This is a genomic window from Phyllobacterium sp. MT110 (assembly GCF_058792715.1).
Window position 1 is genome coordinate 393,925 of record NZ_JBXAFE010000002.1, and the last position, 110,475, is coordinate 504,399.

The window sequence follows — 110,475 nt, forward strand, 5'->3', positions numbered from 1 at the left end:
ATGAAACGAAGGATCAGAAGCGCACGCGCATCATGTTCCAGGAGCCGCGGCTGCTACCGTGGGCGCGAGTTGGTGCCAATGTGGATGTCGGGTTGACCGGCATTGCCCGCGGTTCGGAAGTCCGGCAGAAAAGCCTCGATATTCTCGCGGAAGTGGGACTTGCCGATCGCAGCGAAGAATGGCCCTCTGTGCTGTCGGGCGGTCAACGCCAGCGCGTGGCCCTGGCACGTGCGTTGGTTGGCCACCCCCGCATTCTGGCTCTGGACGAGCCGCTTGGTGCGCTGGATGCCCTGACCCGCATTGAAATGCAGCAATTGCTTGAGCGCATCTGGCTCAACAAGAAATTCACGGCGGTGCTGGTGACGCACGATGTGGCGGAAGCCGTAGCGCTGGCGGATCGTGTCGTCGTCATCGATAGCGGCCGGATCGCCCTTGATCTGGCCATTCCGGTGGAGCGGCCGCGGCGGCATGCCTCGCCGGAACTCGCTTTTTTCGAGCGTCAGATTCTGGACCAGCTTTACACGCAAAGAACATCTTGAAGTTGAATGCATCGGGATAGACAATCGGATTGCATACGGAGACCGGAACGATGAGCGCCCTACCCAAAACGGACACCTTGCCAACACTCGATTTCGGGCGTTATCGCGATCCCGAGGAACGGGAAGCCTTCTTCGAGGACTTGCGCCATGCAGCACGAACCTATGGCTTTTTCTATCTGAGCGGCCATGGCGTCGCCGAACAGCTGCAAAGGGATATCGTTGCTGTTTCCAAGCGGTTCTTTGCCTTGCCGGAGGAGGACAAGATTGCCGTGGAAATGGTCAATTCCCCGCATTTTCGCGGTTATACCCGTGCCGGCTGGGAACGGACCAAAGGACAGGCGGACTGGCGCGAACAGTTTGACGTGGGCGCGGAGCGGCCCGTTGTCCAGCAGGATCCGACAACACCTTCGTGGTCGCGGCTGCAGGGCCCCAATCAATGGCCCGATAGCCTGCCCGACCTGAAATCCATCGTGCTGGAATGGCAACGCGAACTGACGCGGGTTGCCATCGAGCTGCTGCAGGCCTTTGCGACGGCGCTCGGGCAGGAGAAGGATGTTTTCGGGCCCATCTACGAAAAGGCGCCCAACCAGCACCTGAAGATCATCCGCTATCCCGGCCGTGATGCAACCGGCAGCGATCAAGGCGTTGGCGCACACAAGGACAGCGGGTTTCTAACCCTGCTGCTGCAGGATGTGCAGGGCGGCCTGCAGGTGGAAAAGGATGGCGGCTGGATCGATGCCACGCCGGTACCGGGGACGTTCGTCATCAATATCGGTGAAATCCTCGAACTGGCATCGAATGGCTATCTCAAGGCGACCGTGCACCGCGTCGTCTCGCCGCCGTCGGGCAGGGACCGGCTATCGGTGGCGTTCTTCTTCGGCGCCGATCTCAACGCCAATGTGCCATTGCTGACACTGCCGGACGATCTGGCGCATGAGGCGGGCGGTGCCGATACGGACCCGGACAATCCCCTGTTCCGGGAAGTGGGGCGCAATTATCTCAAGGGACGCCTGCGCTCGCATCCCGATGTCGCGCAGCGCCATCACGCCGATCTGCTGTAGTCCCGCAGTACAGGCGGGAAGGACAGGATTTCCCAGCCTTCGCCAAATCAAAACGCCCGCAGGTTCATCACCGGCGGGCGTTCCGTTTTGAAAGCTATCTGCCTTGATCAGGCGATCTTCTGACCAGTCTTGGCCCAGTCGGCGAGGAAGGTCTCGAGACCCTTGTCGGTCAGCGGATGCTTGACCAGCGCCTTCAGCGTTGCCGGTGGGATGGTGGCAACGTCGGCACCGATCAGTGCGGCTTCCTTGACATGGTTGATCGTGCGGATCGAAGCCGCCAGGATTTCCGTCTTGTAGTCGTAGTTGTCATAGATCGTGCGGATTTCGGCGATCAGGTCCATGCCGTTGATGCCGATGTCATCGATGCGGCCGATGAACGGCGAGATGAATGTTGCACCGGCCTTGGCGGCAAGCAGCGCCTGGGTGGCGGAGAAGCACAGCGTGACGTTGACCATATGGCCATCGGAGGTGAGCGCCTTGCAAGCCTTCAAACCATCGAGTGTCAGCGGAACCTTGATGCAGATATTGTTGGCGATCTTGGAAAGAACCGCCGCTTCCTTCATCATCTGCTCATATTCGACAGCGGCAACCTCTGCGGAAACCGGGCCATCGACGATGCTGCAGATTTCCTTGGTGACGTCGAGGATACTGCGACCGGATTTGAGGATCAGCGACGGATTGGTGGTCACGCCGTCGAGCAATCCGAGATCATTCAGTTCGCGGATATCCTTCACATCGGCAGTATCGACAAAAAATTTCATTGGAGCAGTCCTCCTTAAATGGGGCTAAAGGGATGGTGTCCCGGAAAAGTGGCTTTTCTTTAACTGAAAGCCGCGCCAAGGTCACGAGGTTATGAAGCAAGATTCGCCTTCCGCGCAAAAAATTGTTCCGGTGCTCGTGCCTTTGCCGGCAGCGAAACCTTACAGCTATTCCGTGCCTGATGGAATGGATGTGAAAGCCGGCTCAATTGTTCGCGTTCCCCTTGGTCCCCGCGAGGTTGCAGGCATTGTAACCGAGGGCGCGACCGATTCGGTTGATGCGAAAAAGCTGCGGCCGATCTCGGAGCTTTTCGATTGTCCTCCGGTCGATGATGGCATGATGCGCTTCATGCGCTGGGCCGCCGATTATACGATCTCGCCGCCGGGCATGGTGGCCCGGATGACCCTGCGCGTGCCTGCGGCGTTTGATCCCGAGCCGCCGGTGCCGGGGTTGCGTTTTTCCGGCCAACAGCCTGAACGGATGACCGGTGCGCGCTCGCGCGTGCTTGAATTGGCCGGGGATGGTCTTGCCTGGACGCGCACTGGCCTTGCCCACGCGGCCGGGGTTTCCGCAACGGTAATTGACGGGCTTTCGGCGCAGGGCGTGTTTGAGGACGTCATGATCCCGGCGCGTCCCGTCGTTGCGCCGCCCGATCCGGATTATGCGCCCGCCGAACTCTCCGGTGATCAGGCCGATGCCGCAAGGCAGCTGGTGGATGCGGTTTCGGCGCGCGGGTTCTCCGTGTCCCTGCTGGATGGCGTGACGGGTTCCGGCAAGACGGAGGTCTATTTCGAAGCGGTGGCAAAAGCGATCGAGCAGGGAAAGCAGGTGCTGATTCTTTTGCCCGAAATCGCCCTGACACAGCAGTTTCTCGAGCGTTTCCACGATCGATTCGGCTCAAAGCCGGCGGAATGGCATTCCGATCTCGCCCCGAAGACGCGTGAGCGGGTCTGGCGCCAGGTGATGGAAGGACAGGTGCGGGTTGTCGCGGGCGCGCGCTCGGCGCTGTTCCTGCCCTTCCAGGATCTGGGTCTTATCATTGTCGATGAAGAACATGACCCTGCCTACAAGCAGGAGGACCGTGTGTTCTACAACGCCCGTGACATGGCGGTGGTTCGCGGCCATATCGGCAGCTTTCCCGTCATCCTGGCTTCCGCCACGCCGTCCGTCGAGAGCCAGGTCAATGCGCTGCAGGGGCGCTATACCCGCATCCGCCTGACCGGGCGTTACGCGGAAGCGGCAATGCCGGACCTGAAAGCCATCGACATGCGACGCTCGCCGCCGCGTCCTGGTGGCTTCCTGTCCCCTGCGCTGGTCGAGGCGATGAACCAGACGTTGCAGCGCAAGGAACAGTCACTGCTGTTTCTCAATCGCCGTGGCTATGCGCCCCTGACCCTGTGCCGGGTATGCGGGCATCGTTTTCAATGTCCCTGCTGTTCCAGCTGGCTGGTCGAGCACCGGTTTCGCGGCCAGCTTGTCTGCCATCAATGCGGCCATCACGAAGCGCGGCCGGAGGCCTGTCCCTCCTGCGGCACGCTGGATCACCTCGTTGCCTGCGGGCCGGGTGTTGAACGTATTGCGGAGGAGGCGGAAAAGACCTTTCCCGATGCGCGGATCATTGTCCTGTCATCCGATCTGATGGGCGTGAAGCGGCTGCGTCTCGAACTGGATGCCATTGCACGCGGCGAGGCGGATATTGTCATCGGTACGCAGCTCGTCGCCAAAGGGCACAACTTTCCCAATATGACGCTGGTGGGCGTTGTCGATGCGGATCTCGGCCTTGCCAACGGCGACCCCCGGGCGGCGGAGCGGACATTCCAGTTGTTGAGCCAGGTGACGGGTCGTGCCGGGCGTACCGGCAAGAAAAGTCTGGGACTACTGCAAACCTACCAGCCGAATCATCCGGTCATGCGTGCCATTGTCTCCGGCGATGCGGAGGCCTTCTATGCGCGCGAAATCGAGGAACGGGAACGGTCCGGCCTGCCGCCCTATGGCAGGCTTGGCGCGCTTATCATTTCAGCGGGAACGCGGGCGGAAGCGGAAAACCATGCACGCGCGCTACGCCGTGCGGCACCGCACTCTCCCGAGATCAATGTTCTGGGGCCCGCCGAAGCGCCGCTTGCCCTTATCCGCGGGCGGCATCGTTTCCGGCTGCTGATTCACGGAACGCGCAAGGCTGATATCCAGAACTTCATTCGCGCCATTCTGAGTGCCGGACCAAAAGAGCGTGGATCAGTGCGCGTGCAGATTGATATCGACCCGCAAAGCTTTCTATAAGCAAACAGCGGAAATGGTTAACGCAGCGGGGACGCGGAAATGATGGAATTGTATTGGCCAGCCAGTCAGGGCGAATGGATCGCCTGGAGTTCTGCCGCCGTTACGGTTGTCTTCGGCCTGATCCTGTTCTTTGCGCCGCGCATTGCATTCAGGATTCTGCGCCTGCAACCTGTTCCGGCGCATCCCGAAGCGCTGTCCGAGGCGCGTGCGACAATGGCCGGCTTCTATCTGGGGCTTGGACTTTGCGCCCTTGTCTTTGCACAGCCTTTCCTCTGGATCGCGCTCGGCGTCTCCTGGGGCTTCACGGTTTTCGGCCGCCTGATCTCGATGATGTCGGACCGCGGCAATACGCTTTACAACTGGATTTCCGTTCTGATCGAACTGGCGCTGGCAGCCGGCCCATTGCTGTTCGCCTTCGGCTTTATCGCCTAGATATAGTTGAGTAGGTCATTCATAAAATTGCTGCTGCGGCAATTCTGACGCCAGTTTTCGCGGATTCGCGTGTTGCGACTCCTGCTTCTCTATGCTAGACGGCATTCAAATCTCGTCGGGGGCAGTTTCAGGGTTGTTTCCAAGGCGATAAAAAATCAATAATGCCAAAGATTTGACCGAAAATTCCTTTTGGTTTCCCGATTTTTGGCTTCAACGCAGAGAGCTTGTCGTTCGTGGCAGAAACTTCGTCGCTCATATCCGGTGTTGCCCAGCGTTATGCGGGTTCGCTGTTCGACCTCGCGCTGGAAGCAAAATCAGTCGCTGATGTGGAAAAGAATCTGGGCCAGTTTGAGGCGCTCGTCAATGGCAGCGCCGATTTGAGGCGCCTCATTCAGAGCCCTGTTTTCTCCGCGGAAGATCAGGTCAAGGCCATTTCGGCGATCCTCGCCAAAGCCAAGATCGGCGGCCTCGTTGCCAACTTCCTGCGCGTCGTGGCGACGAACCGCCGGCTGTTCGCGGTGCCTTCCATGATCCAGGCTTTCCGCAACATCGCTGCGGAGAATCGCGGCGAGGTTTCGGCCGATGTTACTTCTGCGCATGCCCTGACGGCAGCGCAGCAAACTGAATTGAAGGCCACGCTGAAAAGCGTCGCCGGCAAGGACGTGACAATCAATGTCACTGTTGATCCGTCGATCCTTGGTGGTCTCATCGTCAAGTTGGGGTCCCGCCAGATCGACACTTCACTTCGCACAAAACTTTCTTCGCTTAAGCTTGCACTGAAAGAGGTCGGCTGATGGACATCCGCGCCGCGGAAATTTCCGCAATCCTGAAAGAGCAAATCAAGAATTTCGGCAAGGAGGCAGAAGTCTCCGAAGTCGGTCAGGTTCTGTCCGTCGGTGACGGTATTGCTCGTGTATACGGTCTGGACAATGTTCAGGCTGGTGAAATGGTCGAGTTCCCGGACGGTACCCGTGGCATGGCCCTGAACCTTGAAAGCGACAACGTTGGTGTTGTTATTTTCGGTTCGGACCGTGACATCAAGGAAGGTGACATCGTCAAGCGCACAGGCGCTATCGTTGACGTTCCCGTCGGCAAGGAATTGCTTGGCCGCGTCGTTGACGCTCTTGGCAATCCGATTGACGGCAAGGGCCCGATCAAGGCGAAGCAGCGCTCGCGCGTTGACGTCAAGGCGCCCGGCATCATCCCGCGCAAGTCGGTTCATGAGCCGATGTCGACAGGCCTCAAGGCCATCGATGCCCTGATCCCTGTCGGCCGCGGCCAGCGCGAGCTGGTCATTGGCGATCGTCAGACCGGCAAGACAGCGATCATTCTCGATACGTTCCTCAACCAGAAGCCGGCGCACGATGCCGGTAACGAGAGCGAACGTCTGTATTGCGTTTATGTGGCTATCGGCCAGAAGCGTTCCACCGTTGCCCAGTTCGTCAAGATCCTTGAAGAACGCGGCGCGCTCGAATACTCGATCGTTGTGGCTGCAACCGCTTCCGATCCGGCACCCATGCAGTATCTCGCACCGTTTGCCGGCTGCGCGATGGGCGAATACTTCCGCGACAACGGCATGCATGCACTGATCGGCTATGACGATCTGTCGAAGCAGGCTGTGGCTTACCGCCAGATGTCGCTGCTGCTGCGCCGCCCGCCAGGCCGTGAAGCCTATCCTGGCGACGTTTTCTACCTGCATTCCCGCCTTCTCGAGCGTTCGGCAAAGCTGAACGACGAAAACGGTGCCGGTTCGCTGACTGCTTTGCCGGTTATCGAAACGCAGGCGAACGACGTTTCCGCCTATATTCCGACCAACGTGATCTCGATCACCGACGGTCAGATCTTCCTCGAAACCAACCTGTTCTATCAGGGTATCCGTCCTGCCGTTAACGTCGGTCTGTCGGTGTCCCGCGTCGGTTCCGCCGCGCAGATCAAGGCGATGAAGCAGGTTGCCGGTTCGATCAAGGGTGAGCTGTCGCAGTATCGTGAAATGGCTGCCTTCGCGCAGTTCGGTTCCGATCTCGATGCGTCGACCCAGCGTCTCCTCAACCGCGGTGCACGCCTTACTGAACTTCTGAAGCAGCCGCAGTTCTCGCCGCTGAAGACCGAAGAGCAGGTTGCCGTGATTTTCGCCGGTGTGAACGGCTATCTCGACAAGCTGGCCGTCAATCAGGTCAGCAAGTTCGAGCAGGGCCTGCTCACATGGCTGCGCACCGAGAACAAGGATGTTCTCGATGCAATCGCCAAGGAAAAGCAGCTGAGCGACGACATCAAGGGCAAGCTGAAGGCTGCAGTTGACGCCTTCGCCAAGTCTTTCGCGTAACCACTGACGGGATGAACGGATGCCTTCGTTAAAGGATCTGAGAAACCGGATCGCCTCGGTCAAGGCGACGCAGAAAATCACCAAGGCGATGCAGATGGTCGCCGCGGCGAAGCTGCGTCGTGCGCAGGAAGCTGCGGAAGCCGCGCGTCCCTACTCACAGCGCATGGCTGCAGTGCTGGCCAATATCGCCGCCAATGTGGACGGCGATGATGCGCCCGTGCTGATGAGCGGAACCGGCAAGGACGATGTGCATCTGCTCATCGTCTGCACGTCGGAACGCGGTCTCTGCGGTGGTTTCAATTCGCAGATCGCCCGTCTGGCCCGCGAACATGCACGCCGCCTCCTGGCGGACGGCAAAACGGTCAAGATCATCACTGTCGGCAAGAAGGGTGCGGATATCCTGCGCCGCGATCTTGGCAAGCATATCATCGATCACGTTGATCTGCGCGATGTGAAGCAGCTCGGCTTTGTCAATGCTGATGCGATCGGTCACAAGATCATTGCGCTTTACAATGAAGGCGTGTTTGACATTGCCACGCTGTTCTATTCGGAATTCAAGTCGGTGATTTCGCAGATACCGACTGCCCAGCAGCTGATCCCCGCAAGCGCTGTCGGCGATGCCGAACCGGAAACGGCAGGCGATGCGGTTTATGAATATGAGCCGGATCCGGCATCCATTCTTGGTGATCTGATCCCACGCAATATTTCCGTCCAGGTTTTCCGCGCTCTCCTTGAAAACGCGGCATCGGAACAGGGTGCGCGCATGTCCGCCATGGACAACGCAACCCGCAATGCCGGTGACATGATCAACAAGCTGACAATGTCGTACAACCGCCAGCGTCAGGCTCAGATCACCAAAGAACTGATCGAAATCATTTCGGGCGCGGAAGCGCTCTAATCGCGAAGGTAAGGATCGATGGCAAAAGCAGCGACCCCGAAAACACCCGCAGCCGCCAAAGCAGCTGCACCCAAGGCAGCGGCTGCAAAGACCGCTGCTCCGAAGGCTGAGGCAGCGGCTGCTCCTGCAGCAAAGACGGCCAAGGCATCGGCAACGCCAAAGACGACCGTGAAGGCAACCGGCACTGCCGGCCGCATCAGCCAGGTCATCGGCGCCGTTGTGGACGTTCATTTCGAAGGCGAACTGCCAAAGATCCTGAACGCGCTGGAAACCGACAACCTCGGCAATCGCCTTGTTCTGGAAGTTGCCCAGCATCTCGGTGAGAACACTGTTCGTACGATCGCCATGGACTCGACCGAAGGTCTGGTTCGCGGTCAGCCCGTGTACGACACCGGTTCGGCCATCATGGTCCCGGTCGGCGAAGCAACGCTCGGCCGTATCATGAACGTTATCGGCGAGCCGGTTGACGAAGCAGGCCCGATCAAGACGAAGCTGACCCGCGCTATCCACCAGCCAGCTCCGGAATATGTCGAGCAGTCGACGGAAGCCCAGATCCTGGTAACCGGCATCAAGGTTATCGATCTGCTGGCGCCTTATGCGCGCGGCGGCAAGATCGGCCTCTTCGGCGGTGCCGGTGTTGGCAAGACGGTTCTGATCATGGAACTGATCAACAACGTGGCCAAGGCGCACGGCGGCTATTCGGTATTTGCCGGTGTGGGTGAACGTACCCGCGAAGGCAACGACCTTTACCACGAAATGATCGAGTCCGGCGTGAACAAGGCCGGCGGCGGTGAAGGCTCCAAGGCCGCACTGGTTTACGGTCAGATGAACGAGCCGCCAGGGGCACGTGCCCGCGTTGCGCTCTCCGGTCTGACGGTTGCGGAACATTTCCGCGATGAAGGCCAGGACGTTCTGTTCTTCGTGGACAATATTTTCCGCTTCACGCAGGCTGGTTCGGAATTGTCGGCTCTGCTCGGCCGTATCCCGTCCGCCGTGGGTTATCAGCCAACGCTGGCAACCGACATGGGCCAGATGCAGGAACGCATCACCACGACGCACAAGGGTTCGATCACATCCGTGCAGGCCATTTACGTGCCCGCCGACGATTTGACCGATCCGGCTCCAGCGACATCCTTCGCGCATCTGGATGCGACGACGAACCTCAACCGTGCGATCTCTGAAAAGGGTATTTATCCGGCTGTGGATCCGCTCGACTCGACATCGCGCATGCTCGATCCGCTGATCGTCGGTGAAGAACACTATCAGATTGCGCGTCAGGTTCAGTCGATCCTGCAGCGTTACAAGTCCCTGCAGGACATCATCGCCATTCTCGGCATGGACGAACTGTCGGAAGAAGACAAGATCACGGTCGCCCGCGCCCGCAAGATCGAACGCTTCCTGTCGCAGCCGTTTTTCGTTGCTGAAATCTTCACCGGCTCGCCGGGCAAGCTGGTTGATCTGGCTGACACCATCAAGGGCTTCAAGGGCCTTTGCAACGGTGACTACGATCACCTGCCGGAAGCAGCATTCTACATGGTCGGCTCGATTGACGAGGCGATCGAAAAGGCACAGCGTCTTGCAGCGGAAGCTGCCTGATCTGGAACATAATGGCGGGCTCCGGCCCGCCCTTTCTTGTCAAGGCCATCCCTTCTATCAGGTCAATGACCGCAGGAATTGAGTGAATATCATGGCAGAAGCCTTCCATTTCGAACTCGTATCGCCAGAACGTCTGCTGCTCTCGGAACAGGTCACCGAAGTTGTGGTTCCGGGCACGGAAGGTTACATGACCGTGATGGCCCATCACGCGCCACTGATGGCCACCGTCAAGCCGGGCGTTGTCACCGTGAAGACGCCGGATGGCAAGCCGGACAGCTATGTCGTGTTCGGCGGCTTCGTCGATGTGACGCCGGATGGCTGCACGCTCCTCGCGGAATCGGCGGTACACGTCACCGATATAAAGGCTGATGAACTTCAGAACCGTATCAAGGACGCCCGCGAAGACTTCGAAGACGCGACGACGCGCGAGCAGAAGGCCAAGGCGGAAGATCTTCTCGGCCAGCTGACCACACTGCAGGAAGCCATCAAGGCTGCCTGAGCGGCCTATCCGGATTGATAGTTCAGAAAGCGGGCTTTTGGCCCGCTTTTTTGTTGTTGCATAGCACTTCCCTTCTTGCGTGGTTCGACAAGCTCACCATGAGGGAGATTGAGGACTGCAGAGAGTTATACTCTGCAACGTCCAAGATTAGCTCTGCAGCCCACCTAGTTCCCTCATGGTGAGCTTGTCGAACCACGCAAAAAGGAAATGCAAATAAGGATGGCCGATCAACCCGCCAGATGCTTGAACGCAGCGACAACCTGCTCATAGACGGTGCGCTTGAACGGCACGATGAGGTCGGGCAGCTCGGTCATGGGTTTCCATGCCCAAGCGTCGAATTCAGCGGTGTGACCGCCGGGAGGCGGGTTGATCGCGATCTCGCTTTCATCGCCGGTAAATTCGTAGGCGAACCATTTCTGTGTCTGGCCGCGATACTTTCCCTTCAGGGCGATTCCGACAAGCGCGGGCGGCAGGTCATAGTTGATCCAGTTCGGCGCCTCGGCCAGCAGGGAAACGGTTTTCATGCCCGTTTCCTCGTAGAGTTCGCGGCGGGCCGCAATTTCCGCATCCTCGCCTTTGTCGATGCCACCCTGGGGCATCTGCCATAGCTGGGTCGACCCGTCCATTTCATCATTGGGTATGACAATGCGATGGCCCGCCCAGACGAGCTTATCGGCATTGAGCACCATAATGCCGACGCAGGGCCGGTAGGGGAGCGTCTCGGGGTCGACATGTTTTTTGCTCATGCGAATACTCCGCTGGATGATGGGATAGTGATGGGTGCCTAGCCCTTTTCAGGATCGCGGACAAGGGCGGAAACCGGTACGATCTCGATGCCGCGGGTCTTGGCTTCGTTGGTCCAGGCGGCCACGGCATCCACGGTCACGCTGAAGGCCGAACCGGTCCCGATTGCCGTGCCTTTGGCTCGGGCGATACGCTCCAGCTCATCCAGTTTCTTGAGGATGCTGCCCCGGTCCTGCGTACCATCAATCAGCACATCGGCGGCAGCAAAGGGCGTTCCCTGCTGACTGGCGATGGTGTCGGCCTGGCTGCGCGCGGAGCTGCCGTCATCGAGGTAGAGCAGCCCGCGTTTCGCGATATCCTGCATGACAGGCGTCATGGCCTTGGCATCGGCGGTAAAGCGGGCCCCCATGTAGTTTATGATGCCGGTGTAATTGGTGATGCGGCCCATGGCCTTGTGCAGATTGTCCAGTGTCTCGGCTGCGGGCGCATCGACCGTCAAGGTGTTGCGGCCGGGATTGACCCGCGGGTAGTCAAAAGGCTCAAGCGGCACCTGCATCAGCAATTCATGGCCATTCTGGCGGGCCGTCTGCATCCACCGGATGAGGCTGTTGCCTTCAGGCGCAAAAGCCAGCGTCACCTCCGCCGGGAGCGTTGCGATTGCCTGCTGTGTGCCGGTCTGGGACATGCCGAGCCCGCCAATGACGAGGGCGATCCGCGCGCCGCGGGCACCCGACCATGACCGCGCATAGACATCGAGCGGTCGTCGTCCGTCCGGCCCGATGACCGGCAGGGAGCCCAGCGCAGTCGTCTCCAGCAGATCACGGTCGGGGATATGGGCGGTCAGCGGATTCTGGCTCGCTCTGGCGGGATCGCCGACAACGATGATTTTCGGGCCGCCGGGACTGGTGGTGACATTCCCTTGCGTGACGACGCCTGCCGGGGCCTTGTCGGATGCTGGTATCGTCTTGGCCGGCGCTGGGGGAGTTACCGCTGCCTGTTCGGGCTTTTCCACTTCCGGAGGCGGATTGCGAAATCCGTGATTGCTGGTGAACGAGATCAGCAGTGCGGCGCCTCCCACCCCCAGCACGGCAATGGCTGGCAAGAACCAGCGAGTGCCAGCCTTCGGTTTGTCCTTGGGCCGTTTGCTGTTTTGTCCCAGCGGCCTGTTGATATCGGAATTCACGCGCTTTGGCCGATGAGGAGGATGAAACGGAAGGAATGATCGGTGGGAAATGAGGTGGGGACCAGGTGTGTAAGAGCCAGCCTGATCCCCTTTGTCATATCAGTTCGGTACGCCCTTGGACGGGTCTGCCGGGAATGCGGCATTGGCCTGTTCGCCGCGCAGCAGCTTCAGGGCTTCGATCAGCTGCAGGTCGTCCTTCGGATCCGGCGGGACATAGGCAATCGAGCCCGATCCTTCCGCATCCTCCTGAACGCCCTTGATGTGGCCCTTCAGGCTGGATTCGCTCATCGGTTCGGCCCGACCCTTCAGATCGTCCGGCAGCGGCTGTTCGACCGCGATATCCGGCACGATGCCCTTGCCCTGGATCGATTTGCCGGCCGGCGTGTAATACAGCGCCGTCGTCAGCCGCAGTGCGCCATTCTCGCCCAGCGGGATGATCGTCTGCACCGAGCCCTTGCCGAAGGACCGCGTGCCCAGCACCGTCGCCCGGCGATGATCCTGCAGCGCACCGGCAACAATCTCCGACGCACTGGCGGAACCGCCATTGATCATGACGATCATCGGCTTGCCGTTGATCAGATCGCCCGGACGGGCATCGAAGCGGGTGATGTCCTGCGGGTCGCGGCCACGGGTCGAGACGATCTCGCCCTTGTCGAGGAAGGCATCGGAGACGGCAACCGCCTGGTCGAGCAGGCCACCCGGATTGAGGCGAAGATCGAGCACGAAGCCCTTGAGCTTGTCGGCGGGAACCTTGCTCTGGATATCCTTGATCGCCTTCTGCAGGTCTTCAAAGGTCTGTTCGGTGAAGGAAATGACCCTGACATAACCGACATCGTTCTCGACGCGGTATTTGACGGCCTTCACCTTGACCACGTCGCGCACGATGGTCAGCTTGATCGGCTTGTCGGCGCCCTGACGGATCAGCGTCAGCTCGATGGGCGTGTTGACGTCGCCGCGCATCTTGTCGACCGCATCGTTCAGCGACAGGCCGCGGACATCGGTTCCGTCGATCTGCGAGATATAATCGCCGGCAAGAACACCCGCCTTGGAGGCAGGGGTGTCCTCGATGGGGGCAATGACTTTCACAAGCTCATTTTCCATGGTGACTTCAATGCCAAGGCCGCCAAACTCACCCTTGGTCTGCACACGCATATCCTGGGCCTGGTCGGCGTTCATGTAGGACGAATGCGGGTCGAGCGACGTCAGCATGCCATTGATGGCGCTTTCGATCAGCTTCTTGTCATCCGGCGGCGTCACATACTGGTTGCGCACGCGCTCAAAAATATCGCCGAAAATCGACAACTGCTTGTATGTGTCAGTGCCCGCAGCTTCTGCAACGGTTGTGGGCAGTGCACCCTGCACAACCACCATTGCCGTTGCACCCAACAGGGCTCCGGCCATGAGAAGCGTTAACCTACGTATCATTTGTGGTCCTTCCAGCGAGCCTATCCGCCCACCAGGGAGCGGGATTAACAGGTTTTGTATCTTTTCGGAACTCAATGTAAAGCATTGGCGCTCCATTTCCCAACGGAACGGTGCCGGTACTCGCAACAAGTTGCTCGTTCATCACACCAACCGGCTCTCCCGCCAAAACAAACTGATTCTGCGAAACATTGATTCTCTTCATTCCTGCCAACACGACATGATAGCCATTGCCGGCATCCAGGATCAAGAGTTGGCCATAGGAACGAAAGGCGCCGGCATACAGCACCACGGCGTCCGTGGGCGCGGTAATTGTTGCGCCTGCCGGGGTTTCCAGCGTGTCGCCCTGCACGACACCGCCCAATCCGTCCTCGTCGCCAAAATGCCGAACCAGTTTTCCGGCACCCGGCATGGGAAGATGTCCCTTCAGCGAGGCAAAATTCACCTTGGCTGACAGGCGTTCCTGGTTGGAGGCGAAATTGTCGGCTCGCTCCTTGCTGGCTGCAAGCTTCTGTTCTTCCTGCTGGTTCGCCGCGCTGGCTGCCTTGCGCGCCTCTTCCATGTCCTGTTCCATCGAGGCGATCAATTCGCGCAGGGATGTCGCCCGCCGGGCCAGTTCTTCCGCCCGCTGCTGTTCGGCCTTGCGCGTTTCCTCGGATGTTGTCTGCAGTTTCTGCTTTTCGGCCAAAAGCAGATCGAGGCGCTTCTTTTCCTCCGCCTGTCCGGACAGGGAAGCGGTCAGACGGGTCTGCTCATCGGAAATCGATGTCCTGATCCGCGAGAGCTCCTTGAGATCGGCAATCAGCACTTCCGTCTGTTCGCGCATTTCCGGAACGACAGCGCCCAGCAAGACGGCGCTGCGGACCGACGCAAGGGCATCGTCAGGGCGAACGAGGATGGCGGGGGGCGGATTGAGCCCCATGCGCTGCAAGGCGGCGAGGACCTCGGCGAGCGCCGCGCGCCGGCCCTTGAGAGAGAGCTTTATTCCGTCTTCCCGTTCATGCAGATCAGTCAGCTTGTCGCCGATAGCGGCTATATCTTCAGTCAGTTTTTTCTCGGTCTTGGCCGACTGGATCAACGCGGCCGTCAGGGTGGTCTGATCCTTCTTCAGATCGGCAATTTCCTTGTCGAGGGAAGCCAGGCGATCAGCAGACAAACTGATCTGGCCGGTGAGTTCATCCAGTTGTTTGACGGTTTCAGCGCGCTTTGCGTCGACCTGTTCCTGCGCGTGCACCGGCAAAACGCAGGCAAACAGCAGGACAAGGAGGCCAGCACCCATGCGGGAACTCTTCCTTGAACCAATGATTGCATCTGTAACCCGAAAATGCATATGCGGACCGAAATGAATTAAGATTAGAGCCCGACAATAGGAAGACTTCGATTAATGAACTATTAACCATAGAGCATCCACGCGGGATATTAGCGTGATGCTAGCATTTTAGTGCTGATCGGGATGGCGGAATTACGACGTCAGCTTCACTCTTGCGTGAAACCGCGGCGGGATCAGCCGGTATAAGGGGAAGCGGTTTCCGTTCGACGCGAACATTTGTTTTGCTTTCTTCTTTTGAGTGCTATGGGAACGGGCAGAGAACGTATCGAACATCCTGACGCATTGCGCCGATGCAATGATCTTTCGAAGCTGACCGGCATGGCCGGATTTTGATCGTAGTGCGGAAGGTTCACCTTGGTTTCTGGATTTTTCAAATGACCGATTTGTCAGTCGTAATTCCTGCCTATAATGAATCCGGAAACATCGGCGCCCTTGTCACGGAGATCAATCAGGCTCTTTCGGGTGTGGTCAGCTATGAGATCTTGATCATCGATGACGGCTCGAATGATGGCTCGGCGGAGGAAGCTTTGAATGCTGGTCGCCACGTTCGCGTGCTGCGCCATAAAAACCGTACGGGTAAATCCAGGGCTCTTGTCAGCGGTTTTCAGGCCGCAAGGGGACAATGGATCGCGACGCTGGACGGTGACGGGCAGAACAATCCGCTGGATCTGGCGCGCCTCTGGCCGCGTATTGCGCAATCCCAGCCTGCGCTGTTTGCCGGGGTCAGAAAACGCCGCAATGACGGGGTCGTGAAGTTGCTGACATCGAAATCCGCCAATTTCATCCGCAAGCGCCTTCTCAGGGACAATTGCCGCGATGCAGGGTGCGGATTCAAAGTTCTGCCGGCGTCCGTGGCAAGAGGACTGCCCTACTTCGACAACATGCACCGTTTTCTTCCGGCCCTCTCGATCCGGGCCGGTCTGGCCGTCGTCGAAGTCGATGTGGAGGACCGTCCCCGGCTGGCCGGCGTCTCCAAATACGGGTTCTTCGATCGCGCGGCGGTTGCGTTTCTCGACACTGTGGGTGTCTTCTGGCTTATCCGCCGATACTCTGATCCGGCAGGGGTAAGTGAGATGAATAACGCTGAAAGCTGAACGTCCTGATCTGGCCGTTGAAGTTTCTCAATGGGCTGTCAACGCGGGTCATGGGGCCGGCCGCGGCCGCATCGGCAGGCAGGAGTTCGAGCGTTTCTTTATCCGGTGCATCGCCGCCCTCCCAGACAAGGACGATATCGTCGGCGTTGCCGCTTGCCGGCGGCCAATGGAGCTGCACGGCAATGTTGGCGGCGTCATCCTGCCGCTTGGCTGCTATCCGCGCCGGGGTAGAATTTTGCACGTGAATGGCATTGGCAACCGCATCGAATGGTATCGACAGGCGATCGTCACCGAACAGCAGCACAATGGCGAAGGCAACGGGCGCCAATGCGTAGAAGCCGCCGGATATGATCAGCAGGTTTCGCGCGCCATGCTTCTGCGGAAAGTACAGCGCCAGCAAAATGGCAGTCGGTGCCAGAATGGGTGCCATATAGCGCTCTGCGACGGAATGGTAGTCGGCAAAAAAGACAATCAAGCCAAAGGCCGTCAAACCAAGCACGACGGTACGGAACAGGACTTTCCTGACGTCGGCGTCTCCGTCCGGAGCGGGTTTTGGATCGTCCTGCCAGCGGCCAATCAAAAAGATCACAAGAGCCGGGCCTGACCAGAGGAAGGTCGAGATGAAGAGACTGAGAAGCCCGTCCACCCCAAACCCAGGAAGATCAAAAGGCTGGAGCATCGGGATCAGGTGGTTGAGCTTGACCATTCGACCTGCCGTCGCAGCCAGGGGTGCATTCAAGGAGGCCAAGGCCACAGGGCCCATGGCAAGCAGGAAAATGCCAAGGGATATCAATGCGGGTCTGCAGAAAATCTGACGGCGAATGGTCCTGTTGAGCGCGCAGGCGATCAGAAAGCTGAACAGGAACATGAAGAAGTTGTATTTTGCCAGCCCGCCAATGGCGGCCCATAGACCTAGCCAGACATAGGCGCGGTATCCTCGTCCTGATCGGATCAGAGCCAAAGCATGGATCGTGCCGATGGATGCGACGATCACCAGAAGCGTATGCGCCGTTGTCTGGATCGACATCCAGACAATCTGCGGCAGAAGGGCGGATGCCGCCAGGGCCAATACCCCGGCGCGGTCGCCGCCCAACCGGCGTGCGGTATCGAATGAAAGCCAGTGATAGAGGCCGAGCAGGCAAAGACGGACCAGAACCGTCGCAACGACCCAGTTCCAGCCGGTAAGATCGAGGGCCAGCCGCACCAGCCAATTGTAAAGCGGCGGGTGCGAATTGCCGTAAATCCAGGAAAAATCAACCGATCCGACAAACTGGGCTTCATCGATGTCGAGGAATGGCGATAGTGCCAGCCTGAGTGCGATCAGGCCCGCTGTGTAGCATAGTATTGCAAGGGGGATTCGCCGGGCGAGGTAGGTCCAGTTGATCATCGGGCCGTCCAGTTTCAACGCTGCATGGAATCGAGAGGTGAATGCAGCCTGACCGTCAATTTCATATGTGCCGTATCCCACTACAACCAAGTGCCGGTCGCTGCAATGCTACAAATTTCCAATGAGAAACCGTGCCAATGAATAAGGCCGCCGGCTTGATGCGGGCGGCCTTTCACTTATTCAAATTGTTGTGACTACGCCCTGCGCAGCAGGCCCGCGATCAGGGAAATGACCAGGAGCGCCAGGAAGACAAAGAAAATAATCTTGGCTATCCCGACAGAAGCCCCAGCTATTCCGCCAAAGCCAAGTGCACCGGCCACGAGGGCAATAATAAGAAACACAACCGCATAATATAACATCATCAACTCCCTATCCTGTTGCATGCACAACGATCTCGGGGGTGCCTTTGTTCCATGCGGCAGCAGATACGAATGCTTCGCCGGCTTCTATGCCTTTGCCTTGCTGCTCTCTTTGAAGAACAGCGCCTGTGTAATCAGGGCTTTGACCATGTCAGGGTTGAAGGGCTTGGTGACAAGGAAGGTCGGTTCCGGCCGTTCGCCGGTCAGTAGCCGCTCAGGAAACGCTGTGATGAAGATCACGGGAACCGCGTCCTGGCTCAGGATGTTGTTGACCGCATCGATGCCGGAACTGCCATCGGCGAGCTGAATGTCGGCAAGAATCATGCTCGGATGTGTTTCCGCATAGAGTTTCACGGCCTCGTCGCGGGTCCGGGCGATACCGACAACCCGATGACCCAGACTTTCGACCATATGTTCGATGTCCATGGCGATCAGCGGTTCGTCCTCGATGATCATGATATCGGTGGCGATCTGCTTGGAGATGCCGACGGAAGCCTCGTCGAGGAGAGCATAAAGCTCCTGCTCGTCTATATCAAGAATATCGAGGGTTTCAGCCTGGCTGAAGCCTTCAAGGCTGATGAGAAGGAAAGCCTGACGCGCGCGGGGGGCGATGGCCGTCAGGTTTGCCGCCGCGTGCTTTTCCCAGCCGAATTCCGACTGCAGTTCGAGCGGACGGACATTGACGGAATTGAAGTGCTTGATCAGCAGCTTGTAGAGGCTGACCCGGTCAGAGGTGGCTTCAGGAAAAAGGGAGACATCGCTGATAAGGATTTCGAGCGTCGCCGCTACATAAGCATCGCCTGATGATTGCGACCCGGTAATGGCGCGGGCGAAGCGGCGAAGATAGGGCAGATGTGGAGCGATCCGAGTGGACAATGACATTATGGTGATTTCCCGTTCCCGTTTGGGCATTGAAGACTAGTACGAACCAAAACACATTGGCGAAAAAAAAGTTCCCTGGCATGGAACTTTTCCTTCTCCAGGGGATTATCGACATTAATGTGCCTGCCAAAAGCTTTTGCGACGAACGACCAGCAAAGATAGTAGAATGAACGCCAACAAAAGTATCTCAGACGGCTCCGAAAAGGGTCGTGTCCGTCGCCGCGACGTCAGAAACGCGGAATCAGAAATCGGTTTGAAGCTGCGTGCGCTTTATGCCTCCGTACAGGAGGAGGAAATACCGGCACGTTTCCTCGACCTTCTGGAAAAGCTCGACGAAGCTGAACGCAACCATGCTCAGTCGTCAAAATAACAGGCGGTCGGATGGTACATGAATCCCCTGATTTCAAGAGAAATCTGATTGCGTCACTGCCGAAGCTGCGCGCATTCGCAGTATCGCTGATCGGCAATCCCGACCGCGCGGATGATCTTGTCCAAGACACGATCATGAAAGCGTGGGCCAAGCAGGATTCATTCGAAGCCGGCACCAATATAAAGGCCTGGCTGTTTACGATCCTGCGCAATGAATTTTATAGCCAGATGCGCAAGCGTGGGCGCGAAGTGCAGGACTCGGACGGCGTTTTCACCGAACAGCTTTCGGTGCATCCCTCGCAATACGGCGCACTCGATCTGCAGGATTTCCGCAAGGCTCTGGAAAAGCTGCCCGACGATCAACGCGAGGCCATCATCCTTGTCGGCGCGTCCGGCTTTTCCTACGAAGAGGCGGCGGATATCTGTGGATGCGCCGTTGGGACAATCAAGAGCCGCGTCAGCCGTGCAAGAACACGCTTGCAGGAACTTCTCGATGTCCAGGGAGAGGTTGATTACGGTCCTGACTCCATTGCCACGCAGGTAACATCAAACAAGTTCGCCTGACGCGCCGCCTTCTTTCGCCGGCAGTGTTCCCGCAACCATTCTGGCAAAAGCGGTGGCGACGGCTTGCAGGATCTGGGTCTTGCCATAGGGCTTCAAAACCACGGGAACATCGGCAAAACCGGCAATGCCGCTCCTTTGCTGATCATAGGCGGTGGCAAAGACAACGGGAACGCCCCGTTGCAGCATGAGGCTTGCGGCGTCCAGAGAGGAGGTGCCCCGCGCCTTGACTTCGAGAATGGCGATGTCGCATGGCGGCTGGCTCTCAATCCAGAATAGAAGCTCGGCAACGGTCGAGACGACATGAACGGATTTCGCGCCACATTCCTCCGCAATGCGCTCCAACTCGAGTGCGATCAGATATTCGTCCTCCAGAACCAGAAGTCGCTTGCCGGTCAATTCCATATCAACTGCTCCTAAAAGCAGTGCTTATGCGCTGAACGGAATAGGGTGTCATTTAACTATGACATGTCGAACGCGAAGAATTATCGGTCATTTCAACGGCAGCATGTTAGCGTGCTCAACAACTCTCGATTGAGAAATCAAATGAAAACAGCAACAGCTTCAGCGGTACGGCAATTCCCCTGCGAAAAATGCCCCTTGCAGGATTTCCCGCATTTCCAACCGCACGACAAGGACGAACTGGAGTTCCTGTCGGGCTTCAAGACGGGCGAGCTTGTTGCCGATGCCGGGACGACATTTCTGGTCGAAGGTGCCAACAGCGCGCACCTTTTCACGGTTCTGTCCGGCTGGGCGTTTCGCTACAAAACCCTGGAAGATGGCCGCCGGCAAATCCTCAACTACGTGCTGCCCGGTGATCTCATCGGATTGCAGGGATCGCTGATGAAGGAGATGCAGCACTCCATCGAAGCCATGTCACCGGTGATTCTGTGCGTTTTCCAGCGTGACAAACTCCCCAACCTTTTCCGCACCTTTCCAAGCCTTGCCTACGATATTACCTGGCTGGCGTCCCGTGAAGAACAGATGCTGGATGAAATCCTGCTCAGTGTCGGGCGCCGCACCGCATTGGAGCGCGCGGCCTATCTGTTTGCCTTCATTTTTCAGCGTGCCAAGTCAGTCGGCATGGTCAAGAACAACAAGCTGTTTGTGCCACTGAGACAACAGCACGTTGCCGATACGCTCGGATTGTCCATCGTGCATACGAACAAGACGCTCAAGAAACTTGCGGCGCGCGGTGCGTTGCGCTGGGTTGACCGGGGCTGTGAAGTCCTCGATGAAACGACCCTTCTGGATATATCGGGATGGCAAGGTTTGCCGAAGGTGCCAAGACCCTTTATCTAGTTCGTGTATATGTCGGGCCGAGCATACAAGGCCTGTTTTGGCAGGAGCAGTGCAGTTGGTGCAGTGGCGCAGAGTTTTGGCAGGTTTTTCGGAAAGGCCCCGGCGCGGGTTGGCCATCATCATCTCGCTTGCCCTGATCATCACCGCTGCGACCTCGACCATCATCCTGACCCGCGGCTTCAACAACCAGATGGACGACGTCATTGCCACCTACCGGGTCCGGGAGCAGGCGGATGGCGCACTCGCCCTCTTGAACGAAGCGCATACCAGTCAACGCGGTTATCTCCTGACCCAAAACCCCGCCTTCCTCGATCTCTACCGCGCGGCCGCGTCCCACCTTGCCGAATCGCTGAATACGCTGAACGAGATGACAAGAGGCAATCCCCGGCAACAGGCCATTGTCAGCCAAATTCAGGATTTGGCGAAGAAGAAGCAGCAAAAAGTCGAAGCGGCCATATCGACGTCTCTTGCGGGGAACAACAGCGAAGCTCTGGCTTCACTCGGTTCCGATTTCGGCATCGGCCAGATGGATGACGTCAGGAAAACCATCAACAGTTTCCTGGGTGAAGAAGATCGTCGGCTAATCGCCCGCAACATAGCCATGGACAAGTTGCGCTTCTGGCTGACCATTGCCTCGATCCTCGCCCTCGCAGGTGCATTGATACTCGCCTATATCCTTGCCAGCCGCACCAAGCGCTATGTGCGCAAGCTGACCGAAGGTCAATCGACGCTGCTTTCTGAAAAATCGCAACTGGAAGAAATGGTTCAATTGCGCACCGCCGAGCTCGAAAAGGCCATGCTGATTGCCAAGCGGGAGAGAGCACGCGTGGAAACGCTCCTGCAGGATTCCGATCATCGCATCGGTAATTCGCTGGCGACCGTGTCATCGCTTCTTGGCATCCAGATGCACGGCGTTTCGTCGGACGAAATCCGAGTGGCCCTCGGCGCGGCGCGTGATCGAATCCAGACGATTTCTTCGGCACACCGCCGGCTCCGGCTGGGAAAGGATCATGAGACCGTTCGGGCCGATGAATATTTGCCGGAGATTATGGCCGACATCAAGGACGCGCATTTTCACGACCGGGATATCCGGATCGAAGCCCATTTCGAACCGATTGATCTGAGCTCCCGGGATGCCACAACCCTCGGTATCATTATCGGTGAGCTGACGATGAACGCGATCAAACACGCATTTCCGCATAATCGCGCGGGGTTGATCGAAATCGGCCTGCAGCGCGATGCCCATGGCATTATAGCCCTCACCATTGCTGACGATGGTATCGGCATCCAGAAAAAACTCCACAAGCGGGCGTCAGGTTTGGGCTCCGTGATCGTCGCACAGCTCTGCCAGCAATTTGGCGGCGCGGTGACCTATGGCGCCAAAGATGGTGGCGGCACGATCGTGACAGTCACGTTCCCCACCCTTCGCAGTGCCTCTGCGCCCGAGAACGCGAAGGCGGAAGACGAATGAGTGGCAGTCAGAGCGTTGCCGCCCCGGTTTCCGGCATGTCGGCTTTCAGCTGTTCCAGCGCAAGTTCGATGTCGCGCAAGGTCCGGGTAGAGCCGTCCTCATTGTCCATTCCGCCTTCCGTCGCTGCCCGCTGCAATCCCCTGGCTTCGCTGAGCAGTTCCCGCAGCTTTTCGATTTTCACGGTCCGGTCCAGACTAGTGTCCGATAGAATGTCCTTCGCGTCGCGCATAGATTTCTCCTTTGCATTCTTCACGCAACAGAAACGACGGGCGCTATTAAATGTTCCGGGCGGGGAACAAAGGGGTATGCGTTGCGTTGATAATCGAAGCTGTTTCAACGTTCAGAGTAAGGACGGCTCGATGAGGGGCGTCATGTGACTATGAAGTCAGACCAAATTTCAGAAAACATGTCAGGATTTCTGTCAGAACCCGCTCGTCTGGACGCTGTTTCCGTGCTGGGCAGCCTTGAACTTCAGCCTGAAAGCGAGCTTCACGGACTGGCCTCTCTGGCTTTGTCATTCTCGAATGCTGATGTTGCGCTGATCGTGGCAGTCGGTGAGACGCAAACCCGGATACTGGCGCAGGCTGGAAACGCGCCGGCGGGACGCACCGATTTCTGGGTATTCGGCGCAAATGCGCTGGTCTTGCCAGAGGGAGAATCGCTGGTCGTTCCCGATGTGACAGCAGACAAGCGATTTTCCGGGGGCGTGGCGGGCTCAGCCGGCAACGATGTGCGGTTTGTTGCAGCGACGTCGGTCGAGGTCGGCGGCGCGCGCGTCGCTGCGCTTATCATCGCCTCGGCGCAACCCGGACAAACGGCAAGCACGCTGCTGCAATCCCAGTTGAAGCAGGTGGCCAGGCTTGCCGGTTCCTTTCTCAAGATGAAGTGCGATGCACAAAGCAATGTTCGGTCCATCGAAACCCTGAACAGGGATGAACTGCGCCATGATATGGCGCTGGAAGTCGGGAATGTCGGCAGCTGGGTTTGGGACCTGAAGACCGGAAAATTCACCGGCAACAAGATGGCTTATTCCATGCTCGGCCTCAGCGATGACAAGCCGATAAGCGGAGAAGATGTTTTCCGCGCCATGCATCCGGATGATTTTCCGTTGATGAAATCGGCGTTCACCCGCGCTATGGCACATAATCAGGATTATGTCGGCGAATTTCGCGCCGCATCCTCCGGCCAGTGGCTGCTCGGACGCGGCCGTGTCTTTGAACGGGATGCCGCCGGCAGGCCGCTTGTAGCTGTTGGTGTCAATATCGATATCACCAGCACGCGAAATGCCGCCGAGAAAACCCGGCTGCTGTTGCGGGAATTGAACCACCGGGTCAAGAATACACTGGCCATGCTGCAATCGCTGGCGCGGCAGACATTGAACCGGACCTCGGATCCGGCGGAATTCATGGAGGCTTTCTCCGGCCGGCTGCGGGCGATCTCCGAGGCACACACGCTTTTGTCCGATCGTGAATGGAGCGGCATCAGTCTCGTTGACCTCATCACCAAGCAGGTCGAACCCTATGCGATCTATGATCCAGCCCAGGTCGTGCTGGAAGGCGAGGACATGATTCTCCCGCCCGATCACGCCTTGGGACTTGGCATCGCGTTGCACGAACTTGCCACCAATGCGGCCAAGCACGGCGCGCTGTCCTCCGCGCGGGGGAGGGTGCGTGTGTCATGGCAGACGGAAGCCGGGCTCGATGAATCCCGGGTTGTCATTCACTGGGTGGAATCCGACGGCCCCCGTGTCATACCTCCCGCCGCCCGAGGACTTGGCGAGCGGCTGATTGAACGCAGCCTGGACAAGGTTCTGTCGAGCAGTGTCCGGTTGAGTTACCCCGAAACCGGCATGGAAGTTCTGATCTCGATGCCGATAAAGGAAGGGTCAGCTGCTGTCGTTGGATGATGGTTTCTTCTTGGTGAGAAGCGAAAGTCCGGCAAAGGCGATGACCGGTACGGCCAGCATCAGCAACCCCCGCGATTTCAAGACGGTTGGTGCGGCGGCAAGTGCAGCGACGGTCAGCAGGGTTGATGTATCGACCTTTGACCGCTCGCGCTGCCGCTTGCGGGCAACCGTTTCAGCAACTTTCATGATGATGTAGGCCAGAAGCGCAAGGACGATCGCGCCGCCGGCCAGGATCAGGGCGGCGTACACATCGCCGAAATGCCGAGAAAGCGCGATATAGCCCGCGACGAGCAGGAAGACGCCGGCAATCGCCAGCAGAATGCCGATCAGCGCAAGGAAGACCGCACGGCGCTTTGCCCGACTCACAGCGGAACCGAGCTCTCCAGAAACCGCACTGGACAGAAGGGGGGCCAGCAGTTTCAGCATGTCAGCGGCGGGCGATCAGAGCCAGAAGAAATCCCACGCCCGCAGCAACCGCAACGGTTGTCAGGGGGTTCTCGCGCACAGTCTCTGTCAGTTGATCCTCGAGCGCCTTGGCCTGAGACCGTATTTCATCCAGAGCGTCTTCACCGCGTGCCCTGGCGTTCTCGAAGGTCGAGGATGCGTTGCTGCTCGCCTCTTTTGCCGAGGTCTTGCCAATTTTGGCGAGTGTTGCCGCAATGTTCGCGATGTCCTCTTTCAACGCGGCAACCTGAGCTTGCAGATCCGGGTTGGACTCTGTTGCATCGTCCACGGCTTTGCGAACTTTCGAAGAAACTGACGCCATTAAAGGAACTCCTTGAGAAATATAAGTTTCATAGGGATTGAAACGCCCCGCATGCGGTTTGGTTCCATGTGGAAGCGCAGACCGCTGCTCACGCAGCGGTCTGCCTGCATTGGGCTGCAAACACTGTTATTCGGCGCTGCCGCGCAGCAGAATTTTCTCGCTGTCGGCCTTGTAGGCTTCCTCGCTATAGGCGGGATGGGCCTGCAGCTGCTGCTTCGTGAAAGGCGTGTAGACGGCGATCTTGCCGTCCTTGTCCGACAGGAGATCGAGATTCTCGATGGAAATGGCGATGGGTTTCTTGCCCAGGCCAAGGAAACCGCCGACGTCCACGACAAAGGCTTCCACCTGACCGTCTGGGGTCATCAACGCGTCACCCACGGAACCAAGGGTCTCGTCATCCGAGCCATAGACGGTCGTGCCGATCAATTTTTCCGCGCTGACGGCGGTTGCCGGTACAGCTTTCAGCCCGTCACGCGTCGCCATCGTGGCTTGCGGTGCCGGCTTGGCAGGCGCAAGAGACGGCTTCAGAACATCCGCCGCGGGGTGCCCGTCGAGCAAGGCCGCCTTGTCAAAGGCAGGCGCCTTTTCCAGCTCTTCCTTGCTGGTGGCGATGACGAGCCAACGTGTGCCGTCCGCCCGGTCAGCCCAGGCCAGACCATCCAATCCAACGGCCACATCCTTCTCGCCGATGCCGACAAATCCACCAACGCCGATGATTGCCGCCTCAGCCGTGCCATTGGCGTCAAGCACCAGGTCTTTGACCGCGCCGATCGAGACGGAATCATCGTTGGCTCCGTTATAGACTTTCTCACCGATCAAGCCGGAAGCCAGGATTTGCCCGGCTGCAGATTTGACATAGCGCCCGGCATTTTGTGCCGGCTTGCTTTTGTCGTGGAAAATGCCGTGCGTTGCCGCTGAGCCCGGTTCCTGGGCCTGGGCGAAACCGGATGTCGCAAGGACTGTGATCAAGGCAGTGGTCATCAAGAGACGTTTGGTCATGCGAATAGGGTTCCTGTATAATATCGTGATGTGAAGAAGCGCCGGGACATTGGCCGGCATGAAGGCAGCGCTGCGCAACGTTCCTACGAGAGATAGCCGAGGAACCAGAGAATCAGGATGATCGGTAGTGGCAGGCCGATGAGCCAAAGTAAAACTCCACGCAGCATAGTGTGTCGATCCTTTCGTCAGGTCTGATCCGGGCAATCAGAGTGCAAACAGTTCCGTTAGATGCGGCCCAAAAGCAGCAAGATGAGCAGAATCACCAGGACAATCCCAAGCAAACCGGAAGGGCCGTAACCCCATGCCCGCGCGTGGGGCCAGCTTGGAAACACGCCGATCAGCGCCAGTATCAGAATGATGATCAGGATCGTTGTCACCGGCATTCTCTGCTTCTCTCCTTCGAGCGGCCCGATGCATTGGAAACTTCCGATATCGATTTTTGTTCCGGCCGCCGCAGCGTTTCGATGCTGCTCCATGCAGCGCGAAGGAACGTGTGGGCGTCGTTTTCGCAGGTCTTGGCGGGGGGCATGCAACCAAATTCAGCCGGCTTCGTTTCAGAGTGTCATTGAACGGAGAGGGATTTTCATGAATTCGGAGAAGCGGGCTGGCTATGCCGTCTGAGAATGTAAGGGAGGCGTCGCCGCGCGCCGTCGAGCGCGTCAGTCAGAGATCAATTTATGCGCCTGCTCCTCCCGAAACCGACGGGCGAATGCAGTTCCCGCCCATCATTGTGGCCATTGCAGTGGTCGCTGCGCTGTATTTTGCCCGGGATATTTTTGTCCCGCTGGCGCTGGCGCTGCTCTTGACCTTTGCCTTGTCGCCGCTGGTCACGCAGCTTCACCGCTTCGGCGTGCCGAAGATTCTTTCGGTTATCGCCGTGGTGCTGACCGCGTTTATCGCCATATTCCTGTTTGCCACGATTGTGGTTGGGCAGCTGACGGTTCTGGCGCAAAACCTGCCAAGCTACCAATACAACATCGAGGCAAAGATCAGGACCATCAAGGACGCGCAGTCCGGTAACGGTATTTTTGACCGCGGTGCGCGCATGTTCAAACGGCTCAATGAAGAAATAGGCCGCTCCGATGAAGTGGAGCGGTTTCCTGCACAAAACGGCGCGGGCACGCAGGCACAACAACCTCCTGAGAATGTGACGCCGAACAATCAGGCGGAAAACAAGTCTCCCCTGGCGAAAGGTGATCAGGATAAACCCGTTCCGGTTGAAATCCGTTATCCGGCCCCGGATCCCCTGCAATTGCTGCAAACCGTCGCCGTGCCCTTGATTCAACCGCTGGCAACGGTCGGCATTGTCGTTGTCTTTGTCATCTTCATGCTGCTGCGGCGGGAAGATCTGCGTGACCGCTTCATCCGGCTTGTGGGAGCCAGCGACATTCACCGCACGACCACGGCATTGCATGATGCGGGGAAGCGGGTCGGGCAATATCTCCTGATGCAGCTTGTGATCAATATCTGCTTTGGTGTTCCGATCGGCATCGGTCTTTGGCTGATTGGTATCCCCAATCCGATGCTGTGGGGCCTTCTCGCCATCGCCCTGCGTTTCGTGCCCTATATCGGACCATTCATTGCCGCGTCTTTCCCGCTCATGCTTGCGTTGGCGGTCGATCCCGGCTGGATGCTCCTGTTGTGGACCGCCGCCTTGTTCATCGTTCTCGAGTTGATCAGCAACAATGTCATGGAGCCTGTGCTCTATGGCTCGAGGACCGGGCTCTCGCCGGTTGCCATCCTGCTTGCGGCAATTGTCTGGACCTGGATATGGGGCCCGATCGGGCTCCTGCTTTCCACGCCGCTGACGGTCTGTCTCGTGGTGCTCGGGCGTCACGTGCCGCGCTTCGAGTTCCTGGATGTGCTGCTTGGCAACGAACCGGTGCTGTCACCGCCGCAACAGCTTTATCAGCGGTTGTTGTCCGGCGATCCCGACGAGGCGACGGAAAAAGCGGAAGACTATCTGCAGTCATCGGCGATTGCGGATTACTACGCGTCCGTTGCTGTCCCTGCGCTGTTTCTCGCCGAGCATGACCGGGGACGGGGCGTGCTGGATGCTGTGCGCCGCAGCCGGGTGGCACAAAGCATGATACGCCTTGTGGAAAATCTCTCGGAACATCAGGACGTGCAAGGCGAGGACGATGAAGATCATGTCGAACCGGCCAAGAGCAGGCGCAGCAAGAGCGAAGAGCCAAGGACGATCATTTCAGCGGGTGGGCGAGGCGATCTCGACGACGCGGCAGCGGTGATCATTGGCGATATCCTGGAGCGGGGTGACTTCGAGGTTCGCGACATCACGCATGACGAGCTTGAAGCCGTGAATATAGGCAAACTCGACCTTGCCGATGCGAGTGCGATCTATATCAGCTATCTCAACATGTCTTCGGTGGCCCATGCCCGTTATCTCGTTCGTCGTATTCGCAGGCGGAATGCGCGCATCAAAATCATTGTCGGCTTCTGGGCCGAGGATGCGGGCACTGTTGAGGGTGACAAGATCGTTGGATCAAGCCGAAACTGCTATTTTGCCTCGAACATCGAAGCGGCAATCAAACAGGTTGCCGGGTGATATCCGGGATATTCGGGAAAGCCTTCCCGCGGATGGGAACCAAGATGACTCTGTGACGTTTCGCAGAAGCTGGTCACACGTTGACCGGCACGTTCAGAACCCGGTGCCTGTTCCCCCGTGGGCACCGGGTTTTTGCTTTGATCTGAAAAATTATCCTTTTAATTCAATATTTTAAGTATTCTCGCTTTCACGGGAACCGGAGGCGTCACCGCCCGTTTACCTCTGGTGAGTGAACATTCAAGGAGTGTACCAATGGGTAGCACAGGTGACAAGATTTCCGGGCTTGCCAACAAAGCCGCTGGCAACATCAAACAGGCAGCGGGCAAGGTAACAGGCTCCAAGAAGCTGCAGGCCGAAGGCAAGGCTCAGGAACTGAAGGGCGATGCCCAAGAGATGAAGGGCAAGGCCAAGGATGCCGTGAAGAAGGTCGTTGACCGCGCTTGACTGTTCCAATGGCTGAAGTTTGAACCGGCTCGCAATCGAGCCGGTTGCTTTTTGCGCAATAGTCTGTCGTGCTGAGCTGCGATTTTCAAAAAGCGATATTCTTATAGGTTGATGGGGATGTGTTCATGAGACTGAATGTCGGGTGTGAATTGCGTTTTGATTTCGCTCAGGAAACACCCTTGATTGCCATCTTGAACGTGCACCATTCGCGCGTCGAGGACATTGAAGGCGTCGAGACATTCCAGTCGACATTCGGTTCGAGCGTTGACGGTTATCACGACCAGTTCGGCAACTGGTGCAACCGCATCCTGGCTGCGCCCGGCCCGTTCATCTGTTCGACCAATGCGATTGTCCGCGATAGCGGTATGCCGGATCCTGTTGTGCTGGAGGCTGTTCAGCACCGCGTGCAGGACTTGCCTGCGGAGACACTGGTCTATCTCCTGGGCAGCCGCTATTGCGAGACGGATGTCTTGAGCGAAGAAGCATGGCGGCTGTTCGGCAATACGCCAGAGGGTTGGCAGCGGGTGCAAGCCGTTTGCGACTACGTCCATAATCACATCACATTCGGCTATGCGTTTTCCAATCCGACACGGACCGCCGCATCGGGTTATGCGGAAGGCCGAGGCGTTTGCCGGGATTTTACCCATCTGGCCGTGGCTTTTTGCCGGTGTCTCAATATTCCGACGCGCTATAGCACGGGCTATATCACCGATATCGGCGTACCGCCGCCCCATTCGGCGATGGATTTCTGCGCCTGGATGGAAGTCTATCTGGGTGGGCAGTGGCATGCGTTCGATCCGCGCAACAACAAGCCTCGTATCGGACGGATCAAGGTGGCGCACGGAAGGGATGCGGCGGATGTTCCATTGACCAATATTTTTGGTCCCAATGTGCTGACAAAATTCACGGTTTGGGCTGAAGAGGCGGTGTGATATCCTGCTTTTTTCGCAACCTTCTCCGCTGCCAGCAGTTTTGACTGGTGATATACAGGAGGAAAGCATGAGCCAACGTGCGATCGATTTCGTCAATAGCTGGATAGAAGCCAATGTTCATGCCACGCGTCCGGCGGATATGGCGCATCATGATCCAAGGCCCAAACAACTGGTCGCCAAATGCACCGCCGCAGCGGAAGCCGCCGGTATTTCAAGGGAAGAGATTCTGGACGGATTGGGCGATCTGGAAATTTGCATGATCGCCGCCATTGACCGGGCTGCCTTGGCCAAGGATATCAAGCGGGCCTAGGCTGCGACTCAATGAAAATCCCGGGATTTTGGCAGAATCCGGACCTTGCGCGGATGACGGGCTCTCGGTTGATCGGGAACCGGATGAACCACTTCATCGGCATGCGATACCGGCAAGGGCGGCAGTTGTTCCGAAAGCCGATACAGATCCGCCGTGCGGTCAATCAGTTTGCGGGCAACGATATGCGTGACGTTATCGCTGCTCTGGACCGTTCCCTCGATCAGGATGAGGCGGGAACTCATCACTTCCTTGCGATAGGTGGCCATTGTCTTCGCCCAGACGATGATGTTGGCAATGCCGGTTTCATCCTCGATCGTCATGAAGACAACACCTTTGGCGCTGCCCGGCCTCTGGCGGACCGTGACCACGCCGGCAAGCTTGACGCGCCTGTTGCTGGCCAGAGCAGTGGCCTGTCTGCAGGTCACGACGCCTTCACGGCCAAGCATGTCCCGCAGAAACTGCATGGGGTGTCCCTTGAGCGATAGCCGGAAGGATTCATAGTCGGCAATGACATGCTCAGCCATCTGCATAGGCGGCAACCGTGTCTGCGCTTCGACTGCAAGTTCGTTGGTTTCGGCAATCTGGAAGAGTGGCAGGGTTGTATTGTCGGGAAATCGGCGCACGGCCCAGAGTGCTTCGCGCCGGTCAATGGCTAACGAGCGAAATGCATCCGCATCGGCGAGCAGGACAAAGGCGCGGCGCTCCAGTCGCGTCAGACGGCGAACCTCTTCAATGTCCGCATAGGGCTTTTTCCGCTTTGCGCAAATTTCGTCGGCCCAGGCTTTCGAGAAGCCGTCGACCTGCCGCAAGCCCATGCGCATGGCAAAATTACCGCTGTTACCCGTTTCCAGCGTGTTATCCCATTCGCTGAAATTGACATCGACAGGACGCACTTCGACATCGTGCTCGCGGGCGTCACGGATGATCTGGGCCGGGGCATAAAAACCCATGGGCTGCGAATTCAGGAGGGCGGCGGCAAACACTTCCGGATGGTGGTATTTGATCCAGGAGGAAACATAGACGAGAATGGCAAAACTCGCCGCATGGCTCTCCGGAAAACCATATTCACCGAAACCCTTGATCTGGTTGAAGCAGTTTTCGGCAAAGCTGCGCTCATAGCCGCGGCGCACCATGCCCTCGACCATCTGCTCCTGCATCTTGTGAATGGTGCCGCGATTGCGGAACGTTGCCATGGCACTGCGGAGCTTGTTGGCCTCATCGGGGGTGAAACCCGCCGCTTCAATGGCAATGCGCATGGCCTGTTCCTGAAACAGGGGAACGCCCAATGTTTTAATCAGAACATTTTTCAGTTCATCCTTGTCGCCATATTCGGGAGACGGCGATGGGTAATCGACGTTCTCTATGCGTTTGCGCCGCCGCAAATAGGGATGCACCATGTCACCCTGAATCGGCCCTGGCCGCACAATGGCGACCTCGATGACCAGATCGTAAAACTCCCGCGGGCGCAGGCGCGGCAGCATGTTCATCTGAGCGCGGCTTTCCACCTGAAACACCCCGAGGGAGTCCGCCGCGCACAGCATGTCGTAGACCTTCTCGTCAGTGGGCTCCAGGTCCGCCAACTCGTAACGTTTGCCCTTATGCTGATGAATGAGATCAAAAGCCTTGCGGATGCATGTCAGCATGCCGAGTGACAGCACATCGACCTTCATGATCCGGAGCGTATCGATATCGTCCTTGTCCCACTCGATGAAGGAACGCTTCTCCTTGGCTGCGGGGCCGATGGGAACGGTTTCATCAAGTCGCTCCCGTGTCAGGACGAAGCCGCCGACGTGTTGCGAGAGATGGCGCGGAAAACCGAGCAGTTCCGTCGCCAGCTTGACGGCACGACGGATCATGATGTTGTCGGGGTCAAGACCCGCCTGCTGCACATGCTGCCTGTCCACGGTGGAGCCCCAACTGCCCCAGACCGTATTGGCAAGCGCAGCCGTCACATCTTCGGTCAGCCCCAGGGCCTTGCCGACATCGCGGATGGCGCTGCGCGGGCGGTAGCTGATAACCGTCGCGACGATGGCTGCGCGGTCCCGGCCGTAGCGCTTGTAAACCCATTGCATGATTTCCTCGCGGCGCTCGTGTTCGAAGTCGACATCGATATCGGGTGGTTCCTTGCGCTCGGCCGAGAGAAAGCGTTCGAACAGCGCATTGCCGTTCGTCGGATCGACAGCGGTGATGTGCAGGCAATAGCAGACGGCTGAATTGGCGGACGAACCCCGGCCCTGGCACAGGATATTCTGCGACTGCGCATAGGTGACGATATCATGCACCGTCAGGAAATACGGCGCATATCCCAATGTTGCGATCAGCGTCAGTTCCTTGTTCAGGAGGTCGCGGACCATTTCCGGAATGCCGTCAGGATACCGTTTAGCCGCGCCCTTCCATGTCTCGTCAGCCAGATGCTGCTGCGGGGTTTTGCCCGGCGGCACGGGTTCATCGGGATAATGGTATTGCAGTTCACCGAGCGAGAAGGTGACCGGCGCGGTGAACCGGCGGATTTCCTCAAGGGCTAAGGGAAAATGCCGGAAGAGATGTTGCATTTCCTCCGGTGATTTCAGATGCCTTTCTGCGTTCTTCTCCAGCCTTCGCCCGGCCGTATCAATGGTGACATGGTCCCGGATGCAGGTCAGCACATCCTGCAGAGGGCGGCGGGAAGCGGTGTGGTAGAGCACATTGTTGACCGCCAGCAGCGGAACACCGGCTGTAGTGGCGATACGCTCCAGCTGTTCGCCATGACGCCGGTCAGCGCCTTCGTAAGACATGGCAAGACCAAGCCAGACACATCCCGGCGCAACGACGCTTAGCTTTTTCAGTACAGGTCCGAGATCTTCATCCGGCTGTCCTGATGGCATGACCACCGTCTGGAAATCCTTGGCGCGGAAAAGGAAATCCTCCAGCACCAGATGGCACTTGCCCTTGATCTCAGCCCGCTTTTTCCCCTCGCTCAAAAGGCGGCACAGCTGCCCATAAGCCGGGCGGTCGCGCGGATAGACGACCAGATCGGGCGTGCCGTCGATGAACATCAGGCAGCAGCCGATAAAGAGCTTGAGCTTTATTCCTTGCTCCTCCGTCATTTCCTGATGCGCTTTGTAGGCCCGGACAACCCCGGCAAGCGTGTTGCGGTCGGCGATGCCTATGCCGTCAAGGCCGAGCAATGCTGCTGCCTGCACCAATTCCTCCGGCTGCGAGGCGCCTTCGAGAAAGGAGAAATTGCTGGTGACGGCAAGTTCCGTGTAGCCGGGCATCAGGCAAAAAGCCCATGCAGATACCAGCGCGGGGTGGTCTGGCCGCGCTCATACAGGCCTTCGCGGAAGACCCAGAAACGGTGCCCATGATTGTCTTCGAGGCGATAATAATCCCGTGTCAGGGCGCCGGCATGTTCCCGCCACCATTCCGGCGCGATGCGCTCCGGCCCTTCGGCCAGGACGATATTGTGCCGGACCCGTCGCCAGACGAATTGTGCCGGGGCGCCGTCGGGAATTCCTGCCGTGGTTTCAATCTGTTCCGGCGGCTGGAACAGTCGGACCGGGCGCTCGGGCGGCTCGCCCGGGTGCTGAACGGGCGCCCATTCGACCTGCAGATTTGCGATGGTGTGAATAGCCGGTTCCAGTGAAACGGCGCGCTCGGGAATATGCGTATCGACGGAGTGCGGACGCAGAACCCGGCTGGTGCCGAGACGAATGGACAGACGGTCGATCAGCCCGCCGATCTCTTCGGTTTCCCGAACAGTGCTGTCGAGGCTTTTTTGCATGGTTTGGGTTCGCTCGGCCCGCACCGCCGCAAGACGGATGATGTCAAAGCCGTAACCGGCATCGAGCGGTTCTGCGAGGGTGGTGAGCCGCTCCTTCAGCAACCTGAACAGGGTTTTGGTGTCGGTCAGCGGCCGGCCGGCCTGAATGCCGATCCGCCTGACCTCACCATCGACGCGGAAAAACGAAGCCTCGACTTCCCGCGCGCCCTCGACACGCTGCTGCAACTGCCGGAAAAGTTCATCGCCCAGCGCATGCAGCACCAGCTCAACACTGTCCATGACAATCAAGGGTTCGGCCATGCGCCGCTCGACCATGCAGGCGGGAACAATACGCCGGGGGGAGATCGGGTGGTGCGCATAGCCGAAAAGGGCATCGAGGCGATCCACCAGCCCGGCGCCGAAACGCGCGGCAAGGGCAGCACGGGGAAGCACTTCGACATCGCCGACCGTGCGCAGTCCGGCTCTCTTCAGACCGGCCAGATGAACATCCTCGATCTCGAGGCTGACGAGGCGCAAGCGACGCAATTTTTCCTTAAGCGCGGAATCCCCGATCACGTCTCCCGGTGAATGACGGGCAAATGCGTGGGCTGCCGCCGCATTGCCTGTAATGGCCGAGCGGACCACAACGCCATGCTGGCTCAGGCGCTGGTGGATATCCCGGCGCAATTGATGCTCGTCACCGAAGAGATGCACGCAGCCGGTAATATCGAGCATAAGCCCATCGGGGCCGTCGAGTGCGACCAGTGGCGTGTAGCGGTCGCACCAGTCAGCGAGTTTCTCCAAGAGGGCAGCGTCCTTGCGCGGTGAAGCGAAGGCAATATCGAGATTTTCAAACTGCGCCCGGGCGTCGGTCAAAGCCATGGTCTTGAACAGGCCTGCCTTGGCGGCGCGTTCGTCAAGGGCTGTCAGGCGCAAGGCGTTGGCGACTTTGTCGACGACAATCAGGAACTGTCCGGACTCAGCCCTTTGCGGATTTTCGCGTTTGAGGCGGTCGGTGGGCAGGTGTGGAAACCACAGCGCCAGAAACCGGTTCGATCTGTCTGAAAACATGATTGTCACTCTCCCATTGCAGGATCCAATGGCCTGTCATGCCCTGCCTGTTGCGTATAAGGGTGGCGTCAAACACCGGGTGACCCGGCGCATTGGCGCCGCTCGACCGCGACGCGTTCGAGCGGATCATCCAGCGTGTCACGGCGGAATTGTCGATTGGAACGGCGCCGAGCCGCAGCAGGAAGGCGGGCACGCCCGTCTGCTGGGCGGTCAGCAGCAATTTGCGCGTGGCTGTCAGGTCGAGGCATTTCGGATTGCTCCACGGCGCTATGATGACCGCGCCCGTTCCGCGGATGCCAAGGCTGTCCGATGCGGCTTTCAGCACATCCTGCGGCGACGAACAGCGCACGATGACGAGCCGCTGCGGATCAAGCCCGAGATGCTTCAACCCCGGCGCATAGGGAAAACCGTGTTCCTGCGCGGCAAAATCCTCTTCCAGCCAGATAAGAGGGCTCCGGGCGCTGGATGAGCGCAGGGCAAGGGCGATGACGAAGCCCGTTGCTGCGCCCGCATCGTGCATTTCCGCCGAAAAGACCTCATGCAGCGCGCCGCGTTGCAATCCCTTGCCAAGCACCCTGTCGATGCTTCTGTCGCCAAAACCAAAGGCACTGCGCGGCGCCTGCGCTTCCAGCGCATTCCGCTCGCTTAAAGACGCGATGTCGCGCCGCAACGCCGTAAGGTCGACGGTTGTCACCACGGTTTCCCCTGAATGTTCATGATATGTTCTATTATGGAATCCATTCGGCCAAAGAGTCAAGCGGAGTCCATGGAGGGACGGATTATATGACTCAGCGGTCGATGCGCGTGGAAAGGATGATGGACGAAATGGTGCGTTCCACACCTTCCAACGCGCCGATCCGATCCAGCAATGTATCGAGCTCACTGATGGAGGGCGCTTCCAGGATGACGATCATGTCGTACTGTCCGCTGACCGAATGCAGGGTCCGCACCCAGGCAATCTCGCGCAATGCCGCTTCAACCCGCTTGGCAAATTTCGGCAGGGCCGTGACCAGCACATGCGCCTTGACCAGATCCCGCTCATATTCGGGGGAAAGCAGCACGCTGTAGCCGCGAATCATCCCGCGCTTTTCCAGCCGTTCGATGCGGCTTTGTACGGTGGTGCGCGACACGCCGAGCTTACGGGCAAGGTCGGCGGTCGAGGCGCGGGCGTTCTCGCGCAGCAGGGAAAGCAGGGCGTGATCGGCATCTGTCAGCATAATGTCAAACTCATACGGCGTATTGCCAAAAAATAGGGTGTTATATCGTCAGTTTACACACTTCATTTCGACGAACAAGGGTGAGAAAATAATGAAAGTTCTGAAATCCTGAGGGGAATCACATGAAAGAGATCGTCATCGTCGGTGCAGGCAAAATCGGCGGAACAATCGCCAACCTGCTCGCAAACACCGGGGACTACCGCGTAACGGTCGTCGACCGGGCCCAGGCACAGCTTGATGCCCTGGACGTTTCCCCGCTTGTCGTTACCCGTTGCATCGAGATTGCTGAAGAGGGCGCGCTTGAAAAGGTTCTCGCCGGCAAATTCGCCGTGCTCAGCGCCGCTCCCTTCCACCTGACCACGCGGATTGCGCAAGCCGCTGCGTCGTCGGACGTGCATTATCTCGACCTGACCGAGGATGTTGCCAGCACCCGCATCGTCAAGCAGCTTTCGGCGACGGCAAAGACAGCCTTCATTCCCCAGTGCGGTCTGGCCCCGGGCTTCATCTCGATTGTCGCCAATGATCTGGCCAAGCGCTTCGATACGCTGGAAAGCGTGCGCATGCGCGTCGGTGCGTTGCCGCAGTACCCGTCGAATGCGCTCAACTACAACCTGACCTGGAGCACGGACGGCGTCATCAACGAATATTGCGAGCCATGCGAAGCCATCGTCGACGGTGAGCTGACCGAAGTGCCGCCGCTGGAAGAGCGCGAGGAATTCTCGCTCGACGGCGTAACCTACGAGGCTTTCAACACGTCGGGCGGTCTTGGTACCCTGTGCGAAACGCTGCTCGGCAAGGTCCGTACGCTGAACTACCGCACGATCCGTTATCCCGGCCATGCCGCCATCATGAAGGCCCTGCTCAATGATCTTGGCCTGCGGGACCGCCGCGACGTGTTCAAGGACATCCTGGAAAACGCCCTGCCTTCGACCATGCAGGACGTCGTGGTGATTTTCGTTACGGTCAGCGGCCGCAAAAAGGGCCGTCTCTTGCAGGAAACCTATGCCAACAAGGTCTATAGCGGCCATATCGGCAACGTGCTGTACAGCGGCATCCAGATCACCACGGCGTCGGCCATCTGCGCCGTTCTCGACATGCTGGCCAATGGCGACCTGCCGCAGCAGGGCTTCCTCAAGCAGGAGGATATCGCGCTTGATGCCTTCCTCGCCAACCGTTTCGGCAAGGCCTATGCCCAGACCGAAACAGCAGGGCGCCTCGTCGCCTGATCGTTCCGCTTGTCGGCTAACCTTTAAAACAACGCGCCGGATCCCGTATCCGGCGCGTTTTTTGTTGCGGTGTTTCGTTCATTTCCTTGCCTTGCGCTTCCGGAATCGGGGTGGTAGCGTTTTGAAAACATGTGAAAACAGTAAACATCACGCGGCTCACCAGGGCGTTTCTATGTCTTGCTGAACGGGAGGTGATGCCGGGAGGAAGACAATGGAACGGCGTGAATTTCTTGTGGGCGCAGCGGCCCTGTCCATGCTGGCTGCATCGAACACGGGACTGATGGCACAGACAGGCGGGGCGCTGGAAAAAACCAGCCTGACGCTGGGTGTCGGCGGAAAGCCGCTCCTCTATTATCTCCCGCTGACCATTGCCGAGCGTCGCGGCTTTTTCAAGGATGCCGGTCTTGATGTGACGATCAACGATTTCGGCGGCGGGGCAAAATCCCTGCAGGCGCTGGTGGGCGGCTCCGTCGATGTGGTGACCGGTGCTTACGAGCACACGATCCGCATGCAGGCGAAGGGGCAGGATGTCCGTGCACTGTGCGAGCTCGGGCGTTTCCCGGCCATCGTGATTGCCGTGCGCAAGGAACTGGCCGACAAGGTCAAATCTCCCGCCGACTTTGCCGGCCTGAAGCTTGGTGTCACCGCCCCCGGTTCGTCGACGGCCCTGACCGTCCAGTATGCCATGGTAAAGGCGGGCTTGAAGGCCAACGATGCGCCGCTGATCGGCATTGGTGGTGGTGCCAGCGCTGTTGCTGCGATCAAGCAGGGCCAGGTGGATGTGATTGCGCATCTGGATCCCGTCATTGCCAAGCTCGAAGCGGACGGCGATATCAAAATCCTCATCGATACGCGTACCGAAGAAGGCACGCGCGCCCTGTTCGGCGGCTCCAATCCGGCGGCGGTTCTCTATGTGAAAAAGGACTTCGCCGATGCGAACCCCAACACCTCGAAGGCGCTGGTGGGTGTTTTCGTCAAGACGCTGAAATGGCTGCATAGCGCTACGCCGGAAGAGATCGCCGACAGCGTTCCCGCCGAATACCAGCTGGGTGACAAGCCGCTTTACCTCAAAGCCATCGCCAATTCGCTGCCGACCTACTCGCTGGACGGGGTTCTTCCCATGGAGGGCATGCAGTCGGTTCTCAATACGCTGAAAATCCTCGACCCCGAATTCGCCAATGCGACGATTGACCTTGCCGCGACCTATGATGACCGTTTCATCAAGGGGTGAGGCATAAGGGCCAATGATCATTGCACGGAAGACCACGCAGGCCCTGAACGAGGCCCAGGATGTCAATGCCGTTGAGCTCAACGGCATCCATATTGCGTTTCCCCTGCAGGGGGGCGGCACCTATGAGGCTGTCGGTGAGACGAACCTCGTGGTCAGCGACCGGGAGTTCGTGGCGATTGTCGGTCCCACCGGCTGCGGAAAATCGACACTGCTCAATGCCACGGCGGGTCTTCTCAAGCCGGCGCAGGGGCAGGTCCGCACGTTTGCCAAGCCGCTGTCGGGCTTGAACAAACATGCAGGCTATCTCTTCCAGCAGGATTCACTGATGCCCTGGAAGACCGCGATCGACAACGTGGCCATCGGGCTGGAGGTGGCGGGCACGCCGCGCCGCGACGCCCTGGAGCAGGCACGGGTCTGGCTCGGTAAAGTGGGTCTCGCGGCCTTCGCCGATCGTTATCCGCACATGCTGTCGGGCGGCCAGCGCAAGCGCGTCGGGCTGGCTCAGGTGCTGATCCGTCATCCCAAGATATTGCTCATGGATGAGCCTTTCGGGCCGCTCGACGCCCAGACACGGCTGATCATGGGTGACCTCCTGCTCGATTTGTGGTCGGCGGACCGCAAGGCGGTGATGTTCGTTACCCACGACCTTGATGAGGCCATCGGTCTTGCCGACCGAGTGATCATCATGTCGGCGGGACCCTCATCCCGTATCATCGGCAATTACACGATCCCGCTGGCGCGACCGCGCAACATGGCCGACATCAAGTCCGAGCCGCAATTCCACGAGGTGCACCGGGAAATCTGGAATGCCTTAAAAGAGGAAGTTTTGAAGGGTTATCGGCAGACGGAAGAGGTCCGGCCATGAACAGGCTTACACTGATCAGCCTGCAGGTGCTTGTGGCGGTTGTCACCTTGGTGTTCTGGCACATCGCCTCGACGACAACCCTTATCGGCAACCCGAAAACCATCAGCTTTTTCTTTGCCGAACCGCTCGCGGTCGGCAAGCGCATGATCCAGTGGTTCATGGAAGGATCGATCTGGTACCACCTCGGCATCACGCTGACCGAGGCGGCGCTTGCCTTCATCATCGGCTCGCTCGGCGGGGTCATCATCGGGTTCTGGTTTGCCCGCAAGCCCTTGCTCGCTGCGGTGTTCGATCCCTATGTCAAGGCGGCCAATGCCCTGCCGCGCGTCGTGCTCGCGCCGATCTTTGCGTTGTGGCTGGGGCTCGGCATCTGGTCCAAGGTGGCGCTGGGCGTGACGCTGGTGTTCTTCATCGTCTTCTTCAATGTCTATCAGGGCGTCAAGGAAGTCAGCCCCGCGGTTCTTTCCAACGCCCGCATGCTTGGAATGAACGAGCGCCAGCTGCTGCGGCATGTCTACATGCCGTCGGCCCTCTCATGGATGTTCTCGTCGCTGCACACATCCGTGGGTTTTGCCGTGGTCGGTGCGGTGGTGGGCGAATATCTGGGGTCCGCTGCCGGGCTCGGCTACCTCATTCACGAGGCCGAAAGCGTGTTCGATGTCACCGGCGTTTTCGCGGGGATGTTCGTGCTGATGGGCTTTGTCATACTGGTGGACTGGCTGGTGACGCTGGTCGAAAACAGGCTGCTCGTCTGGCGGCCCAGGACCTCGGTCATTACCAGCAGATAGGCGACCGCCACCGGCACTCCGGTGACGGTCTTTGCTCAGATAGCCGTCAGATCCGCTCCGCGCGTTTCCTTCGACAGGAGCACGCAGACAATGCCCGGTATGACCATGACCGCCGCGTAGATGATGACCGCATGCGGCGTGCCGGTTGCGTTGAGCAGCAGCGTTGCAATCAGCGGTGCAACAGAGCCGCCGACCACCGAGGCGACCTGATAGCTGATCGACATGGCGGAATAGCGCACATGAGTCGGAAACAGCTCCGTGAAGAACGGGGCCATGCTGCCGACGATTATGCCGTGGAATGTCAGGGTGAGCAGGGTTGCCTGCAGGACCAGACGCGGATCGGCCCCGTGCGGCAGGCTGAACAGATAGGCACCCGCAGCAAGGCCGCCAACCAGTCCCAGCAGCATCAATGGCTTGCGGCCAAAACGATCCGAGGCGTAGGCTGCGGCCATGATGACGATGACTTCAAGGATCGAGCCCCAGAACAGGGCGCCCACGCCGACGGACCGCGCCAGCCCGAGGAACTGGACGGTGAGAACGAGAAAGAAGGTCGTGAACAGATAGAACAGGGTGTTTTCGGCTGTTTTGACCAGAAACACCTGGCCCATGGGCTTGCTGAAATGCTTGAAGGCTTCCGACAGAGGGGCGGCCGGCACGGATTTGCGCTTCTCGACCAGCTCGATGAAGGCAGGAGATTCCTCCACCTTGCGGCGCATCCAGAAGCCAAGGACAACCAGAACGATCGAGAACAGGAACGGCAGGCGCCATGCCCAGTCGACAAAGGCCTGCTCGCCGAAGCGTAGGGTCAGGAAGCTGATCGTGGCTGCGGCCAGCACGTTTGCTGCGGGGCCGCCGATCATCGGGAAACTGGTCCAGAAGCCGCGCTGTTTGCCCGGCATGGATTCGGCGACGATGAGCAGCGCTCCTGTGGCCTCGCCGCCCACGGCAATCCCCTGGAAAATGCGCAGCAGCACCAGCAAGGCGGGTGCCAGAACGCCAACCGAGGCATAGGTCGGCAACAGGCCCATGGCAAAGGTTGAGCCGCCCATCATGGCGAGGCTGACCACAAGTGCATTCTTGCGGCCGATGCGGTCGCCCAGCACGCCGAAGATGATGCCGCCGAGCGGGCGGGCAATAAAACCAATGGCAAAGGTGCTCAGGCCGAGCAGAATGCCGATTGCCGGGTCGGCGGTCGGAAAAAACGCCTTGTCGAAAACCAGCACGGCGCAGGTGGCAAAAACAAAGAAGTCATACCATTCGATGATGGTGCCCACCGCGCTGGCAAAAAGCAGCCGCGCGCGTTTTCCGAATCCGTCCTGAGCCATGAATTTTCCTCCCAATGGCATGGTTGACCCCGGGAGGCGTTCTACTGGCTCATTTTGTAACCATCAACGCATGCGTTTCAGGTGTTTTTCAGGCCCATTCTCCCCGGCGCATGACGGGGACTGTGCTGCCGTCCGCATTGACGCCATCCACATCGATCTCGCCAGATCCGATCATCCAGTCGATGTGAATGAGGCTCTTGTTGCCGCCGCGTGCTGCAACCTCTTCGGGTGACAGCGTGTCGCCGTTGACGAAGCACTTGGAATAGCACTGGCCGAGCGCGATATGGCTCGCGGCATTTTCATCAAACAGGGTATTGAAGAACAGAAGGCCGGAAGCAGAGATCGGCGACGAATGCGGTACCAGTGCCACTTCGCCCAGGCGCCGCGCCCCGTCATCGGTGTTCAGCACCTTGTTGAACACCTCTTCGCCGCGCGAAGCCTTGGCCTCGACGATCCTGCCGCCTTCAAAACGCACCGAGATATCCTCGATCAGTGTGCCCTGATGGGATAGAGGCTTCGTACTGGAGACATGTCCATCCACGCGCAGGGCATGCGGCGTGGTGAACACCTCCTCCGTCGGGATGTTCGGGTTGCAGGTGATGCCATTCTTGGCGGTCGAGGCGCCGCCCTGCCACCGGTGCTCGTCGGCAAGACCGACAACCAGATCGGTGCCCGGGCCCTTGAAGTGCAGGGAGGCGAAGTTGAGGCCATTCAGCCATTCGCGGCGTTTGGCAAGCACGGCATTGTGCTCCCGCCATGCGGTGACGGGATCATCAATGTCAACGCGCGACGCGGCAAAGATGGCGTCGGCCAATTTGGCAACCGCTGCGTCCTCGGAAAGATCCGGGAAAACCTGCTTCGCCCAGGATGGATTCGGATACGAAACGATGTTCCAGTTGACGTCGAAACCGGCAATTTTCTCCAGTGCCGGCTGATAGGCCTTGGAGGTTGCCCGGTTGGCGCGGGCGACCTTTTCCGGGTCTTCCGCCGAAAGCAGCATGGGATTGTCACCGGCTATGGCAAGCCGCGCTGTGTTCGATGAAAAGGCCTTGGCCATTCCCTCGAAGAGCCATGTGGCGGCGTGGTCGAAACTCTCCGCGGGCGCATGGCGATAGCGCATCAGCGTCGCTTCTTCGTCCGCATAGAAGGAGGTGACCAGACCGGCGCCCGCCTTGTAGGCGTGCTCGGTGATACGGCGCACCAGCGGCAGCGCAGCCAGCGGCGCGGTGATCAAGAGGTCTTGCCCCGCTTGCAGTTGCAGGCCGATTTTGACGGCAACTTCGGCCAGACGGTCGAGTTTTGCGGAATCGATGGAGGTGGTCTTTGCGGATGTGGTCATGACGGTTCCAGAGTGACGGCGGAATGGAAAACGGGAGATAAGGCGGGGTCGCGCAACAGTCTGCTTCCCCGCCTGCCTGATCAATCCTCGTGGATCAGGCTGTGGTCGCGGCTGTCGCGCATCTTGATATAGACGATGAGGGACAGGCCGATCATGATGGTGACATACCAGAAGAACCAGGTTTCGTGGCCCTTCTCCTTGAATTTCAACGCCACCCATTCGGCAGTGCCGCCAAAGAGCGTGTTGGCAAGCGCATAGGGCAGGGCAACGCCAAGCGCCCGGATATGCGCGGGGAAAAGCTCAGCCTTCACGACAGCGTTGATGGATGTATAGCCCGTCACGATCAACAGACCGGCCAGCGACAGGGCAAAAGCGGTATAGGGGTTGGTTGTGACCGCCAAAGTCGAGAAGATCGGATAGGTGAAGAGAACGCCGAGAATGCCGAAGCCGACCATCAGCGGCTTGCGGCCGATCTTGTCCGAAAGAGCCCCGGCAATCGGCTGGCACAGCATGAAGATCAGCAGGGCAAGCGCGGTGATCTCGGTGGAGGATTCCTTGCTGAAACCGGAGGTGTTGACGAGGAATTTCTGCAGGTACGTGGTGTAGGCATAGAAGGCGAGCGTACCGCCCGATGTCAGCGCCAGAACGGTGAACGCTTCTTTCGGATAGTGCCGGAACAGGGCAAAACCGCTGGATTTCGGCTTGTCATCGTTCTTGGCGTTGTGAAAGGACTGGGTTTCGGCAAGGCCGCGGCGAATGTAGAAAACCGCGATGGCCAGGAAGCCGCCAATGGCGAAAGGAATGCGCCAGCCCCACGCACCGAGCTGTTCCGGTGTCAGGATGCGCTGCAGGATAAGCAGGACCACAAGGGCCACGAGCTGTCCGGAAATCAGCGTCACGTACTGGAAGCTTGAATAGAAGCCGCGGCGGTTCTTGCCGGCCATTTCGCTGAGATAGGTTGCGCTGGCGCCATATTCGCCGCCGACGCTCAGGCCCTGCAGCAGGCGTGCCAGGACCAGAAGGGTTGGAGCCAGAAGGCCGATCGATTCGTAGCCCGGCGTGATGGCAATCAGCAGTGAGCCCAGGCACATCAGCGTCACGGACAGGGTGAGGCCAGCCTTGCGGCCCTTGCGGTCGGCATAGATGCCCATGACCCAGGCACCGATCGGACGCATCAGGAAGCCGACGGCGAAGACCGCTGCGGCGCTCAGAAGCTCGGCGGTCTGGTTGCCGGAAGGGAAAAAGACGGGGGCAAAATAGAGCGTGAAAGCGGCATAGACATACCAATCATACCATTCGACAAGATTACCCGCTGAACCGCCGATGATGGATTTCAGTCGGGTTTTAACATCGGGTGCAACGGCAATGGGTGCGGTTTCGGCAATATCGCTCATGAAAATTCCTACCTTTGATTGTGGCTGACCGTCTGCGCGGCGCTGACTTCCGGCATGGCGTTTCTTCGGTGTGAAACAGGGACTCCCTGCCTCCAAGTCTTAGGGCAGCCCCCGCCAGAATTCAAATCCTTATCTGCCCGGCCGATTTTGACGCGATCCGCTGACGCGCAACTGCACCAAAGCGTGATCGCAAAGATCAGAAAATTGCCATGATCCGGGAACTCCCTCTGACCGGTGCCGTTTTTCACAATGGGAAGGACGCGAGACAAGACACGTTGCACTCGAACACCCCTGTCATTTTGCCGGCAACAATCCTCAGGAGAAGAAGATGGATCTCAACAGACGCGATATGCTTGTCCTCTCGGGCGCCGTGGCAGCCACAACGCTCTTTGCTCCAAACATCCAGGCGCGTGCGGCCGCCCCTTTCAAGCAGCCGGAACTGCCCTATGCTGAAGACGCTCTGGCGCCCGTCATCTCCGCGCGCACGGTCGGCCTGCATTATGGCAAGCACCATGCGGGCTATTTCAAGAAGCTGAACACCCTGGTGGAAAAGACGCCCTATGCCGATCTTTCGCTCGAAGAGGTGGTGGTGCGGGCGAAGAAGGAAGGCAATATGCCCGTCTTCAACAATGCGGCGCAGGCGTGGAACCATAACGTGTACTGGCAGCAATTCCAGGGCGGGTCCGCGCCCGCCAGGGGTGCCTTTGCAACGGCGGCAGAAAGCGGCTTTGGCGGGCTTGATGGCCTGAAGAAGAAGATCGTTGCCGAATCAGACAATGTCTTCGGGACAGGCTGGGTCTGGCTGGTCAGGGATGGCGACAAGCTTGCCGTGGCGGGCATGAAAGACGCTGGCGATCCGCTGGCTGAAGGCGGGAAGGCCGTGCTTGGCATCGACGTCTGGGAGCACGCCTATTATCTCGACTATGAAAACCGCCGTGCCGAGCATGTGGCAGCGGTTCTCGACAAGCTGGTTAACTGGCAGTTCGTTTCCGACCGGTTTGACGCCTGATCCGGTTCTTTGCCGCGATAGTTCGGAAAATAGCCTAGCCGAAATTCGGGACGCGGATATAGTGTTCGAGCGGGCTGATGTGTCCCTGCGGTTCATCATCCTGCCCGTCATCGGCCGCTTCCTGCGCCAGCGCCGCATCCTTCTCCAGGCGCGCCTCGCGGATTTCCTTTTCCGAACTTTCGCCCATGCACAGGGCGCCAAGCAGGATCATGCGCGCCTTGCCGGCAAGGCCGGAATGGTCTTCGTCCAGGGCGATATCGAGAATGACCCGGCTGAAATCGGTTGGCTCCGGCGCAATTCCAGCGGTGCGGCGGAGCCGGTCGCGGCGCATGTTCTCGGCATTGATCAGGCTGTAGAGCTTTTCGCGCAGGTCCGCGCCGACGTTCTCGTATTGAGCTGCCAGGCCCGGTGCAGCCGCGGCGAGCTTCTGCTTTTGCCGCTCCCGGTGCCGTTTCTGTCTCTCTGCGTTGGATAGTGCCATGGGTATGTCTGTGCCGTAACGAACGCGAATCACTTGCATGAACTAGATAGGGGTGCGTGCCCTAACGGGCAACATTATGGTCACGTAACATACAGACTGTGGATAACAATCGTTACGATTGCGTGCGTTACGTAACGCGAGGCGTTATGGCATTGGGCCCCGCCATAACGCCTGTGACGGAACCATAAGAACGTGGTGGCGTTCTTTGACGCGCAGGGTTAGGGATATTGCACGATAAGGTTGCAAATCTGTCGGCCTGAATGAATGGAATTGTAAATGGAAACCAAGGCCAATTATCTTGTGGTCAGTATTTTCACCCTGCTGGTGAGTGCGCTGGCCCTTGGTTTCGTCTACTGGATCGAGCGTTTGGGCGATACGCGGCCCACGGCAATGCTTGAGATCCGCATTCCGGGCTCTGTTACGGGACTGGCCGTGAAAAGCCAGGTTCTGTTCAACGGTCTGAAGGTTGGTGACGTGACCCGGCTTTTCGTCGATGCCAGCAATCCCGATGTGGTGATCGCCCAGACGCAGATCGATGCAACCACGCCAATCACGCGGTCGACCCAGGCGCAGCTGGCTTTCGTCCTTTTGACCGGGCAAGCTTATATCGAGCTGAAGGGCGGCAAGAGTTATGAGCCGAAGCTCCTTGAAGAAGCGGAAAAGGAAGATACGGTCGCGCGTATCGATATCGACCCGTCATCCCTGAAAACCCTTGTCCAGACGGTGCAGGATGTGCTGCAGCGCGTGGATCGTGCCATGGATGCAACCGAAAACTATCTGGACGAGATGAAAGGGCCGGCGCTCGACCGGGCGCACGAAGCCAAGGCGTTTACCCAGCAGCTTGCCGACAGCACGGATATGATCAACCGTTACGGACAGCGGGCGCAGGATGTGCAGGCGGTGATACAGGATGCGCGTGAAACCATGTCGCGGATCAACCAGGCGTCTGTCAAAGTCGATGATGCGCTGACGAAGCTGGACAAGGAACTCTCCGAAGACAAGGGCAGCACGGTCGCCAATATCCGCGAACAGCTGCAATCCTATCGCGATACGGCTGACAGCCTGCAGGCCCGGCTGGCGCCAATCCTGAAAACACTGGGAACCTATACCGGTGAAAAGCTGCGCAACGCGCAAAAGTTCATTTCCGACAGCCGGCGCTCGGTCGAGTCTATCGAACGGGCGATTTCGAACTTTGACAGCAATCCGCGGGACGTTCTGTTCGGTGGAGACAGCAAGGTTCCGGAGTATAACGGGCGGCGCTGAATCCGGGATCGCCGCCGCATAGGCGTTCAAGGTAGTGCTCGACACACCGGCATTCGATGGATAGCGTTGCAACCCTGTATGGGGGATATGATGCGGTTCAATGTGATCGGAACGGGACTTTTGATTGCGGCACTTGCGGGCTGCACAACGCCATCCGGCGGCAGGAGCGGCGAAGCCGCGCTTGTGGCGGATGTCAAGCAACTGGTGACCACATCCTATCAGTGCCAGAATGCGCTTGGCCGCGAGCCGCATTACTCCGCCATTGAAAGCAGCGAGACGATCCTCAAGGCGCTTGGCCGCTCACCTGAGGAGGCTGACCGGACCGTTCGCGGCTGGCTGAAAGGCCTGATCGCGTCACCGAGGCAGCCAACGGATATGGACCGCAAGTCGTGCAAGGATACGCTGCTGAAACTGGCGGAGAAAGTCAGGGTCGAATTCGAGGCGCGCAAAACCAGGGGATGATGCATGGCTGAGCCGGACCCCACGCAATCTGCCTCCCTGTCACCGGTATTGTTTGTTCTGGTGCTTGTGTTCGCTGCCGGTGTGAGTTCGGTTTTGTTCTATCCGGCAATGTCTCTGCTGGGCGGCATTGTCGGGCTGTTCCGGGCGACGGGTTAGCCCCCACATTTCAAACGGTCTTGACGCGTTGCGGACATGTTGCCGTAATCCGTGCGATGTATATTGCCGCGCCTATGGAGGCTTCGTAATGGCTCGCATGTCTGGCATGTTTCTGATTGTTTTGTTTTTCATTGCTCTGGTTTCCTTCGAGATTCTCAAGAAAGAGCAGATCGCCGGTTCGGGACATGTCATTGCCAAGACGATCGATATCGAGACATTCGATGGGATTACGCTGGAAGGTATCGGCAATATCCAGATGAAGCAGGGCGACGGCGAGAGTCTCGTCGTCACGACGGACGACAATATCCTCCCCCTGCTGGATATCGGTGTTCGCGGCGGCGATCTCGTGCTTGGCACCCGGGGCAGGATCGAAATCGTGCCGTCGAAAACGGTAGCATACGATATTACGGTCAAGGACCTCAGCCGGGTCACATTGTCCGGTTCCGGCAGCATCCGCGCCGGCGCATTCAAAAGCAGCACGGTGAAGATCGATTTGTCCGGCTCCGGCGACATCCAATTCGACGCGCTGAGCGCTGAGCAGATTCTGCCCCGGGTGACCGGCTCGGGCAGCGTAAAGCTGGATAACATAGCGGCCGGCGACGTCGCTGCCGCGATCACCGGATCGGGGCAGATCAGCCTTGGCGGCAAGGCGCAGACGCAGGAACTCGATCTGGATGGCTCGGGCGCCTATAACAATGGCGACCTGGCCACCGATGCCACGAAGGTGGATATTTCGGGAAGCGGCAGCGCCTTGGTCCAGGCAAAGAACACGCTGGATATTTCGGTGAACGGCAGCGGCAGGGTGGAATATTACGGCCAGCCGGCGGTCGAACAGCGCGGCCATGGTTCGATGCGCGTCACGCCGCTCGGGGAGAGGTAGGCATTTCGCCGTTTGCGTGGATCTGGTTGAACTGTCCGGCGAAGCGGACCGGGCTTAAGTCTGGAGACGCGTCTTCAGGAAAGTGATGGCGGAGAGGGAGGGATTTGAACCCCCGATGGAGTTGCCCCCATGCCGCATTTCGAGTGCGGTGCTTTCAACCACTCAGCCACCTCTCCGCGTAAAAGCGCCTGTCGTGGACAGACGCCTGATAAAGCCGGGATGTTCTCCCTGCCGGTGCCGCGATGTCCCGAAGGACTTGGCTTGAGCGTGCGACGCGCTAGATAGCGGGCAAAGCGCAAGGATACAAGAGCAATTTTGCGTTAAATTTCTTGACTCTCGCATAATCCTCACCTTATAAGCGCCCGACGACTGGCGTGGGGGATTCTCCGCGCCGTTTGTTTTTGAGTCCGGATGCCCGGATCCGCAAGGATTGCAGGCATCTTTCGATTAATATGTCACGACTGACAAAAAGACGGTTAGCGCCCTTCAAACGGCAAAAAACCGAACCGAACGCCGAAAGGGCATAAAATGTTCGCAGTCATCAAGACCGGTGGTAAGCAGTATCGCGTTGCCGCCAATGACCTTCTGAAGGTCGAGAAAGTTGCCGGCAATGCCGGTGATATCGTTGAATTTGCCGAAGTTCTGATGGTTGGCGTCGGTGCAGACGCTACGATCGGTGCTCCGACCGTTGGCGGCGCGCTGGTCACAGCCGAAGTCGTCGAGCAGGGCCGGGCACGCAAGGTCATCGCTTTCAAGAAGCGTCGCCGCCAGAACTCCAAGCGTACACGCGGTCATCGTCAGGAACTGACGACGATCCGGATCGCCGAGATCCTGACGGGTGGTGCCAAGCCTTCGAAGACTGCCGCTGACAAGCCGGTCAACAAGAAGCCTGCTCCGAAGGTGGAAGCTGCCGCTGCGGAAGCAACCGAGACGAAAGCCGCCCCGAAAGCCAAAGCTGCGCCGAAGAAGGCTGCTGCCAAGGCCGAAAAGCCCGCTTCGGGCGAGTAAGAACAGGTTTAAAGGAGCAATCCCATGGCACACAAAAAAGCTGGTGGTTCGTCGCGCAACGGTCGTGATTCCGAATCAAAGCGTCTTGGCGTGAAGAAGTTTGGCGGCGAGCGCGTGCTTGCCGGTAACATCCTCGTTCGTCAACGCGGCACCAAATGGCATGCGGGCGTCAATGTTGGCATTGGCAAGGACCATACACTCTTCGCACTTGAAGCCGGTGTTGTATCTTTCCGTACCAAAGCCAACGGCCGTAGTTTCGTGTCGATCGTGAACCCGATCGCCGAAGCAGCAGAATAGCTGGTCCTGCTTGAAGCACCGGCGTCCCCATCGGACCCGGTGACTGGCATCCAAGCCAAGAGATCAAAGGGGAGATGGGGTTTCACCCATCTCCCTTTTCGCATCTGGAGGATAGCAAAATGGTTGCCGAATTACTGGAAGACGATGAAGACAGGCTGGATCTGATAGACTGTCCGGTCCTCGTGACCGAACGCCTGGTCCTGCGCGCGCCGCACACCGAGGACGTTGACGCAATTGCCCGTCTCGCCGACAATCCCCGTGTGGCGGAAATGCTTTCCCGCATGCCCCATCCCTACACGCAGGATCATGCGGTGGACTTCGTGCGCCGCGCCAATGCGGGCGAGATCGGCAAATGCGTCTACGCGATTACCCTTGCGCAATCCGGCACCTTCATCGGCTGCTGCGGCATCAATTACCGCCGCAGCAAGGACTTGCGGATGAGCGAGCCTCGCCGGGATGAGCTGGAGATCGGCTATTGGCTGGGCGAACCTTACTGGGGCAAGGGCTATGCCACGGAAACCGCGCATGCGCTGGTGGATCTCGTGTTCCGCGCCACGCAGGTGGAAAAGCTGCATGCGTCGTGCCGGGTCTCCAACATCGGTTCGCGCCGCGTGCTCTACAAGAGCGGGTTCCAGTATGCCAATACCGGCATGATGGACTCACTCGCTGCGGGCAATGTGCCCGTCGAACGCTATATGCTGGATCGCCGGACATGGATCGGGCTTCGCAGCTGGAACGCATAAATTACAATTGGCCGCCGCGATCTCTTGCGACGGCCAGTTTTCTTCCCGCGTATTTTCCTGTAATGGCTCGGGACATCAAAAAGGACTGAACTTCCATGAAATTTCTCGATCAGGCGAAAGTCTATATCCGCTCCGGCGATGGTGGTGCCGGCTCGGTATCGTTCCGCCGTGAAAAATTTCTGGAATTCGGCGGTCCCGATGGCGGCGATGGCGGGCGCGGCGGTGACGTCTGGGCCGAGGCCGTGGACGGTCTCAACACGTTGATCGACTATCGCTACCAGCAGCATTTCAAGGCCAAGACCGGCATGCACGGCATGGGCCGCAACATGACGGGCGGCAAGGGTGCCGACGTGGTACTCAAGGTTCCCGTGGGAACGCAGATTTTTGAAGACGACAATGAAACCCTGATCTACGATTTTACCGCCGTGGGCCAGCGCTACCGTCTTGCCAAGGGCGGCAATGGCGGCTTTGGCAATCTGCACTTCAAGACATCGACCAACCAGGCGCCGCGCCGCGCTAATCCGGGACTCGAAGGCGAAGAGCGCAATCTGTGGCTGCGGCTGAAACTGATCGCCGATGCCGGTCTTCTCGGCAAGCCGAATGCCGGCAAGTCGACATTTCTTGCCAGCGTGACGGCAGCCAAGCCGAAAATCGCCGATTATCCCTTCACCACCCTGCATCCGAATCTGGGCGTTGCCCGCGTCGATGCGCGCGAATTCGTCATTGCCGATATTCCGGGATTGATCGAAGGCGCGCATGAGGGCGTCGGTATCGGCGACCGGTTCCTTGGCCATGTCGAGCGCACACGGGTTCTCCTGCATCTGGTTTCGGCACAGGAAGAGAATGTGGCCGAGGCCTACAAGACCGTGCGCACCGAGCTTGAAGCCTATGGTCATGGGCTCGCCGACAAGCTGGAGATCGTGGCGCTGAGCCAGATCGACACGCTGGATGCCGCGGCGCGCAAGAAGAAAGTGACTGCGCTGAAAAAGGCCGCGGGCCGCGAGCCGATGCTGCTGTCTTCGGTCAGCCGCGAGGGTGTCGAGCAGGTGCTGCGGGCCCTGTCTGCGATCATCCTTGAATCGCGCCAGTCAGAGGCCCCGGCAGAGGTCGATACCCGCTTCAAATATTGAGTGCATCATGTCCGTGCAGAACGAGCTCGCTTCTCCCGCCACCCTCAAGCTTTCCGCCTATCGGCGGATCGTGGTCAAGATCGGTTCGGCATTGCTGGTGGACCGCTCCAAGGGGCTGAAGCGCGACTGGCTGGAAAGCCTCGGTGCCGATGTGGCAAAGCTGGTGCAGGCAGGCGTCGAGGTGATGATCGTCTCATCCGGTGCCATCGCCCTCGGCCGGACGGTGCTTGGACTGCCGAAGGGCGCGCTGCGGCTGGAGGAAAGCCAGGCTGCGGCTGCGGCGGGTCAGATCGAACTTGCCAAAGCCTATTCCGAGGTGCTGGGCGGGCATCAGCTGCGCGCGGGTCAAATTCTCTTGACCCTGTCGGACACCGAGGAACGCCGCCGTTATCTCAACGCCCGCGCCACGGTCGGCACCCTGCTGCGGCTCAAGGCCGTGCCCGTCATCAATGAGAATGACACCGTGGCGACCACGGAAATCCGTTATGGCGACAATGACCGCCTTGCTGCGCGTGTGGCGACGATGATGGGGGCGGACCTTCTGATTCTCCTGTCCGACATTGACGGGCTCTATACCGCGCCGCCGCATCAGAATCCCGATGCGCAGTTCCTGCCGGTTGTCGACGCCATCACCCCTGACATCGAGGCCATGGCTGGCGCGGCCGCGTCGGAATATTCGCGCGGCGGCATGAAGACCAAGCTTGATGCCGGCAAGATTGCCAATGCGGCGGGCACGGCGATGATCATTGCCTCCGGCACGCGCATGCATCCGCTGGGTGCCATCGATGCGGGCGAACGGTCGACGCTGTTCAAGCCGAGCCTCAATCCTGTGAATGCATGGAAGACGTGGATATCGGGCAATCTCGAGCCGGCCGGGCGGCTGGTGATCGACGAGGGTGCGCTTACGGCGCTCAAATCTGGCAAATCGCTTCTGGCTGCCGGTGTCCGTGACGTTGCCGGTCAGTTCACCCGCGGCGATACGGTTGCGGTGGTCGGTCCGGACGGACGCGAAGCCGCGCGCGGCCTTATTGCCTATGATGCCGCAGATGCCGTAAGGATTGCAGGACGCAAGACCAATGAGATTGCCGCGATCCTCGGTTATGATGCCCGGTCGGCGATGATTCACCGGGATGATCTGGTTGTACGCGCAGCAAAACGTGCTGCGAAGGAGTGAGAAATGCTGGGACGGGTCGAACCGATTGACGACGTTGCTGAATTGATGGCCGGAATCGGCCGCAAGGCCCGTGCCGCTGCCCAGCCGCTGTCCATCGCTTCGCCGGAACAGAAGATGATTGCCCTGATCGCCATGGCGGATGCGGTGGATCGCCGTGCCCCGGAGATTCTGGACGCCAACCGGCAGGATATGGCCGATGGCGAAAAGGCCGGTATGGCCGCCTCGCTGCTCGACCGGCTGAAACTGGATGCCGGCCGTATCGCCGCGATTTCGGAAAGCATCCGCACCATTGCCGCCCTCAAGGACCCCGTTGGGGACATCATTGCCGAATGGGACCGTCCCAACGGCCTGCACATAGAGCGCGTGCGCACGCCGCTCGGTGTTATCGGCGTGATTTACGAAAGCCGCCCGAATGTAACAGCCGATGCGGGTGCCCTTTGCCTGAAGTCGGGCAATGCCGTCATCCTGCGCGGCGGGTCGGATTCCGCCCATTCCTCCCGCGCCATCCATGCGGCGCTGACCGAAGGGCTCGAAGCGGCGGGTTTGCCCAGGGATGCCATCCAGCTCATCCCGGTGACGGACCGTGCCGCGGTCGGTGAAATGCTGAAGGGGCTGGACGGCAATCTCGATGTCATTATTCCCCGTGGCGGCAAAAGTCTCGTCGCCCGGGTGCAGGCGGAAGCGCGTGTGCCGGTCTTTGCCCATCTGGAAGGGCTCTGCCACGTCTATGTCGACGCCTCCGCCGATCTCGACATGGCGCGCCGGATTATCGTCAATGCCAAGATGCGCCGGACCGGCGTCTGCGGTTCGGCCGAGACACTGCTGCTCGACCGGCTGATCGCCCCCGCCCGTCTTTTGCCGCTGCTTGAGGATTTGCAGGCAGCAGGCTGCGAAATTCGCGGTGATGCCGCAGTGGTCCAGCTGTTTGCCGCGGCAAAACCGGCGACGGAGGAAGATTGGTCGACGGAATATCTCGATGCCATCATATCCGTGAAGCTGGTTGACGGTATTGGCGACGCGATCGCGCATATCAATCACTATTCGTCCCACCATACGGAAGCGGTGATTGCCGAGGACATGCATGTGGTCGAGCGGTTCTTCAACGAAATCGACTCTGCCATCCTGCTGCACAACGCCTCGACACAGTTTGCCGACGGCGGTGAATTCGGCATGGGTGCGGAAATCGGCATCGCGACGGGCAAGATGCATGCACGGGGCCCCGTGGGTGTGGAGCAGTTGACATCCTTCAAATACCGCGTGCGCGGCAATGGCCAGACCCGCCCGTGACATCCATCGATGCGTTACGTCACGATTTTCCCGGCGTGAGCGATGCGCATCTGCGCATGCCTTTCGTTGAAAAGGGCATGACTGTCGGGCTGTTTGGCGGATCGTTCAATCCGCCCCATGCGGGCCACGCGCTGGTGGCGGAAATCTCGCTGCGCCGGCTGCAGCTCAACCAGCTCTGGTGGATTGTCACGCCGGGCAATCCGCTGAAGGACACGCGCCATCTGGCTCCTCTGGCGGAACGGCTGAAATTGTGCGAGCAGCAGGTGCATGATCCGCGCATCAAGGTGACGGCGTTCGAAGCAGCCTATAATGTGCGCTACACGGCCGACACGCTGGCTTTGATCAAGGCGCGCAATCCGGGTGTGAATTTTGTCTGGATCATGGGAGCGGACAATCTTGCCGATTTTCACCGCTGGCAGCGCTGGCAGAAGATTGCCATGACGTTTCCCATCGCCGTGATCGACCGTCCGGGTTCGACCTTGGCATTTCTCTCGTCGCGCATGGCCAAGACGTTTGACTATGCCCGTTTCGATGAGGATGACGCCCCGCTGCTGGCACGGGCACCCGCGCCGGCATGGACTTTCATCCACGGGCCGCGTTCATCGCTGTCATCGACGGCGATACGCAACGGAGCCGTAAAACGGCAGGAATGAAAACGTGAACAAAGGCCGTGTCGCGACGTCTTGAAAGTGTCATGCGACTCTGCCTATCTTAATAACGTGCAGCAAGATTAAAGGCTGCGGCGCGTTGTTCTTATTGGAAAGGAAATACACTGAGAACAGCAATTCAGAAGAAGGATGCCTTGGCACCTTCAACGGCGGAGATGAACGGTGCAACTTCCGTTTCTCTTGCCCTCCAGACGGTCCTTGCCAGTCTCGATGACTCCAAGGCTGAAAAAATTGTCCCCATCGATCTTCGCGGAAAATCTGTCATCGGCGACCATATGGTCATCGCATCGGGCCGTTCGCACCGTCACGTAACGGCGGTGGCTGATCAGCTCCTGCGTGCGCTGAAGGAAAGCGGTCACGGAAACAATGCGAAGGTTGAAGGTCTTTCCAGCGGTGACTGGGTGCTGATCGACACGGGCGATATCATCATCCATATTTTCCGTCCTGAAGTGCGCGAGTTCTACAACATTGAAAAGATGTGGCAGGCTCCCGAACTTGACGGGGAAACCGTACATTAGAGCAAGGTGTGCCGTTACGGCACACGGAGCCTGGTGTGAGAAAGTTCTGACGGATCGGGGCATCCCGGCATAACGCCAGCGGGGTGCTTCGGGCGGCTTACTGGATATGGACCGGTCATGCGCCGGAGAGTTATTCTTCGCGCCAAGTGATAAAGGACTGGACGTGCCATGCGTATCACCGTTTTTGCCGTGGGCCGGATGAAATCTGGCCCCGAACGGGAACTGGCAGACCGCTATTTCGACCGGTTGAAGAAAACCGGTTCGCCGCTTGGCCTCGAATTCAACTCCGTTACCGAAATCACCGAAAGCCGCGCCCAGCAGCCGGACCTGCGCAAACAGGAAGAGTCCGCCAAGGTGCTGGAAGTGCTGGATCAGGGCGGTGTGCTCGTTCTTCTCGATGAGCGCGGCAAGACCATGCCATCGGAAGACTTCGCCAATGCAATCGCCCGGTTTCGCGATGACGGTAAACGCCAGCTGCTCCTGGCGATAGGCGGGCCCGACGGCCACGATGCGGATTTAAGGAAGCGTGCCGATCTTGTGCTAGCGCTCGGCGCCATGACCTGGCCGCATCAGATTGTCCGGATTCTCGTGGCAGAACAGCTCTACCGCGCGACCACGATCCTTTCCGGGCACCCGTATCACCGGGTGTGAAGTGTTTTCGCCACCTCCGGCCGGAGATGGCGAAAAACGAGGCCCGTAATGCCGATCAATAATCGTCCGGCTGGTAGTAACGGTCATCGCGGTATTCACGCCGGTAGTCGCGGCGAGGATAGCGATCATCCCGCCAACGCGGGCGATCATTCTGATCCCGCCAGCGCGGACGCTCGGCACTGTCGGCAAAGACCGCTGAGCAGCCCTTGTCCACCCAGATGGTGCCGCGGCTGAAGCCCCAGCTCTGGCCGGGAATGCAGGCTGAACCCGAAAGCTGCCGGATGATCCGCGGCCGGCGCATGTCGGTCTCGCACTCATTGTAGCGGAAGCTGCGTGATTCGCATCTGATGGGCCGTTCCTGCGCCTGTGCGGCTGGAACCGTTACGAACTGCATACCCCCCAGGGTCACAGCCAAAGCTAGTATATATCGGTACATTTTCCCTCTCCGATATGATGTCAACACACGCTGAAAGCGCATGTGTTCAAGGCGCAATTGTGGTGTTTGTTCCGTGCTCGTCAATCACATTTCTACCGCTGCCTGTTATGCTTTGTCAGGTGAATCGTCCAGTCTCGCTGTTCACGAGATCGGAGATGAAGCTGGAGACCGCCGTGATGCGGCGCAGGGTGCGTACGGATTCGTGGTAGGCAAGCCAATAGGACCGGTGAATCGTCCGTTCCGGCAGGACCGGCACAAGGTCGGGATATTCCCGTGCGATGAATGTATGCAGAATGCCGATGCCCGCCCCGGCCTTGACCGCTTCCACCTGCCCGATGGCACTGGAAATCTCGAAAGCGGGGCGCCATTCGCGGGTGATTTCAGGCGCATAATTCAGCGAAGGGCTGATGACCAGATCATCGACATAACCGACCAGCCGGTGCGCCGCAAGATCTTCGATACTGCGGGGTGCCGGGTGCGCAGCCAGATAGGACCGGCTGGCATAGAGGCAGAGCGTGTAGTCGACGAGCTTTTTCGCCACGAGGCGGCCCTGATCGGGCCGGTCGACCGTAATGGCTATGTCAGCCTCGCGCCGCGACAGCGAGAAAGAACGGGGAACCGGAACAAGCTGGATCTTGAGATCGGGATAGCGGGCGGTGAGGGTGGCAAGACGCGGCGCGAGGAAGGAGACACCGAAGCCATCCGGCGCGCCAATGCGCACCGATCCGGAAATGGACACATCGGCATCGCCAAGCGAGGAGCGGATCGACAGCATTTCCGCTTCCATGCGCTCAGCCGACAGGAGGAATTCTTCACCGGCATGGGTCAGCTCGCAGCCGTTGGTGCGGCGGGTCAGCAGCTTGGTGTTGATGTCATTCTCCAGCGCGGTGAGACGGCGCGCCACCGTCGCATGGTTGACGCCAAGCCGTTTGGCCGCGCCGAGTATTTGACCCGAACGCGCGACAGCCAGAAAAATCCGCACATCGTCCCAGCTCATCGTTTGACCTCCTGCGCTATTCGTACTTCAATTTTTGCACAACGGATACGCTTTCGCTCGGCTTGCAATAAAAAATTTGAAGCGCGATGATGGGGCAACGAAATTCAGTCAATCCCAGGGAGGTTGCTCGCAATGCGTGAAGTCGGACATTTTATCGGTGGCAAGCATGTCGCCGGAACAAGCGGTCGCACGACCGAAATTTTCCAGCCCATGGACGGCACCGTTCAGGGCCGCGTGGCGCTGGCAACCCCCAATGAAGTGCGCGCTGCCATTGCCAATGCCAAGGCGGCTCAGCCGGCATGGGCCGCAACCAACCCGCAGCGCCGTGCGCGCGTGTTGCGCAAGTTCCTTGATCTTGTCGAAGCCGAATACGACTCGCTTGCCGAACTTCTGGCGCGCGAGCATGGCAAGACCATTCCCGATGCCAAGGGCGATATCCAGCGCGGTCTGGAAGTGGTCGAGGTTTGCCTCGGCTCAGCCCACATGCTCAAGGGCGAGTTCACCGACAATGCCGGCACGGGCATCGATGTTTATTCCATGCGCCAGCCGCTCGGCGTCGTTGCCGGCATCACCCCATTCAATTTCCCGGCGATGATCCCGCTGTGGAAGGCCGGTCCGGCGATTGCATCGGGCAATGCCTTCATTCTGAAGCCTTCCGAACGCGATCCGGGCGTGCCGATGCGTCTGGCCGAACTCTTCATCGAGGCCGGTTTGCCGGCGGGCATCTTCAACGTCGTCAATGGCGACAAGGAAGCTGTCGACACCATTCTGGATGATCCGGATATCAAGGCTGTCGGCTTTGTCGGCTCGACGCCGATTGCCCAGTACATCTATTCGCGCGCCACGGCCAACGGCAAGCGTGCCCAGTGCTTCGGCGGTGCCAAGAACCACATGATCATCATGCCCGATGCGGACATGGACCAGACGGTTGATGCCCTCATCGGTGCCGGTTACGGTTCAGCGGGCGAGCGCTGCATGGCGATCTCCGTTGCCGTTCCCGTCGGCAAGGATACCGCGGATCGTCTCGTCGAGCGCCTGATCCCCCGGGTTGAAAGCCTGAAGGTCGGCCCCTCCACCGATGCGTCGGCGGATTACGGCCCGGTTGTGACCCGGCAGGCGCTGGATCGCATCAAAGGCTATGTCGATCTGGGCATCCAGGAAGGTGCGAAGCTCGTCGTCGATGGCCGCGGCTTCAAGATGCAGGGCTATGAGAACGGCTTCTACATGGGCGGCTGCCTGTTCGATCATGTCACGCCTGACATGCGCATCTACAAGGAAGAAATTTTTGGTCCGGTTCTGGGCATTGTCCGTGCCGACACCTATGAGGATGCGATCCGTCTGCCGAATGAACACGAATACGGAAATGGCGTTGCGATCTTCACCCGTGACGGCGATGCTGCCCGGGATTTTGCCTCGCGCGTTCAGGTCGGCATGGTCGGTATCAATGTGCCAATTCCGGTTCCGATCGCCTATTACACCTTCGGCGGCTGGAAGGGGTCCGGCTTCGGCGATCTGAACCAGCATGGCCCGGATGCATTCCGCTTCTACACCAAGACCAAGACCGTCACGTCGCGCTGGCCGTCGGGCGTCAAGGACGGGGCTGAGTTCGTCATTCCGACGATGAAGTAAATCGCTTTGAGTTTTGAAATCGCCGTCCGGTTCCGCACCGGGCGGCGATTTTCTTTTGGGCCGAACCCGGTTTACGGGGCCATTGTCCGGAGATAGCCGATCAGCCGGGTCGCCTCGTCGGCGGCCTTGTCCGGTTCGCGGGCGATGATCGCCTTGATCAGCGCCGTGTGCGCCCCGGCGGATTGTTCGAGGCTGCCGGGCCGCTGCAGGCGGAACCAGAACCGGCGGCTATGGGTTTGCAGCGGGGACGCCAGACGGGCCGCATAGGGGTTTTCCGCCGCCTGTCCGAGCACCGTATCGAAAATCTTGTCGGCGTTGAGAAAGCTGATCACATCGTTGCCGGAGCGTGCAGCCATCATTGCATCGGATGCCGCTTTCAGTCTTTCATGGTGTAGCGATGCGCCGTAGAGCGCCGCATCGCGTGCAAGAACCCGCTCGACACCCTCGCGCGCATCGAGAACCTTGGTAAAGTCCTGCGGATTGAGCGCGGCAATGGCAATGCCCGAGCGGGGGCGAATTTCCATCAAGCCTTCCCAGGCCAGCTTCTGCACCGCTTCGCGCACCGGCGTGCGGCCCATATTGGTCACATCGGTGAGGGTGCGCTCGTTGACGACCGCGCCAGGCTCAAGCTTCAGCGTGACGATCATCTCTTCGATCTGGCGATAGGCCAGTTCAGCGAGACTTTCGCCCGTCTGGGCCATGGTGTGGACTGCGGTTTGATCCATCAGATAAACTTTCTGTTCAAGGCAATTGACAGCCACACGTCCTATAGATATATTTCTGATATATCAAGAAGGAGAAGAGACATGTGGTCAGGCGTTTTCCCTGCGGTTACAACCAAATTCACTGAAGATGATAAACTCGATCACAAGGAAATGGAACGTTGCTTCTCGCTCCTGATGGATGCGGGTTGCGATGGTTTGATTGTTGCAGGTTCGCTCGGCGAAGGCCCGATGCTCAGCCACGAGGAAAAACTCGCGGTGCTGAAAACGGCACAGGGTGTTGCCAAGGGCAAGCCGGTGCTTCTCACCATCAATGAAGCGGCAACCCGCGATGGCGCCGCGCTTGCCAAGCAGGCAGCCAAGGCCGGCGCGGACGGCCTCATGCTGGTTCCAAGCCCGATCTATCATACGGACCCGGAAGAAACGGTCACCACCCTGAAAGCCGTTGCAGCTGCCGGCGATCTGCCCGTGATGATCTATTCGAACCGCATTGCCTATCGCGTCGATGTGACCAGCGAAATCCTGGCGGAACTTGCGTCCGATAAGCACTTCGTGGCGATCAAGGAATCCTCCGACGACGTGCGCCGCACCACCGATATCATCAATACGTTCGGCAAGCGTTACGACCTCTTCACCGGCGTCGACAACCTCGCTTTCGAAGCGCTGACTGCAGGCGCCATCGGCTGGGTCGCCGGGCTGGTCACGGCCTTCCCGAAAGAGACCGTTGCGATCTACAAGCTCGTCGGTGCCGGCCGCTATGCCGAGGCACTGGATATCTATCGCTGGTTCCGCCCCTTGCTTGACCTCGATGTCTCCACCTATCTTGTGCAGAACATCAAGCTGGCGGAAGTCCATGAAATCGGAACCAATGATCGCGTTCGTCTGCCGCGCCAGCCTTTGCGCGGTGCGCGCCGGGCGGCTGTCGACAAGATCGTCAGGGATGCCATGGCGTCGCGGCCGAAGCTGCCTGTTCTCTGAGGCTGCGCCATGAGCGCCGCTCCGGAAAAGCACGATATTGTCATTGTCGGCGCCGGTATCATCGGCGTTGCCATCGCGGCTTTTCTGGGCGAAGCCGGGCGCAGGGTTCTGGTGATCGATCACCAGGGCATCTGCGAAGGGACGAGCTCCGGCAATGCCGGGGCCCTGGCTTTTTCCGACATATTGCCGATGGCCTCGAAAGGGGTCATGGCCAAGGTTCCGGGCTGGCTGATGGACCCGCTCGGGCCGTTCACCATCCGGCCGTCCTACCTTCCCAGGCTGGCGCCATGGCTCTACCGGTTCTGGCGCGCCAGCCGGCCGGACGTGCTGGAACGCACCATGGTGGCGCAGGGCGCGATGATGCGCCTCGCCGAGCCGGCAATGCTGGATCTGATGCAGCGCGCCGGTATCCGCCATATGGTGCGCGAGGATGGTTCGCTTGAGCTTTACGAGAGCGAGCATGAGCTCAATCTCTGTCTGCCCGGCTGGGCGGCACGGGAGAGGGCGGGCATCGCCTTCGAACATTTGCGCGGCGAAGCGCTGGCCGCATGCCAGCCAGGTCTGGCACGGCGCTTTGTCGCCGGAACGTTCGTTCCGGGATGGAAGACAGTCAGCGATCCCAAACATGTCGGCAAAGGGCTATGGGCCCATGCGGAAAAACTGGGCGCCCGCTTCGAGCGTGCAGACGTCGTTTCCGTCAGCGCGGACGATACGGGTGGTACAGTCACGCTTGCCGATGGGCGGACGGTCGTAACAGGCAAGCTCATCATTGCGGCCGGAGCCTGGTCACACCGGCTGGCGCGGCATCTCGGAGACCATATTCCGCTGGATACGGAGCGCGGCTACAACACCACATTGCCTGTCGGGGCCTTTGATCTGAAACGCCAGTTGATTTTCTCCGGTCACGGATTCGTCGTAACGCCGCTCGAAACCGGCGTGCGCGTTGGCGGAGCCGTCGAACTGGGCGGTCTCGACTTGCCCCCCAATTACAAGCGCTCGGACGTCATGCTGCAGAAAGCCAAGACCTTCCTGCCGGATCTTGATGTATCCGGCGGCCGGCAATGGATGGGATATCGTCCGTCGATGCCCGATTCCCTGCCGGTTATCGGCTATTCCAGGCAAAGCAAAAATGTTCTCTATGCCTTTGGTCACGGGCATCTGGGCTTGACCCAGTCCGCCGCCACGGGACGACTGATCTGCGATCTCATCGAGGGCCGGCGGCCGTCGATCCCGATCGATCCCTTTAATCCGCAACGCTTTTAGGACCCTGTACATCATGGCGCGTCATTCCTTCTTCTGTGTCGACGGTCACACCTGTGGTAACCCGGTACGTCTCGTGGCAGGGGGAGGGCCAAATCTCACCGGCTCGACCATGATGGAAAAACGCGCGCATTTCCTGCGCGAATTCGACTGGATCCGTACCGGTCTGATGTTCGAGCCGCGCGGCCACGACATGATGTCCGGTTCCATTCTCTATCCGCCGACCCGCGAGGATTGCGATGTGGCGGTGCTGTTCATCGAGACGTCGGGCTGTCTGCCCATGTGCGGCCACGGCACCATCGGCACGGTGACGATGGCGATCGAACACGGCCTGATTACCCCGAAGACTCCAGGCATATTGAGGCTGGATACCCCGGCCGGTCTGGTGGTCGCCGAATACACGCAGGAAGGCCAGTATGTCACCAGCGTGCGCATCACCAACGTTCCGGCCTTTCTCTATGCGGAAGGGCTGGAAGTGGAATGTCCGGACCTCGGGACACTGCATGTGGATGTTGCCTATGGCGGCAATTTCTATGCAATCGTCGATCCGCAGAAGAACTTCCGGGATATGGCGGATTACCGGGCGCTCGATCTTATCGGCTGGAGCCCGGTTTTGCGCGAGCGTCTGAACGAGAGATATACGTTCCAGCACCCGGAAAAGCCCGATATCAACACACTCAGCCATATCCTGTGGACCGGGGCGCCGACCAGGCCGGAAGCGCATGCGCGCAATGCCGTGTTCTACGGTGACAAGGCGATTGACCGCTCCCCCTGCGGCACGGGTACATCGGCCCGCATGGCGCAACTGACGGCAAAGGGGAAATTGAAGCCTGGAGACGACTTCGTGCATGAATCGATCATCGGCTCGCTGTTTCATGGCCGGGTGGAATCGGCCACCCATGTCGGCGATCGCGATGCAATAATACCCTCGGTCGCGGGGTGGGCGCGGATGACCGGTTACAGCACGATCTTTATCGATGACCGCGATCCCTTCGCTCACGGCTTTGTGGTCAAGTGAGCCTTGCCCGGCCCGTTCCGACAATAAGGCGGGGATAGGTAATTCAGTTAAATCAGAGGCATTTGCTGTAAATTTCGTCAACAAATGACGAAAATTTGGTGAAAAATTTCGCACGGAGTATGCAAGCAAATGTGATGCCGCTGTTTGTGCTAAAAAAGCTGTTGCTTTCTTTAACGCAGACGTTACGTGTAAAGAGGTTGGGGTAAACGGGAACCGGATAAAAAAACCGGATAAGAAACTTCCCAATGAAAATGAGGGGTATCGTTGCGATGGAGTACTTCATCCAGCAATCGATCAACGGTCTGACACTCGGTTCAATCTACGGACTGATCGCAATCGGCTATACGATGGTCTACGGGATCATCGGCATGATCAACTTCGCCCATGGCGACGTTTTCATGCTTGGCGCGTTCATGGCGATGATCGTTTTTCTTGCTTTAACCACGTTTATCGGCGGCGTCCCTGTTGTGCTGGCGCTGCTCCTTATGATGCTTGTCGCCATGCTGCTGACAGGGTTGTGGAGCTGGACAATCGAGCGTCTTGCCTACCGGCCGCTACGCGGATCGTTCCGCCTCGCGCCGTTGATCACGGCGATCGGCATGTCGATCGCGCTGTCCAATTTCGTGCAGGTCACACAGGGCCCGCGCAACAAGCCGATCCCGCCGCTCGTCAATGGCGGTGTGACAATCTACGGCACGGGCATCACCATCGCCTACAAGCAGATGGTGATCGTTATCGTCACCGCGATCCTGCTTGCCGCATTCTGGTATCTGGTCAACCGGACCACGCTCGGGCGGGCCCAGCGTTCCTGCGAGCAGGACCGCAAGATGGCCGCACTCCTCGGTATCGACGTGGACAAGACGATTTCCATGACCTTCGTCATGGGCGCCATGCTCGCTGCGGTCGCCGGAACGCTCTACCTCATGTTCTACGGTGTCATCTCCTTCACCGATGGTTTCACACCCGGCGTCAAGGCGTTTACGGCCGCGGTGCTCGGCGGTATCGGCTCATTGCCCGGTGCGGTGGTCGGCGGCCTGCTGATCGGGCTGATCGAAGCGTTGTGGTCTGCCTATTTCTCCATCGATTACAAGGATGTGGCTGCATTTTCGATCCTTGCAATCGTCCTGATCTTCCTGCCCTCCGGCATTCTTGGTCGGCCCGAAGTCGAAAAGGTCTGAGCTTATGGCTGATATCCAATCTTCAGGACAGGATTCCGTCTACGTGAAAGCCGTCAGGGAAGCGGTGATTGCCGGAATCATCGCGTTCGGCCTGTTCTTCCTTGTCATTGGTTTCCGCACCGACCAGAACATCAACAATGAACTGGTTCTCGCCCAGCGCTGGGGCTTGCTGGCGATCTTCGTGGCCGTGGCTGCCATTGGGCGCTTCATCTTCGCAGCGTTCATTACGCCGTCGCGGGAACAGGCGAAGCTGGCCAAAAGCAAGGTGCCAGCGGCTGCCAAGATTGACCGCCGCTCGCTCAAGGCGACGGTGTCGCGGTTTGGCCTTGCCCTGCTTTTCACCTACCCCTTCGTCGTCATCCTGATCCTGGCGCTGATTCAGTTCGCGGTGACCGGACAATGGTCGTTCCAGAGCGGTGTGCAGGGCTCGCTCAAATATGTCGACAATTTCGGTATCCAGATCCTGATCTACGTCATGCTGGCATGGGGTCTGAACATCGTCGTGGGTCTCGCTGGCCTGCTCGATCTTGGGTATGTCGCCTTCTACGCGGTCGGCGCCTATTCCTACGCCCTGCTCTCCGCGCATTTCGGCCTGTCCTTCTGGCTGCTCCTGCCGATGGCCGGTATCTTTGCCGCCACGTGGGGCATTGTGCTCGGCTTTCCGGTGCTGCGGCTGCGGGGTGACTATCTTGCCATTGTCACGTTGGCCTTTGGTGAGATCATCCGTCTTGTGCTGATCAACTGGACCGTTGTGACCAAGGGTACATTCGGTATCTCCGGTATTGCCAAGGCCACCATGTTCGGCATTCCCTTCACGCCAGGCCCCACCGGTTTTGCCGCCATGTTCGGCCTGCCGAACTCCGGCGTCTACTACAAGATTTTCCTCTATTATCTCATTCTGTTCCTTGCTCTCCTGACCGCCTGGGTGACGATCCGCCTGCGCCGCATGCCGATCGGCCGCGCCTGGGAAGCGTTGCGCGAGGACGAGATCGCCTGCCGGTCCCTCGGCATCAACACGACGACCACCAAGCTGACGGCTTTTGCCACCGGCGCGATGTTCGGCGGGTTTGCCGGGTCATTCTTCGCTGCCCGCCAAGGGTTCGTCAGTCCTGAATCCTTCGTGTTCCTCGAATCGGCGATCATTCTTGCCATCGTCGTGCTCGGCGGCATGGGATCGCTCATCGGTATCGCCATCGCCGCGGCGGTGATGATCGGCGGCACGGAACTCCTGCGCGAACTGGAATTCCTCAAGCTGATCTTCGGCAACGATTTTACGCCGGAACTCTATCGTATGCTGCTGTTCGGTCTCGCCATGATTGTCGTCATGGTGTGGAAGCCGCGCGGATTTGTCGGTAACCGGGAACCGAGTGCCTTCCTGCACGAGCGCAAGATGATCTCCAGCGAGTTTACGAAAGAAGGGCACGGCTGATGGTTTCGGAAGTGCGTAACAATCCCAGCGCCGTGCTGCGCGTTGAACATCTCTCGATGAAGTTTGGCGGGCTTATCGCCATCAACGACCTGAACTTCGAAGCCAAGCGCGGGGATATCACCGCCCTGATCGGCCCGAACGGTGCAGGCAAGACCACGGTGTTCAATTGCATCACCGGATTCTACAAGCCGACCGAAGGCATGCTGACCATGACCCGCCAGAATGGCGAGGAATATCTTCTGGAGCGCATGGCCGACTTCGTCATCACCAAGAAGGCGAAAGTGGCACGCACGTTCCAGAACATCCGGCTGTTCTCTGGGCTGACCGTTCTGGAGAACCTGCTGGTTGCCCAGCACAATCCCCTGATGCTGTCGTCGGGTTATACGATCCTCGGTCTTCTCGGCTTTCCCACTTACAAGAAGGCCGCCGCCGACGCGATCGAGAAAGCCCGTTTCTGGCTGCAGAAGATCAACCTCATCGACCGTGCCGACGACCCGGCAGGCGATCTGCCCTATGGCGCCCAGCGGCGTCTCGAGATCGCCCGCGCCATGTGCACCGATCCGGAGCTTCTCTGCCTGGACGAACCCGCCGCCGGTCTCAACGCGCGTGAATCGGCGGAGCTGAACCAGCTGTTGCTCAGCATCCGCGATGAAACAGGAACGTCGATCATCCTGATCGAGCATGACATGTCCGTGGTAATGGAAATCTCCGATCACGTTGTTGTACTCGAATACGGCACCAAGATTTCCGACGGAACGCCGGCGAGCGTGAAGAATGACCCGAAGGTCATTGCCGCCTACCTCGGTGTCGAGGACGAAGAGGTGGTCGAACTGATCGAGCACGTCGTGGCGACCGGCAATGATGATATCACTGCGGCCGTTGATCTTTTATCCACGGAGGCCATCCAGGAAATCACCGAGACGCACCCGGAAGCGCTGGCGGCTGCAACGGCCGAAGCTGCGGCAAAGCCCGCCGGTCCGGCAATCAAGGCGGGAGCGACCGCCAATGCGCTCGCCGCACCGCGCGGCGGCACGCCCGACAACCTGACCCTGATCAAGGGGATTGGCCCGGTCAACGAGCGCCGGCTCAACGAACATGGCATTTTCCATTTCGACCAGATCGCGGCCTGGAAGAAGGCCGATGTGATCGCCGCCGAAGCCTATCTGGCGTTTGACGGGCGCATCGCGCGCGAAGACTGGATCGGCCAGGCCAAAAAGCTGGCGAAAGAGAGCCAGGGCAAACCGGCTGCGAAGAAGACCGGAGGGGCGAAGTAATGTCGGAAACACAAACTCTTCCGAGGACCGGGGCCCTTCTCAGCGTCGAGAACGTTGAGACCTATTACGGCAATATCCGCGCGCTCAGCGGCGTCAGCGTCCATGCGGATGCCGGTGAAATCGTCACGCTGATCGGCGCCAACGGCGCCGGCAAGTCGACGCTGATGATGACCATTTTCGGCATGCCTCGGGCCCGCAAGGGCCGGGTGATGTTTGCTGGCCAGGACATCACGCAATTGCCGACCCATGAGATCGCGCGCCTGCGCATCGCCCAGTCGCCGGAAGGCCGCCGGATATTCCCGCGTATGACTGTGCAGGAAAACCTGCAGATGGGCGCCAGCCTCGACAATCTGGAGTTTTATGACGAGGACGTGCGCAAGGTTTTCGACCTGTTTCCGCGCCTGAAGGAACGCATCAACCAGCGCGGCGGTACCCTGTCGGGCGGTGAGCAGCAAATGCTGGCCATCGGCCGCGCATTGATGGCGCGTCCGCGCCTGCTGCTTCTGGATGAGCCGTCGCTGGGTCTTGCTCCGTTGATCATCAAGCACATTTTCGAGGCGATCAAGGAACTGAACAAGTCCACGGGCCTGACGGTGTTTCTGGTTGAACAGAATGCCTTCGGCGCGCTGAAACTGGCGGATCGCGGCTATGTGATGGTCAATGGTATCGTGACGATGAGCGGATCGAGCAAGGATCTTCTCGCCAATCCGGAAGTGCGCGCGGCCTATCTTGAGGGCGGACGTCACTGACAAAAATAGGGCCGGCTTTCCAGCGGGTCTGGAAAATCCGGTGCTGCAAGGGGAATACTGCCATGCAAGGCATTCTGTACGAAGAACCCTCATTCTGGCTGTTTGTGCTGGTAACCTGCGTCATGGGTGGCTGGGCCGCATGGATGGCGGGCCGCGCCTGCGCCAAGACATGGCGTTCCCATACAATCCTGATCTTCTATATGCTGCTTCTCGGCATCGGCGTCCGCTTCATCCACTTCGCGCTGTTTGAGGGCACGATGGTGACGCTGCACTACTACGTCGTCGACACGATCGTGCTGATCATCATCGGTACATTGGGCTATCGCTACACCCGGACAAACCAGATGGTTCAGCAATATCACTGGCTCTATGAAAAAGTTTCCCCCTTCTCGTTCAAGGAAAGAAAAGGGGCCTAAGCAATCTCGCTGACGCGAAATGAATCAGCGTGACAACCGCCGGAAAATCGGCAAATGTGGTCTTCAAGCGATGGGAAGATTTCATCGTTAGGGGTTTCGTAAGTACCTAGAAAATGGGAGTTTTCAAATGAAGAAGTCACTGTTCTCGGGTGTTGCTGTTGCAGCAATGCTCGCTTTGGGCGGTCACGCCTATGCTGATCTTCTGGTCGGTATTGGTGCTCCGTTGACCGGCCCCAATGCCGCTTACGGCGCGCAGATCCAGAAGGGTGCCGAAGCCGCCGCAGAGGTGGTCAATGCGGCTGGCGGCGTGAATGGCGAAAAGATCAAATTCGTTCTGGGCGATGACGTTTCCGACGCCAAGCAGGGCGTTTCGGTTGCCAACAAGTTCGTTGCCGATGGCGTGAAGTTCGTTGTCGGTCACTTCAATTCCGGCGTATCCATTCCGGCATCCGAAGTCTATGCGGAAAACGGCATTGTTGAAGTAACACCAGCCGCGACAAACCCTGTGTTCACCGAACGCGGCCTGTGGAACACATTCCGCACCTGCGGTCGCGATGACCAGCAGGGTGCCATTGCCGGTGCCTATATCGCCGAGCATTACAAGGATGCAAAGATCGCGGTCATCCATGACAAGACGCCTTATGGTCAGGGTCTTGCCGATGAAACCAAGAAGACGATTGAAGCAAAGGGCTTGAAGCCTGTTCTTTATGAAGGCGTCAACGTTGGCGACAAGGACTTCTCCGCACTGATCGCCAAGGCAAAGCAGGCCGGCGTGACCGTCCTTTATTGGGGTGGTCTGCATACCGAAGCTGGTCTGATCATCCGCCAGCTGGCTGATCAGGGCCTGAAGGTCAAGTTCATCTCCGGCGACGGCATCGTCACCAACGAGCTCGCAGCGATTGCCGGCGACGCCGTGGTTGGTACGCTCAACACGTTCGGTCCCGATCCGCGCAACAACCCGGCCAACAAGGAACTGGTCGAGAAGTTCCGCAAGGCCGGTTTTGAGCCGGAAGCCTACACCCTCTACGCTTATGCAGCCGTGCAGGCCATCGTCGAAGCAGCAACCGCTGCTAAGTCGAACGACCCTGAAACCGTTGCCAAGGCTCTGAAGGGAAAAGGCCCGTTCAAGTCGGTTCTCGGCGATATCTCCTTTGACGAAAAGGGCGATCCGAAGCTTCCAGGCTACGTCATGTACGAATGGAAGAAGGACAAGGACGGCAAGTACACCTACATCCAGCAGTAAGCCTTTCCGCTTGCTATCTCATGCGAAATGCCCGGCTCTCATGCCGGGCATTTTGCCGTTGGACATTTCACCGTCTTGTGATCAATATGCATTGTTTGCAGTGCAGCAATCACCCCGCCAATAGGGTTTTACCACTCATATTGCCTCTATGAGATTTCGGAGTTTTCGCCTTGCCTATCAAGAAGATCCTCGTCGCCAATCGATCAGAAATCGCCATCCGTGTTTTCCGCGCCGCCAACGAGCTTGGCATGAAAACCGTGGCGATATGGGCGGAGGAAGACAAGCTGGCGCTGCACCGTTTCAAGGCGGATGAGTCCTATCAGGTTGGGCGCGGCCCGCATCTGGCCAAAGACATGGGGCCGATCGAAAGCTATCTGTCGATCGAGGAAATCATCCGGGTGGCAAAGCTGTCGGGCGCCGACGCCATCCATCCGGGCTATGGCCTCTTGTCCGAAAGCCCGGAATTTGCCGAGGCCTGCGGTGAAGCTGGAATTATCTTCATCGGGCCGAAGCCGGAAACCATGCGCCGCCTCGGCAACAAGGTTGCTGCCCGCAATCTCGCCATCGAGATCGGCGTTCCGGTCGTGCCGGCAACTGACCCGCTGCCCGACGACATGGACGAGGTGAAGAAGCTCGCCGAGACGATCGGCTACCCCGTCATGCTGAAGGCATCCTGGGGTGGCGGCGGGCGCGGCATGCGCGCCATTTTCTCGCCGGATGATATTGCCCGCGAGGTCACCGAAGGCAAGCGCGAGGCCAAGGCCGCCTTCGGCAAGGATGAAGTCTACCTTGAAAAGCTGGTGCAGCGCGCGCGCCACGTCGAGGTGCAGATACTTGGCGATACGCACGGCAATGCGGTGCATCTGTTCGAGCGCGATTGTTCGATCCAGCGCCGCAACCAGAAGGTTGTCGAGCGCGCGCCGGCACCTTACCTCAACGAGGCGCAGCGCAAGGAGATTGCCGATTACGGCCTGAAGATTGCCGCGAAAACCGCTTATATCGGTGCGGGCACCATCGAATTCCTGATGGATGCCGACACAAACCAGTTCTATTTCATCGAGGTCAATCCGCGTATTCAGGTGGAACACACGGTGACCGAGGAAGTCACCGGCATCGATATCGTCAAGGCGCAGATCCGCATTCTGGAAGGCGCGACGATCGGAACACCGGAATCCGGCGTTCCCGCGCAAAAGGATATCAAGCTGAACGGCCACGCGTTGCAGTGCCGCATCACCACGGAAGATCCCGAACAGAACTTCATTCCGGATTACGGCCGTATCACCGCCTATCGCGGTGCAACCGGTTTCGGCATCCGGCTGGACGGCGGCACCGCCTATTCGGGCGCTGTCATCACCCGCTATTACGATCCGCTTCTGGAAAAGATCACGGCGTGGTCGCCGACGGCCGACGAGACGATCCAGCGTATGCACCGCGCCTTGCGCGAGTTCCGCATCCGCGGTGTTGCCACCAACCTGACCTTCCTTGAAGCCATCATCACCCATCCGAAGTTTGCCGATAACAGCTACACGACGAAGTTCATCGATACGACGCCGGAGCTGTTCGCACAGGTGAAGCGCCAGGATCGGGCCACCAAGCTTCTGACCTATCTGGCCGATGTCACCGTCAATGGCCATCCGGAAACCAAGGGCCGTGCCACGCCGCCGGCCGAAGCGGCGCTGCCGCGGGTGCCGTTCATTGAGGCACCGATCCCGGATGGCACCAAGCAGCTGCTGGATCAGTTGGGGCCGAAGAAGTTCGCCGAATGGATGCGCAATGAAAAGCGCGCCCTGTTCACCGATACCACCATGCGCGATGGCCATCAGTCCCTGCTGGCAACGCGGATGCGCACCTTCGATATCGCCCGGGTTGCCGGTACCTATGCGCGCGCCTTGCCGCAGCTGTTCTCGCTGGAGTGCTGGGGCGGCGCGACGTTTGACGTGGCCATGCGCTTTCTGACGGAAGATCCATGGGAGCGGCTTGCAGACGTGCGCGAAGCGGCACCGAACATCCTGTTGCAGATGCTGCTGCGCGGCGCCAATGGCGTTGGCTACAAGAGCTATCCCGACAATGTGGTCAAGTATTTCGTGCAGCAGGCCGCCCGCAACGGCGTCGATGTGTTCCGCGTGTTCGACAGCCTCAACTGGGTCGAGAACATGCGCGTCACCATGGATGCGGTGCTGGAGGAGGACAAGCTGTGTGAAGCCGCCATCTGCTACACCGGCGATATCCTGAATTCCGCCCGGCCGAAATACGACCTGAAATATTATGTCGATCTGGCGCAGGAAGTGGAAAAGGCCGGCGCACATATCATCGCGGTCAAGGACATGGCCGGGCTGCTCAAGCCGGGCGCTGCCAAGGTGCTGTTCAAGGCATTGCGCGAGGCGACCGACCTGCCGCTGCATTTCCACACGCATGACACGTCGGGCATCTCAGCGGCAACCGTGCTTGCCGCCGTGGATGCGGGAGTCGACGTTGTCGATGCTGCCATGGATGCCCTGTCCGGCAATACCTCGCAGCCCTGTCTCGGTTCGATCGTCGAAGCCCTCAAGGGCACGGAACGCGATCCAGGGCTTGATCCGGAATGGATCCGCCGCATCTCGTTCTACTGGGAGGCGGTCCGCACCCAATATGCGGCATTCGAAAGCGATCTGAAGGGACCGGCATCGGAAGTCTATCTGCACGAGATGCCGGGCGGCCAGTTCACCAACCTGAAGGAACAGGCACGCTCGCTCGGCCTTGAAACGCGCTGGCACGAAGTGGCGCAGGCTTATGCTGACGTCAATCAGATGTTCGGCGATATCGTCAAGGTCACGCCGTCATCCAAGGTCGTGGGCGATATGGCGCTGATGATGGTCAGCCAGGATTTGTCCGTCGCCGACGTGAAGAACCCGGACAAGGATATTTCCTTCCCGGATTCGGTGGTTTCGATGATGCGCGGCGATCTCGGCCAACCGCCGAAGGGCTGGCCCAAAGATATCCAGAAGAAGATCCTGAAAGCAGAAAAGCCATTCACCGTTCGGCCCGGCTCACTGCTGGCACCGGCCGATCTCGTGACCGAGCGCAAGGACATTGAGGAAAAGCTGGAGCGCAAGGTTAGCGATCAGGAATTTGCCTCCTATCTGATGTATCCAAAGGTGTTCACCGATTTTGCCGTGACGCATGGCACTTACGGTCCGACCAGTGTGCTGCCGACACATGTCTATTTCTACGGGCTGGCGCAGGAAGAGGAAGTCTTCCTCGATATCGAGCGTGGCAAAACCCTGGTTGTACGCAATCAGGCGGTGGGTGAGCCGGATGAGAAGGGCATGGTCACAGTGTTCTTCGAAATGAACGGCCAGCCGCGCCGCGTGAAGGTGCCTGACCGCACCCGTGCGGGCAGCGTCGGTGTCCGCCGCAAGGCAGAGCTTGGTAATGACAAGCATGTCGGTGCGCCGATGCCGGGTATTGTGTCCACCGTGGGCGTCTCGGTTGGCCAGAAGGTCAATGCGGGTGACGTGCTTCTCTCGATCGAGGCGATGAAGATGGAAACGGCCCTGCGCGCCGAACGGGATGGAACGCTGGCTGAAATTCTGGTCCGCGCCGGTGACCAGATCGATGCCAAGGACCTGCTCGCCGTTTACGAGTAAGGGCTATCCGGTCCGCATAGCCGGCCGCGTCGTGCCCCTGAGCTCAATCTTGGGGCGCGGCGGGATGGTCATGTGCTGATGGCCGTTTTCCTCGTGCGTGGTTCGACAAGCTCACCATGAGGGAAGTGGAGGATTGCAGGGAGCCTGTTCTGCAACGCTCCAATTGGCCTTGCAGCCCTCCACTTCCCTCATGGTGAGCTTGTCGAACCACGCACAAAGCTGCTGCCCATCACCCGATGTAACATGTTATGCCGATATGTGCGCATATCGGCATAAACAGGCATTGAATAGTGCGCATATGCGAAGTATGGTCGGGTCGTTGAGTTCCGCAGCCGATGCGGAATATGAGCGCGCACGTGCAGGGTATTCCCACAATGACCAAAGACCTGTCGCCGGAAGAGCGGAAGAGCATGATCCTCAAACGGGTCAATGAATCCGGCCGCGTTCTGGCGAATGCCGTTGCGACGGAATTCGGGGTTTCGGAAGATTCCATCCGCCGGGATTTGCGCGAATTATCCGAAGCAGGGCTTGTCCAGCGCTTCCATGGCGGTGCAGCGCGCAGCAGTTCGAGCTTTCGCAGCTTTCAGCAGCGCGCCAAGGATGAAACGGCCGGGAAAAAGGCGGTTGCCGCCGTTGCCGCTGAACGAATTGCCGCGAATTCCACCATGCTTCTCGATTCGAGCACGACCGTGCTTGAGTTTGTGCGCGCCCTGCCGGTCAACCTGCAGATGCGCATCATCACCAGTTCGCCGGATATTGCCTCGGCCGCTCTCGACCATCCCCTGTGCGAGGTTATTCTCCTCGGCGGCACGCTGAATCGTTTCACCCGCAGCGTCATCGGGCAGTCGCCGCTTGCCGAAGTGCAGCTCATGCACGTCGATTACTGTGTGCTCGGCGCCTGTGCCATCGACGAGAGCCTGACACTGCGCGCCGAGAACTACGAGGACGCGCATTTGAAACTGGCCATGAGCAGGGCGAGCAATGAAGTGATGCTGCTTGCCACGGCTGAAAAGCTGCTGAAGCAGGCGCCCTTTGCCATTGCGCCCATCTCGGCCATATCGACGCTGATTACCGACAGAACCGCCGACCCGTCGATTGTTGAGCGGATTCGCGGCGTGGGTGTCGAAGTCGTCATCGCCGACAGACGCGGTGCGTGATGTCCATCCTGTCCGAAATTCAAGCTGGTGATAAAACTATGGATGCCTCCGTCTACAGGAAGAAAGCCGTCTATGGCCGCTGGGCAGTTGCCAGCGCTTTCTTTTTCAATGGATTTCTGATCGGCAGCTGGGCGCCGCAGATCCCCGTGTTCATGACCCGCCTGCACATCAGCGAGTTCACGCTCGGCCTGATGATCCTGGTGTTTGGCCTTGGCGCCCTGGCGGCGATGCCCTGGTGCGGCTACCTCATCGGCCGGTACGGCTCGCGCGCGGTGGTGAAGGGCTTTGCCGTCTTCTGCAGCTTTTCCCTGCTCTTGGTGGCGCTGGCTCCGAATGTTTATATCGCGGCGCCCGCGCTTTTCCTCTTCGGTGCCGTCATCGGGGGCATGGATGTGGCCATGAACGCCAATGCCGTCGAGGTGGAGAAAAAACTGTCGCGCGCCGTCATGTCATCCTCACACGGGTTCTGGAGCCTTGGCGGCTTCGCCGGCGGCGCCCTAGGCGGTCTGCTGATCGAAGCACAGGGTCATCTGGTTCACGCGGCGGTGGTCACAGCCATTGCGGTTGCTCTGGGGTTAGCCGCGTTCCGCTACATGATCACAGAAGATGCGCCGGTGGTGCACGAGAAAAAGGGCAAGCTGGCTTTCCCGACCAACCCGCTGATTTATCTCATCGGCATCATGGCGCTTTTCTCCATGGTTCCGGAAGGGTCGGTTCTCGACTGGGCGGCTCTCTACCTCAAGCAGGAGCGCGGTGCCGATATTGCCACGGCCGGATTTGCCTTCGCCGCATTTTCGGGAACGATGTCCGTCATGCGCTTTCTCGGCGACGGCGTGCGCAACCGCTTCGGTGCGGTGAAGACATTGCGCATTTCCGCGCTGATCGGCGCGTCAGGTATGCTGGTTGCAAGCCTTGCGCCAAGCCCCTGGATCGCCATTCTGGCCTTTGCATTTGCGGGGCTGGGCATTGCCAATATGGTGCCCATCGCCTTCTCGGCTGCGGGCAACCAGAAGGGAACGTCTTCGGGCGTTGCCCTCAGCCTTGTCACGCTGATGGGCTATTCCGGCATTCTGGTCGCGCCGTCGGCCATTGGCTTTGTCGGCGGGCGCACGGGGTTCGGTCCGGTCTATATGGTGCTCGCCTGCCTGCTCGTTGTGGTGTTCCTGATGGCCAATCTTGCCGCCAGCGCCGACCGCAACGAAAACCCGGGCACCTGATCTATGCCCGGCGGCTTGCCGCGACCGCCGGTTTCTTGCGCTGCAGCAGAAAGTCGGTCACCCTCCGTCCGGCCTTGTGGGCTTTCAAACCGACATTCATTTCGGGAGAAAGCTCACCCGAGAGATCGAGTGTCGCGTGTTCGCCCACCGCATCGAAATGCTCTTCCAGCCAGTCATCGGCAGCGGCCTGGCCGAGGTCGCGCAGATATTCGAGAAAGGCCCATTCCGCGTTGATTTTCGATGAGGCCGCCAGGCCAGCCAGCGCCACATCGGCATCGATACGGTGCATGCGGATATGCTTGTATTCGCCGTGTTCGATCCGGCCTGCGTCGATCAGCGAATTGACGAAGGCAATCGAACGGAACTCACGCAGCAGCGCTGCATTGAAGGTGATCTCGTCGATACGGTCGGTGATTTCGCGGGCGGTCTTCGGCGCGCCGCGCCGTTCGATCGGGTTGATCTGGATAAGCAGCAGGTCTTCGCTCTTGGTCGAATAGAAGAAGGGATAGAGCGCCGGGTTGCCGCCATAGCCGCCATCCCAGTAGGGTTCACCTTCAATCTCAACCGCCTGGAAAATATAGGGAAGGCACGCGGAGGCCATCACCACATCGGCATTGAGCTCCGACTGGGAAAAGACCCGCAGGCGGCCGCTTTCCACATTGGTTGCCGAGATGAACAGCTTGAGCGCCGAACAGGCTTTCACCCGGTCGAAATCAATCTCACGCTCGACCACATCCCGCAGCGGGTTGAGGTTGAACGGGTTGAACTCATAGGGCGAAAACATGCGCGAGAACTGCTCGAACAGATTGTACCCGACGCCGTTCTCGACGGACCAGTTGCCAAAAAAGCGGTCCCAGGGCGTGCGCTGAACCGGGCTGAACTGCCCGGTGCGGCCCACCGCCCGCCAGAACTCATAGAGCTTCTCGCGGGCGCCATCGGGACCGTTGCGGCTCCAGCCATCAGCCAGCGCGACAGCATTCATGGCGCCGGCGCTGGTGCCGGATATGCCCTCGATGGTCAGTCGGCCATCTTCCAGAATGCGGTCGAGAACACCCCAGGTGAAGGCGCCGTGCGAGCCGCCGCCCTGCAGCGCGATGTTGATGACCTTGGGTTTGTGGTTCATCACTGCGCCGTCCAGCCGCCATCGACGGAGATGGATGTACCGGTGATCTGCGCCGCCGCATCGCTGGCGAGAAACACCACCGTCGCGCCGATCTGGTCGACCGTGGCGAATTCCTTGGTCGCCTGCCTGTCGAGCATGACTTCGCGGATGACGGTTTCGCGGTCCATGTTGTGCGCTTTCATCTGGTCGGGGATCTGAGCCTCGACGAGCGGTGTCAGGACATAACCGGGGCAGATGGCGTTGCTGGTGATATGCTTTTCCGCCACTTCCAGCGCGACGGTTTTGGTCAATCCGAGAATGCCGTGCTTGGCCGCCACATAAGCCGACTTGAACGGCGATGCGCGCAGGCCATGCGCCGAGGCGATATTGACGATGCGGCCCCATCCGGCCTTCTTCATATAGGGAAGCGCGGCAGCGGTGGTGTGGAACGCCGAGGTCAGGTTGATGGCGATGATCGCATCCCATTTTTCCGTCGGGAATTCGTCGACAGGGGCGACAAACTGGATGCCGGCATTGTTGACCAGCACATCGACGCTGCCGAATGTCGCGGCGGCCTGGTCGATCAGGGCACGGCATTCGTCACCCTTGGACATGTCGGCCTTGATATAGGCGACGCCGGTGGAATGCTGTGCGGCGATCTCCTTGGCAAGATCGTGGTCTTCCGGGCGGTCCGTGAAGGAATTGATCACCACATTGTAACCCGCCGCTGCGAGGGCGTGGGCGGAACCCAGTCCGATGCCGGAGTTGGAACCTGTGACGACTGCGGTCTTCTTGGCCATGAGAAACTTCCTTTGGTTTAACAACCGTGTTGAAGGCGTCTGGAATATATTGCATTGCAGCAAAAATACCAGCTTTGGAACGTGAACACTTTGTCATACGGTTCACTGTGGCGTGATCGGGAAGCGCATTTGCTTTGAATTTGCCGCGTTCATGTCACATGGTGTTGACACAAGGCGTTCCCTGCGCCACGTGAAGGGAATATCTGGAGTTTGACAATGTCTGACTATTATTCGCAGCCCTTTGCCCGCCGCGCCTCCGTTGGCGTCGATGTGGGCGGGGTCATGGTTGGCGGAGGCGCGCCCGTCGTCGTGCAGTCGATGACCAATACGGATACAGCCGATGTGGACGGCACCGTTGCGCAGGTGGCAGCCCTTTCCCGCGCGGGATCGCAGATCGTCCGTATCACCGTTGACCGGGATGAATCCGCTGCCGCTGTGCCGAAAATCCGCGAAAGGTTGGACCGGCTTGGCCTGAACGTACCGCTGGTTGGCGATTTCCATTATATCGGTCACAAACTGCTGACGGACCATCCGGCCTGCGCCGAAGCGCTGGCGAAATACCGCATCAATCCGGGCAATGTCGGCTTCAAGGACAAGAAGGATGCGCAGTTCGGCGCCATCATCGAAATGGCGATCCGCTATGACAAGCCGGTGCGCATCGGCGTCAACTGGGGTTCGCTCGATCAGGAACTGCTGACTGCGCTGATGGACCAGAACCATGCGGCCGGCGCGCCCCTGACGGCGGAACAGGTCATGCGCGAGGCCATTGTCCAGTCGGCGCTGATTTCCGCGCAGCTGGCCGAAGAAATCGGCCTGCCGCGCTCCAGAATCATTCTTTCCGCCAAGGTCAGCCAGGTGCAGGATCTGATCGCGGTTTATGCAGAGCTGGCGCGGCGCTGCGATCATGCGCTGCATCTCGGCCTTACCGAAGCCGGCATGGGCTCCAAGGGCATTGTCGCTTCCTCGGCGGCGCTCGGCATCCTCCTGCAGCAGGGTATCGGGGATACGATCCGCATATCGCTGACACCGGAACCGAACGGTGACCGGACACGCGAAGTGCAGGTGGCGCAGGAATTGCTGCAGACCATGGGCTTTCGCCAGTTCATCCCGATTGTCGCGGCCTGTCCCGGTTGCGGGCGCACCACATCCACCGTGTTTCAGGAACTGGCGCAGTCGATCCAGAGCGATATTCGCGACAACATGCCGGTCTGGCGCGAGAAATATCCCGGTGTCGAAGCGCTCAATGTCGCGGTGATGGGCTGCATCGTCAACGGGCCGGGCGAATCCAAGATGGCGGATATCGGCATTTCACTGCCGGGAACCGGCGAAACGCCGACGGCCCCGGTCTTTGTCGACGGCAAGAAAGTGGCGACCCTGCGCGGTGCGGGCATCGCCAAGGAATTCCAGAAGATGGTTGCCGACTATATCGAAAACCGCTTCGGCCAGGGCGCAGGCTCGCACGCGGCCGAATAGATTCAGCTCTGCCGCTCGGCAATGAACCGTGCGGCCTGCTTGAGCAGGGCAGCCTTTTCGCCGAAGGGCGCAAGCAATTCCTCGGCCTGTGCCACCAGCCCGCTCAACTGGCGCTTGGTCCAGTCGATCCCGTGCAGTGAAACCAGCGTAGCCTTGCCCGCTGCCGCATCCTTGCCGGTGGCTTTGCCCATATGGGCAGCATCGGCGGTGACATCGAGCAGGTCGTCGGCCAGCTGAAAGGCAAGGCCAATGGCCGAGCCGTATTCCGCCAGCCGTTCGCGATCCCGGGAATTGGCATTGCCGATCATGGCACCGGCCTCGCAGGCGAAACGGATCAGCGCGCCGGTCTTCATGGCCTGCAGGCGGATGATGCCTGCCTCGTCGGGCTTGACCTTTTCCGCTTCCAGATCGAGCGCCTGGCCGCCGGTCATGCCGCCGATGCCGGCAGCGCGTGCCAGAGCCGTCACCAGTGCAACCTTGGCGCCGGGATCAAGTTCCGTCGCCTCGGCTGCGATCAGTTCGAACGCGTAGGTCAGGAGGCTGTCCCCTGCGAGGATTGCCGCTGCCTCGTCGAATTTGCGATGCACCGTCGGCTGGCCGCGGCGCATATCGTCATTGTCCATGGCCGGTAGATCGTCATGGACGAGCGAATAGCTGTGGATGCATTCCAGCGCCGCCGCTACCCGCAAAGCCGCGGGGGTGTCGGCACCGAAGAGCGCGGCGCTTTCCAGGACGAGGAAGGGGCGCAGGCGCTTGCCGCCATTGAGAACGCCGTGCCGCATCGCTGCCATGAGGCGGGGCGGACGGCTGATCTCGCCGTCTTGCGGCTGATCCGAGAGCAGGTCGGCCAGCAGTGTTTCCACCGAGGCGGCGCGATGCAGCAATGTCATCTGAAACAGGGAAGTGTCTTGATCTGTCATCATGATCTGGCAATGAGCGAAAAATCGGCGCCCGGTCAATGATTAGATGCGCTGCTTTTGCATTTTTGCCTTGTTGTCATTGTGAACATGGCCGGAATGGCATGGAAATGGTTCCCTTTGGCGGATGGTTGCTCTATGTCCATGATGGGCTTTCAACGCAGGCGGCGGGTGTGACACGGGTTCTGGTCAGAAACAAAAGAGGCGGAGGCTATCTGGTCAGTCCGGGCGGCTCGCCTTTGGGGCGCATCGTGCGCTACCTGATTCTGGCGGGCATCCTCCTGATGATGATCCCCATCATCCTGCTCAGCCTGTACCGGCTGCCGTTCGTGCATCCGGTTTCCACCTTGATGGTGAAGGACCTCGTGACTTTTTCCGGTTATGACCGGCGCTGGGTATCGCTGGACGAGATTTCCCCGGTGCTGGTGCATTCCGTCATGATGTCGGAGGATGCGCGGTTCTGCTTTCATTCCGGCGTCGACTGGGATGCGATGAATCTGGTTGTGTCCGATGCCATGGATGGCGAGCAGACGCGCGGTGCGTCGACGATCACGATGCAGACCGCCAAGAACCTGTTCCTGTGGAACAGCCGGTCTTTCATCCGCAAGGGCCTGGAAATGCCGCTGGCGATGATGACCGATCTGATCCTGACCAAACGGCGGGTGATGGAAATCTACCTGAATATTGCCGAGTGGGGCCCGGGCATCTATGGCATCGAGGCGGCGGCGCAGCACCATTTCAAGGTGAGTGCGGCAAGGCTGACACCGCGGCAGGCTGCCTTTCTCGCGGTGACCCTGCCCAACCCCATCGCGCGCAATCCGGCGCGGCCGGGGCAGGGGTTGCAAACGCTGGCAAGGCTCAATGAACGGCGTGCGCGGGGCGCCGGTGCGTATATTGGTTGTGTCAAATAGACACTAAGTCGGCGCAAATCCCGGCATATCGGCATTTGCGACAAAAAATATGCGACTCATGCTGGTCAAAAGCTCTCAAGCCGTGTATAGCCCCAGCCGAACTTTCCGGAATTTTGTCCATTGTGACAGGCTCGATCGGGCCAGCGCCGGATTTTGACTGATTACTGGAGCAGGAACAATGGCTGTACCTAAAAGAAAAACTTCTCCGTCGAAGCGCGGCATGCGCCGCTCCGCCGACGCGTTGAAGGCCCCGACTTACGTCGAAGACAAGAATTCAGGCGAACTGCGCCGTCCGCACCATGTCGATCTGAAGACCGGCATGTATCGCGGCCGTCAGGTTCTGACGCCGAAAGAAGGCTGATCCCTTCCTGGATTTCGTGATAAAGAGGACCGGCCTTGTGCCGGTCTTTTTTGTTTATGACATGCCGATGGGAGACAGATGCCGTGATTTCCAATATTCCATTGATGATCGTGCCGCTTGTTGTGTTCAATCTGGTGGTTGCCGGATTGACGGGTATTGGCGGCGCCGATCCGTGGGCGACGCAGCTCTATTCCATGCAGATGCTGTCGGGCGGCGTATGGCGGATGACATTGGGCGACCTGATGATCGTGCTGTCGCTGGCGCTGCTGTTCTTCGAGATCATGAAGTCGACGCGCACGAGCAATGCCTCGGTGGTCGACCATCTCCTGTCGACCTTCGTGTTCGTGGCGTTTCTGGTGGAATTCCTGCTGGTTCCCAGCGCCTCGCATTCGCTGTTCTTCATTCTGATGGCAATGGCGTTTTTCGATATTCTGGCGGGATTCACCGTTTCGCTCCGGTCTGCCGGGCGCGACGTCAACTTTCGCTGACATCATGCAAAAACCCCGGCAAATGAGGCCATCTGCCGGGGCTTGATATCGCTGGGCCGGTCAGGCGGCGATGACTGCCTTGTCCGGTATGCGCATGACGATGAAGATGGCGAGCGCCGTCACAAGGGTGATCTCCGCCAGAATCTGCAGGAGCTGGCCGAAGGCTTCGCCATAGGTCTGCAGCACGGCTTCCGGGCTGACCGGACCCAATAGGCCCATGGCTGAGGCGATATTGCCGGTTGCCAGCTTCTGGGCCGCCTGCGCGACATCAGGACCCGCACCCAATTTCCAGTTGAGAAGCGCGGTAAGCAGGGCGCTGACAATAGCGAGGGCAATGCCTTCACCGGCAATGCGCGTGGTGCTGAAAATACCCGTTGCCATGCCGGCCCGCTCCTTTGGGACGACGCTGACGGCGAGGCCATCCATCAATCCCCAGGGCAGGCTGATGCCAAGGCCGATCAAGACCAATGCCGGGAGTGTCAGTTCCACCGGCTGGCCCGGCATGCAGCGGCTGAGCCAGAACAGTCCACCTGCCGAGAGGAGAAGGCCGGCACTGCACAGGATCGCGGCGGAGAACCAGCGCGTGAGCAGTGCTGCCAGAAATGGCACGATGAGCAGCGGCCCCGACAGGGCAATCATCATCTGCCCGGTCTGAACCTCGCTGAGGCCCTCCACGCCGATATAGCGGATGGGCAGGAGAATCAGCAGGACGACAAAGGAATAGGCGGGAGCCGCGGCGAGGATCTGCACGCCGACAAAACGCGGATAACGAAACAGGCTGAGGTCCAGCATCGGCCGTGCCGCGCGCTGTTCGATGATCGCGAAGAGACCGAACACGAGCAGGGCGGCGGCGAGCATGCCGATGACGAGCGGGTGGCCCCAGCCGATATCCGGCGCCTGCAATATGCCGCACGTGAGCAGCGTCAGCGCCAGCGTGAAGCTGATGGCGCCCGGCCAGTCGATGCCCCTTGCGTCGGGGTCGCGCGATTCCCGCAGCCGGAAAACACCAAGGCTAAATGCGACAAGGGTGATCGGCAGGGTGACGAGGATTGCTGCCTGCCAGCCGAAATGACTGATCAGCATTCCCGAGAGAATCGGCCCGAAAGACAGGCCAATGCCGAATGTGATGCCGATCATGCTGAAGGCGCGGGTGCGTTCCTGCCCGTCGAATTCCTGGGCGAGCGCAGCCATGCCACCCGAGAAAGCCAGGGCACTTGAAAGACCCTGTGCCGCGCGCATGATGTCAAACCAGACAAGGCTGGTGGCAAGCGACAGCGCCAGCGAGAAAACGGCAAAAAGCACAAGGCCTGTCAGGAAGACGCGTTTGCGCCCGTAATTGTCGGCGAGCGCGCCCGCCGCCATCAGGCTGCTGCCGAAGGCCAGCATGAAGCCATTGGTAACCCAGTTGAGTTCGACCGGGCTGCCGCCAAGGGCGCGGGCAATGGCAGGAAGTGCGACGGCAGGGCCGGTAAAGCTGACGGGCATGGCGAGAGCCGCCAGGCAGACAGCGGTCAGAATCATCAGCTTCTCCGCTGTACTGTGCGGATGTGTGTGGGCAGTCATTTTTCACCTGCGGTATCTAAATGTGGGAGGGAATGGTTGAATTCATGATACACAGGCTTTAATCGTTGAAAATTACGCCATACTTCCCGACATAGCGGACAATATTTCTCTAATAGAGTGACCATGGATAATCTGAATGGTTTGTTTGCTTTCGTGCGGTCTGCGGAAACGCTGAGTTTCGTTGCGGCGGGCCGGTCGCTGGGTATTTCCGCTTCGGCGGTTGGAAAAACGATCGCCCGGCTGGAGCAGAACCTGGATGTGCGCCTGTTCCAGCGCAGCACGCGCCGCATCAGCCTCACCGAGGAGGGGCAGCTGTTTTATGAGCGCTGCCGCCGCATCATTGATGATCTCAATGACGCCGAATCCATGCTGTCGCGCACCAAGGAAGCCCCGCGCGGGCGCTTGCGTGTGAGCCTGCCGACGATCGGCTATCGTTTCCTGCTGCCGCACCTGCCCGAATTCGAACAGCTCTATCCGGAAATCGAGCTTGATCTCGATTTCAACGACCAGATCGTCAATGTGATCGAAGAAGGGTTCGACGCCGTCATTCGCAGTGGAGATTTGCCGGATTCGTCGCTGATGGCGCGCCGGCTTGGACCGTTCCGGCAGGTGCTTGCCGCGTCGTCAGCCTATCTGCAGAGGCGCGGCAGACCGAGGGAATTGCGCGATCTGCAGCATCACGCCTGTCTGCGCTACCGCTTTCCGACAAGTGGCAAGCTGCAGGATTGGGTCATGGGAGGAGCAGCTTCGGACATTGACCTGCATCTGCCCTCGGCGCTGGTGTGCAACAATATGGAAGCGCTCTATGGCGCGACGGTCCGCGGCCTCGGCATTGCCTATATGCCGGATTTCCTGGTGGCCGATGCGGTGAAGGCCGGCGAACTGCACACACTGCTTGACGAATGTCTGGTTCAGACAGGCCAGTTCTGGGTGCTCTGGCCTTCAAACCGGCATCTGTCGCCGAAGCTGCGGGTGTTCGTCGATTTCATTGCGCCCCGGCTGTTCGCCGGGACACGCCTGTAGCGCCGCTGCCCTGTTCCAGAACAGGGCCGGTGATCAGCTCTGGCCGCCGTCGGCGATGAAACCGGCCGCCTGAATACCGGCGATGGCAGCAATCTCGTCATTGTCGGAGGTGTCGCCGGTGATGCCAACCGCGCCGAGAAGCTCCCCCTTGGCATTCTTGATGAGAACGCCGCCTGCCACCGGGATGACGCGGCCGCCCGATGCTGCCACCAGCCCCTCAACGAAGTGCGGGCGTTCCTTGGCGAATTTTTCAACGGTGCGCGATCCCGTGCCGATGGTCAGACCGCCGAACGCCTTGCCGAAGGCGATCTCGAAGCGCAGCAGGGAAGCGCCGTCCTGCTTCTGGAAGGCCTTGAGGTGGCCGCCGGCATCGAGCACGGCGACGGAGAGTGGACGCATGCCGGCCTCGGTGCCCTTGGCAAGCGCTGCCTTGATGATGGTGTTGGCTTTGGAAAGTGAGAGTTGGGCCATGGTGTCCTCTTGGGTTCGTATGGTCATGGAATGCAAAAGCCGATCCGCCGCGCGAGCCGGATATTCAGTCAAAAATGGATGTGGCCTGGATTATTTGTCGAGGGAGTCCAGCTTGCGCTGCATGGCGGCGATCTGTTCTTTCAGTTCGTCCAGCCCGGTATCCTTCTTGGCGGTTTCGGCGGCGGGCGTTTCGTCGGCCTCGGCCGCTCCGGCCGTCTTGTTGAGCGGGAATGGCGTGAACATGCGCATGGCGTGCTGCAGCATTTCCGTATTGCGGCGAACCTGCTCCTCGACGAGCTTGACCGGCGCACTGATGTTCATCATGTCGATCGGCGATTTGCCGAAGGCGGCCGAAAGCTGCTCGCGCATGCGCTCCTGTTCCTTGGCAAAGGCACTCATGGACTGTTCGAGGAATGTTGGCAGCACCACCTGCATCTGGTCGCCGTAATAGGCGATGAGCTGGCGCAGGAACGGGATCGGCAGCATGTTCTGCCCATCCTTGTTTTCCAGTTCGAAGATGATCTGGGTCAGGACGGAATGGGTGATGTCTTCGCCGGTCTTGGCGTCCTGAACGGTGAAATCCTCATTGCGCTTCACCATCTCGGCGAGATCTTCCAGCGTCACATAGGTGCTTGTGCCGGTATTGTAGAGGCGCCGGTTGGCATATTTTTTAATGACGACGTCGCCGGTTTTTGCTGCCATCAGAGAACTCCCCAACTCATGTCATCAGACTCAAATGGTCTGAATTTGCGTGCCCGCTTACTGATATATCCGCGAGGATAGGGGGAAAGCAGCACAAATCAAAGTGATTTGTGCGCCGCATCCATCGCGCAGAGCATTCCAGCCTTTCTCTGCCTTGCAGGCGATAAATTTGGCTTCGCGGCGAATGCCCCTTGTCAAACTGCCGCAGGGAGGGAATTCTGTCCGGGAAGCCAAGCTGAATGAATTCAGCATCTCAATGATAAGGAGACGTCTATGACCCAATCCATCGTTATCGCCAGTGCAGCGCGAACCCCCGTGGGGTCGTTCAACGGTGCTTTTGCCAACGTCCCGGCCCACGAACTCGGCGCTGCGGTGATCAAGGAAGTGCTGAGCCGCGCCGGTGTCGATGGTGCCGATGTCGATGAAGTGATCATGGGCCAGGTGCTCAGCGCCGGCGAAGGGCAGAACCCGGCCCGCCAGGCCGCCATGGAGGCAGGCATTCCGCAGGAGGCGACGGCCTGGGGGCTCAACCAGCTCTGCGGTTCCGGCCTGCGCGCCGTGGCCCTCGGCATGCAGCAGATCGCAACCGGCGATGCCGATATCATCGTGGCGGGCGGACAGGAATCCATGTCGATGGCGCCGCATTGCGCGCATCTGCGCAGCGGCGTGAAGATGGGCGATTTCAAGATGATCGATACGATGATCAAGGATGGCCTGACCGACGCTTTCCATGGCTACCACATGGGCAATACCGCCGAGAACATCGCCCGCAAGTGGCAGTTCACCCGCGAAGATCAGGACAAGTTCGCCCTTGGCTCGCAGAACAAGGCGGAAGCCGCGCAGAAGGCGGGCAAGTTCAAGGATGAAATCGTGCCGTTCACGGTCAAGACCCGCAAGGGCGACGTGATCGTTGCGGATGACGAGTATATCCGTCACGGCGCGACACTCGACTCCCTTGCCAAGCTGAAGCCCGCTTTCGACAAGGAAGGCACCGTTACCGCAGGCAATGCCTCCGGCCTCAATGATGGCGCGGCTGCCGTGGTGCTCATGAGCGAGGACGAGGCCAAGCGCCGCAATGTCAAGCCGCTGGCCCGCATCGTTTCCTGGGCAACGGCCGGTGTCGACCCTGCCATCATGGGCACAGGTCCAATCCCCGCGTCACGCAAGGCCCTGGAGCGGGCCGGATGGAAGGTGGAGGACCTCGATCTGGTCGAAGCCAACGAAGCCTTTGCGGCGCAGGCGCTTTCCGTCAACAAGGATCTCGGGCTCAATCCCGACATCGTCAATGTCAATGGCGGTGCCATTGCCATCGGTCATCCCATCGGCGCATCCGGTGCCCGGGTGCTCAACACGCTGCTTTATGAATTGAAGCGCCGCAATGGCACAAAGGGCCTTGCCACGCTGTGCATTGGCGGCGGCATGGGCATTGCCCTGTGCGTTGAGCGCGTCAAGGACTGATCTGCAAGAATGAACACGGGTTCGGCCTTTGCCGAACCCGTGTTCCGGCAGCACTAAATTTCCAGGCTGCTGCCACGTCTCTTTTTCAACAACACTAACTTTGATCCAACATGAATTAGGGAGGGGAAATATGACCAAAACGGCAATCGTTACGGGCGGAACACGTGGTATCGGCGCAGCCATATCCGTGGCCCTGAAAGCGGCAGGGTACAAGGTCGCGGCAAATTACGCCGGCAATGACGACGCGGCGAAGAAATTCACGGAAAAGACCGGTATTGCCACCTACAAGTGGGATGTTTCCAACTATGAAGAATGCGCTGCCGGTATTGCCAGGATCGAGGCCGATCACGGCCCCGTCGCCGTGCTGGTCAACAATGCGGGCATCACCCGTGATGCCATGTTCCACAAGATGACCCCAGGCCAATGGGGCGAAGTGATCAACACCAATCTGACCGGCCTGTTCAACATGACCCATCCGGTATGGACCGGCATGCGTGACCGCAAATTCGGCCGCGTGATCAATATTTCCTCGATCAACGGACAAAAGGGCCAGGCCGGGCAAGCCAATTATTCCGCGGCCAAGGCCGGGGATATCGGCTTTACCAAGGCGCTGGCGCAGGAGGGTGCGCGCGCCGGCATTACGGTCAATGCCATCTGTCCCGGTTATATCGGCACGGAAATGGTTCGGGCCATCGACGAGAAGGTGCTCAACGAGCGCATCATTCCGCAAATCCCGGTCGGACGTCTGGGCGAACCGGAAGAAATCGCGCGCTGCGTGGTGTTCCTCGCCTCTGACGATGCCGGCTTCATCACCGGCTCGACGCTGACAGCCAATGGCGGGCAGTATTTCAGCTGATCGGAAGCAAATCAAAAGACGCCGCGGGCTGGAAACAGCCGGCGGCGTTTTTGTTTTGTGCGGCGGCGATTCCCGATATTCGCGGCCAAAGGTTAACGGCGTTTCCTGAATCTTGTCCTATTTCCTTCCCGTGCGTTCGGGGATTGGTGCGACTCCCGCGCCTTCAGCACAAGATGTAGCCGTGAACAAAACAGGAAAATGGACAAAGCGCTGATTCGTCGCTGATTCGTTCTTCCTTTGATCGGAGTGTTAATGAAACGGGGCGCCCGGACCTTGGATTCCTTAACTAACTATAAGGAAATATTGCGATTTTCTTAACAGAGCAAAAAATCGGTTGACGGCGGACTGCCCGTTTTTGTGCGGAAAAGCCAAAGGTTAACGGTGATGAGCCGATTCGTTGAAATCCTGTTCCCGCTGATTCAGCATCTTGTGCGACTCGCACCCGGGAAAGCTAGATGTGGCCGTGAACAAAGCAGGAATCTGATCCTATAGCTGATTCGTCGCTGATTCGTTCTGCTCGCGTTCTGTTTCTTAATGGAACACTCCGTGAATCGGTTCGCAATTGTTTATCTTGAGGTCGCCGCATACTTTCTGTCTGATGCCGATAATGCTATCGGATAGTGCATGCCCGGCATGCCTTGCTGGTTCTGGTAAGGCCGTCGTGCCGGTGTTGGATATTTTTGATGAACCTTATGCCTACTCCCGAACTTCCCTTGATCCTGAGCGGTCGTGACGTCACCGCCGTTCTGGGGCCGACGAACACGGGGAAGACTCACCTCGCCATTGAGCGGATGCTGGCGCACCAGACGGGCATGATCGGCCTGCCGCTGCGCCTGCTGGCGCGCGAAGTCTACAACCGTGTTGCCGAACGGGTAGGGCTTGCCAATGTCGCGCTGATCACCGGTGAGGAAAAGATCATGCCGCCCGGCGCGCGCTATGCGGTGTGTACCGTCGAAGCGATGCCGCGCCAGACGGATATGGATTTCGTTGCCATCGACGAGGTCCAGCTTGCCAACGATCTGGAGCGTGGCCACATCTTTACCGACCGCATCCTGCATCTGCGGGGCCGTCAGGAAACCTTGCTGCTTGGTGCGGCCACCATGCGCGGCATACTGGAAAAGCTGCTGCGCGGCATCTCCGTCGTCACGCGTCCGCGCCTGTCCAATCTGACCTATGCCGGCTCGAAGAAGATCACGCGCCTGCCGCCGCGCACCGCCATCGTGGCCTTTGCCGCGGACGAGGTTTATTCCATCGCCGAACTGATCCGCCGCCAGAATGGCGGCGCCGCCGTGGTCATGGGGGCATTGAGCCCGCGCACCCGCAATGCCCAGGTGGATCTCTATCAGTCGGGCGATGTGGATTATCTGGTCGCCACCGATGCCATCGGCATGGGGCTCAACCTCGATGTCGATCACGTGGCTTTTGCGCAGGACCGCAAGTTTGACGGCTATCAGTTCCGCGATCTGTCGCCGGGCGAAATCGGCCAGATCGCCGGGCGCGCCGGGCGGCACCTGCGCGATGGCACGTTTGGCGTTACAGGGCAGGTCTCCGGTTTTTCAGAAGAACTGGTGCAGCGCGTGGAATCGCATGCCTTCGATTCCGTCAAGATCTTGCAATGGCGCACCGCCCGGTTTGATTTCTCCAGCCTCGATGCACTGAGACGGTCGATCGACACGCCCGCACCGGTGGAGGGATTGACCCGGGCACTGCCTGCGGTGGATCAGCAGGCGCTCGAATATCTGTCGAAAGATCCGGATATCGCGCCGCTGGCCAACACGCCGGAACGGGTGGCCCTCCTGTGGGATGCCTGTGCGTTGCCGGATTACCGCAAAATTGCGCCGGCGCAGCATGCGGATATTATTGCATCGATCTATACAGATCTCGTCGAACATGGTCATGTTAACGAAACATACATGGGCGAACAGGTGCACCGGGCTGATACGACCGATGGCGATATCGATGCTTTGTCGCGGCGGATTGCCCAGATCAGAACTTGGACTTTTGTGTCGCATCGGCCCGGATGGCTGGCAGATCAGGCACATTGGCAAGAAAAGACGCGTGAAATTGAGGACAGATTATCAGATGCACTGCATGAACGGTTGACGAAACGCTTCGTAGACCGCAGGACAAGCGTGCTTATGAGGCGCCTGAGAGAGAATACAATGCTAGAAGCCGAAATTAGCCCTGCCGGGGACGTTGTTGTCGAAGGGCACCATGTTGGACGTTTGGATGGATTCCGTTTCACCACGGACAGCCAGATCGATGGAACCGATGCAAAAGCCGTGAAGGCCGCTGCACAAAAAGCCTTGGCGACAGAGTTCGACAATCGCGCCGAGCGCTTTGCCGCTTCCGCGAACGGCGACTTTGCCCTGGGATCGGACGGGACGCTGCGCTGGATTGGCGCTCCGGTCGCCTCGGTCGTCTCAGGCGAGCAGCCATTGAAGCCCCGTGCGGTGCTGCTGGCCGACGAGCAGTTGACGGGACCGGCACGCGACAAGGTCGCCGCGCGGGTTGACCGTTTCCTTGCCCATCATGTGGATACGGTGCTCAAGCCGCTGGTTGATCTTGCCAACGCGGATGCGCTGGTCGGGATCACGCGGGGACTGGCGTTCCAGCTCGTCGAAAATTTTGGCGTGCTGCAGCGCCGTGATGTGGCTGAGGATGTCCGCGGTCTCGATCAGGATTCGCGCGCGGCCCTGCGCCGTTTGGGCGTGCGCTTCGGCGCCTACCACGTCTTCCTGCCTGCATTGCTCAAACCGGCGCCTGCAGGTCTGCTAACGCTGCTGTGGGCACTCAAGGAAGATGCCAAGGATCGTCCCGGCTATGGCGATGTGGTGCAGGTGCTGTCCGCAGGCCGCACGTCGGTTGTCACCGATCCGGCCTTCGATCCGGCCTTCTACCGCCTTGCGGGCTACCGGCTGCTCGGACGCCGCGCCGTGCGCATCGATATTCTCGAGCGTCTGGCCGATCTCATCCGTCCGGCACTGGCATGGAAGCCGGGAAGCGGAACACGACCCGACGGTGCCTATGACGGCACGCGTTTCGTCGTCACCCCGGCCATGATGTCCATTCTCGGCGCAACAGCCGACGATATGGAAGAAATCCTGAAGAATCTCGGCTACCGCTCGGAAGCAACCGATGCAGCCGTTGTGTCGGCCAAGGTTGCCGAACTCGATGCGGTTGCCCAGGCGCCTGCCCCGCAGGAAACGGCTGCCGTTGCGTCGGAAGGCACCAAATCCGTGCCGGCTGCCGAACCGGTTGGTGATCCCATCGTCAAACCGGTTGTCGAGGCTGTGGCAGCCGTTGCGGCTGCCGAAGATGCGCCTGCGGCTGTTGCTGAAACCGCGACCGCTCCAGCGGCGGAAGAAGCACCCAAGCCGGTGCTGCTCTGGCGCCAGGCTCCCCGCTTCGAAGGCCGCAACAACAACCGCCGTCCACAGGGCGGGCGCGAGAATCAGCGTGAACCGCAGGCCCGCAATGGCAACAGCCAGGGCGAGGAGCGTCAAAGCCGTCCGAACCGCAATGCCGGTCCTCAGGGCGAGCGCGGTGAGCGCAAGGATTTCCGCGGCAAGGGCGGCAAGCCCGGCGGCGGCGACCGCGCCCGGCAGGAAGGTGGCAAGCCCTCCGGCAAGCCGCAGAATCATGGCAAGCGTCCGGAGCGGGAAGAACGCCCGGTCAAGATCGACATGGACTCCCCCTTCGCCAAGTTGCTGGCGTTGAAGGAGCAGATGAAGAAGTGAGGGTTTGACCCTAAATGACGGGAACCGACAGACAGCGCATCGACAAGTGGCTGTTTTTCGCGCGGGTGGTCAAATCCCGTTCCCTCGCTGCAAAGCTGGCATCGGGCGGCAACGTCCGGGTCAACAAGGACAAGATCGACCAGCCATCACACGGGGTCAAACCCGGTGATGTGCTGACGATCACGCTGGACCGGCGCATTCTCATTTACAAAGTCCTGTCCGGCGGCACCCGGCGCGGACCCGCCGAGGAGGCGCGGACGCTGTACGAGGACATTTCGCCGCCGCCACCGCCGAAGGATGCCATGAGCCGCTTCGACATGCTGCCCAGACGCGATGCGGGCAGCGGCCGTCCCACCAAGCGCGAACGGCGGGACGTCGACCGGCTGATGAAGGGCCGGGACAACGGCTCCGATGATTGACGCATCCGCGTCGCGGGTTGCGGGGCAAAACGCGGAAACATCGAAATTATCTCCAAATTCGTCGGCGGGGCTAAAATATTATTTCCGCAACACCTATATTAGAGCACAATGGTTGCTTGTCGGCAGGTCATCGCGATGCGATGAATGGCACGCTGCGGACTTGGACAATGGCTCGGTCCTGATGTGATGAAGACAATCCTTTTGCACGTCGAGATTTTTCGGGCCGCGTTCTGGTGCCGCAGTCCGTTTTCCCCTCTTGTCAGGCCGGTGCCAAATCGTTACCTCAACCGCTGACACGCTGACTATGGTGTCTTCAGGAGCCAGTAAATGACATATGTTGTGACCGACAATTGCATCCGCTGCAAATATATGGATTGCGTTGAGGTCTGTCCGGTCGATTGTTTTTACGAAGGTGAGAACATGCTCGTCATCCACCCGGATGAGTGCATCGATTGCGGCGTGTGCGAACCGGAATGCCCTGCGGAGGCCATCAAGCCGGACACCGAGCCGGGCCTCGACAGCTGGCTGCAGCTGAATTCGGAATATGCGGAAAAATGGCCGAATATTTCGGCGAAGAAAGATGCGCCCAGCGATGCCAAGGAAATGGACGGCGTCACCGGTAAACTCGAGAAATACTTCTCCCCGGAACCGGGCGAAGGCGACTAAACTTATTCGGGGTACCGCAGTTGCCCGCAAGACTGATTTGCCCTGAAAATCAAGTCTTGCAATGCGTTTAGTTTGCGCTTGTGCAGCAAAAAGTTGATTCTGATCACTTTTCGTGTTATGGTGCTGCGATATGTTGATCATTGGACGTCAATTTCGTGGCGCTAAAGCATAAATCACCAATCGGCTAGATTTTTTCCGGACTTAACAGTTCAGGTTGAGGTTCTTTGATTGTGACCCGTCCTGCTGTTTGGTCCGGATTGCTTTGCGTGAAAATATTGGCGGCCGACAAACCGGGTTCCGGTTTCCAGTGATTGGTTTAACCGGTGCGTTTTGCCGGGCGCAGCAGGGAGTAATGAAGCGCATGACAGCAGTTCCGCAGAAAAAGACCGCCCAGCGTATCGGATTTAAGACGGGTGAGTTTATTGTATATCCGGCTCACGGCGTAGGCCAGATCGTCAATATCGAAGAACAGGAAGTTGCGGGCCACAAGCTCGAACTTTTCGTGATTGACTTTCAGAAGGACAAGATGCGCCTGAAGGTACCGGTTGCAAAGGCAACCGCCATTGGTATGCGCAAACTCTCAGAAACAGATTATGTCGACCGTGCGCTGAAGGTAGTTCAGGGACGGGCCCGTATCAAGCGCACCATGTGGTCCCGCCGCGCGCAGGAATATGATGCGAAGATCAACTCGGGCGATCTGATTTCCATTTCGGAAGTTGTCCGCGATCTTTTCCGTGCCGACAATCAGCCGGAACAGTCCTATTCCGAACGCCAGCTCTATGAAGCAGCGCTCGACCGCATGGCCCGTGAAATTTCCGCCGTCAACAAAATGTCGGAAACCGAAGCCGTCCGTCTGATCGAAGTCAATCTCGCCAAAGGTCCCAAGCGCGGCGCGAAGACTGAAGAAACCGAAGCTGATGCGGACATTTCCGTTGAAGACGAACAGGAAGAAGCCGCGTAACAGCGGGTTCATCCCTTTCAACAAACAGCCCGGTTCTACCGGGCTTTTTGTTATTCGCTGATGATCTTCATCTTGTCGCCGACGGAAACCGTGCCGCCGGGCGGCAGGGCGTTGATCAGCCGGAAGAGATCCAGCTTGCGGTCCGTGCCCATGATCTGGCTGGAGAGGCTGGCGAGCGTATCGCCCGCCTTGACCGTGACAACGCGGATCCGCAGCGGCTTGATGTTGGCCTTTTCCTGCGCCGTCAGCAAATGGAAGCTCTGCGTCACCGTTTGCGCTGCCGGCATCAGAGCCGTGCTGCCCGTGGGCGCTGCCGTCAGGAAGCGATAGATGCGGTCGCCGGAATTCACGACGAAAATATCAAACTCCCAGCGGTCCGCCTTGGCTTTTGCCGTGGCGGCAGGCATGCCGTTGAATGTCGTCGCCTTGACGCTGGCATTGTCCAGGCCGGTTACCCAGCCGCTGCGCATGTAGTCGACCATCGATGTCTTGCCGGAAACCTGGGTTCCATCAAAGCGGATCGCGACTTCGCCGGGTCCGGTTGCCATGACGGCGGCTGCGGAATTGTCGATGACAAAGCCGTCCGGCACGGTGAAGCTGACGCCGAGCAGCGGATGCACGAAGGTGCGGCCGCGGACATAGCCTTCTTCCGGCGTGTCGCCATAGAGCAGCCCGTCGATCCCTTGCAGGAAGGAATCGCGGTCCGTCGTGCCGACACCGGGCGCACCGATCTTGCGGGCATGGCCGCGCGCCAGCTCGATGCGCTGCGGCGCGGAGGGATGGCTGGCAAGGAAGTCGAGGCTGGCATCGGTGGCGCCGGAGACGTTGCGGAAGTCCGCATAGGAGGCCATCGACTGCAGGAAGCGCGCAGCCGCAAACGGATCATACCCGGCTTCGCCGATCATCTTGATGCCGATGGCATCCGCCTGCAATTCCTGATTGCGCGAGAACTGCGCCATGCGCAGCTTGCCGCGAATGAGCGCCTCGCGGCCCGCCTGGTCGTCCTGCAGCACTTCCGACACAACGCGGCCGGCGATGACGGCTTCCGCTTCGCGCTGCTGGCGTTCGATGCCGTGATTGGCGATCACATGGCCCATTTCATGGGCAATGACGGCGGCAAGTTCCGCGCTGTCATTGGCCAGCGCAAGCAGGCCGCGGGTGACATAGAGATAGCCGCCCGGCAGTGCGAAGGCATTGATGTTGGGCGAATTGAGGATGGTGATGCGATAGGTATGGGTCGGATTGTCCGATACGGTGGTCAGATTGCCGACGACCTTGGCAACCATGCGTTCGAGCTTCGCGTCCTTGTACTCGCCGCCATAGGTGGCCAGGATGCGGGGATGCTGTTCGGCACTCAGTTTGGCCAGCCGGTCATTCTTCGAGACATTGTCGACGATGACAGGGCTTGAGGACGGGCCGAGCGCATCTTCCTTGGTAACGTTGAGCACCTGGCAGCCCGACAGAAAGGCGAGCAGCAGGGTCGTCGAAACCACGGTCGTGCTTCGTACTGCCGGATGGAACCGTCGATTGCCGATGGGGAGAATGTGCGAACCCAGAATCATGTCCTCATGTCGTGCGGCGCCAGTGCAAACGCTAAAGCCAAGTTCTCACTCGTCTTTTGCCTGCGGAATCGGTGTGCTTACTTTCTAGCTAGCCCGTTGAGCAGGCTGGGGCAAGAATTACATTGATTTCTTATGAGACCCATTGAGTACAAAATATGTCAAAGTGATAACTCTTGCGAGCCGAGATATTTTCGCAACAGGGAGGGGCCTTTGGCCGAGAGCAATTCGCCCGCGGGCCCCGATGCTGCCACATGGCCATTTTCGAGAAAGAACAGCGTTGATGGTAAACGCAAAGCATCGTCCGGATGGTGGGTGACCATCACAACAGTCATTCCAGTATCTTTTTGCAGTTGTCCGACCAGATCAAGCATTTCATGGCGCAATGCTGGACCAAGTGAAGCAAAGGCTTCATCAAGCAACAGTACAGGCCGGTTGCGCACCAGCGCCCGGGCGATGGCAACGCGCTGGCGTTCCCCGCCCGACAGTGCCGCCGGTTTGCGCGTCTCCTTGCCCGCAAGCCCAACCTTGGCGATGGCGTCGTGGACCGCCTGCTGATCCGCCGCGTCGAGGCGCAGGCCCGGCCTGCGGCCAAGACCGACATTGGCGGCAACGTCGAGATGGGCGAAGAGATTGTTGTCCTGAAACACCATGGAAACCGGGCGCCGGGATGGTTCGACATGCGTGACATCGGCATCGCCGATCAGCACGCGGCCGGAGAGCGGTGCCTCGAAACCGGCAATGAGATTGAGAACCGTGGATTTGCCCGCGCCGCTCGGCCCGATGATGGCGGCAATGGACGACGGTGCGATGGCAAGGTCGAAACGCATGGCCATATCGCCGTAATCGAAGCGAACGGCATCAAGCCGGATCGCGGCGCCGCCGGTTGTGATCTTTTCCGTTTGTTCAGCCATCTCTTGCATTGTCCTGTCGGGCGAGGCTGGCCGCACCGCAGTCGGCTGCGAACATCAAGAGCAGGCACAGGACCCCAAGGATCAGCGCAAGTCCCGCTGCATCCTGTGTGCGATAACTTCCCATGCGCTGCAAGAGCAGGAAAGGCAGGGTCTGGATGGAATCATTGCCGAACAGCGCGATGGTTCCAAGATCGCCCAGCGACAGGGCCATGGCAAAGGCGAAGGCAACACCCATGGGCAGGCGCAAAGCCGGCCAGTCGATCAGGCGCAGCCGGTCCCAGCCGGTGATGCCGAGCTGGAGGCAAAGCCGGTTGTGGCGGCTTGCAGCCGTATCCCAGGCCGGGCGCAGGATGCGGAAGGCGAAGGGCACGGCCATGGCGGCATTGACGCCGATGACCATGACGGGCGCAAGGCTGAACGGGTCGATGGCATGGCGCGAGAGGATGAACCAGCCGGCGCCGATGACAATGGGCGGCACCACCATGATCAGGCTCGCCCCCAGATCCAGTGACCGTTCGAACAGACCCGGCGAAACCGTTCGCCGCCGGCTCTGCTGATACTCCCGGGCGATGACAAGCGACAGCGACAGCGCGAGGGAGAGCAGGGCCGCGGCCGCGCCAAGCACGATGCTTGTGGCAATGGCGCGCCAGACGATGGATTCGCTCATCAGGCGCGCCAGGTCGGCGCCAAGCCCGGAGACAACGGTTCCGCCCATGGGCAGGCCGACAAAGAGCAGTCCGAGGAGAATGATCGCTGTATTGACGCATTGCGCTGCACGGCCCGGCCGCTCGAAGCGCCGCGTGGTCGTCTGAAGACTGAAGCCTTCGTCTGCCGGTTTGCCCGTCAGGCCGAGCAGCAGCAGCACGGCGATGGTCAGGCCCAGTTGCAGCAATGTGAGCGAGACGGCGCGGGCAATATCGAAATCGAAATGCAGGGACTGGTAGATCGCCACTTCCAGCGTGGTGGCACGCGGTCCGCCGCCCAGAGTCAGCACGATCGTGAACGAGGTGATGCAGAGCATGAAGATCAGCCCGGCAATACCGGACAGATTGCGGCGGATGACCGGCCATTCGATCAGGCGGAAGCGTGCCCAACCGCCCATGCCGAGCTGCGCGGCGAGTTTCCAGTAATCCGAAGGAATGGAATCAAGGCTTGCAAGCACCAGCCGGGTCGCCAGCGGCAGGTTGAAAAAGACGTGGGCGAGAAGGATGCCGGGAAGCCCGTAAATATTGGGTATGGTGTCCATGCCGAGGCTGCTGAAAGCAAAGGCCAGCAGGCCGTTGCGGCCATAGATGCTGGTGATACCCAGCACCGCAACAAGTGCGGGTAAGGCCAAGGGCAGGGCAAACAGGCGCAGAATCAGCGCGCGGCCGGGAAAGGCGGGATGTTCATGCAAGGCGCGCGCGAGTGGAATGGCAAGGGCAACCGCAAGCAGCATGGACAGGAGCGCCTGCACCAGCGTGAACCGAGCCACCCGCCACAGATAGCTGTCGAATGCGGCAAAACCTTCCACGCCGCCGCGCAGCGCTTCGGATGCGAGACTGAGAAGTGCGCCACCCGCAAGTGCCGCCAGAAAGGCGAGGGCGCATGCCCCCGCCCATGGTCTGAAACTGCGGATGGCAATCACAATGCTACAGGCTCATGGCCGCGAGCCATTCGTCGATCCAGGCTTTACGGTTCTTGGCGACCTCTTCGGACGGGAAGGCCAGGGTCTTGACGGGTTGAACAAGGGTTTCGAAGGCCGGGTTCAGCGCGTCGGTGGTTTTCGCAGCCGGATACATCCAGTTGTTTTCAGGAATCGCGTCCTGAAACGCCGGGCTGGTCATGAAGGCAAGAAACTGCGCCGATAGCGGGTTTTTCGCCCCGTTGACGGTCTGGGCAGCGACTTCGACCTGCAGGTAATGGCCTTCGCTGAACGAAATGGCCTTGTAGCGGTCCACGCGCTCGGCGATCAGGTGATAGGCAGGCGACGTCGTGTAGGACAGCACCAGCGGCGCTTCGCCCTTGGTGAAGAGGCCATAGGCTTCCGACCAGCCGGGCGTGACGGTCAGCACGCGGTCTTTCAGCTTTGCCCAGGCTTCCCCCGCCTTGTCGCCATAGACCGACTTGACCCAGAGCAGCAGGCCGAGACCGGGCGTCGAGGTGCGGGGGTCTTCGATGACGATCTTCTGCTTCGGGTCGCCTTCGACCAGTTCCTTCAGGCTTTCCGGCGGCGTCTTCAGCTTCTCGGAATCATAGATGACGGCGAAATAGCCGTAATCGTAGGGAACGAAGGTATCATCCTTGTAGCCGCCGGGGATGCTCACGGCGGAGGTGTCGATGCCATGGGGGGCAAACAGGCCGGTTTGCCTGGCCTCATAGGTCAGGTTGGTGTCGAGGCCGAGCACCACATCCGCCTTGGTTGACTCGCCTTCCAGCTTGACCCGGTTGAGCAGGGCAACGCCATCGGCAACCGCCACGAATTCGACCGTGCAGGCACATTGCTTTTCGAAGGCTTGTTTGACCTTCGGGCCGGGACCCCATTCGGCGGTGAAGCTTTCATAGGTGTAGACGGTGAGTTTGCCTTCGGCATGCGCGGTGCCAAGGGGAATGACGGCGAACAGAGCGGTCACAATGGCCGCTGTTTTTACAATAGTCTCGAATGGCCGCATCGGCGCCTCCTATCAGCAGTGTTCAAAAGGATTGGTGCGCCGGCAAATCTGCCGCGTCTAATCCCTCCGCCGGTACAAACCGGATCAGGTTCCGCGGGTTGGCAGGGTTTCCCCGTGCGCCTCTCAGCCGGTCCATGCGACCGGCACCCCGTTAGAGCGTGACAAGGATAGAGGTTCGGCCGAAGCCGTGCAAGCGGTCGATGCTTATGAAATCTTTATGTTTTGCCGGTTCTGCCAAATCGAAAGCTGATACTGGCGCGCCTATTGTCCCCAGCGAAAACATCCCGTGCGGCTGTTTTCCGATGGAAAGGGTCAATCATGTTTCGTGGTCACGGTTTTTATCATTCCCATGTCAGGGCGCAGCAGAACCCGGCTTCCCAAAACGCCCGCCGCAAGGCGATCCTCCTTCGTCCGCGCCGGCAGAAATTCATCCCGGAGCTCTATCCGAGCCTGTTTCTGGCCATCGGCGTGGCGATTGCCGGTATGGCCGCGATTGCACTCGGGCGCTTCGTTTAACCGAGAAACACGGATGCCCTGTGCGACCGGCTTGTGCCATGCTATGGCCGGTGCATGAGCAAATTCGTCCTTCTTCTTGGTGGAACCGTTCACGTCACCGACCGTCTTCGGCATCTCATTGCCGGGGCGCGCGTTCTTGCCGCCGATGGCGGCATTGCCCATGCGCAGGCGCTGGGCGTTGAACCCGAGTTGTGGCTGGGCGATTTCGATTCGACATCGCCTGAACTTGCCGAACGCTATGCGCATGTGCCGCGTTCGGTTTTTCCGGCCGCCAAGGACATGACCGACGGCGAACTGGCACTCAACGAGGCCTACCGGCTGGGCGCCACCGAAGTGATCCTGTGCGGCGCCTTTGGCGGTGAACGCACCGACCACACCCTGCTGCACCTGACCATGGCCACCCGCCATGCGGCGGAAGGCCGGAAGATCATTCTCTCCAGCGGAAGCGAGGAAGCGCATCCCCTGGTTGCAGGAGACTATGCGTTCGATTTTGCCGATGGAACGGTATTCAGCATTGTGGCCTTTACGTCCCTGCGCGGATTATTTATCCATGGTGCGCGATGGCCGCTGGAAAATATGGAACTTTCTTTCGGTTCATCGCTTACAGTGTCGAATGCCGTGTGTGGAAATCTCCACGTATCGCTTCGTTCAGGCAATGCAGTCCTGATTGCTGCGCCGTAAAATTGCGAACCGCTTGTAAAACAACGCGGAAAGTGCAATTCTTGCGGCACAGCATTGGGGACGCAAGCTGGTTAGTTTAGTTTTGAAACGGGAGAGGTCTTCCATGTTGAAAAGTTTGTCGACAGTAGCAGTTGCCGCACTTCTGGCATTTTCGGTAGCCGGTTGCACAACAAGTGAGCAGCGTACAGCGGGTTATGGCGTTGGCGGTGCAGCACTTGGTGCTTTGGCTGGTGGTGCAATCGGTGGTGGCCGTGGCGCACTGGCTGGTGCTGCCATCGGTGGTGTTGGTGGTGTGGCTGTTGGTGCCGCAACGGCCAACAATGATGGCCGCCGTTACTGCACATATGAAAACCGTTACGGCGAGCGTTATCGCGCGCCTTGCCGCGGTTACTAATCCTTCCCCATCAGGGAAAGCGGAACAGGCCGGGAAACCGGCCTGTTTTTGTTTGAGGCGCTGGGGTGCATGGGCTGATCTTTGTTCTGCCGCATTAAGCCCGCACGATATGGCCGCTATATTCATGTTGAGAGGATTGACTAATGAGTTTTCGTTTGACCGCCATTGCGGTTTCCGCGCTTCTGGCCATGTCATTGGCCGGTTGTGAAACGAGCGAACAGAACCAGCGGGCCGGGACGGGCGCGTTGATCGGCGGCGGTGTCGGCGCACTCGCCGGACAGGCACTCGGACACAATACCAAGAGCACCGTGATCGGTGCGGCCGGCGGCGCGCTTCTCGGTGCTGCTGTCGGTACGGCAACGACGCCAAGCGGTGGCGGCAACGGCAATCAGAATCTTTGCCGTTATCAGCGGCCCGATGGCAGCATCTACAACGCCCCCTGCGAAGGCAATGGCGGCCGCGGCGCTGCCTATGGCGGATACAACAACAACGGTTACAACAACGGCGGCTACTGAGCGGCACGTTGCTGAACGGATCCAGACAGGCCGGTTTTCCGGCCTGTTCTGTTTTATGCCATAAAGATATTTGACAGCGGCGCCAATCTCGCCGACAAGCGCCCGTCGGCACTGATGTCCGGCAATTGCGCTCCTTTTCCAGAACTGAAAAACCCATGGCTCCACCCCTTCTTCGTCTTGACCGGATTGCATTGACGTTTGGCGGCACGCCGCTCCTCAGCGATGCGGCGATTTCCGTCAGCGAGGGCGATCGCATTGCCCTTGTCGGCCGCAACGGGTCCGGCAAGTCGACGCTGCTCAAGATCGCGGCGGGCTTCATCACGCCGACCGACGGCGAAGTGTTCCGCCATCCCGGCGTCACCGTCCGCTATCTCGCCCAGGTGCCCGACATGGAAGGTTTTGCCAATGTCCGCGATTATGTCGAGGCGGGTCTGGGACCGGCGGACGATCTCTACCGCGTCAGCTACATTCTTGAACATCTCGGCCTGACCGGCGAGGAAAAGCCGGACAATCTGTCTGGCGGCGAGGCGCGGCGTGCGGCGCTGGCCAAGGTTCTCGCCCCCCAGCCCGATATCCTGCTTCTCGACGAGCCGACCAACCATCTCGACCTGACAACAATTGAATGGCTCGAAAGCGAATTGCGCCAGATCCGCTCCAGCATCGTGGTCATCTCCCATGACCGGCGGTTTCTGGAAAACATCAGCCGCTCGACGGTCTGGCTTGACCGCGGCGTTACGAAACGGCTCGACCAGGGCTTTGGCGCCTTCGAGGAATGGCGCGACAAGGTGCTGGAGGAAGAAGAGCGCGATCTGCACAAGCTCGGCCGCCAGATCGTGCGCGAGGAACACTGGTTACGTTACGGCGTTACGGCACGGCGCAAGCGCAACATGCGGCGTCTCGGCGAACTCCAGTCCATGCGCGGGGAATTCCGCAATCATCGCCGTGCGCAGGGAACCGCCGTCCTGAAGGCCAGCGATGCCAGGGAATCCGGCAAGCTGGTGATCGAGGCCGAGCATCTGGTCAAGGCCTATGGCGAGCGCGTGCTGGTCAAGGATTTCTCCACGCGCATCCAGCGCGGCAACTGCGTCGGCTTTGTCGGTCCGAACGGTGTCGGCAAGACCACGCTTCTCTCCATGCTGACAGGCCTGCTTGCCCCGGACAGCGGTTTCGTGCGCCTTGGCACCAATCTTGAAATCGCCGTGCTGGACCAGAAGCGCGACAGTCTCAACCTTGACCAAACCCTGTCCGATTATCTGACCGACGGGCGCGGCGAGAATGTCATCGTCAACGGCGAACAGCGCCATGTGGCGTCTTACATGAAGGACTTCCTGTTCCAGCCGGAGCAGTTGCGCACGCCGATCCGCGAACTGTCGGGCGGCGAACGGGCGCGGCTCATGCTGGCGCGCGTCCTGGCCCGCCCGGCCAATCTGCTGGTGCTCGACGAGCCGACCAACGACCTCGACATGGAAACGCTCGACCTCCTGCAGGAGCTGGTGTCCGGTTTTGCCGGAACCGTGCTCCTGGTCAGCCATGACCGCGATTTCCTCGACCGTACCGTAACATCGGTGATTGCGCCGGAAGGCGACGGGCGCTGGCTCGAATATGCCGGCGGCTATACGGACATGCTGGCGCAGCGCAAGGAAGCGCTGGCGACGCGCAAGGAGCTGAAGACGGCCAGGTCACCGGCCGCAACCGAAGCCGCCGGAGAGAAAACCGCAGTGCAGCGCGAGGAAAAGCGCAAACTGTCGTACAAGCAGAAATTCGCGCTGGAAAACCTGCCGGGCAAGATGGAAGCGCTGCACGCCGACATCCACAGGCTCGAGGCAAAACTTGCCGATCCGAACCTCTTTGCCAAAAACCCGCAGGTCTTCAACAAGACCGTCGAGGAGATTGGCAAGAAGCGGCACGATCTCGAGCGCTTTGAGGAAGAATGGCTCGAGCTGGAAATGCTGCGCGAGGAAATCGAGGGCTAGAGCCTCACCTGTTCGGCCAACGCGGCAGGATCAGGTCGCCTTGGGCGCAATCTTGGCAGCGAGGTTTTCGATCCGCGTGGTGACTTCGGAAAGAACGCCGGTGATGGCCGTGTCGTTCTTGTCCGCCCTCTGCAAGGCTTCATCGCGGCTCTTGCGCAGGGCGTCCGCCTCGTTTTCAAGCCCTTTCACCCGCATCTGCAATTCATGCAGCTCGTCCGTGATCATGATGCCGGCCATGACGGTCAGGCGCAGGTCGCCGATCTCACCGAACGACGATTTGAGGTGCGTCACGTAACGGTCGAACCGCTCGGCCAGGCCGGTCAGATGCTGTTCCTGGCCTTCGTCACAGGCCATCCGGTAGGCTTTGCCGTCAATCGTAACTGTTACAGTGGCCATGGGCGTCTCTTTCAGCTGATAGCGGTATTACCGGTCCAGTACGGTGCGAATGGATTCCATCGCCGTTACGAGACGGCGGGAGACTTCCTTGTTGGCTGCTTCCAGACGTTCCGCACGTCCTTCCGATGCGTCCAGCTCCTGGGCCAGCCTGCGCCGGTCCATGTTCATGCGCTGGACCTCTTCCTCGGCTTCGGCAAAGTCACCCTCCTGCTCAAGGCGCATGTCAACCGCGTCCTCGAGATGAGCCAAGGCTTTTGCCAATCGTTCCAGAACCTGCTTGAGGGTGGCTTCCGGTGCCATTTTCGCGTTTCCCCTGTGTGTCGCTCTTTTACGCGAATCGCAAAAAGAAGAACAGCTTATGCGCCGAAGTCTAGAGGGCACATCAACGTCGCGTCAATCAATCCGCGTTGTCACAGTCCAGTCATGCACCGATAATAAGCGTCTGCGACGAAAGAGCCTGCTTTTCGAACGCCTCAATTTGACTTAGGTTTTATTGACTCCCTGATGACACCTGCTATGTGTCGCGTGCCTTTTGGATCTTGTCTGAACCGGCGTCCAGAAACGGCATTTCCTATCCTCTTCGAAAGACGGTACACATGACCAATTCTGATAAATCCAACCAAATGGCCAATGCAATCCGCTTTCTGTCGGCCGATGCAGTGGAGAAGGCCAATTCCGGCCATCCCGGCCTTCCCATGGGCGCAGCTGATATTGCGACCGTTCTTTATACCCGTTTTCTCAAGCACGATCCGAAGGCGCCACATTGGCCCGACCGCGATCGCTTTGTCCTTTCCGCCGGACATGGCTCGATGCTGCTCTATTCGGTGCTTTACCTCTCGGGTTACGAAGACATCACCATCGACCAGATCAAGAATTTCCGCCAGCTCGGCTCGCGCACGGCCGGTCATCCCGAATATGGCCACGCCGCCGGCATCGAAACCACCACGGGCCCGCTCGGCCAGGGCCTGGCCAATGCCGTGGGCATGGCACTGTCCGAACGCATCATGAATGCCCATTACGGCGACAAGCTCGTCGATCACCATACCTATGTGATCGCCGGTGACGGCTGCCTCATGGAAGGCATCAGCCAGGAAGCCCTCGCGCTTGCCGGTCATCTCAAGCTGAACAAGCTCATCGTTTTCTGGGACCACAACAATATTTCCATCGACGGCCCGGTGTCGCTGGCCGACAATACGGATCAGTGCGCCCGTTTCGAGGCTTCCGGCTGGAACTCGATCAATGTCGACGGTCATGACCAGGATGCGATTGCTGCGGCGATTGAAAAGGCCCACAAGTCCGACAAGCCGACCCTGATCGCCTGCAAGACGACCATCGGTTTCGGCGCGCCGACCAAGGCCGGCACCAACAAGGTGCACGGCTCGCCGCTCGGTGCGGAAGAACTTGCCGGTGCACGCAAGGCACTCGGCTGGACATCCGAGCCATTTGTCGTTCCCGCTGATATTCTCGATACCTGGCGCGCCTCCGGTCTGCGCTCCGCCAAGGAGCATGCGGCATGGGAACAGCGCCTTGCGGCGACCGATGCGGAAACCCGCTCGGAGTTCGAGCGCCGTATCCGCGGCGATCTGCCCGGCAATTTCGAAGCCACGATCACGGCCTACAAGAAGAAGCTTTCGGAAGACAAGCCGAAGGTCGCGACCCGCAAGTCATCGGAAATGGCGCTTGAGGTCATCAACGGTGTCGTTCCCGAAACCATCGGTGGTTCCGCCGATCTGACCGGTTCCAACAACACCAAGACCAGCCAGACCCAGAACATCAGCCCCGATGATTACGGCCAGCGTTATGTGCATTACGGCATCCGCGAGCATGGCATGGCCGCTGCAATGAACGGCATGGCGCTGCATGGCGGCCTCATTCCGTATTCCGGCACATTCCTGACCTTCTCGGACTATGCCCGCGGCGCCATGCGCCTTTCCAGCCTCATGGGCATCCGCGTCATCTATGTGATGACGCACGATTCCATCGGTCTTGGTGAAGATGGTCCGACGCACCAGCCGGTCGAACATCTGGCAGCCCTGCGCGCCATTCCGAACAACTACGTCTTCCGTCCGGCGGATGCCGTGGAGACGGTGGAATGCTGGGAACTGGCGCTGAAATCCCGCAAGACGCCGTCGACATTGGCGCTGACACGCCAGAACCTGCCGACGGTCCGCACCGACCACGTCGACGAGAACAAGTGCGCCTACGGTGCCTATGAACTGGCTCCGGCCAGCGGCAAGGCTGCGGTGACGATTTTCGCGACCGGTTCGGAAGTCGAAATTGCTCTGGCGGCCCGTGCGCAGCTGGAAAAGGATGGTCATCCGGCCCGCGTCGTTTCCGTGCCCTGCTTTGAACTCTTCGAACAGCAGAGCGAAGACTACAAGCGCGCGCTGATCGGCGATGCTCCGGTCAAGGTTGCGGTGGAAGCTGCGATCCGCCTCGGCTGGGACCGTTTCATCGGCCTCGATGGTATCTTTGTCGGCATGACCGGTTTTGGTGCCAGCGGCCCGATCGAAGAGCTCTACAAGCATTTCGGCATCACCGCGGAAGCCATCGTCGCGGCTGCGGAAGGCAAGTTGAAATAATCGGCGGGTTTACCGCTTCATCACGTTCATCAAGGGCTCCTCACTACCCCCAAGGAGAAACTAAAAAATGACAGTTCGCGTTGCAATCAACGGGTTTGGCCGCATTGGCCGCAATGTTCTTCGCGCCATTATCGAATCCGGCCGCACCGACATCAAGGTTGTCGGCATCAACGATCTGGGTCCGGTCGAGACCAATGCTCACCTGATGCGTTACGACTCCGTGCACGGCCGTTTCCCCGGCACTGTAACGGTTTCCGGCGATACCATCGACGTCGGCCAGGGACCGATCAAGGTCACTGCCGTGCGCAACCCGGCAGAATTGCCGTGGAAAGAGCTCAACGTTGATATTGCGCTGGAATGCACCGGCATTTTCACGGCGCGTGACAAGGCGGCGGCCCATCTTGAAGCCGGCGCCAAGCGCGTCATCGTGTCGGCGCCTGCTGACGGTGCCGACCTGACGGTTGTGTTCGGTGTGAACCATCACAAGCTGACCAAGGAACACCTGGTCATTTCCAATGCGTCCTGCACCACCAACTGCCTTGCCCCGGTTGCATTTGTGCTCAACGAAGCTGTTGGCATCGATCATGGTTTCATGACCACGATCCACAGCTATACCGGCGACCAGCCGACGCTCGACACCATGCACAAGGATCTCTATCGCGGCCGTGCGGCTGCGCTGTCGATGATCCCGACATCGACCGGTGCCGCCAAGGCTGTCGGCCTCGTCCTGCCGGAACTCAACGGCAAGCTCGACGGCAGCTCGATCCGCGTCCCCACGCCCAATGTCTCGGTTGTGGATTTCAAGTTCGTTGCCAAGCGCGCGACGACGGTCGCCGAAATCAACGATGCCATCAAGTCCGCCGCCAACGGCAAGCTGAAGGGTATCCTCGGCTATACCGATGCTCCGAATGTCTCGATCGACTTCAACCACGACCCGCATTCATCCGTGTTCCATCTCGACCAGACCAAGGTCATGGAAGGAACATTCGTGCGCGTCCTGTCGTGGTACGACAATGAATGGGGCTTCTCGAACCGCATGGCCGACACGGCCGTCGCGTTCAGCAAGGTCATCTGAGGCGCTTGCTCCGATATGAGTTGAACGGCAGGCGTTTACACCCCCCTCTGTCCTGCCGGACATCTCCCCCACAAGGGGGGAGATCAGCTTTCAGATTTGTTGATGCACATCATCGAATGTGACGATGAGCGATAACACCAATGCCAATGTGATCTCCCCCCTTGTGGGGGAGATGGGCGGTAGCCCAGAGGGGGGTGCTGGCAAATTCAGATGAGGGGTAATCACCATGCCAGCTTTCAAGACACTCGATGATGCCGATGTTGCGGGAAAACGCGTTCTTCTGCGCGTCGACCTGAACGTACCGGTTGCCAATGGCCACGTGACCGATGCCACCCGGATCGAGCGTGTCGCGCCCACCATCCTTGAATTGTCGAAAAAGGGCGCCAAGGTTATCCTGCTTGCGCATTTCGGCCGTCCGAAAGATGGGCCAACACCGGAATTCAGCCTGAAGCCCATTGCGCATGCGGTTGCCAAGGTGATCGGCCAGAACGTGCATTTCGCCGAGGACAGCATCGGCGCGAAGGCGGCCGAAGCCGTCGCCAAGCTCGGGAACGGCGATATCCTGCTTCTGGAAAACACCCGTTTCCACAAGGGCGAGGAAAAGAACGATCCGGCCTACGTCAAGGCACTGGCCGCCAATGGCGATATCTACGTCAACGACGCGTTTTCTGCCGCGCACCGCGCCCACGCCTCGACAGAGGGTCTGGCGCATGTGCTGCCTGCTTATGCGGGCCGTACCATGCAGGCGGAGCTCGAAGCGCTGGAAAGCGGTCTCGGCAATCCGAAGCGTCCGGTGGTTGCGGTTGTCGGCGGTGCCAAGGTGTCGTCCAAGCTCGATCTCCTCGGCAATCTCGTCGAGAAGGTCGATGCGCTGGTGATCGGCGGCGGCATGGCCAATACATTCCTGGCGGCGCAGGGCGTCAAGGTCGGCAAATCGCTGTGCGAGCATGACCTCGCCGACACGGCCCGCGAGATCATGGGCAAGGCGCAGGCGGCCAACTGCACCATCATCCTGCCGGTCGATGCCATCGTTGCCTGGCATTTCGAAGCCAATGCACCGTTCCATGCCTACGGTCTGGATGCCATCCCCGAGGATGGCATGATCCTCGATGTCGGGCCGCAGTCGATCGAGCGCATCAAGGGTGCCATCGACGACGCGGCAACGCTGGTGTGGAACGGTCCGCTGGGCGCGTTCGAGCTGACACCGTTCGACAAGGCAACCGTTGCAGCGGCGCGGCATGTGGCCGAGCGCACCAGGTCGGGCCATCTGGTTTCGGTTGCCGGCGGCGGCGACACGGTGGCGGCGCTCAACCATGCGGGCATTGCCAATGACCTGACCTATGTGTCGACCGCAGGCGGCGCCTTCCTCGAATGGATGGAAGGCAAGCCGCTTCCTGGCGTCGACGTCCTCAAGCGCTGATGGCCTGTTCAAGGCGTGATCCGGGGTCTTTGCGGGCTCCGGATTAACGAAGAACAGAAAATGTTATCCTGTTAAATCGGTTGAAAAAATTTCAATCGTTTCAAAGGCTTGAACTGCCATTCCGTTTGATATGAGCTTCTGGTATGGGCCAGACCACTAGAAACGGAGTGCATGATCTATGAGCGAACGCCTGGAAGATATCGCGATTGCAATGGTTGCCAGCGGCAAGGGCCTGCTTGCTGCGGATGAAAGTACCGCAACGATCAAGAAGCGGTTCGATACGATTGGGCTGGAATCGACAGCCGATAGCCGCCGCGACTATCGCGAAATGCTGTTCCGCTCGGACGATGCCATGAAGAACTACATCTCCGGCGTCATTCTTTACGATGAAACCCTGCGTCAGAACGCCAAGGACGGCACGCCTTTCGTGCAGATCCTGAAAGCGGCCGGCAGCATTCCGGGCATCAAGGTCGATGCCGGTGCCAAGAACCTCGCGGGTTTTGCCGACGAGACCATCACGGAAGGCCTTGATGGGCTGCGTGAGCGGCTGGCTGAATATTACAAGCTGGGTGCGCGCTTTGCCAAATGGCGCGGCGTCATCAATATTTCCGATGCCCTGCCAAGCTGGGGTGCGGTCAAGCAGAATGCACAGGCTCTGGCCCGTTATGCCGCCCTTTGCCAGGAAGCCGGCATCGTGCCGATCGTCGAACCGGAAGTGCTGATGGACGGCAAGCCGGGCACCCACACGATCGAGCGCTGCTACGACGTGACCGAATGGGTGTTGAAGACCGTTTTCACCGAGCTCTACGATGCCCGCGTCGTGCTGGAAGGCATGATCCTCAAGCCGAACATGGTCATCGACGGCAAGAATGCCCGCAAGGCGTCGGTTGAACAGGTTGCCGAGCAGACCCTGCGTGTCTTGAAGTCGACGGTTCCATCCGCCGTGCCCGGCATTGCCTTCCTCTCCGGCGGCCAGTCGGATGAAGAAGCAACGGCGCATCTCTCGGCGATGAATGCCGCCCATGGCCTGCCGTGGAAGCTGACATTCTCCTATGGCCGCGCCCTGCAGGCTGCTGCGTTGAGCGCCTGGAACGGCAAGTCGGAGAATGTTGCAGCCGGTCAGCGTGCCTTCACGCACCGCGCCAAAATGAACAGCCTTGCCGCAACCGGCGGCTGGAAAAAGGACCTGGAAAAGGCCGCTTAAGCGTTTTTTATACAAAAACAGCTCTCATAGAGCCCGGGCCGGAATCAGGTCCGGGTTTTTTGTGTGCTGTGAGGACCGTTTGACCAAACCATCGGCTTTCCATCCGCTTGTCAGCTGGCTGCTGTTTCCGGTCTATGCGTGGCAGGGCATTGCCGTGCGGCTGAAGACCGAACGCATGCTGCCGCCGCCAGCCTTCCCGGTGGGCGAGATCGCAGGCAAGGAGCCGGCCATCCGCCTGCTGGTGCTGGGCGATTCCTCCGCGGCCGGTGTCGGGGTGAGCGATGTCTGGCAAAGTCTCTGCGTGCGGCTTGCCGTGCACCTGCAGGGACGGACGGGACGCAAGATCATCTGGCGCGCCGCCGGGTTCAATTCCGCCACGTCAGGCCAGCTGCGCGATCATGTGGTGCCCAATATCGAGCGGGGCATGTGGACCCATATCGTTCTGACGACCGGCACCAACGACACCAAGAATTTCCACTCGGTCGCCCGTTTCAAAAGGGAATTCGGCGGGTTGCTCTATGCACTGAAGGCAAAGTGGCCGGAGACCTCGGTCGTCTGGTCGCCGGTCATCGATTTCCGCGACGTGCCGGCGATGCCGCCGCTGCTCGGGCGCATTCTGGAAGGGCGGGCCAGTGCCATCAACGCCATGGGCGAGCGGCTCTGCCGTGAACGTTCAGCAATAGCGGCACCGCGCCTGCCGGTCGAGGGGCCCGAGGGCTTTTCCAGCGACGGTTTCCATGCCTCCGCCCACGGCTACGACGCCTGGGCGAAACATCTCGTGCCCTATGTGCTTAATCTTCCAAATGGCGAGAAGGCGGCGGGCCCGTTGATGCAATGAATCTTGAGAAGAAATTTGGCCAAAACGTACGATACTGGCGTAAAAAACGCGGACTCTCACAAGAAGAGTTTGCTGATCGGGCACATCTGCATCCCACCTATGTGAGCGGGATCGAGTCGGGACACAGGAATCCAACCATAAAGGTTATTGAACGCATTGCCGATGCGCTTGACGTCGAGCC

Annotated in this window: 109 protein-coding genes, 1 tRNA gene and 1 riboswitch (2 of these 111 cut by a window edge); of the genes, 72 read left to right on the forward strand and 38 right to left on the reverse strand. The window is 59.4% G+C overall.

Features of this window, described 5'->3' with window-relative positions; translation table 11 throughout:
* Both AC1Q5O_RS13485 and AC1Q5O_RS13490 read left to right on the forward strand, forming a co-directional pair.
* Positions 1-539 carry the 3' portion of an ATP-binding cassette domain-containing protein gene (locus tag AC1Q5O_RS13485; protein ID WP_492563605.1) on the forward strand. It extends 262 nt beyond the left edge of the window, so only the last 539 of its 801 coding nucleotides appear in the window; its start codon lies beyond the left edge, outside the window; its stop codon occupies positions 537-539.
* A gap of 50 nt (positions 540-589) precedes the next feature.
* A complete protein-coding gene (locus tag AC1Q5O_RS13490; RefSeq protein ID WP_492563607.1) occupies positions 590-1,600 on the forward strand; it encodes an isopenicillin N synthase family dioxygenase in 1,011 nt (336 codons plus the stop codon).
* 107 nt (positions 1,601-1,707) lie between these two features.
* Here AC1Q5O_RS13490 and fsa read toward each other — a convergent pair whose 3' ends face one another.
* Positions 1,708-2,361: a fructose-6-phosphate aldolase gene (gene fsa / locus AC1Q5O_RS13495; protein ID WP_346306647.1), complete on the reverse strand. Its 654-nt coding sequence runs from the start codon at positions 2,359-2,361 to the stop codon at positions 1,708-1,710.
* Positions 2,362-2,452: 91 nt separating this feature from the next.
* Here fsa and AC1Q5O_RS13500 point away from each other — a divergent pair, with 91 nt between their 5' ends.
* The 7 genes from AC1Q5O_RS13500 (at position 2,453) to AC1Q5O_RS13530 (ending at position 10,384) form a co-directional block, all read left to right on the forward strand.
* Positions 2,453-4,636: a primosomal protein N' gene (locus tag AC1Q5O_RS13500; RefSeq protein ID WP_492563610.1), complete on the forward strand. Its 2,184-nt coding sequence runs from the start codon at positions 2,453-2,455 to the stop codon at positions 4,634-4,636.
* Positions 4,637-4,678: 42 nt separating this feature from the next.
* Positions 4,679-5,068, forward strand: a complete 390-nt coding sequence (locus AC1Q5O_RS13505) for an AGROH133_08824 family phage infection protein (RefSeq protein ID WP_223614129.1) — start codon at positions 4,679-4,681, stop codon at positions 5,066-5,068.
* 233 nt (positions 5,069-5,301) lie between these two features.
* Entirely contained in the window at positions 5,302-5,862 is a 561-nt protein-coding gene (locus AC1Q5O_RS13510; RefSeq protein ID WP_223613798.1) for a F0F1 ATP synthase subunit delta, read from the forward strand.
* The gene (gene atpA / locus AC1Q5O_RS13515) at positions 5,862-7,391 is read left to right on the forward strand and encodes a F0F1 ATP synthase subunit alpha (RefSeq protein WP_182548638.1); all 1,530 of its coding nucleotides are present in this window, start codon (positions 5,862-5,864) and stop codon (positions 7,389-7,391) included. The genes AC1Q5O_RS13510 and atpA overlap by 1 nt, the downstream gene beginning before the upstream one ends.
* A gap of 19 nt (positions 7,392-7,410) precedes the next feature.
* Entirely contained in the window at positions 7,411-8,289 is an 879-nt protein-coding gene (locus tag AC1Q5O_RS13520; protein ID WP_346308057.1) for a F0F1 ATP synthase subunit gamma, read from the forward strand.
* Positions 8,290-8,307: 18 nt separating this feature from the next.
* Positions 8,308-9,885: a F0F1 ATP synthase subunit beta gene (atpD, locus tag AC1Q5O_RS13525; protein ID WP_472462270.1), complete on the forward strand. Its 1,578-nt coding sequence runs from the start codon at positions 8,308-8,310 to the stop codon at positions 9,883-9,885.
* A 91-nt stretch (positions 9,886-9,976) separates the two neighbouring features.
* Positions 9,977-10,384: a F0F1 ATP synthase subunit epsilon gene (locus AC1Q5O_RS13530; protein ID WP_346308055.1), complete on the forward strand. Its 408-nt coding sequence runs from the start codon at positions 9,977-9,979 to the stop codon at positions 10,382-10,384.
* Positions 10,385-10,611: 227 nt separating this feature from the next.
* Here the strand turns inward: AC1Q5O_RS13530 and AC1Q5O_RS13535 are convergent, their stop codons facing one another.
* The 4 genes from AC1Q5O_RS13535 to AC1Q5O_RS13550 all read right to left on the reverse strand — a co-directional run bounded on the left by AC1Q5O_RS13535 (position 10,612) and on the right by AC1Q5O_RS13550 (position 15,063).
* Positions 10,612-11,130: an RNA pyrophosphohydrolase gene (locus AC1Q5O_RS13535; RefSeq protein WP_346308054.1), complete on the reverse strand. Its 519-nt coding sequence runs from the start codon at positions 11,128-11,130 to the stop codon at positions 10,612-10,614.
* Between the two features lie 38 nt (positions 11,131-11,168).
* The gene (locus AC1Q5O_RS13540) at positions 11,169-12,311 is read right to left on the reverse strand and encodes a divergent polysaccharide deacetylase family protein (RefSeq protein ID WP_492563615.1); all 1,143 of its coding nucleotides are present in this window, start codon (positions 12,309-12,311) and stop codon (positions 11,169-11,171) included.
* A gap of 99 nt (positions 12,312-12,410) precedes the next feature.
* Entirely contained in the window at positions 12,411-13,736 is a 1,326-nt protein-coding gene (locus AC1Q5O_RS13545) for a S41 family peptidase (protein WP_223613792.1), read from the reverse strand.
* Positions 13,726-15,063: a murein hydrolase activator EnvC family protein gene (locus tag AC1Q5O_RS13550; RefSeq protein WP_492563616.1), complete on the reverse strand. Its 1,338-nt coding sequence runs from the start codon at positions 15,061-15,063 to the stop codon at positions 13,726-13,728. Before AC1Q5O_RS13550 ends, AC1Q5O_RS13545 begins: the two co-directional genes overlap by 11 nt.
* Before the next feature lie 374 nt (positions 15,064-15,437).
* On the opposite strand from AC1Q5O_RS13550, the gene AC1Q5O_RS13555 reads away from it, so the two are divergent.
* Positions 15,438-16,157, forward strand: coding sequence for a glycosyltransferase family 2 protein (locus AC1Q5O_RS13555; protein ID WP_492563618.1), 720 nt, complete (start codon positions 15,438-15,440; stop codon positions 16,155-16,157).
* On the opposite strand, the gene AC1Q5O_RS13560 is transcribed toward AC1Q5O_RS13555, so the two are convergent.
* The 3 genes from AC1Q5O_RS13560 to AC1Q5O_RS13570 form a co-directional block, all read right to left on the reverse strand.
* On the reverse strand, positions 16,099-17,544 hold the full coding sequence (locus tag AC1Q5O_RS13560) for an ArnT family glycosyltransferase (protein WP_492563619.1): 1,446 nt from the start codon (positions 17,542-17,544) through the stop codon (positions 16,099-16,101). The genes AC1Q5O_RS13555 and AC1Q5O_RS13560 overlap by 59 nt on opposite strands.
* A gap of 194 nt (positions 17,545-17,738) precedes the next feature.
* Positions 17,739-17,903 carry a DUF1328 domain-containing protein gene (locus AC1Q5O_RS13565; protein ID WP_105734311.1) on the reverse strand — a complete coding sequence of 55 codons (165 nt, stop codon included), beginning with the start codon at positions 17,901-17,903 and terminating at the stop codon, positions 17,739-17,741.
* Between the two features lie 87 nt (positions 17,904-17,990).
* Positions 17,991-18,785 (reverse strand): response regulator, encoded by a 795-nt coding sequence (locus tag AC1Q5O_RS13570; RefSeq protein ID WP_223613787.1) that lies wholly within the window; start codon positions 18,783-18,785, stop codon positions 17,991-17,993.
* Between the two features lie 166 nt (positions 18,786-18,951).
* On the opposite strand from AC1Q5O_RS13570, the gene AC1Q5O_RS13575 reads away from it, so the two are divergent.
* Together AC1Q5O_RS13575 and AC1Q5O_RS13580 are read left to right on the forward strand one after the other, a co-directional pair.
* Entirely contained in the window at positions 18,952-19,155 is a 204-nt protein-coding gene (locus AC1Q5O_RS13575) for a NepR family anti-sigma factor (protein ID WP_223613786.1), read from the forward strand.
* A gap of 11 nt (positions 19,156-19,166) precedes the next feature.
* Positions 19,167-19,718 carry an RNA polymerase sigma factor gene (locus tag AC1Q5O_RS13580; protein ID WP_464661721.1) on the forward strand — a complete coding sequence of 184 codons (552 nt, stop codon included), beginning with the start codon at positions 19,167-19,169 and terminating at the stop codon, positions 19,716-19,718.
* On the opposite strand, the gene AC1Q5O_RS13585 is transcribed toward AC1Q5O_RS13580, so the two are convergent.
* Entirely contained in the window at positions 19,701-20,120 is a 420-nt protein-coding gene (locus AC1Q5O_RS13585) for a response regulator (protein ID WP_492563622.1), read from the reverse strand. The two genes, AC1Q5O_RS13580 and AC1Q5O_RS13585, sit on opposite strands and share 18 nt — an antisense overlap.
* Positions 20,121-20,261: 141 nt before the next feature.
* Between AC1Q5O_RS13585 and AC1Q5O_RS13590 the strand changes: the two genes are divergently transcribed.
* Both AC1Q5O_RS13590 and AC1Q5O_RS13595 read left to right on the forward strand, forming a co-directional pair.
* Positions 20,262-21,017: a Crp/Fnr family transcriptional regulator gene (locus tag AC1Q5O_RS13590; protein ID WP_492563624.1), complete on the forward strand. Its 756-nt coding sequence runs from the start codon at positions 20,262-20,264 to the stop codon at positions 21,015-21,017.
* Positions 20,938-22,488 carry a sensor histidine kinase gene (locus AC1Q5O_RS13595; protein WP_492563626.1) on the forward strand — a complete coding sequence of 517 codons (1,551 nt, stop codon included), beginning with the start codon at positions 20,938-20,940 and terminating at the stop codon, positions 22,486-22,488. Before AC1Q5O_RS13590 ends, AC1Q5O_RS13595 begins: the two co-directional genes overlap by 80 nt.
* Positions 22,489-22,495: 7 nt before the next feature.
* Here the strand turns inward: AC1Q5O_RS13595 and AC1Q5O_RS13600 are convergent, their stop codons facing one another.
* Complete coding sequence (locus AC1Q5O_RS13600) at positions 22,496-22,717, reverse strand: hypothetical protein (RefSeq protein ID WP_492563628.1); 222 nt, start codon at positions 22,715-22,717, stop codon at positions 22,496-22,498.
* 177 nt (positions 22,718-22,894) lie between these two features.
* On the opposite strand from AC1Q5O_RS13600, the gene AC1Q5O_RS13605 reads away from it, so the two are divergent.
* On the forward strand, positions 22,895-24,394 hold the full coding sequence (locus tag AC1Q5O_RS13605; protein ID WP_492563630.1) for a sensor histidine kinase: 1,500 nt from the start codon (positions 22,895-22,897) through the stop codon (positions 24,392-24,394).
* Here AC1Q5O_RS13605 and AC1Q5O_RS13610 read toward each other — a convergent pair.
* The 4 genes from AC1Q5O_RS13610 to AC1Q5O_RS13625 all read right to left on the reverse strand — a co-directional run bounded on the left by AC1Q5O_RS13610 (position 24,374) and on the right by AC1Q5O_RS13625 (position 26,542).
* Entirely contained in the window at positions 24,374-24,760 is a 387-nt protein-coding gene (locus tag AC1Q5O_RS13610; protein ID WP_492563632.1) for a hypothetical protein, read from the reverse strand. The two genes, AC1Q5O_RS13605 and AC1Q5O_RS13610, sit on opposite strands and share 21 nt — an antisense overlap.
* A gap of 61 nt (positions 24,761-24,821) precedes the next feature.
* Entirely contained in the window at positions 24,822-25,160 is a 339-nt protein-coding gene (locus AC1Q5O_RS13615) for an ElaB/YgaM/YqjD family protein (protein ID WP_223613778.1), read from the reverse strand.
* A 126-nt stretch (positions 25,161-25,286) separates the two neighbouring features.
* Positions 25,287-26,159 (reverse strand): PRC-barrel domain-containing protein, encoded by an 873-nt coding sequence (locus AC1Q5O_RS13620; RefSeq protein WP_492563634.1) that lies wholly within the window; start codon positions 26,157-26,159, stop codon positions 25,287-25,289.
* A 224-nt stretch (positions 26,160-26,383) separates the two neighbouring features.
* Complete coding sequence (locus tag AC1Q5O_RS13625) at positions 26,384-26,542, reverse strand: DUF3309 family protein (protein ID WP_346306306.1); 159 nt, start codon at positions 26,540-26,542, stop codon at positions 26,384-26,386.
* 227 nt (positions 26,543-26,769) lie between these two features.
* Here AC1Q5O_RS13625 and AC1Q5O_RS13630 point away from each other — a divergent pair, with 227 nt between their 5' ends.
* From AC1Q5O_RS13630 to AC1Q5O_RS13645, 4 genes are all read left to right on the forward strand, one after another.
* On the forward strand, positions 26,770-28,725 hold the full coding sequence (locus AC1Q5O_RS13630) for an AI-2E family transporter (protein WP_492563637.1): 1,956 nt from the start codon (positions 26,770-26,772) through the stop codon (positions 28,723-28,725).
* A 252-nt stretch (positions 28,726-28,977) separates the two neighbouring features.
* The gene (locus AC1Q5O_RS13635; protein ID WP_223613774.1) at positions 28,978-29,169 is read left to right on the forward strand and encodes a CsbD family protein; all 192 of its coding nucleotides are present in this window, start codon (positions 28,978-28,980) and stop codon (positions 29,167-29,169) included.
* Between the two features lie 125 nt (positions 29,170-29,294).
* Positions 29,295-30,101 carry a transglutaminase-like domain-containing protein gene (locus AC1Q5O_RS13640; RefSeq protein ID WP_492563639.1) on the forward strand — a complete coding sequence of 269 codons (807 nt, stop codon included), beginning with the start codon at positions 29,295-29,297 and terminating at the stop codon, positions 30,099-30,101.
* Between the two features lie 67 nt (positions 30,102-30,168).
* Complete coding sequence (locus AC1Q5O_RS13645; RefSeq protein ID WP_464661704.1) at positions 30,169-30,411, forward strand: hypothetical protein; 243 nt, start codon at positions 30,169-30,171, stop codon at positions 30,409-30,411.
* An 8-nt stretch (positions 30,412-30,419) separates the two neighbouring features.
* Here AC1Q5O_RS13645 and AC1Q5O_RS13650 read toward each other — a convergent pair whose 3' ends face one another.
* From AC1Q5O_RS13650 to AC1Q5O_RS13665, 4 genes are all read right to left on the reverse strand, one after another.
* Positions 30,420-33,668, reverse strand: coding sequence for an error-prone DNA polymerase (locus AC1Q5O_RS13650; protein WP_492563641.1), 3,249 nt, complete (start codon positions 33,666-33,668; stop codon positions 30,420-30,422).
* Positions 33,668-35,224 carry a Y-family DNA polymerase gene (locus AC1Q5O_RS13655; protein WP_492563643.1) on the reverse strand — a complete coding sequence of 519 codons (1,557 nt, stop codon included), beginning with the start codon at positions 35,222-35,224 and terminating at the stop codon, positions 33,668-33,670. Before AC1Q5O_RS13655 ends, AC1Q5O_RS13650 begins: the two co-directional genes overlap by 1 nt.
* On the reverse strand, positions 35,133-35,918 hold the full coding sequence (locus AC1Q5O_RS13660) for an ImuA family protein (protein WP_492563645.1): 786 nt from the start codon (positions 35,916-35,918) through the stop codon (positions 35,133-35,135). The genes AC1Q5O_RS13655 and AC1Q5O_RS13660 overlap by 92 nt, the downstream gene beginning before the upstream one ends.
* 94 nt (positions 35,919-36,012) lie before the next feature.
* Positions 36,013-36,441: an Lrp/AsnC family transcriptional regulator gene (locus tag AC1Q5O_RS13665; protein ID WP_223613768.1), complete on the reverse strand. Its 429-nt coding sequence runs from the start codon at positions 36,439-36,441 to the stop codon at positions 36,013-36,015.
* Positions 36,442-36,563: 122 nt separating this feature from the next.
* Between AC1Q5O_RS13665 and AC1Q5O_RS13670 the strand changes: the two genes are divergently transcribed.
* The 4 genes from AC1Q5O_RS13670 (at position 36,564) to AC1Q5O_RS13685 (ending at position 40,551) form a co-directional block, all read left to right on the forward strand.
* Positions 36,564-37,667 (forward strand): saccharopine dehydrogenase family protein, encoded by a 1,104-nt coding sequence (locus AC1Q5O_RS13670; protein WP_223613767.1) that lies wholly within the window; start codon positions 36,564-36,566, stop codon positions 37,665-37,667.
* A 211-nt stretch (positions 37,668-37,878) separates the two neighbouring features.
* On the forward strand, positions 37,879-38,898 hold the full coding sequence (locus tag AC1Q5O_RS13675) for an ABC transporter substrate-binding protein (RefSeq protein ID WP_492563648.1): 1,020 nt from the start codon (positions 37,879-37,881) through the stop codon (positions 38,896-38,898).
* A 13-nt stretch (positions 38,899-38,911) separates the two neighbouring features.
* On the forward strand, positions 38,912-39,763 hold the full coding sequence (locus AC1Q5O_RS13680; RefSeq protein ID WP_492563650.1) for an ABC transporter ATP-binding protein: 852 nt from the start codon (positions 38,912-38,914) through the stop codon (positions 39,761-39,763).
* Positions 39,760-40,551, forward strand: coding sequence for an ABC transporter permease (locus tag AC1Q5O_RS13685; protein WP_492563652.1), 792 nt, complete (start codon positions 39,760-39,762; stop codon positions 40,549-40,551). The genes AC1Q5O_RS13680 and AC1Q5O_RS13685 overlap by 4 nt, the downstream gene beginning before the upstream one ends.
* Positions 40,552-40,586: 35 nt before the next feature.
* Here the strand turns inward: AC1Q5O_RS13685 and AC1Q5O_RS13690 are convergent, their stop codons facing one another.
* The 3 genes from AC1Q5O_RS13690 to AC1Q5O_RS13700 form a co-directional block, all read right to left on the reverse strand.
* The gene (locus AC1Q5O_RS13690; protein WP_464661692.1) at positions 40,587-41,876 is read right to left on the reverse strand and encodes an MFS transporter; all 1,290 of its coding nucleotides are present in this window, start codon (positions 41,874-41,876) and stop codon (positions 40,587-40,589) included.
* A gap of 88 nt (positions 41,877-41,964) precedes the next feature.
* The gene (locus tag AC1Q5O_RS13695; RefSeq protein WP_492563654.1) at positions 41,965-43,215 is read right to left on the reverse strand and encodes an aminopeptidase; all 1,251 of its coding nucleotides are present in this window, start codon (positions 43,213-43,215) and stop codon (positions 41,965-41,967) included.
* A gap of 80 nt (positions 43,216-43,295) precedes the next feature.
* The gene (locus AC1Q5O_RS13700) at positions 43,296-44,609 is read right to left on the reverse strand and encodes an MFS transporter (protein ID WP_492563655.1); all 1,314 of its coding nucleotides are present in this window, start codon (positions 44,607-44,609) and stop codon (positions 43,296-43,298) included.
* A 328-nt stretch (positions 44,610-44,937) separates the two neighbouring features.
* Here AC1Q5O_RS13700 and AC1Q5O_RS13705 point away from each other — a divergent pair, with 328 nt between their 5' ends.
* Positions 44,938-45,618: a superoxide dismutase gene (locus AC1Q5O_RS13705; RefSeq protein ID WP_492563657.1), complete on the forward strand. Its 681-nt coding sequence runs from the start codon at positions 44,938-44,940 to the stop codon at positions 45,616-45,618.
* 34 nt (positions 45,619-45,652) lie between these two features.
* On the opposite strand, the gene AC1Q5O_RS13710 is transcribed toward AC1Q5O_RS13705, so the two are convergent.
* Positions 45,653-46,099, reverse strand: a complete 447-nt coding sequence (locus AC1Q5O_RS13710) for a hypothetical protein (RefSeq protein ID WP_492563659.1) — start codon at positions 46,097-46,099, stop codon at positions 45,653-45,655.
* Positions 46,100-46,375: 276 nt separating this feature from the next.
* Here AC1Q5O_RS13710 and AC1Q5O_RS13715 point away from each other — a divergent pair, with 276 nt between their 5' ends.
* The 4 genes from AC1Q5O_RS13715 to AC1Q5O_RS13730 all read left to right on the forward strand — a co-directional run bounded on the left by AC1Q5O_RS13715 (position 46,376) and on the right by AC1Q5O_RS13730 (position 48,860).
* Positions 46,376-47,362 carry an MlaD family protein gene (locus AC1Q5O_RS13715; protein ID WP_288192943.1) on the forward strand — a complete coding sequence of 329 codons (987 nt, stop codon included), beginning with the start codon at positions 46,376-46,378 and terminating at the stop codon, positions 47,360-47,362.
* A 90-nt stretch (positions 47,363-47,452) separates the two neighbouring features.
* On the forward strand, positions 47,453-47,824 hold the full coding sequence (locus AC1Q5O_RS13720) for a hypothetical protein (protein ID WP_472462294.1): 372 nt from the start codon (positions 47,453-47,455) through the stop codon (positions 47,822-47,824).
* 3 nt (positions 47,825-47,827) lie between these two features.
* Positions 47,828-47,980: a hypothetical protein gene (locus tag AC1Q5O_RS13725; protein ID WP_492563661.1), complete on the forward strand. Its 153-nt coding sequence runs from the start codon at positions 47,828-47,830 to the stop codon at positions 47,978-47,980.
* An 88-nt stretch (positions 47,981-48,068) separates the two neighbouring features.
* Positions 48,069-48,860: a head GIN domain-containing protein gene (locus AC1Q5O_RS13730; protein WP_492563663.1), complete on the forward strand. Its 792-nt coding sequence runs from the start codon at positions 48,069-48,071 to the stop codon at positions 48,858-48,860.
* An 86-nt stretch (positions 48,861-48,946) separates the two neighbouring features.
* On the opposite strand, the gene AC1Q5O_RS13735 is transcribed toward AC1Q5O_RS13730, so the two are convergent.
* Positions 48,947-49,036: transfer RNA gene (locus tag AC1Q5O_RS13735), tRNA-Ser, on the reverse strand.
* Between the two features lie 352 nt (positions 49,037-49,388).
* Here AC1Q5O_RS13735 and rplU point away from each other — a divergent pair.
* The 9 genes from rplU to rlmH all read left to right on the forward strand — a co-directional run bounded on the left by rplU (position 49,389) and on the right by rlmH (position 56,336).
* Positions 49,389-49,868, forward strand: coding sequence for a 50S ribosomal protein L21 (gene rplU / locus AC1Q5O_RS13740; RefSeq protein WP_223613754.1), 480 nt, complete (start codon positions 49,389-49,391; stop codon positions 49,866-49,868).
* A 24-nt stretch (positions 49,869-49,892) separates the two neighbouring features.
* On the forward strand, positions 49,893-50,165 hold the full coding sequence (rpmA, locus tag AC1Q5O_RS13745; protein ID WP_223613753.1) for a 50S ribosomal protein L27: 273 nt from the start codon (positions 49,893-49,895) through the stop codon (positions 50,163-50,165).
* Between the two features lie 119 nt (positions 50,166-50,284).
* Complete coding sequence (locus AC1Q5O_RS13750) at positions 50,285-50,908, forward strand: GNAT family N-acetyltransferase (RefSeq protein WP_223613752.1); 624 nt, start codon at positions 50,285-50,287, stop codon at positions 50,906-50,908.
* A gap of 95 nt (positions 50,909-51,003) precedes the next feature.
* Positions 51,004-52,038, forward strand: a complete 1,035-nt coding sequence (obgE, locus tag AC1Q5O_RS13755; protein ID WP_492563667.1) for a GTPase ObgE — start codon at positions 51,004-51,006, stop codon at positions 52,036-52,038.
* Positions 52,039-52,045: 7 nt separating this feature from the next.
* The gene (gene proB, locus AC1Q5O_RS13760) at positions 52,046-53,212 is read left to right on the forward strand and encodes a glutamate 5-kinase (protein WP_472462298.1); all 1,167 of its coding nucleotides are present in this window, start codon (positions 52,046-52,048) and stop codon (positions 53,210-53,212) included.
* Between the two features lie 3 nt (positions 53,213-53,215).
* Positions 53,216-54,499: a glutamate-5-semialdehyde dehydrogenase gene (locus AC1Q5O_RS13765; RefSeq protein ID WP_492563668.1), complete on the forward strand. Its 1,284-nt coding sequence runs from the start codon at positions 53,216-53,218 to the stop codon at positions 54,497-54,499.
* A gap of 56 nt (positions 54,500-54,555) precedes the next feature.
* The gene (locus AC1Q5O_RS13770) at positions 54,556-55,152 is read left to right on the forward strand and encodes a nicotinate-nucleotide adenylyltransferase (protein WP_492563948.1); all 597 of its coding nucleotides are present in this window, start codon (positions 54,556-54,558) and stop codon (positions 55,150-55,152) included.
* A 149-nt stretch (positions 55,153-55,301) separates the two neighbouring features.
* Positions 55,302-55,685 carry a ribosome silencing factor gene (gene rsfS, locus AC1Q5O_RS13775; RefSeq protein ID WP_223613748.1) on the forward strand — a complete coding sequence of 128 codons (384 nt, stop codon included), beginning with the start codon at positions 55,302-55,304 and terminating at the stop codon, positions 55,683-55,685.
* A 168-nt stretch (positions 55,686-55,853) separates the two neighbouring features.
* A complete protein-coding gene (gene rlmH, locus AC1Q5O_RS13780) occupies positions 55,854-56,336 on the forward strand; it encodes a 23S rRNA (pseudouridine(1915)-N(3))-methyltransferase RlmH (RefSeq protein ID WP_492563670.1) in 483 nt (160 codons plus the stop codon).
* 55 nt (positions 56,337-56,391) lie between these two features.
* Here rlmH and AC1Q5O_RS13785 read toward each other — a convergent pair whose 3' ends face one another.
* The gene (locus tag AC1Q5O_RS13785) at positions 56,392-56,772 is read right to left on the reverse strand and encodes a DUF3011 domain-containing protein (RefSeq protein ID WP_223613746.1); all 381 of its coding nucleotides are present in this window, start codon (positions 56,770-56,772) and stop codon (positions 56,392-56,394) included.
* Positions 56,773-56,887: 115 nt separating this feature from the next.
* Positions 56,888-57,769 carry a LysR family transcriptional regulator gene (locus tag AC1Q5O_RS13790; RefSeq protein ID WP_288192953.1) on the reverse strand — a complete coding sequence of 294 codons (882 nt, stop codon included), beginning with the start codon at positions 57,767-57,769 and terminating at the stop codon, positions 56,888-56,890.
* A gap of 132 nt (positions 57,770-57,901) precedes the next feature.
* Between AC1Q5O_RS13790 and AC1Q5O_RS13795 the strand changes: the two genes are divergently transcribed.
* Positions 57,902-59,398, forward strand: coding sequence for a CoA-acylating methylmalonate-semialdehyde dehydrogenase (locus AC1Q5O_RS13795; RefSeq protein ID WP_223613744.1), 1,497 nt, complete (start codon positions 57,902-57,904; stop codon positions 59,396-59,398).
* Positions 59,399-59,469: 71 nt separating this feature from the next.
* Here AC1Q5O_RS13795 and AC1Q5O_RS13800 read toward each other — a convergent pair whose 3' ends face one another.
* Entirely contained in the window at positions 59,470-60,123 is a 654-nt protein-coding gene (locus tag AC1Q5O_RS13800) for a GntR family transcriptional regulator (protein WP_346307700.1), read from the reverse strand.
* 81 nt (positions 60,124-60,204) lie between these two features.
* Between AC1Q5O_RS13800 and AC1Q5O_RS13805 the strand changes: the two genes are divergently transcribed.
* The 12 genes from AC1Q5O_RS13805 (at position 60,205) to AC1Q5O_RS13860 (ending at position 75,665) form a co-directional block, all read left to right on the forward strand.
* Positions 60,205-61,098, forward strand: coding sequence for a dihydrodipicolinate synthase family protein (locus AC1Q5O_RS13805; RefSeq protein WP_346307699.1), 894 nt, complete (start codon positions 60,205-60,207; stop codon positions 61,096-61,098).
* A gap of 9 nt (positions 61,099-61,107) precedes the next feature.
* A complete protein-coding gene (locus AC1Q5O_RS13810) occupies positions 61,108-62,361 on the forward strand; it encodes an NAD(P)/FAD-dependent oxidoreductase (protein ID WP_492563674.1) in 1,254 nt (417 codons plus the stop codon).
* A gap of 13 nt (positions 62,362-62,374) precedes the next feature.
* On the forward strand, positions 62,375-63,376 hold the full coding sequence (locus AC1Q5O_RS13815) for a 4-hydroxyproline epimerase (RefSeq protein WP_492563675.1): 1,002 nt from the start codon (positions 62,375-62,377) through the stop codon (positions 63,374-63,376).
* Positions 63,377-63,645: 269 nt separating this feature from the next.
* Entirely contained in the window at positions 63,646-64,554 is a 909-nt protein-coding gene (locus tag AC1Q5O_RS13820) for a branched-chain amino acid ABC transporter permease (RefSeq protein WP_105734358.1), read from the forward strand.
* 4 nt (positions 64,555-64,558) lie between these two features.
* Positions 64,559-65,983, forward strand: a complete 1,425-nt coding sequence (livM, locus tag AC1Q5O_RS13825; protein ID WP_464661672.1) for a high-affinity branched-chain amino acid ABC transporter permease LivM — start codon at positions 64,559-64,561, stop codon at positions 65,981-65,983.
* Positions 65,983-67,257 (forward strand): ATP-binding cassette domain-containing protein, encoded by a 1,275-nt coding sequence (locus AC1Q5O_RS13830; protein WP_492563676.1) that lies wholly within the window; start codon positions 65,983-65,985, stop codon positions 67,255-67,257. The genes livM and AC1Q5O_RS13830 overlap by 1 nt, the downstream gene beginning before the upstream one ends.
* Positions 67,257-68,006: an ABC transporter ATP-binding protein gene (locus AC1Q5O_RS13835; protein WP_223613737.1), complete on the forward strand. Its 750-nt coding sequence runs from the start codon at positions 67,257-67,259 to the stop codon at positions 68,004-68,006. The genes AC1Q5O_RS13830 and AC1Q5O_RS13835 overlap by 1 nt, the downstream gene beginning before the upstream one ends.
* A 62-nt stretch (positions 68,007-68,068) precedes the next feature.
* Positions 68,069-68,422: a DUF6867 family protein gene (locus tag AC1Q5O_RS13840; protein ID WP_464661669.1), complete on the forward strand. Its 354-nt coding sequence runs from the start codon at positions 68,069-68,071 to the stop codon at positions 68,420-68,422.
* A gap of 127 nt (positions 68,423-68,549) precedes the next feature.
* Positions 68,550-69,665, forward strand: a complete 1,116-nt coding sequence (locus tag AC1Q5O_RS13845; RefSeq protein ID WP_223613735.1) for a branched-chain amino acid ABC transporter substrate-binding protein — start codon at positions 68,550-68,552, stop codon at positions 69,663-69,665.
* A gap of 170 nt (positions 69,666-69,835) precedes the next feature.
* The gene (gene pyc / locus AC1Q5O_RS13850) at positions 69,836-73,291 is read left to right on the forward strand and encodes a pyruvate carboxylase (RefSeq protein ID WP_492563680.1); all 3,456 of its coding nucleotides are present in this window, start codon (positions 69,836-69,838) and stop codon (positions 73,289-73,291) included.
* Between the two features lie 374 nt (positions 73,292-73,665).
* Positions 73,666-74,448, forward strand: coding sequence for a DeoR/GlpR family DNA-binding transcription regulator (locus AC1Q5O_RS13855; protein WP_472462304.1), 783 nt, complete (start codon positions 73,666-73,668; stop codon positions 74,446-74,448).
* Positions 74,449-74,486: 38 nt separating this feature from the next.
* Positions 74,487-75,665 carry an MFS transporter gene (locus tag AC1Q5O_RS13860; RefSeq protein ID WP_492563682.1) on the forward strand — a complete coding sequence of 393 codons (1,179 nt, stop codon included), beginning with the start codon at positions 74,487-74,489 and terminating at the stop codon, positions 75,663-75,665.
* Position 75,666: 1 nt separating this feature from the next.
* On the opposite strand, the gene AC1Q5O_RS13865 is transcribed toward AC1Q5O_RS13860, so the two are convergent.
* Positions 75,667-76,788 (reverse strand): patatin-like phospholipase family protein, encoded by a 1,122-nt coding sequence (locus AC1Q5O_RS13865; protein ID WP_223613731.1) that lies wholly within the window; start codon positions 76,786-76,788, stop codon positions 75,667-75,669.
* Entirely contained in the window at positions 76,788-77,567 is a 780-nt protein-coding gene (locus AC1Q5O_RS13870) for a 3-hydroxybutyrate dehydrogenase (RefSeq protein WP_492563684.1), read from the reverse strand. Before AC1Q5O_RS13870 ends, AC1Q5O_RS13865 begins: the two co-directional genes overlap by 1 nt.
* A gap of 216 nt (positions 77,568-77,783) precedes the next feature.
* Between AC1Q5O_RS13870 and ispG the strand changes: the two genes are divergently transcribed.
* The gene (gene ispG, locus AC1Q5O_RS13875) at positions 77,784-79,040 is read left to right on the forward strand and encodes a flavodoxin-dependent (E)-4-hydroxy-3-methylbut-2-enyl-diphosphate synthase (protein ID WP_492563686.1); all 1,257 of its coding nucleotides are present in this window, start codon (positions 77,784-77,786) and stop codon (positions 79,038-79,040) included.
* Positions 79,041-79,042: 2 nt separating this feature from the next.
* On the opposite strand, the gene AC1Q5O_RS13880 is transcribed toward ispG, so the two are convergent.
* Positions 79,043-79,960, reverse strand: coding sequence for a polyprenyl synthetase family protein (locus AC1Q5O_RS13880; RefSeq protein WP_223613729.1), 918 nt, complete (start codon positions 79,958-79,960; stop codon positions 79,043-79,045).
* Positions 79,961-80,130: 170 nt separating this feature from the next.
* Between AC1Q5O_RS13880 and mtgA the strand changes: the two genes are divergently transcribed.
* From mtgA to AC1Q5O_RS13895, 3 genes are all read left to right on the forward strand, one after another.
* Complete coding sequence (mtgA, locus tag AC1Q5O_RS13885; protein WP_288193000.1) at positions 80,131-80,868, forward strand: monofunctional biosynthetic peptidoglycan transglycosylase; 738 nt, start codon at positions 80,131-80,133, stop codon at positions 80,866-80,868.
* A gap of 178 nt (positions 80,869-81,046) precedes the next feature.
* Positions 81,047-81,229, forward strand: a complete 183-nt coding sequence (gene rpmF / locus AC1Q5O_RS13890; RefSeq protein WP_008121851.1) for a 50S ribosomal protein L32 — start codon at positions 81,047-81,049, stop codon at positions 81,227-81,229.
* A gap of 83 nt (positions 81,230-81,312) precedes the next feature.
* Positions 81,313-81,717, forward strand: coding sequence for a hypothetical protein (locus AC1Q5O_RS13895; RefSeq protein WP_105734368.1), 405 nt, complete (start codon positions 81,313-81,315; stop codon positions 81,715-81,717).
* Between the two features lie 60 nt (positions 81,718-81,777).
* Here the strand turns inward: AC1Q5O_RS13895 and AC1Q5O_RS13900 are convergent, their stop codons facing one another.
* Positions 81,778-83,238, reverse strand: a complete 1,461-nt coding sequence (locus AC1Q5O_RS13900) for an MFS transporter (protein ID WP_492563693.1) — start codon at positions 83,236-83,238, stop codon at positions 81,778-81,780.
* A 165-nt stretch (positions 83,239-83,403) separates the two neighbouring features.
* On the opposite strand from AC1Q5O_RS13900, the gene AC1Q5O_RS13905 reads away from it, so the two are divergent.
* Complete coding sequence (locus tag AC1Q5O_RS13905) at positions 83,404-84,303, forward strand: LysR family transcriptional regulator (RefSeq protein ID WP_223613727.1); 900 nt, start codon at positions 83,404-83,406, stop codon at positions 84,301-84,303.
* 33 nt (positions 84,304-84,336) lie between these two features.
* On the opposite strand, the gene AC1Q5O_RS13910 is transcribed toward AC1Q5O_RS13905, so the two are convergent.
* Both AC1Q5O_RS13910 and phaR read right to left on the reverse strand, forming a co-directional pair.
* A complete protein-coding gene (locus tag AC1Q5O_RS13910) occupies positions 84,337-84,774 on the reverse strand; it encodes a GlcG/HbpS family heme-binding protein (RefSeq protein WP_223613726.1) in 438 nt (145 codons plus the stop codon).
* Positions 84,775-84,864: 90 nt separating this feature from the next.
* Entirely contained in the window at positions 84,865-85,476 is a 612-nt protein-coding gene (gene phaR / locus AC1Q5O_RS13915) for a polyhydroxyalkanoate synthesis repressor PhaR (protein WP_105734372.1), read from the reverse strand.
* 273 nt (positions 85,477-85,749) lie between these two features.
* On the opposite strand from phaR, the gene AC1Q5O_RS13920 reads away from it, so the two are divergent.
* The 6 genes from AC1Q5O_RS13920 (at position 85,750) to AC1Q5O_RS13945 (ending at position 93,576) form a co-directional block, all read left to right on the forward strand.
* A complete protein-coding gene (locus tag AC1Q5O_RS13920; protein ID WP_464661656.1) occupies positions 85,750-86,934 on the forward strand; it encodes an acetyl-CoA C-acetyltransferase in 1,185 nt (394 codons plus the stop codon).
* 130 nt (positions 86,935-87,064) lie between these two features.
* Positions 87,065-87,790, forward strand: a complete 726-nt coding sequence (gene phbB, locus AC1Q5O_RS13925; protein WP_105734374.1) for an acetoacetyl-CoA reductase — start codon at positions 87,065-87,067, stop codon at positions 87,788-87,790.
* Positions 87,791-88,473: 683 nt separating this feature from the next.
* Entirely contained in the window at positions 88,474-91,530 is a 3,057-nt protein-coding gene (locus AC1Q5O_RS13930) for a helicase-related protein (protein ID WP_492563695.1), read from the forward strand.
* 14 nt (positions 91,531-91,544) lie between these two features.
* The gene (locus AC1Q5O_RS13935; RefSeq protein WP_223613723.1) at positions 91,545-91,949 is read left to right on the forward strand and encodes an RNA-binding S4 domain-containing protein; all 405 of its coding nucleotides are present in this window, start codon (positions 91,545-91,547) and stop codon (positions 91,947-91,949) included.
* 327 nt (positions 91,950-92,276) lie between these two features.
* Positions 92,277-92,615, forward strand: a complete 339-nt coding sequence (gene fdxA / locus AC1Q5O_RS13940) for a ferredoxin FdxA (protein ID WP_105734377.1) — start codon at positions 92,277-92,279, stop codon at positions 92,613-92,615.
* Between the two features lie 352 nt (positions 92,616-92,967).
* The gene (locus tag AC1Q5O_RS13945; RefSeq protein ID WP_223613722.1) at positions 92,968-93,576 is read left to right on the forward strand and encodes a CarD family transcriptional regulator; all 609 of its coding nucleotides are present in this window, start codon (positions 92,968-92,970) and stop codon (positions 93,574-93,576) included.
* A 50-nt stretch (positions 93,577-93,626) separates the two neighbouring features.
* On the opposite strand, the gene AC1Q5O_RS13950 is transcribed toward AC1Q5O_RS13945, so the two are convergent.
* The 4 genes from AC1Q5O_RS13950 to thiB form a co-directional block, all read right to left on the reverse strand.
* Complete coding sequence (locus AC1Q5O_RS13950) at positions 93,627-95,054, reverse strand: M48 family metalloprotease (protein WP_464663130.1); 1,428 nt, start codon at positions 95,052-95,054, stop codon at positions 93,627-93,629.
* A gap of 242 nt (positions 95,055-95,296) precedes the next feature.
* Positions 95,297-96,049: a thiamine ABC transporter ATP-binding protein gene (thiQ, locus tag AC1Q5O_RS13955; RefSeq protein WP_492563698.1), complete on the reverse strand. Its 753-nt coding sequence runs from the start codon at positions 96,047-96,049 to the stop codon at positions 95,297-95,299.
* Positions 96,042-97,676: a thiamine/thiamine pyrophosphate ABC transporter permease gene (gene thiP, locus AC1Q5O_RS13960; protein ID WP_492563699.1), complete on the reverse strand. Its 1,635-nt coding sequence runs from the start codon at positions 97,674-97,676 to the stop codon at positions 96,042-96,044. The genes thiQ and thiP overlap by 8 nt, the downstream gene beginning before the upstream one ends.
* A gap of 4 nt (positions 97,677-97,680) precedes the next feature.
* Positions 97,681-98,700, reverse strand: a complete 1,020-nt coding sequence (gene thiB / locus AC1Q5O_RS13965) for a thiamine ABC transporter substrate binding subunit (RefSeq protein ID WP_492563700.1) — start codon at positions 98,698-98,700, stop codon at positions 97,681-97,683.
* Between the two features lie 44 nt (positions 98,701-98,744).
* Positions 98,745-98,861, reverse strand: a riboswitch (TPP riboswitch).
* A 157-nt stretch (positions 98,862-99,018) separates the two neighbouring features.
* Between thiB and AC1Q5O_RS13970 the strand changes: the two genes are divergently transcribed.
* The 5 genes from AC1Q5O_RS13970 (at position 99,019) to AC1Q5O_RS13990 (ending at position 102,779) form a co-directional block, all read left to right on the forward strand.
* A complete protein-coding gene (locus tag AC1Q5O_RS13970) occupies positions 99,019-99,216 on the forward strand; it encodes a hypothetical protein (RefSeq protein ID WP_492563703.1) in 198 nt (65 codons plus the stop codon).
* A 54-nt stretch (positions 99,217-99,270) separates the two neighbouring features.
* A complete protein-coding gene (locus AC1Q5O_RS13975) occupies positions 99,271-99,897 on the forward strand; it encodes a thiamine diphosphokinase (protein WP_464661648.1) in 627 nt (208 codons plus the stop codon).
* 103 nt (positions 99,898-100,000) lie between these two features.
* The gene (locus tag AC1Q5O_RS13980; RefSeq protein WP_223613717.1) at positions 100,001-100,291 is read left to right on the forward strand and encodes a YMGG-like glycine zipper-containing protein; all 291 of its coding nucleotides are present in this window, start codon (positions 100,001-100,003) and stop codon (positions 100,289-100,291) included.
* 143 nt (positions 100,292-100,434) lie between these two features.
* Positions 100,435-100,806 (forward strand): YMGG-like glycine zipper-containing protein, encoded by a 372-nt coding sequence (locus AC1Q5O_RS13985; protein ID WP_223613716.1) that lies wholly within the window; start codon positions 100,435-100,437, stop codon positions 100,804-100,806.
* 155 nt (positions 100,807-100,961) lie between these two features.
* Positions 100,962-102,779, forward strand: coding sequence for an ABC-F family ATP-binding cassette domain-containing protein (locus tag AC1Q5O_RS13990; RefSeq protein ID WP_492563706.1), 1,818 nt, complete (start codon positions 100,962-100,964; stop codon positions 102,777-102,779).
* Positions 102,780-102,809: 30 nt separating this feature from the next.
* Here the strand turns inward: AC1Q5O_RS13990 and AC1Q5O_RS13995 are convergent, their stop codons facing one another.
* Together AC1Q5O_RS13995 and AC1Q5O_RS14000 are read right to left on the reverse strand one after the other, a co-directional pair.
* Complete coding sequence (locus AC1Q5O_RS13995; protein WP_223613714.1) at positions 102,810-103,175, reverse strand: cell division protein ZapA; 366 nt, start codon at positions 103,173-103,175, stop codon at positions 102,810-102,812.
* A gap of 27 nt (positions 103,176-103,202) precedes the next feature.
* Complete coding sequence (locus AC1Q5O_RS14000) at positions 103,203-103,475, reverse strand: DUF4164 domain-containing protein (RefSeq protein WP_223613713.1); 273 nt, start codon at positions 103,473-103,475, stop codon at positions 103,203-103,205.
* A gap of 296 nt (positions 103,476-103,771) precedes the next feature.
* Between AC1Q5O_RS14000 and tkt the strand changes: the two genes are divergently transcribed.
* From tkt to AC1Q5O_RS14030, 6 genes are all read left to right on the forward strand, one after another.
* The gene (gene tkt / locus AC1Q5O_RS14005; RefSeq protein WP_492563708.1) at positions 103,772-105,757 is read left to right on the forward strand and encodes a transketolase; all 1,986 of its coding nucleotides are present in this window, start codon (positions 103,772-103,774) and stop codon (positions 105,755-105,757) included.
* Between the two features lie 67 nt (positions 105,758-105,824).
* The gene (gap, locus tag AC1Q5O_RS14010) at positions 105,825-106,832 is read left to right on the forward strand and encodes a type I glyceraldehyde-3-phosphate dehydrogenase (protein WP_105734389.1); all 1,008 of its coding nucleotides are present in this window, start codon (positions 105,825-105,827) and stop codon (positions 106,830-106,832) included.
* Positions 106,833-107,058: 226 nt separating this feature from the next.
* Positions 107,059-108,252 (forward strand): phosphoglycerate kinase, encoded by a 1,194-nt coding sequence (locus AC1Q5O_RS14015; protein WP_492563710.1) that lies wholly within the window; start codon positions 107,059-107,061, stop codon positions 108,250-108,252.
* 178 nt (positions 108,253-108,430) lie between these two features.
* Positions 108,431-109,456, forward strand: a complete 1,026-nt coding sequence (locus tag AC1Q5O_RS14020) for a class I fructose-bisphosphate aldolase (protein ID WP_223613710.1) — start codon at positions 108,431-108,433, stop codon at positions 109,454-109,456.
* Between the two features lie 79 nt (positions 109,457-109,535).
* Entirely contained in the window at positions 109,536-110,294 is a 759-nt protein-coding gene (locus tag AC1Q5O_RS14025; RefSeq protein WP_492563712.1) for an SGNH/GDSL hydrolase family protein, read from the forward strand.
* On the forward strand, positions 110,291-110,475 hold the 5' portion of the coding sequence (locus AC1Q5O_RS14030; protein WP_403180480.1) for a helix-turn-helix domain-containing protein. The gene runs 34 nt beyond the window's last position; 185 of the gene's 219 nt are visible here — the first part of the coding sequence; the start codon lies at positions 110,291-110,293; the stop codon falls past the right edge of the window. Before AC1Q5O_RS14025 ends, AC1Q5O_RS14030 begins: the two co-directional genes overlap by 4 nt.

Bases quoted from the DNA above. Each gene is read 5' to 3' on its own strand.
- AC1Q5O_RS13625 (WP_346306306.1), bottom strand. From the start codon at position 26,542: ATGCCGGTGACAACGATCCTGATCATCATTCTGATACTGGCGCTGATC.
- AC1Q5O_RS13695 (WP_492563654.1), bottom strand. From the start codon at position 43,215: ATGACCACATCCGCAAAGACCACCTCCATCGATTCCGCAAAACTCGAC.
- AC1Q5O_RS13645 (WP_464661704.1), top strand. From the start codon at position 30,169: ATGAGCCAACGTGCGATCGATTTCGTCAATAGCTGGATAGAAGCCAAT.
- AC1Q5O_RS13570 (WP_223613787.1), bottom strand. From the start codon at position 18,785: ATGTCATTGTCCACTCGGATCGCTCCACATCTGCCCTATCTTCGCCGC.
- AC1Q5O_RS13505 (WP_223614129.1), top strand. From the start codon at position 4,679: ATGGAATTGTATTGGCCAGCCAGTCAGGGCGAATGGATCGCCTGGAGT.
- AC1Q5O_RS13530 (WP_346308055.1), top strand. From the start codon at position 9,977: ATGGCAGAAGCCTTCCATTTCGAACTCGTATCGCCAGAACGTCTGCTG.
- AC1Q5O_RS13575 (WP_223613786.1), top strand. From the start codon at position 18,952: ATGAACGCCAACAAAAGTATCTCAGACGGCTCCGAAAAGGGTCGTGTC.
- rlmH (WP_492563670.1), top strand. From the start codon at position 55,854: ATGCGTATCACCGTTTTTGCCGTGGGCCGGATGAAATCTGGCCCCGAA.
- AC1Q5O_RS13820 (WP_105734358.1), top strand. From the start codon at position 63,646: ATGGAGTACTTCATCCAGCAATCGATCAACGGTCTGACACTCGGTTCA.
- AC1Q5O_RS13815 (WP_492563675.1), top strand. From the start codon at position 62,375: ATGGCGCGTCATTCCTTCTTCTGTGTCGACGGTCACACCTGTGGTAAC.
- AC1Q5O_RS13710 (WP_492563659.1), bottom strand. From the start codon at position 46,099: ATGGCACTATCCAACGCAGAGAGACAGAAACGGCACCGGGAGCGGCAA.
- AC1Q5O_RS13730 (WP_492563663.1), top strand. From the start codon at position 48,069: ATGGCTCGCATGTCTGGCATGTTTCTGATTGTTTTGTTTTTCATTGCT.
- ispG (WP_492563686.1), top strand. From the start codon at position 77,784: ATGTCTGACTATTATTCGCAGCCCTTTGCCCGCCGCGCCTCCGTTGGC.
- AC1Q5O_RS13665 (WP_223613768.1), bottom strand. From the start codon at position 36,441: ATGCTGACAGATGCCGATCACGCCCTGCTTTCCCTGCTGCGCGAGAAC.
- AC1Q5O_RS13905 (WP_223613727.1), top strand. From the start codon at position 83,404: ATGGATAATCTGAATGGTTTGTTTGCTTTCGTGCGGTCTGCGGAAACG.
- tkt (WP_492563708.1), top strand. From the start codon at position 103,772: ATGACCAATTCTGATAAATCCAACCAAATGGCCAATGCAATCCGCTTT.
- phaR (WP_105734372.1), bottom strand. From the start codon at position 85,476: ATGGCAGCAAAAACCGGCGACGTCGTCATTAAAAAATATGCCAACCGG.
- thiQ (WP_492563698.1), bottom strand. From the start codon at position 96,049: ATGGCTGAACAAACGGAAAAGATCACAACCGGCGGCGCCGCGATCCGG.
- AC1Q5O_RS13995 (WP_223613714.1), bottom strand. From the start codon at position 103,175: ATGGCCACTGTAACAGTTACGATTGACGGCAAAGCCTACCGGATGGCC.
- AC1Q5O_RS13930 (WP_492563695.1), top strand. From the start codon at position 88,474: ATGAACCTTATGCCTACTCCCGAACTTCCCTTGATCCTGAGCGGTCGT.
- obgE (WP_492563667.1), top strand. From the start codon at position 51,004: ATGAAATTTCTCGATCAGGCGAAAGTCTATATCCGCTCCGGCGATGGT.
- gap (WP_105734389.1), top strand. From the start codon at position 105,825: ATGACAGTTCGCGTTGCAATCAACGGGTTTGGCCGCATTGGCCGCAAT.
- AC1Q5O_RS13520 (WP_346308057.1), top strand. From the start codon at position 7,411: ATGCCTTCGTTAAAGGATCTGAGAAACCGGATCGCCTCGGTCAAGGCG.
- AC1Q5O_RS13765 (WP_492563668.1), top strand. From the start codon at position 53,216: ATGCTGGGACGGGTCGAACCGATTGACGACGTTGCTGAATTGATGGCC.
- fdxA (WP_105734377.1), top strand. From the start codon at position 92,277: ATGACATATGTTGTGACCGACAATTGCATCCGCTGCAAATATATGGAT.
- fsa (WP_346306647.1), bottom strand. From the start codon at position 2,361: ATGAAATTTTTTGTCGATACTGCCGATGTGAAGGATATCCGCGAACTG.
- phbB (WP_105734374.1), top strand. From the start codon at position 87,065: ATGACCAAAACGGCAATCGTTACGGGCGGAACACGTGGTATCGGCGCA.
- AC1Q5O_RS13555 (WP_492563618.1), top strand. From the start codon at position 15,438: ATGACCGATTTGTCAGTCGTAATTCCTGCCTATAATGAATCCGGAAAC.
- AC1Q5O_RS13865 (WP_223613731.1), bottom strand. From the start codon at position 76,788: ATGAACCACAAACCCAAGGTCATCAACATCGCGCTGCAGGGCGGCGGC.
- AC1Q5O_RS13975 (WP_464661648.1), top strand. From the start codon at position 99,271: ATGAGCAAATTCGTCCTTCTTCTTGGTGGAACCGTTCACGTCACCGAC.
- AC1Q5O_RS13605 (WP_492563630.1), top strand. From the start codon at position 22,895: ATGTCAGGATTTCTGTCAGAACCCGCTCGTCTGGACGCTGTTTCCGTG.
- AC1Q5O_RS14020 (WP_223613710.1), top strand. From the start codon at position 108,431: ATGAGCGAACGCCTGGAAGATATCGCGATTGCAATGGTTGCCAGCGGC.
- AC1Q5O_RS13785 (WP_223613746.1), bottom strand. From the start codon at position 56,772: ATGTACCGATATATACTAGCTTTGGCTGTGACCCTGGGGGGTATGCAG.
- AC1Q5O_RS13685 (WP_492563652.1), top strand. From the start codon at position 39,760: ATGAACAGGCTTACACTGATCAGCCTGCAGGTGCTTGTGGCGGTTGTC.
- AC1Q5O_RS13705 (WP_492563657.1), top strand. From the start codon at position 44,938: ATGGATCTCAACAGACGCGATATGCTTGTCCTCTCGGGCGCCGTGGCA.
- AC1Q5O_RS13560 (WP_492563619.1), bottom strand. From the start codon at position 17,544: ATGATCAACTGGACCTACCTCGCCCGGCGAATCCCCCTTGCAATACTA.
- AC1Q5O_RS13675 (WP_492563648.1), top strand. From the start codon at position 37,879: ATGGAACGGCGTGAATTTCTTGTGGGCGCAGCGGCCCTGTCCATGCTG.
- AC1Q5O_RS13700 (WP_492563655.1), bottom strand. From the start codon at position 44,609: ATGAGCGATATTGCCGAAACCGCACCCATTGCCGTTGCACCCGATGTT.
- AC1Q5O_RS13795 (WP_223613744.1), top strand. From the start codon at position 57,902: ATGCGTGAAGTCGGACATTTTATCGGTGGCAAGCATGTCGCCGGAACA.
- AC1Q5O_RS13615 (WP_223613778.1), bottom strand. From the start codon at position 25,160: ATGGCGTCAGTTTCTTCGAAAGTTCGCAAAGCCGTGGACGATGCAACA.
- AC1Q5O_RS13500 (WP_492563610.1), top strand. From the start codon at position 2,453: ATGAAGCAAGATTCGCCTTCCGCGCAAAAAATTGTTCCGGTGCTCGTG.
- AC1Q5O_RS13650 (WP_492563641.1), bottom strand. From the start codon at position 33,668: ATGCCCGGCTACACGGAACTTGCCGTCACCAGCAATTTCTCCTTTCTC.
- AC1Q5O_RS13690 (WP_464661692.1), bottom strand. From the start codon at position 41,876: ATGGCTCAGGACGGATTCGGAAAACGCGCGCGGCTGCTTTTTGCCAGC.
- AC1Q5O_RS13805 (WP_346307699.1), top strand. From the start codon at position 60,205: ATGTGGTCAGGCGTTTTCCCTGCGGTTACAACCAAATTCACTGAAGAT.
- AC1Q5O_RS13630 (WP_492563637.1), top strand. From the start codon at position 26,770: ATGCCGTCTGAGAATGTAAGGGAGGCGTCGCCGCGCGCCGTCGAGCGC.
- rpmF (WP_008121851.1), top strand. From the start codon at position 81,047: ATGGCTGTACCTAAAAGAAAAACTTCTCCGTCGAAGCGCGGCATGCGC.
- AC1Q5O_RS13565 (WP_105734311.1), bottom strand. From the start codon at position 17,903: ATGTTATATTATGCGGTTGTGTTTCTTATTATTGCCCTCGTGGCCGGT.
- AC1Q5O_RS13620 (WP_492563634.1), bottom strand. From the start codon at position 26,159: ATGACCAAACGTCTCTTGATGACCACTGCCTTGATCACAGTCCTTGCG.
- AC1Q5O_RS13550 (WP_492563616.1), bottom strand. From the start codon at position 15,063: ATGCATTTTCGGGTTACAGATGCAATCATTGGTTCAAGGAAGAGTTCC.
- AC1Q5O_RS13860 (WP_492563682.1), top strand. From the start codon at position 74,487: ATGGATGCCTCCGTCTACAGGAAGAAAGCCGTCTATGGCCGCTGGGCA.
- AC1Q5O_RS13980 (WP_223613717.1), top strand. From the start codon at position 100,001: ATGTTGAAAAGTTTGTCGACAGTAGCAGTTGCCGCACTTCTGGCATTT.
- AC1Q5O_RS13725 (WP_492563661.1), top strand. From the start codon at position 47,828: ATGGCTGAGCCGGACCCCACGCAATCTGCCTCCCTGTCACCGGTATTG.
- AC1Q5O_RS14000 (WP_223613713.1), bottom strand. From the start codon at position 103,475: ATGGCACCGGAAGCCACCCTCAAGCAGGTTCTGGAACGATTGGCAAAA.
- AC1Q5O_RS13680 (WP_492563650.1), top strand. From the start codon at position 38,912: ATGATCATTGCACGGAAGACCACGCAGGCCCTGAACGAGGCCCAGGAT.
- AC1Q5O_RS13880 (WP_223613729.1), bottom strand. From the start codon at position 79,960: ATGACAGATCAAGACACTTCCCTGTTTCAGATGACATTGCTGCATCGC.
- AC1Q5O_RS13970 (WP_492563703.1), top strand. From the start codon at position 99,019: ATGTTTCGTGGTCACGGTTTTTATCATTCCCATGTCAGGGCGCAGCAG.
- AC1Q5O_RS13945 (WP_223613722.1), top strand. From the start codon at position 92,968: ATGAAGCGCATGACAGCAGTTCCGCAGAAAAAGACCGCCCAGCGTATC.
- AC1Q5O_RS13800 (WP_346307700.1), bottom strand. From the start codon at position 60,123: ATGGATCAAACCGCAGTCCACACCATGGCCCAGACGGGCGAAAGTCTC.
- AC1Q5O_RS13670 (WP_223613767.1), top strand. From the start codon at position 36,564: ATGAAAGAGATCGTCATCGTCGGTGCAGGCAAAATCGGCGGAACAATC.
- AC1Q5O_RS13835 (WP_223613737.1), top strand. From the start codon at position 67,257: ATGTCGGAAACACAAACTCTTCCGAGGACCGGGGCCCTTCTCAGCGTC.
- AC1Q5O_RS13985 (WP_223613716.1), top strand. From the start codon at position 100,435: ATGAGTTTTCGTTTGACCGCCATTGCGGTTTCCGCGCTTCTGGCCATG.
- AC1Q5O_RS13585 (WP_492563622.1), bottom strand. From the start codon at position 20,120: ATGGAATTGACCGGCAAGCGACTTCTGGTTCTGGAGGACGAATATCTG.
- AC1Q5O_RS13855 (WP_472462304.1), top strand. From the start codon at position 73,666: ATGACCAAAGACCTGTCGCCGGAAGAGCGGAAGAGCATGATCCTCAAA.
- livM (WP_464661672.1), top strand. From the start codon at position 64,559: ATGGCTGATATCCAATCTTCAGGACAGGATTCCGTCTACGTGAAAGCC.
- AC1Q5O_RS13830 (WP_492563676.1), top strand. From the start codon at position 65,983: ATGGTTTCGGAAGTGCGTAACAATCCCAGCGCCGTGCTGCGCGTTGAA.
- atpD (WP_472462270.1), top strand. From the start codon at position 8,308: ATGGCAAAAGCAGCGACCCCGAAAACACCCGCAGCCGCCAAAGCAGCT.
- AC1Q5O_RS13900 (WP_492563693.1), bottom strand. From the start codon at position 83,238: ATGATTCTGACCGCTGTCTGCCTGGCGGCTCTCGCCATGCCCGTCAGC.
- thiB (WP_492563700.1), bottom strand. From the start codon at position 98,700: ATGCGGCCATTCGAGACTATTGTAAAAACAGCGGCCATTGTGACCGCT.
- AC1Q5O_RS13715 (WP_288192943.1), top strand. From the start codon at position 46,376: ATGGAAACCAAGGCCAATTATCTTGTGGTCAGTATTTTCACCCTGCTG.
- AC1Q5O_RS13590 (WP_492563624.1), top strand. From the start codon at position 20,262: ATGAAAACAGCAACAGCTTCAGCGGTACGGCAATTCCCCTGCGAAAAA.
- AC1Q5O_RS13640 (WP_492563639.1), top strand. From the start codon at position 29,295: ATGAGACTGAATGTCGGGTGTGAATTGCGTTTTGATTTCGCTCAGGAA.
- AC1Q5O_RS13840 (WP_464661669.1), top strand. From the start codon at position 68,069: ATGCAAGGCATTCTGTACGAAGAACCCTCATTCTGGCTGTTTGTGCTG.
- AC1Q5O_RS13845 (WP_223613735.1), top strand. From the start codon at position 68,550: ATGAAGAAGTCACTGTTCTCGGGTGTTGCTGTTGCAGCAATGCTCGCT.
- AC1Q5O_RS13935 (WP_223613723.1), top strand. From the start codon at position 91,545: ATGACGGGAACCGACAGACAGCGCATCGACAAGTGGCTGTTTTTCGCG.
- rplU (WP_223613754.1), top strand. From the start codon at position 49,389: ATGTTCGCAGTCATCAAGACCGGTGGTAAGCAGTATCGCGTTGCCGCC.
- AC1Q5O_RS13910 (WP_223613726.1), bottom strand. From the start codon at position 84,774: ATGGCCCAACTCTCACTTTCCAAAGCCAACACCATCATCAAGGCAGCG.
- AC1Q5O_RS13600 (WP_492563628.1), bottom strand. From the start codon at position 22,717: ATGCGCGACGCGAAGGACATTCTATCGGACACTAGTCTGGACCGGACC.
- AC1Q5O_RS13990 (WP_492563706.1), top strand. From the start codon at position 100,962: ATGGCTCCACCCCTTCTTCGTCTTGACCGGATTGCATTGACGTTTGGC.
- AC1Q5O_RS13535 (WP_346308054.1), bottom strand. From the start codon at position 11,130: ATGAGCAAAAAACATGTCGACCCCGAGACGCTCCCCTACCGGCCCTGC.
- AC1Q5O_RS13810 (WP_492563674.1), top strand. From the start codon at position 61,108: ATGAGCGCCGCTCCGGAAAAGCACGATATTGTCATTGTCGGCGCCGGT.
- AC1Q5O_RS13870 (WP_492563684.1), bottom strand. From the start codon at position 77,567: ATGGCCAAGAAGACCGCAGTCGTCACAGGTTCCAACTCCGGCATCGGA.
- AC1Q5O_RS13635 (WP_223613774.1), top strand. From the start codon at position 28,978: ATGGGTAGCACAGGTGACAAGATTTCCGGGCTTGCCAACAAAGCCGCT.
- AC1Q5O_RS14015 (WP_492563710.1), top strand. From the start codon at position 107,059: ATGCCAGCTTTCAAGACACTCGATGATGCCGATGTTGCGGGAAAACGC.
- AC1Q5O_RS13790 (WP_288192953.1), bottom strand. From the start codon at position 57,769: ATGAGCTGGGACGATGTGCGGATTTTTCTGGCTGTCGCGCGTTCGGGT.
- AC1Q5O_RS13490 (WP_492563607.1), top strand. From the start codon at position 590: ATGAGCGCCCTACCCAAAACGGACACCTTGCCAACACTCGATTTCGGG.
- rpmA (WP_223613753.1), top strand. From the start codon at position 49,893: ATGGCACACAAAAAAGCTGGTGGTTCGTCGCGCAACGGTCGTGATTCC.
- AC1Q5O_RS13920 (WP_464661656.1), top strand. From the start codon at position 85,750: ATGACCCAATCCATCGTTATCGCCAGTGCAGCGCGAACCCCCGTGGGG.
- AC1Q5O_RS13770 (WP_492563948.1), top strand. From the start codon at position 54,556: ATGCCTTTCGTTGAAAAGGGCATGACTGTCGGGCTGTTTGGCGGATCG.
- AC1Q5O_RS13720 (WP_472462294.1), top strand. From the start codon at position 47,453: ATGCGGTTCAATGTGATCGGAACGGGACTTTTGATTGCGGCACTTGCG.
- AC1Q5O_RS13750 (WP_223613752.1), top strand. From the start codon at position 50,285: ATGGTTGCCGAATTACTGGAAGACGATGAAGACAGGCTGGATCTGATA.
- atpA (WP_182548638.1), top strand. From the start codon at position 5,862: ATGGACATCCGCGCCGCGGAAATTTCCGCAATCCTGAAAGAGCAAATC.
- AC1Q5O_RS13655 (WP_492563643.1), bottom strand. From the start codon at position 35,224: ATGTTTTCAGACAGATCGAACCGGTTTCTGGCGCTGTGGTTTCCACAC.
- proB (WP_472462298.1), top strand. From the start codon at position 52,046: ATGTCCGTGCAGAACGAGCTCGCTTCTCCCGCCACCCTCAAGCTTTCC.
- AC1Q5O_RS13545 (WP_223613792.1), bottom strand. From the start codon at position 13,736: ATGATACGTAGGTTAACGCTTCTCATGGCCGGAGCCCTGTTGGGTGCA.
- AC1Q5O_RS13580 (WP_464661721.1), top strand. From the start codon at position 19,167: ATGGTACATGAATCCCCTGATTTCAAGAGAAATCTGATTGCGTCACTG.